Annotated in this window: 110 protein-coding genes, 4 tRNA genes and 1 riboswitch (2 of these 115 running past the window's edge); of the genes, 55 read left to right on the top strand and 59 right to left on the bottom strand. The window is 63.4% G+C overall.

Annotation, left to right across the window (positions count from 1 at the left end; all coding sequences use genetic code 11):
- The 7 genes from RM463_RS01980 to RM463_RS01950 all read left to right on the top strand — a co-directional run.
- Positions 1–943, top strand: the 3' end of a protein-coding gene (locus tag RM463_RS01980; protein ID WP_311428767.1) for an efflux RND transporter permease subunit. It extends 2111 nt beyond the left edge of the window; 943 of the gene's 3054 nt are visible here — the last part of the coding sequence; the start codon falls outside the window, past its left edge; the stop codon is at positions 941–943.
- A 1-nt stretch (position 944) separates the two neighbouring features.
- A complete protein-coding gene (locus tag RM463_RS01975) occupies positions 945–1208 on the top strand; it encodes a hypothetical protein (protein WP_311428766.1) in 264 nt (87 codons plus the stop codon).
- Positions 1209–1286: 78 nt separating this feature from the next.
- Positions 1287–1652 (top strand): MliC family protein, encoded by a 366-nt coding sequence (locus RM463_RS01970; RefSeq protein WP_311428765.1) that lies wholly within the window; start codon positions 1287–1289, stop codon positions 1650–1652.
- Positions 1653–1874: 222 nt separating this feature from the next.
- A complete protein-coding gene (locus RM463_RS01965) occupies positions 1875–3752 on the top strand; it encodes an ABC transporter ATP-binding protein (RefSeq protein WP_311428764.1) in 1878 nt (625 codons plus the stop codon).
- 10 nt (positions 3753–3762) lie between these two features.
- Positions 3763–4071, top strand: coding sequence for a DNA-3-methyladenine glycosylase I (locus RM463_RS01960; protein WP_311428763.1), 309 nt, complete (start codon positions 3763–3765; stop codon positions 4069–4071).
- Between the two features lie 198 nt (positions 4072–4269).
- The gene (locus RM463_RS01955) at positions 4270–4446 is read left to right on the top strand and encodes a hypothetical protein (protein ID WP_311428762.1); all 177 of its coding nucleotides are present in this window, start codon (positions 4270–4272) and stop codon (positions 4444–4446) included.
- Between the two features lie 204 nt (positions 4447–4650).
- Complete coding sequence (locus RM463_RS01950; protein ID WP_311428761.1) at positions 4651–5376, top strand: aspartate/glutamate racemase family protein; 726 nt, start codon at positions 4651–4653, stop codon at positions 5374–5376.
- A gap of 130 nt (positions 5377–5506) precedes the next feature.
- Here the strand turns inward: RM463_RS01950 and RM463_RS01945 are convergent, their stop codons facing one another.
- Complete coding sequence (locus tag RM463_RS01945; RefSeq protein ID WP_311428760.1) at positions 5507–6472, bottom strand: integron integrase; 966 nt, start codon at positions 6470–6472, stop codon at positions 5507–5509.
- A 246-nt stretch (positions 6473–6718) separates the two neighbouring features.
- Between RM463_RS01945 and RM463_RS01940 the strand changes: the two genes are divergently transcribed.
- The 10 genes from RM463_RS01940 (at position 6719) to RM463_RS01895 (ending at position 13953) form a co-directional block, all read left to right on the top strand.
- Positions 6719–7300 carry a ComF family protein gene (locus RM463_RS01940; RefSeq protein WP_311428759.1) on the top strand — a complete coding sequence of 194 codons (582 nt, stop codon included), beginning with the start codon at positions 6719–6721 and terminating at the stop codon, positions 7298–7300.
- Positions 7300–7854 (top strand): hypothetical protein, encoded by a 555-nt coding sequence (locus RM463_RS01935; protein WP_311428758.1) that lies wholly within the window; start codon positions 7300–7302, stop codon positions 7852–7854. Before RM463_RS01940 ends, RM463_RS01935 begins: the two co-directional genes overlap by 1 nt.
- Positions 7855–7936: 82 nt before the next feature.
- Positions 7937–8776: a hypothetical protein gene (locus RM463_RS01930; protein WP_311428757.1), complete on the top strand. Its 840-nt coding sequence runs from the start codon at positions 7937–7939 to the stop codon at positions 8774–8776.
- A 103-nt stretch (positions 8777–8879) separates the two neighbouring features.
- A complete protein-coding gene (locus RM463_RS01925) occupies positions 8880–9257 on the top strand; it encodes a hypothetical protein (RefSeq protein WP_311428756.1) in 378 nt (125 codons plus the stop codon).
- A gap of 78 nt (positions 9258–9335) precedes the next feature.
- A complete protein-coding gene (locus RM463_RS01920) occupies positions 9336–10454 on the top strand; it encodes a PIN domain-containing protein (RefSeq protein WP_311428755.1) in 1119 nt (372 codons plus the stop codon).
- 76 nt (positions 10455–10530) lie between these two features.
- The gene (locus tag RM463_RS01915; protein WP_311428754.1) at positions 10531–10962 is read left to right on the top strand and encodes a hypothetical protein; all 432 of its coding nucleotides are present in this window, start codon (positions 10531–10533) and stop codon (positions 10960–10962) included.
- A gap of 113 nt (positions 10963–11075) precedes the next feature.
- Positions 11076–11777, top strand: a complete 702-nt coding sequence (locus RM463_RS01910; protein WP_311428753.1) for a restriction endonuclease — start codon at positions 11076–11078, stop codon at positions 11775–11777.
- A gap of 78 nt (positions 11778–11855) precedes the next feature.
- Positions 11856–12344, top strand: coding sequence for an N-acetyltransferase (locus RM463_RS01905; protein ID WP_311428752.1), 489 nt, complete (start codon positions 11856–11858; stop codon positions 12342–12344).
- Between the two features lie 105 nt (positions 12345–12449).
- Complete coding sequence (locus tag RM463_RS01900; RefSeq protein WP_311428751.1) at positions 12450–12956, top strand: GNAT family N-acetyltransferase; 507 nt, start codon at positions 12450–12452, stop codon at positions 12954–12956.
- A gap of 88 nt (positions 12957–13044) precedes the next feature.
- Entirely contained in the window at positions 13045–13953 is a 909-nt protein-coding gene (locus RM463_RS01895) for a bestrophin family ion channel (RefSeq protein WP_311428750.1), read from the top strand.
- Between the two features lie 211 nt (positions 13954–14164).
- Here RM463_RS01895 and RM463_RS01890 read toward each other — a convergent pair whose 3' ends face one another.
- The 5 genes from RM463_RS01890 to RM463_RS01870 all read right to left on the bottom strand — a co-directional run bounded on the left by RM463_RS01890 (position 14165) and on the right by RM463_RS01870 (position 21183).
- Positions 14165–15064 carry a hydroxymethylglutaryl-CoA lyase gene (locus RM463_RS01890; RefSeq protein ID WP_311428749.1) on the bottom strand — a complete coding sequence of 300 codons (900 nt, stop codon included), beginning with the start codon at positions 15062–15064 and terminating at the stop codon, positions 14165–14167.
- Positions 15065–15237: 173 nt separating this feature from the next.
- Positions 15238–17289 (bottom strand): acetyl/propionyl/methylcrotonyl-CoA carboxylase subunit alpha, encoded by a 2052-nt coding sequence (locus tag RM463_RS01885; protein WP_311428748.1) that lies wholly within the window; start codon positions 17287–17289, stop codon positions 15238–15240.
- On the bottom strand, positions 17286–18152 hold the full coding sequence (locus RM463_RS01880) for an enoyl-CoA hydratase/isomerase family protein (RefSeq protein WP_311428747.1): 867 nt from the start codon (positions 18150–18152) through the stop codon (positions 17286–17288). The genes RM463_RS01885 and RM463_RS01880 overlap by 4 nt, the downstream gene beginning before the upstream one ends.
- A gap of 134 nt (positions 18153–18286) precedes the next feature.
- Positions 18287–19894 (bottom strand): carboxyl transferase domain-containing protein, encoded by a 1608-nt coding sequence (locus tag RM463_RS01875; protein ID WP_311428746.1) that lies wholly within the window; start codon positions 19892–19894, stop codon positions 18287–18289.
- 119 nt (positions 19895–20013) lie between these two features.
- Positions 20014–21183 (bottom strand): isovaleryl-CoA dehydrogenase, encoded by a 1170-nt coding sequence (locus RM463_RS01870; protein WP_195688157.1) that lies wholly within the window; start codon positions 21181–21183, stop codon positions 20014–20016.
- Positions 21184–21651: 468 nt separating this feature from the next.
- Between RM463_RS01870 and RM463_RS01865 the strand changes: the two genes are divergently transcribed.
- The 4 genes from RM463_RS01865 to RM463_RS01850 all read left to right on the top strand — a co-directional run bounded on the left by RM463_RS01865 (position 21652) and on the right by RM463_RS01850 (position 24682).
- Positions 21652–21966 (top strand): tripartite tricarboxylate transporter substrate-binding protein, encoded by a 315-nt coding sequence (locus RM463_RS01865; RefSeq protein ID WP_311428745.1) that lies wholly within the window; start codon positions 21652–21654, stop codon positions 21964–21966.
- A 125-nt stretch (positions 21967–22091) separates the two neighbouring features.
- Positions 22092–22649 (top strand): hypothetical protein, encoded by a 558-nt coding sequence (locus tag RM463_RS01860; protein WP_311428744.1) that lies wholly within the window; start codon positions 22092–22094, stop codon positions 22647–22649.
- A 56-nt stretch (positions 22650–22705) separates the two neighbouring features.
- The gene (locus RM463_RS01855) at positions 22706–23161 is read left to right on the top strand and encodes a tripartite tricarboxylate transporter TctB family protein (RefSeq protein WP_311428743.1); all 456 of its coding nucleotides are present in this window, start codon (positions 22706–22708) and stop codon (positions 23159–23161) included.
- Between the two features lie 12 nt (positions 23162–23173).
- The gene (locus RM463_RS01850) at positions 23174–24682 is read left to right on the top strand and encodes a tripartite tricarboxylate transporter permease (RefSeq protein WP_311428742.1); all 1509 of its coding nucleotides are present in this window, start codon (positions 23174–23176) and stop codon (positions 24680–24682) included.
- A gap of 40 nt (positions 24683–24722) precedes the next feature.
- Here RM463_RS01850 and RM463_RS01845 read toward each other — a convergent pair whose 3' ends face one another.
- The 5 genes from RM463_RS01845 to RM463_RS01825 form a co-directional block, all read right to left on the bottom strand.
- Positions 24723–26126, bottom strand: coding sequence for a sensor histidine kinase (locus RM463_RS01845; RefSeq protein WP_311428741.1), 1404 nt, complete (start codon positions 26124–26126; stop codon positions 24723–24725).
- The gene (locus tag RM463_RS01840) at positions 26123–26797 is read right to left on the bottom strand and encodes a response regulator transcription factor (RefSeq protein ID WP_311428740.1); all 675 of its coding nucleotides are present in this window, start codon (positions 26795–26797) and stop codon (positions 26123–26125) included. Before RM463_RS01840 ends, RM463_RS01845 begins: the two co-directional genes overlap by 4 nt.
- Before the next feature lie 135 nt (positions 26798–26932).
- Complete coding sequence (locus tag RM463_RS01835) at positions 26933–27706, bottom strand: substrate-binding domain-containing protein (protein WP_311429113.1); 774 nt, start codon at positions 27704–27706, stop codon at positions 26933–26935.
- A 147-nt stretch (positions 27707–27853) separates the two neighbouring features.
- The gene (locus RM463_RS01830) at positions 27854–28579 is read right to left on the bottom strand and encodes an ATP-binding cassette domain-containing protein (protein WP_311428739.1); all 726 of its coding nucleotides are present in this window, start codon (positions 28577–28579) and stop codon (positions 27854–27856) included.
- On the bottom strand, positions 28576–29280 hold the full coding sequence (locus tag RM463_RS01825) for an ABC transporter permease (protein WP_311428738.1): 705 nt from the start codon (positions 29278–29280) through the stop codon (positions 28576–28578). Before RM463_RS01825 ends, RM463_RS01830 begins: the two co-directional genes overlap by 4 nt.
- Before the next feature lie 112 nt (positions 29281–29392).
- Between RM463_RS01825 and RM463_RS01820 the strand changes: the two genes are divergently transcribed.
- Positions 29393–30271, top strand: a complete 879-nt coding sequence (locus RM463_RS01820; RefSeq protein ID WP_311428737.1) for a helix-turn-helix transcriptional regulator — start codon at positions 29393–29395, stop codon at positions 30269–30271.
- Positions 30272–31147: 876 nt separating this feature from the next.
- On the opposite strand, the gene RM463_RS01815 is transcribed toward RM463_RS01820, so the two are convergent.
- The 10 genes from RM463_RS01815 to RM463_RS01770 all read right to left on the bottom strand — a co-directional run bounded on the left by RM463_RS01815 (position 31148) and on the right by RM463_RS01770 (position 40897).
- Positions 31148–32311 carry an alpha/beta hydrolase gene (locus RM463_RS01815; protein ID WP_311428736.1) on the bottom strand — a complete coding sequence of 388 codons (1164 nt, stop codon included), beginning with the start codon at positions 32309–32311 and terminating at the stop codon, positions 31148–31150.
- A gap of 63 nt (positions 32312–32374) precedes the next feature.
- The gene (locus tag RM463_RS01810; RefSeq protein ID WP_311428735.1) at positions 32375–32500 is read right to left on the bottom strand and encodes a hypothetical protein; all 126 of its coding nucleotides are present in this window, start codon (positions 32498–32500) and stop codon (positions 32375–32377) included.
- On the bottom strand, positions 32497–33705 hold the full coding sequence (locus RM463_RS01805) for an MFS transporter (protein WP_311428734.1): 1209 nt from the start codon (positions 33703–33705) through the stop codon (positions 32497–32499). Before RM463_RS01805 ends, RM463_RS01810 begins: the two co-directional genes overlap by 4 nt.
- Positions 33706–33775: 70 nt before the next feature.
- A complete protein-coding gene (locus tag RM463_RS01800; RefSeq protein ID WP_311428733.1) occupies positions 33776–34879 on the bottom strand; it encodes an aminotransferase class I/II-fold pyridoxal phosphate-dependent enzyme in 1104 nt (367 codons plus the stop codon).
- Positions 34880–35133: 254 nt separating this feature from the next.
- A complete protein-coding gene (locus RM463_RS01795) occupies positions 35134–35478 on the bottom strand; it encodes a Na+/H+ antiporter subunit G (RefSeq protein ID WP_229332981.1) in 345 nt (114 codons plus the stop codon).
- Positions 35475–35744 (bottom strand): K+/H+ antiporter subunit F, encoded by a 270-nt coding sequence (locus RM463_RS01790; protein WP_311428732.1) that lies wholly within the window; start codon positions 35742–35744, stop codon positions 35475–35477. The genes RM463_RS01795 and RM463_RS01790 overlap by 4 nt, the downstream gene beginning before the upstream one ends.
- Positions 35741–36166, bottom strand: coding sequence for a Na+/H+ antiporter subunit E (locus tag RM463_RS01785; RefSeq protein ID WP_311428731.1), 426 nt, complete (start codon positions 36164–36166; stop codon positions 35741–35743). Before RM463_RS01785 ends, RM463_RS01790 begins: the two co-directional genes overlap by 4 nt.
- A 77-nt stretch (positions 36167–36243) precedes the next feature.
- Entirely contained in the window at positions 36244–37767 is a 1524-nt protein-coding gene (locus tag RM463_RS01780) for a monovalent cation/H+ antiporter subunit D (protein ID WP_311428730.1), read from the bottom strand.
- Entirely contained in the window at positions 37764–38102 is a 339-nt protein-coding gene (locus tag RM463_RS01775; RefSeq protein ID WP_132041237.1) for a Na+/H+ antiporter subunit C, read from the bottom strand. Before RM463_RS01775 ends, RM463_RS01780 begins: the two co-directional genes overlap by 4 nt.
- Positions 38102–40897 carry a monovalent cation/H+ antiporter subunit A gene (locus tag RM463_RS01770; protein ID WP_311428729.1) on the bottom strand — a complete coding sequence of 932 codons (2796 nt, stop codon included), beginning with the start codon at positions 40895–40897 and terminating at the stop codon, positions 38102–38104. The genes RM463_RS01775 and RM463_RS01770 overlap by 1 nt, the downstream gene beginning before the upstream one ends.
- Before the next feature lie 245 nt (positions 40898–41142).
- On the opposite strand from RM463_RS01770, the gene dctP reads away from it, so the two are divergent.
- The 7 genes from dctP (at position 41143) to RM463_RS01735 (ending at position 49098) form a co-directional block, all read left to right on the top strand.
- A complete protein-coding gene (gene dctP / locus RM463_RS01765; protein ID WP_311428728.1) occupies positions 41143–42210 on the top strand; it encodes a TRAP transporter substrate-binding protein DctP in 1068 nt (355 codons plus the stop codon).
- 169 nt (positions 42211–42379) lie between these two features.
- The gene (locus RM463_RS01760) at positions 42380–42925 is read left to right on the top strand and encodes a TRAP transporter small permease (RefSeq protein ID WP_311428727.1); all 546 of its coding nucleotides are present in this window, start codon (positions 42380–42382) and stop codon (positions 42923–42925) included.
- Complete coding sequence (locus RM463_RS01755) at positions 42922–44199, top strand: TRAP transporter large permease (protein WP_311428726.1); 1278 nt, start codon at positions 42922–42924, stop codon at positions 44197–44199. Before RM463_RS01760 ends, RM463_RS01755 begins: the two co-directional genes overlap by 4 nt.
- A 42-nt stretch (positions 44200–44241) precedes the next feature.
- Entirely contained in the window at positions 44242–45366 is a 1125-nt protein-coding gene (locus RM463_RS01750; protein WP_311428725.1) for a class II histone deacetylase, read from the top strand.
- Between the two features lie 27 nt (positions 45367–45393).
- Positions 45394–46362 (top strand): branched-chain amino acid transaminase, encoded by a 969-nt coding sequence (locus tag RM463_RS01745; protein ID WP_311429112.1) that lies wholly within the window; start codon positions 45394–45396, stop codon positions 46360–46362.
- A gap of 250 nt (positions 46363–46612) precedes the next feature.
- Positions 46613–47647 (top strand): DUF4105 domain-containing protein, encoded by a 1035-nt coding sequence (locus RM463_RS01740; RefSeq protein WP_311428724.1) that lies wholly within the window; start codon positions 46613–46615, stop codon positions 47645–47647.
- A gap of 98 nt (positions 47648–47745) precedes the next feature.
- Positions 47746–49098 (top strand): Na+/H+ antiporter family protein, encoded by a 1353-nt coding sequence (locus RM463_RS01735; protein WP_311428723.1) that lies wholly within the window; start codon positions 47746–47748, stop codon positions 49096–49098.
- A gap of 79 nt (positions 49099–49177) precedes the next feature.
- Here the strand turns inward: RM463_RS01735 and RM463_RS01730 are convergent, their stop codons facing one another.
- The 5 genes from RM463_RS01730 to RM463_RS01710 all read right to left on the bottom strand — a co-directional run bounded on the left by RM463_RS01730 (position 49178) and on the right by RM463_RS01710 (position 53454).
- A complete protein-coding gene (locus tag RM463_RS01730; RefSeq protein WP_311428722.1) occupies positions 49178–49912 on the bottom strand; it encodes an RNA methyltransferase in 735 nt (244 codons plus the stop codon).
- Positions 49913–50138: 226 nt separating this feature from the next.
- Positions 50139–51782, bottom strand: a complete 1644-nt coding sequence (groL, locus tag RM463_RS01725; protein ID WP_311428721.1) for a chaperonin GroEL — start codon at positions 51780–51782, stop codon at positions 50139–50141.
- A gap of 63 nt (positions 51783–51845) precedes the next feature.
- Positions 51846–52139, bottom strand: coding sequence for a co-chaperone GroES (locus RM463_RS01720; protein ID WP_132041225.1), 294 nt, complete (start codon positions 52137–52139; stop codon positions 51846–51848).
- Positions 52140–52345: 206 nt separating this feature from the next.
- Positions 52346–52894 (bottom strand): FxsA family protein, encoded by a 549-nt coding sequence (locus RM463_RS01715; protein ID WP_311428720.1) that lies wholly within the window; start codon positions 52892–52894, stop codon positions 52346–52348.
- Positions 52895–53172: 278 nt separating this feature from the next.
- Complete coding sequence (locus RM463_RS01710) at positions 53173–53454, bottom strand: ComEA family DNA-binding protein (RefSeq protein ID WP_311428719.1); 282 nt, start codon at positions 53452–53454, stop codon at positions 53173–53175.
- A 243-nt stretch (positions 53455–53697) separates the two neighbouring features.
- Here RM463_RS01710 and pyrF point away from each other — a divergent pair, with 243 nt between their 5' ends.
- Positions 53698–54393: an orotidine-5'-phosphate decarboxylase gene (pyrF, locus tag RM463_RS01705; protein WP_311428718.1), complete on the top strand. Its 696-nt coding sequence runs from the start codon at positions 53698–53700 to the stop codon at positions 54391–54393.
- A gap of 9 nt (positions 54394–54402) precedes the next feature.
- Here the strand turns inward: pyrF and lapB are convergent, their stop codons facing one another.
- Genes lapB through RM463_RS01690 form a run of 3 tightly spaced genes read right to left on the bottom strand, consistent with a single transcriptional unit; the run spans position 54403 to position 56263 of the window.
- Entirely contained in the window at positions 54403–55584 is a 1182-nt protein-coding gene (gene lapB, locus RM463_RS01700; RefSeq protein WP_311428717.1) for a lipopolysaccharide assembly protein LapB, read from the bottom strand.
- Between the two features lies 1 nt (position 55585).
- On the bottom strand, positions 55586–55909 hold the full coding sequence (locus RM463_RS01695) for a LapA family protein (protein WP_195687246.1): 324 nt from the start codon (positions 55907–55909) through the stop codon (positions 55586–55588).
- 57 nt (positions 55910–55966) lie between these two features.
- A complete protein-coding gene (locus RM463_RS01690; protein ID WP_195687245.1) occupies positions 55967–56263 on the bottom strand; it encodes an integration host factor subunit beta in 297 nt (98 codons plus the stop codon).
- A gap of 180 nt (positions 56264–56443) precedes the next feature.
- Between RM463_RS01690 and RM463_RS01685 the strand changes: the two genes are divergently transcribed.
- Together RM463_RS01685 and RM463_RS01680 are read left to right on the top strand one after the other, a co-directional pair.
- Positions 56444–56737: a succinate dehydrogenase assembly factor 2 gene (locus RM463_RS01685; protein WP_311428716.1), complete on the top strand. Its 294-nt coding sequence runs from the start codon at positions 56444–56446 to the stop codon at positions 56735–56737.
- Positions 56697–57092, top strand: a complete 396-nt coding sequence (locus RM463_RS01680) for a protein YgfX (RefSeq protein WP_311428715.1) — start codon at positions 56697–56699, stop codon at positions 57090–57092. Before RM463_RS01685 ends, RM463_RS01680 begins: the two co-directional genes overlap by 41 nt.
- A gap of 104 nt (positions 57093–57196) precedes the next feature.
- Here RM463_RS01680 and nadB read toward each other — a convergent pair whose 3' ends face one another.
- The 8 genes from nadB to RM463_RS01640 form a co-directional block, all read right to left on the bottom strand.
- Entirely contained in the window at positions 57197–58774 is a 1578-nt protein-coding gene (gene nadB, locus RM463_RS01675) for an L-aspartate oxidase (RefSeq protein ID WP_311428714.1), read from the bottom strand.
- On the bottom strand, positions 58755–59900 hold the full coding sequence (locus RM463_RS01670) for an FUSC family protein (RefSeq protein WP_311428713.1): 1146 nt from the start codon (positions 59898–59900) through the stop codon (positions 58755–58757). Before RM463_RS01670 ends, nadB begins: the two co-directional genes overlap by 20 nt.
- Before the next feature lie 46 nt (positions 59901–59946).
- Positions 59947–60033, bottom strand: a tRNA-Leu gene (locus RM463_RS01665).
- A gap of 36 nt (positions 60034–60069) precedes the next feature.
- Positions 60070–60143 (bottom strand) — tRNA-Cys (locus tag RM463_RS01660).
- Between the two features lie 25 nt (positions 60144–60168).
- A tRNA-Gly gene (locus RM463_RS01655) sits at positions 60169–60243 on the bottom strand.
- 93 nt (positions 60244–60336) lie between these two features.
- Positions 60337–60885, bottom strand: coding sequence for a CDP-diacylglycerol--glycerol-3-phosphate 3-phosphatidyltransferase (pgsA, locus tag RM463_RS01650; RefSeq protein ID WP_195687241.1), 549 nt, complete (start codon positions 60883–60885; stop codon positions 60337–60339).
- 69 nt (positions 60886–60954) lie between these two features.
- The gene (gene uvrC, locus RM463_RS01645) at positions 60955–62769 is read right to left on the bottom strand and encodes an excinuclease ABC subunit UvrC (RefSeq protein WP_311428712.1); all 1815 of its coding nucleotides are present in this window, start codon (positions 62767–62769) and stop codon (positions 60955–60957) included.
- A gap of 9 nt (positions 62770–62778) precedes the next feature.
- Positions 62779–63426 (bottom strand): response regulator, encoded by a 648-nt coding sequence (locus RM463_RS01640; RefSeq protein ID WP_195687239.1) that lies wholly within the window; start codon positions 63424–63426, stop codon positions 62779–62781.
- A gap of 212 nt (positions 63427–63638) precedes the next feature.
- Between RM463_RS01640 and RM463_RS01635 the strand changes: the two genes are divergently transcribed.
- Positions 63639–63714: transfer RNA gene (locus tag RM463_RS01635), tRNA-Ala, on the top strand.
- Between the two features lie 156 nt (positions 63715–63870).
- Here RM463_RS01635 and ggt read toward each other — a convergent pair.
- From ggt to argF, 6 genes are all read right to left on the bottom strand, one after another.
- Entirely contained in the window at positions 63871–65610 is a 1740-nt protein-coding gene (gene ggt, locus RM463_RS01630; protein ID WP_311428711.1) for a gamma-glutamyltransferase, read from the bottom strand.
- 194 nt (positions 65611–65804) lie between these two features.
- Positions 65805–66623, bottom strand: a complete 819-nt coding sequence (locus RM463_RS01625) for a thiazole synthase (RefSeq protein ID WP_311428710.1) — start codon at positions 66621–66623, stop codon at positions 65805–65807.
- Entirely contained in the window at positions 66623–66850 is a 228-nt protein-coding gene (gene thiS / locus RM463_RS01620; RefSeq protein WP_311428709.1) for a sulfur carrier protein ThiS, read from the bottom strand. The genes RM463_RS01625 and thiS overlap by 1 nt, the downstream gene beginning before the upstream one ends.
- Complete coding sequence (gene thiO / locus RM463_RS01615; RefSeq protein WP_311428708.1) at positions 66847–67944, bottom strand: glycine oxidase ThiO; 1098 nt, start codon at positions 67942–67944, stop codon at positions 66847–66849. The genes thiS and thiO overlap by 4 nt, the downstream gene beginning before the upstream one ends.
- Positions 67945–68002: 58 nt before the next feature.
- Positions 68003–68123, bottom strand: a riboswitch (TPP riboswitch).
- Between the two features lie 139 nt (positions 68124–68262).
- A complete protein-coding gene (locus RM463_RS01610; RefSeq protein WP_195687235.1) occupies positions 68263–68568 on the bottom strand; it encodes a hypothetical protein in 306 nt (101 codons plus the stop codon).
- 80 nt (positions 68569–68648) lie between these two features.
- Entirely contained in the window at positions 68649–69575 is a 927-nt protein-coding gene (argF, locus tag RM463_RS01605; RefSeq protein WP_311428707.1) for an ornithine carbamoyltransferase, read from the bottom strand.
- Between the two features lie 164 nt (positions 69576–69739).
- On the opposite strand from argF, the gene RM463_RS01600 reads away from it, so the two are divergent.
- Positions 69740–70084 carry a Grx4 family monothiol glutaredoxin gene (locus RM463_RS01600; RefSeq protein WP_195687233.1) on the top strand — a complete coding sequence of 115 codons (345 nt, stop codon included), beginning with the start codon at positions 69740–69742 and terminating at the stop codon, positions 70082–70084.
- An 89-nt stretch (positions 70085–70173) separates the two neighbouring features.
- Here RM463_RS01600 and rnt read toward each other — a convergent pair whose 3' ends face one another.
- On the bottom strand, positions 70174–70842 hold the full coding sequence (rnt, locus tag RM463_RS01595; RefSeq protein WP_195687192.1) for a ribonuclease T: 669 nt from the start codon (positions 70840–70842) through the stop codon (positions 70174–70176).
- Positions 70843–71018: 176 nt separating this feature from the next.
- On the opposite strand from rnt, the gene RM463_RS01590 reads away from it, so the two are divergent.
- The 3 genes from RM463_RS01590 to RM463_RS01580 all read left to right on the top strand — a co-directional run bounded on the left by RM463_RS01590 (position 71019) and on the right by RM463_RS01580 (position 73794).
- Complete coding sequence (locus RM463_RS01590) at positions 71019–72239, top strand: argininosuccinate synthase (RefSeq protein ID WP_195687191.1); 1221 nt, start codon at positions 71019–71021, stop codon at positions 72237–72239.
- Positions 72240–72329: 90 nt separating this feature from the next.
- On the top strand, positions 72330–72650 hold the full coding sequence (locus RM463_RS01585) for an HlyU family transcriptional regulator (protein ID WP_195687190.1): 321 nt from the start codon (positions 72330–72332) through the stop codon (positions 72648–72650).
- A 16-nt stretch (positions 72651–72666) separates the two neighbouring features.
- Entirely contained in the window at positions 72667–73794 is a 1128-nt protein-coding gene (locus tag RM463_RS01580) for a DUF294 nucleotidyltransferase-like domain-containing protein (protein WP_311428706.1), read from the top strand.
- A gap of 198 nt (positions 73795–73992) precedes the next feature.
- Here RM463_RS01580 and RM463_RS01575 read toward each other — a convergent pair whose 3' ends face one another.
- Genes RM463_RS01575 through RM463_RS01560 form a run of 4 tightly spaced genes read right to left on the bottom strand, consistent with a single transcriptional unit; the run spans position 73993 to position 79413 of the window.
- Positions 73993–76740, bottom strand: coding sequence for a sensor histidine kinase (locus RM463_RS01575; protein WP_311428705.1), 2748 nt, complete (start codon positions 76738–76740; stop codon positions 73993–73995).
- Positions 76741–76743: 3 nt separating this feature from the next.
- Positions 76744–76953: a hypothetical protein gene (locus RM463_RS01570; RefSeq protein ID WP_195687187.1), complete on the bottom strand. Its 210-nt coding sequence runs from the start codon at positions 76951–76953 to the stop codon at positions 76744–76746.
- Between the two features lie 28 nt (positions 76954–76981).
- Entirely contained in the window at positions 76982–79042 is a 2061-nt protein-coding gene (locus tag RM463_RS01565) for an exonuclease domain-containing protein (RefSeq protein WP_311428704.1), read from the bottom strand.
- Positions 79042–79413 carry a response regulator gene (locus tag RM463_RS01560; RefSeq protein WP_311428703.1) on the bottom strand — a complete coding sequence of 124 codons (372 nt, stop codon included), beginning with the start codon at positions 79411–79413 and terminating at the stop codon, positions 79042–79044. The genes RM463_RS01565 and RM463_RS01560 overlap by 1 nt, the downstream gene beginning before the upstream one ends.
- A gap of 325 nt (positions 79414–79738) precedes the next feature.
- Here RM463_RS01560 and RM463_RS01555 point away from each other — a divergent pair, with 325 nt between their 5' ends.
- The 4 genes from RM463_RS01555 (at position 79739) to RM463_RS01540 (ending at position 83603) form a co-directional block, all read left to right on the top strand.
- Complete coding sequence (locus RM463_RS01555; protein ID WP_311428702.1) at positions 79739–80419, top strand: glutathione S-transferase; 681 nt, start codon at positions 79739–79741, stop codon at positions 80417–80419.
- Between the two features lie 160 nt (positions 80420–80579).
- Entirely contained in the window at positions 80580–82256 is a 1677-nt protein-coding gene (locus RM463_RS01550) for a carbon starvation protein A (protein WP_311428701.1), read from the top strand.
- A gap of 26 nt (positions 82257–82282) precedes the next feature.
- Entirely contained in the window at positions 82283–82588 is a 306-nt protein-coding gene (locus RM463_RS01545) for a cory-CC-star protein (RefSeq protein ID WP_311428700.1), read from the top strand.
- Between the two features lie 7 nt (positions 82589–82595).
- On the top strand, positions 82596–83603 hold the full coding sequence (locus RM463_RS01540) for an ArsA family ATPase (RefSeq protein ID WP_311428699.1): 1008 nt from the start codon (positions 82596–82598) through the stop codon (positions 83601–83603).
- A 38-nt stretch (positions 83604–83641) separates the two neighbouring features.
- On the opposite strand, the gene nth is transcribed toward RM463_RS01540, so the two are convergent.
- The 3 genes from nth to metG all read right to left on the bottom strand — a co-directional run bounded on the left by nth (position 83642) and on the right by metG (position 87275).
- Positions 83642–84277, bottom strand: a complete 636-nt coding sequence (gene nth, locus RM463_RS01535; protein WP_311428698.1) for an endonuclease III — start codon at positions 84275–84277, stop codon at positions 83642–83644.
- A 160-nt stretch (positions 84278–84437) separates the two neighbouring features.
- Positions 84438–85232 carry an RnfABCDGE type electron transport complex subunit B gene (locus RM463_RS01530; RefSeq protein WP_311428697.1) on the bottom strand — a complete coding sequence of 265 codons (795 nt, stop codon included), beginning with the start codon at positions 85230–85232 and terminating at the stop codon, positions 84438–84440.
- A 6-nt stretch (positions 85233–85238) separates the two neighbouring features.
- Entirely contained in the window at positions 85239–87275 is a 2037-nt protein-coding gene (gene metG / locus RM463_RS01525) for a methionine--tRNA ligase (RefSeq protein ID WP_311428696.1), read from the bottom strand.
- A 359-nt stretch (positions 87276–87634) separates the two neighbouring features.
- Between metG and RM463_RS01520 the strand changes: the two genes are divergently transcribed.
- A complete protein-coding gene (locus tag RM463_RS01520) occupies positions 87635–87904 on the top strand; it encodes a hypothetical protein (RefSeq protein WP_195687177.1) in 270 nt (89 codons plus the stop codon).
- An 87-nt stretch (positions 87905–87991) separates the two neighbouring features.
- Here RM463_RS01520 and RM463_RS01515 read toward each other — a convergent pair whose 3' ends face one another.
- The 3 genes from RM463_RS01515 to RM463_RS01505 all read right to left on the bottom strand — a co-directional run bounded on the left by RM463_RS01515 (position 87992) and on the right by RM463_RS01505 (position 90257).
- Positions 87992–88195, bottom strand: coding sequence for a hypothetical protein (locus RM463_RS01515; protein ID WP_195687176.1), 204 nt, complete (start codon positions 88193–88195; stop codon positions 87992–87994).
- 165 nt (positions 88196–88360) lie between these two features.
- A complete protein-coding gene (gene thiI, locus RM463_RS01510; protein ID WP_195687175.1) occupies positions 88361–89842 on the bottom strand; it encodes a tRNA uracil 4-sulfurtransferase ThiI in 1482 nt (493 codons plus the stop codon).
- 133 nt (positions 89843–89975) lie between these two features.
- Positions 89976–90257 (bottom strand): hypothetical protein, encoded by a 282-nt coding sequence (locus tag RM463_RS01505; protein ID WP_195687174.1) that lies wholly within the window; start codon positions 90255–90257, stop codon positions 89976–89978.
- A gap of 438 nt (positions 90258–90695) precedes the next feature.
- Here RM463_RS01505 and RM463_RS01500 point away from each other — a divergent pair, with 438 nt between their 5' ends.
- From RM463_RS01500 to RM463_RS01485, 4 genes are all read left to right on the top strand, one after another.
- The gene (locus RM463_RS01500) at positions 90696–92141 is read left to right on the top strand and encodes a TolC family outer membrane protein (RefSeq protein ID WP_311428695.1); all 1446 of its coding nucleotides are present in this window, start codon (positions 90696–90698) and stop codon (positions 92139–92141) included.
- 357 nt (positions 92142–92498) lie between these two features.
- Positions 92499–94619, top strand: coding sequence for a type I secretion system permease/ATPase (locus RM463_RS01495; RefSeq protein ID WP_311429111.1), 2121 nt, complete (start codon positions 92499–92501; stop codon positions 94617–94619).
- Positions 94619–96049, top strand: a complete 1431-nt coding sequence (locus RM463_RS01490) for an HlyD family type I secretion periplasmic adaptor subunit (protein ID WP_311428694.1) — start codon at positions 94619–94621, stop codon at positions 96047–96049. The genes RM463_RS01495 and RM463_RS01490 overlap by 1 nt, the downstream gene beginning before the upstream one ends.
- A gap of 211 nt (positions 96050–96260) precedes the next feature.
- Positions 96261–96437 carry a hypothetical protein gene (locus RM463_RS01485; protein ID WP_311428693.1) on the top strand — a complete coding sequence of 59 codons (177 nt, stop codon included), beginning with the start codon at positions 96261–96263 and terminating at the stop codon, positions 96435–96437.
- Between the two features lie 175 nt (positions 96438–96612).
- On the opposite strand, the gene RM463_RS01480 is transcribed toward RM463_RS01485, so the two are convergent.
- The 3 genes from RM463_RS01480 to RM463_RS01470 form a co-directional block, all read right to left on the bottom strand.
- Positions 96613–98550: an EAL domain-containing protein gene (locus RM463_RS01480; RefSeq protein ID WP_311428692.1), complete on the bottom strand. Its 1938-nt coding sequence runs from the start codon at positions 98548–98550 to the stop codon at positions 96613–96615.
- Between the two features lie 342 nt (positions 98551–98892).
- The gene (locus RM463_RS01475; RefSeq protein ID WP_195687172.1) at positions 98893–100107 is read right to left on the bottom strand and encodes a 1-acyl-sn-glycerol-3-phosphate acyltransferase; all 1215 of its coding nucleotides are present in this window, start codon (positions 100105–100107) and stop codon (positions 98893–98895) included.
- Complete coding sequence (locus RM463_RS01470) at positions 100104–101036, bottom strand: recombination-associated protein RdgC (protein ID WP_311428691.1); 933 nt, start codon at positions 101034–101036, stop codon at positions 100104–100106. The genes RM463_RS01475 and RM463_RS01470 overlap by 4 nt, the downstream gene beginning before the upstream one ends.
- A 153-nt stretch (positions 101037–101189) precedes the next feature.
- On the opposite strand from RM463_RS01470, the gene RM463_RS01465 reads away from it, so the two are divergent.
- The 9 genes from RM463_RS01465 (at position 101190) to RM463_RS01425 (ending at position 112874) form a co-directional block, all read left to right on the top strand.
- Positions 101190–101609: a thioesterase family protein gene (locus RM463_RS01465; RefSeq protein WP_311428690.1), complete on the top strand. Its 420-nt coding sequence runs from the start codon at positions 101190–101192 to the stop codon at positions 101607–101609.
- A gap of 136 nt (positions 101610–101745) precedes the next feature.
- Positions 101746–104481 carry a DNA gyrase subunit A gene (gene gyrA, locus RM463_RS01460; RefSeq protein ID WP_311428689.1) on the top strand — a complete coding sequence of 912 codons (2736 nt, stop codon included), beginning with the start codon at positions 101746–101748 and terminating at the stop codon, positions 104479–104481.
- Between the two features lie 31 nt (positions 104482–104512).
- On the top strand, positions 104513–105616 hold the full coding sequence (gene serC, locus RM463_RS01455) for a 3-phosphoserine/phosphohydroxythreonine transaminase (protein ID WP_311428688.1): 1104 nt from the start codon (positions 104513–104515) through the stop codon (positions 105614–105616).
- Between the two features lie 5 nt (positions 105617–105621).
- On the top strand, positions 105622–106713 hold the full coding sequence (gene pheA / locus RM463_RS01450; RefSeq protein ID WP_311428687.1) for a prephenate dehydratase: 1092 nt from the start codon (positions 105622–105624) through the stop codon (positions 106711–106713).
- A gap of 12 nt (positions 106714–106725) precedes the next feature.
- Positions 106726–109035: a bifunctional prephenate dehydrogenase/3-phosphoshikimate 1-carboxyvinyltransferase gene (locus RM463_RS01445; protein ID WP_311428686.1), complete on the top strand. Its 2310-nt coding sequence runs from the start codon at positions 106726–106728 to the stop codon at positions 109033–109035.
- Positions 109032–109736 (top strand): (d)CMP kinase, encoded by a 705-nt coding sequence (gene cmk / locus RM463_RS01440; protein WP_311428685.1) that lies wholly within the window; start codon positions 109032–109034, stop codon positions 109734–109736. The genes RM463_RS01445 and cmk overlap by 4 nt, the downstream gene beginning before the upstream one ends.
- Positions 109737–109916: 180 nt before the next feature.
- On the top strand, positions 109917–111593 hold the full coding sequence (gene rpsA / locus RM463_RS01435) for a 30S ribosomal protein S1 (RefSeq protein ID WP_195687165.1): 1677 nt from the start codon (positions 109917–109919) through the stop codon (positions 111591–111593).
- Positions 111594–111942: 349 nt separating this feature from the next.
- Positions 111943–112323 (top strand): histone-like nucleoid-structuring protein, MvaT/MvaU family, encoded by a 381-nt coding sequence (locus tag RM463_RS01430; RefSeq protein WP_195687164.1) that lies wholly within the window; start codon positions 111943–111945, stop codon positions 112321–112323.
- A gap of 257 nt (positions 112324–112580) precedes the next feature.
- A complete protein-coding gene (locus RM463_RS01425; protein WP_311428684.1) occupies positions 112581–112874 on the top strand; it encodes a hypothetical protein in 294 nt (97 codons plus the stop codon).
- A 5-nt stretch (positions 112875–112879) separates the two neighbouring features.
- Here the strand turns inward: RM463_RS01425 and RM463_RS01420 are convergent, their stop codons facing one another.
- Entirely contained in the window at positions 112880–113158 is a 279-nt protein-coding gene (locus RM463_RS01420) for a YkgJ family cysteine cluster protein (RefSeq protein ID WP_311428683.1), read from the bottom strand.
- 32 nt (positions 113159–113190) lie between these two features.
- Positions 113191–113524: the final stretch of a 6-carboxytetrahydropterin synthase gene (locus RM463_RS01415; RefSeq protein ID WP_311428682.1), read on the bottom strand. It continues 512 nt past the right edge of the window; the window shows 334 of its 846 coding nt (coding positions 513–846); the start codon falls outside the window, past its right edge — the gene reads right to left on this strand; its stop codon occupies positions 113191–113193.

Below are 113524 nucleotides of genomic sequence, written 5' to 3'. Positions count from 1 at the left end.
CGAGCGGGTCCCGCGGCTGCACCTGGCGATCGATCATCACCGGCTGCAGCTGGTCGGCCTGACCCCGGACGAGGTGGCGCGTCAGCTGCAGTTCCAGCTGGATGGCATGACCATCACCGAGCTGCGCGACGGTATTCGCCTGGTGCCCGCCGTGGGACGTGGGGCGCAGACCGACACCGTCGATCTGCAGAGCCTGGAGATCCTCAACCGCGAGGGGCGGCGCATACCGCTGGCCCAGCTGGGCGAGCTGGAGACCGTCTTCGAGGAGCCGGTGATCCGGCGCATCGACCGCCAGCCGTTCCTTGCCGTCAACGCCGAGATCGAGGGCGCCCAGCCCAACGATGTGACCCAGGAGGTCTGGCAGGCGCTCGGCGATCTGCGTGAACGCCTGCCCACCGGCTATCAGCTGCAGATTGGCGGCTCGGTGGAGCAGTCGACCAAGGCGGAGGCCTCGATCCAGGCCCTGCAGCCGCTGATGGTGGTGTTGATGCTGATCTTCATCATGCTGCAGATGCGCTCCTTCGCCGGTACCTTTATCGTGATAGCGACGGCCCCGCTGGGGCTGATCGGAGCGGTGGCCGCACTGCTGCTGTTCAACCAGCCGTTCGGCTTCGTGGCCACCCTGGGGCTGATCGGGCTGGCGGGGATCCTGATGCGCAACACCCTGATTCTGACCCAGCAGGTGGCGGATAACGTCAGATCCGAGATGACGATGCGCGACGCCGTGGTGGAAGCCGCCGTGCAGCGGGCCCGCCCGGTGGTGTTGACTGCGCTGGCGGCGATATTCGCCTTTATCCCGCTGACCCTGGATAGCTTCTGGGGGCCGCTGGCCTATGTGCTGATCGGTGGCGTGGCCGTCGGCACCCTGATCACCCTGTTCTTCGTGCCGGCGCTCTATGCTCTGGGCTATCGCATTGCGCCGCACACCGACAAGGCGAGGTAAGATGAATCAACGAACAGCCATTGGATTGCTGACCGCCGTTACCGGCGTCGCGCTGCTTGTCGTCGTTTTGAACCACGGCACGCACTTCCCCGCTTACCGCTGGCCCTGGGAGGCGTTTCAGGGGCTGGTCTTCTCCTTCGCCTGGGGGCTTGGTGTGTCCCCGGTGCTTGCCTATCTGCTGGCTGCTCTGACGTTTGCTACCGTGTTTATCATCTGCTTTATCCCCGGCTACCAGGTGGCGCGCTGTTTCGAAAGGCGGAGCTAGTCGGTAACCTCGCCAAGGCGCCACCGCGCGGGAGAGTATCTCCATGCCATCACTACATCATCGAGGTCCAAGGCTGTTATGAAGAAGCTTACGCTCTTATCGATCGCTTCCCTTCTGCTTGTTGCTGGCTGTGCCTCCTCTCCGGAGGAGAGCGTGGACTCACGGGAGCAGCGGGCAGCCGCAGCGTCTTCCATGCATCACTATCGGTGCGAGAGCGGCACAGCAATCGCCGCCGCTTATCCCGATAGCGACAGCGCGACGGTTCAGTACCAAGACGAGCGTTACCCAATGCGAATTGCGGTTTCCGCCAGCGGCGCACGCTATGTGGGCGGCGGGTTGGAGTGGTGGACCAAGGGCTCCGGGGCCGGTGCGGAGGGAATGCTGGTACGCCACCAGGAAGATGGCACCTCGGGGGAAATTCTCGAGCGCTGCACGGCGCGCTGACCACGGCCTCGGCTAGCCCGAGGCTGTAAAGACCAAGACCAGAAAGCCTCCGAGCCAATCACCTGGTTCGGGGGCTATTTCGTTCGACGAACCTGTCGATATCGGTCTCATCACGCGTATCGCGGCGGCGTTGAGCGTTGTGTCCTGCAGTCGGTGAGCGTACCGTCCGATGGGTCTCGAACACGTCGAGGCTGAGTCATCCTATGCAACCGGATTGCCGCCATGTTTCGCGCCCTCTTGCGCTATTTCGAAACCCGGGTGAACCCCTACCCCGAGGATCATCAGAGCACACCCCCCAGGGGGTTGTTCGCCTTTATCCTGCACTTCTCGCGGCCGGTGTTGCCGCTGCTGGTCGTGATGTCGCTGCTGACGGCGCTGGTCTCGGCGGCGGAGGTGTTCTTCTTCCACACCATGGGCGAACTGGTGGACTGGCTCTCCGGCGCCGAGCGTGCGGGCTTCTTCGCCGAGCATGGCTGGCGCCTGGCCGGGATGGCGGTGTTGGTGGTGATTGGCCTGCCGCTGTTGACCCTGCTGCAGTCGCTGGTGACCCAGCAGGGCATCTTCGGCAACTATCCGATGATCGGCCGCTGGCTGGCGCACCGCCATATGCTTGGCCAGAGCCTGGCCTTCTATCAGGACGAGTTCGCCGGCCGCGTCTCCCAGAAGGTGATGCAGACGGCGCTGGCGATCCGCGAGACGGTGATGAAGCTGATGGACCTGATGGTCTATGTGCTCGTCTACTTCAGCGGGGCGATGCTGCTGATGGGCAGCGCCGAGCCCTGGCTGATGTTGCCGTTGGTGGTGTGGCTGGCTGGCTATATCGCCATTATGTGGATCTTCGTACCGCGCCTGCGGGCGGTCTCCATGGCGCAGGCGGATGCCCGGGCGGTGATGACCGGGCGCATCGTCGACAGCTACAGCAATATTCAGACCATCAAGCTGTTCGCCGATACCCGTCGCGAGGAAGCGTACGCCCGGGATGCCATGGAGGGTTTCATGGGCACCGTGTATCGGCAGATGCGCCTGGCCACCGGCCTGACCGTCAGCCTGACGGTGCTCAACTCACTGCTGTTGGCCGGGGTGGCGGCCATGGCCATCGGTGCCTGGTACCTGGAGGCGGTATCGCTGGGTGTCATCGCCGTGGCGATCGCCCTGGTGATGCGCATTCGCTTCATGTCCGACTGGATTCTCTGGGAGGTGGCCGGGCTGTTCGAGAATATCGGCACCGTGCAGGATGGCCTGAATACCATCGCCCAGGAGCCGACGGTCCGGGATGCGCCCGATGCCGGGATGCTGACGGTGCCGCGTGGCGAGATACGCTTCGAGGCCCTGCACTTCGGCTATGCGCGCCCGGATGGAGAAGACCAGCGAGTCTTCGATGGCCTCGACCTGACCATCGCCCCCGGCGAGAAGGTGGGGTTGATCGGTCGCTCCGGGGCCGGCAAGTCGACCCTGGCCAATCTTCTGCTGCGCTTCTTTGATCTGGAGGGCGGGCGCATCCTCATCGATGGCCAACAGATCACCGATGTAACCCAGGAGTCGCTGCGCCGGCAGATCGGTATGGTGACCCAGGACACCTCGCTGCTGCACCGTTCGGTGCGCGACAACATTCGCTACGGCAGCCCCCAGGCTAGCGAGGAGCAGGTTCAGGAGGCGGTGCGTCGCGCCCATGCCGACACCTTCATCGATGAGCTGGTGGACCTTGAGGGGCGCCGCGGCCTGGATGCCCATGTGGGGGAGCGCGGGGTCAAGCTCTCCGGTGGCCAGCGTCAGCGTATCGCCATCGCCCGGGTGCTGCTCAAGAATGCCCCCATCCTGGTGCTCGACGAGGCCACCTCGGCGCTGGATTCCGAGGTGGAGGCGGCGATCCAGGATCAGCTCTATACACTGATGGAGGGCAAGACGGTGATCGCTATCGCCCACCGGCTTTCGACCATCGCCATGCTCGACCGCTTGGTGGTGATCGACGAGGGTGAGATCGTCGAGAGCGGCAGTCACACGGAGCTGCTGGCCAAGGGCGGCCTCTATGCCGCCCTCTGGCGGCGGCAGTCCGGTGGTTTCATCGGGGTAGACGTGGAGAACGGCGATGGCACGGCCTGAGCGAGGTAGCATGACACTGGATTATCGATGGCTCCACGACATGGTTCGCAACCGCTTCGACTCTGACGAGGCCATGGAGGCCTTTCTTCCCAGGCCGCTGACGCCCGACGAGCTGAAACAGCTGGGGGATGACCGTTACCTTTCCGCCATGAGCCTGCGGGTGTTTCGGGCCGGCATGAAACACTCGGTGGTCGATGCCAAGTGGCCCGCCTTCGAGGACGCCTTCTGGGGGTTCGACCCCGAGAAGATGGTGCTGCTCACCCCGGAGCAGGTCGATGGCTACATGAACAACGAGCGCATCATCCGCCACCGGACCTAGCTGCAGACCATCCCCAGGAATGCGCAATTTATTCTGGATATTCGCCAGGAGCTGGGCACAAGCTTCGCCGAGTTCATCGCCGACTGGCCGAGTGCCGACATCATCGGGCTTTGGCGGCTACTGGCCACGCGTGGCGCCCGCCTGGGGGGACGCTCGGCCGCCGGCTTTCTGCGCCTGATCGGCAAGGATACCTTCCTGTTGACCGGCGATGTGGTGGCGCGCCTGGTCGCCGCCAATATCATTGACCAGCCGCCGACGAGTCAGCGCGACCTGCAGCGGGTCCAGGAGGCCTTCAATGAGCTGCAGCAGGCTTCCGGAAGGCCGCTGTGCCAGCTCTCGGCCATGCTCTCGTTGACGATCAATCCCCGGTTTTAATTCAGTTGGGAGCCTGATCACTAAGGCTAACGATGTGGGCGTGATGCACAATGGTTGCTACCTTGCTGGCGCGATTACGCCTGCTACGCCTATCTCAGTTGAGGCGGGCAAGTCACTCAAGCACGGCAGGGGCATGTGCAGCCGGGTTGATCTACCGGCGTGCCGTTCCGCCTGCTGCGTTTCTAGCGCATGGGAGGGGTGAAGATGAGAACGATCGGGCTGATCGGCGGCATGAGCTGGGAATCGACCCAGACCTACTACCGGCTGATCAATCAGGGCGTGAAGGCGCAGCTGGGTGGGCTGCACTCCGCCCAGCTGGTGCTCTACAGCGTGGACTTCGCCGAGATCGAAGCGCTACAGCGCCGCGGTGACTGGGCGGCCACGGCGCAGATTCTCGGAGCGGCGGCTCGCTCTCTGGAAGCGGCCGGTGCCGACTTCCTGGTGCTCTGCACCAACACCATGCATATCGTCGCCTCCCAGATCGAACAGGCCGTGACGATTCCCCTGCTGCATATCGCCGATGCCACCGCTAAAGAACTGCACCGGCAGGGCGTGAGCCGGGTGGGGCTGCTGGGCACCCGCTTCACCATGGAACAGGCCTTCTACCGGGAGCGCCTGGAAGCGCAGGGCATTCAGGTGCTGCTTCCCGATGCCACCCAGCGTGAGATGGTCCACTCCGTTATCTATGAGGAACTCTGCCAGGGCCAGATTGGGGCGGACTCGAAAGCCGCCTACCTGGAGGTCGTGGCCTCGCTGGGCGAGCAGGACGCCCAGGGCGTGATCCTCGGCTGCACGGAGATCGGGCTGTTGATTCAGGGCGACGATACCGAGGTTCCTCTCTTCGATACCACCGAGATACACGCCGAACAGACGGTGGTGGCGGCGCTTGCGACCAACCTCTACTTTGCAACCCCGCAACGGCTCACATAGGCTCCTCTTATGAATCCCCGGCAGGGAGCCAGGAAGGCATATCGCAGCACGCAAGGACTACCGCATGGATGGCTGCAAGTCGTCAGCATGCCCAGGTAGGGGCGGTAGCGTGCCTGGCGCCTTCGGTGCTTCAACCAAGTGGGCTGCGTACTCCAGCGAAGTCCTTGCCGAGTACATGGGTATAGATCTGCGTGGTTTCCACGCTCTTGTGGCCGAGTAACGCCTGCACCGTGCGGATATCGGTACCCTGAGTCAGCAACTGGGTGGCGAAGCTGTGTCGCAGGGTATGGCAAGAGCCCGGACGAGCTATTAAGGCGGCTCGCATGGCATGCTTTACCGCTCTCTGTACTGCCGATGGATGGATATGGTGCAACACCACCTTGCCTGCATCATCGAAGCACGGGCGGCTGGCGGGGAAGAGCCATTGCCAGGCTAGGGATACTCCTGCATTGGGGTACTTGCGATCGAGCGCGTGGGGCAGCGTCACCGGCACGCTTCCATGCTGCAGACGCTCCTCGAGCTGATGTTTGGCCACGGTGATGCTCTGCTGTAAGGCGGGAATACTGATCCCCGGGAGGAGTGTGGTTCTATCCTTCTCGCCCTTGCCAGCTCTCACCGTAATAATCTGCCGCTCGAAGTCAATATCTCGAACTCGTAGCCGGCATGTCTCTATGAGCCGTAGCCCTGAGCCATACATCAGGGTGGCCATCAGGTGCATGGGGCCAGCCAGGTGGCTCAGGACTCGCATGACATCTTCATGGGAAAGCACCACCGGAAGCCGGCGAGGGCGCTTGGCACGCGAGAACTCTCCGATATCTCCCAAGGGTTGATCGAGGACGTGACGATAGAGGAATACGAGAGCATTCAGCGCTTGGTTCTGTGTGGCCGTCGCCACTCGGCGCTCCACCGCCAAATGCTCGAGAAAGGTGCGTACTTCTGCGCCACCCATGCCGGCAGGATGACGTACCCCATGGAAGCGAATGAAGAAGCGTATCCAGTAGCAATAGGTTTTCTCGGTGCGCGGGCTGTAGCGTTTCACCCGCATGGTAGTCCTGACCCGGTCCATCAGCTTCGGTGGCCTGCATTGCGTATCCATAAAAACTTCCTCTCGGGATATGGATATTCATACAGTATTATGGATACTTGCAAATCGCGCAAGCACGCGAATTCTGCATAGGTAGCCAAATTATGCTTCAGACTCAGAAAATCAATGACTTACCGATATGAAATCATGCTTGATAAGATTGTTGAACGCGCATGCTCGTTCAAGTCAATAAACGAGCGCGCTGTCTAATACCTGTTAGGCGAATTCGCCAATCTCAACTTCGAACAAGGAGATAATATGGAAGTTAACGTTCAAAGAATAAATGGCAATTGGGATTTGGGCTATTCACTTGATAAGCATGTTTTATCAAGTACTTATATTGGGGATAATCAGTGGGGCCACCCTGAGTTTGACACAACAAGATCAGAAGTTGGTGAGGCGCTCTATCAATTAAAGTACCGTTCGAATTTTAACCAAGTAGCTAGCATTGCAAGCCAACTAAGTACTTCACTTTCGCAGTATTTTTCTAGCGCTTGTTTAGTCATCCCTATGCCTCCTTCTAAGCAGCGCGCAAGACAACCTGTAGTCGAAATCGCTCGAGCGTTAGCGAGAAACATGGGAATTCCATGTTATGAAAATTTGTTACTAAAAAATCAAGATACACCTCAAATGAAGGATATTGAAAATCGAGAGGAGAAGGTGGAAACGTTTGTTCAAGCCTTTGCTATTAACGACTCGCTGGGTGAAGGGCAATATGACGTCTTAATCGTCGATGACCTTTATGATTCTGGATCTTCTTTAGAGGCGGCAACTCGTGTTCTTAGAGAGTATGGAAAGATTAGAAATGTTTATGTTGCAACCGCAACTAGGAAACATTAATGCATAAAGTTTTTATTTCAGGCTCGATGAGAATTAAAAATATCAATCATGATGTATTGCGTCGTATCGACAATATTATTGACTCGGAATTTCAAGTATTGGTTGGAGATGCGGACGGCGTAGATGCATCCATTCAAAGTTACTTGGTCACTAAGGGGGCCAAATCTGTTCTAGTTTACTGCACTGGCTCCCAGCCAAGAAATAATGTTGGAGGTTGGGATACTAATAATGTTCAAACAAACCACTCCCCTGGAACTAGAGCATATTTCACAGCGAAAGATTTAGTGATGGCAGACGACTGTGATTATGGCTTGATGATATGGGATGCCAAAAGTACAGGAACTTTAAGTAATGCAATTGAGCTGCTTAAAAGAAAGAAGAGTTCGCTTGTCTTTGTTAACAAAGAAAAACTATTTATTAAAGTGAAAACAGTAATCGATCTGGAATCCTTGGTCTCTTACATGAGTGAAAGTGCACTATCTAAAGCCGATAAAAAAATTGGACTGCATTTATCTATTGAGAAATTTAAGAATGAACAAAGTAGCTTGTTCTAGGCGCCTAACAAGTCAAAGCACTCGGACGCAGCAAAGCTGCGCCGGTGTTTGAAGCGTTCGGCGTAATTAAAACTGTGAAAATATGAAGTACATATATCTTGATAATAACATTGTTATTGATTTGAAAAACAAAAGGCATCAAGGTGTTATTGATGTGGTGGATAGACTAAAAAATGGTGGGCATAGAATCGTTTTTAGCCCGGCTCATTTAGAAGAGATTGCTAATACAGTGAAACATCATGGGCAAAGTGAAGAAAGAGCTGATGAAAAGGTGCTGTTTTTAAAAGAATTAACGGATTCTTATTGCTTTCTGCCTTACCCAAGAAGGAATTTAGTTTCGGTTCGTAACAATGGAATAAATACATACAAGGAAGATCCTTTGGATACTTATGAAAGGGTGCTCTCTATGTATGATAGAAATATAATTCCAGAGCAACACCAAAAAGACAAGCTCCTGAATGGCGAAAAAATAGAAGAATCTGGAATAATCAATAAGTTAGAAGCTAATAATTCAGATATTCAAGTGGCTCTAGAAGAGTACCGAAAAGATCTTAAAAAAGTAGTTCGTAGCCATCATGTAAGAATGAAACGGCACCCTGATCTTGGCAAGTTTGTACCGGGGCAACACATAACTGCTTCGATGCTCCGTTTTGGTTTTATTCGCTCATATTTCCCCATATTTGAGATGGTTGTCGAAAAGCTAATGGAGCATCTGGAAAGTCAGAGGTACTTTCCAGATAAATCAGAGAAATATGACGCAAGTTTACATGACACTAGCCATGCGATTTATGCGGCTTATAGCGATGTATTTGTAACTAACGATGCTAACTTTGCTCGCAAGGTTAAAGCTGTATATCAATGGCTGGGAGTTGAAACTAAAGTGATGAGTCGGCAAGAGTTCTTAGAGTACACAGTCGCCTAACAAATGCAGGCACGGCGACGCCTACTACATTGCGCCTTCGGCTCCATTTCGTAGGCGCGCATGCTGCAAGCGTTATACGCAATCAAAAGCCGAGGTGAACTAGATGAAAAGTGAAGATTTTGATAAGTGTCGCCAATTTCTTGAGAAGGCGATCGAGAATTCCCCAGATAATGGCGAGCTTCTTAAAGTGTACTTACGGCTCATTGAGCTGAAAAGTGAGTATGACAAAGAAACGGACAAGGCGCGGATTGAGAAGGAGATTCGGGAGGCCGAGATCAATACCCAGTATCAAACTGCAGTACATACAAATAACACCGACCTGGATAAGGCATATCACACGAACAACACCAACTACGGGATGGCGGTTAGCCAGCAGCAGGGGGAGAATTATCGACATTACCAAACACAAGTTCATGGAACCGCCCAGAGCGCAATGCAGCACGGCGTTTGGCCTCCGCAAGTCGGTCATGGCGGCGTATAACACATCGCTCCAGCCGACGTCAGCCCGCTACGCGGCCTTCCTCGGCTGAGCTTCGCGTTATACGTCAAGGAGAGATGGGTGATTGACGAAAGCAAAAAATACGAAGCCATTCTCGTAGATACATCAATATTTGACGGGAATGGTTTGCGTTTAGAAAAAGGGCTTCTGGGTAAACTAAAGCAGTTTAAGCGAAGCCCAATTGAGTATTTATTCCCTGACGTAATCAACAATGAAGTAAAAAACCATTTAGATGAAAAGATCAAAAAGTCTAGATACTCGTTAGAAAAAGCACTGAATGACGCTGAAGATCATCTATTCTTCGAGGGGAGTGAGTTAAACGAATCTAGACAGAAGCTAATCGAAGGCCAAGAAATAGAGGGTCTATCTGACAGCAGGATTGCGCAATTCATCGAAGTTTCCGGGGCTTTGGTCTTAGAAACCGGGAATTTTTTATCTGTCGATAAGCTACTTAATCAGTATTTTTCAAAAGAGCCGCCTTTTGCGGAGTCAGGAAAAAAGAAGAGCGAGTTTCCAGACGCAATAGTACTTTTAGCCGTCGAGGCTTGGGCTGAAGCAAAAGATGTCAACGTTTTAGCTGTCGCCAAAGATGGGGATTGGGAAAAGTTCTGCGCAGAATCATCCCGAATAGATTATGAAGAGGATTTCTCTGTATCGCTTGACTACTTCAATAAGGAAAATGCTCCATATGCGTTAGTCGAAGCTATTGAAAATGCTCTGAAACAGGGTGACGCAAAAAACTTTCGCAATGGTGTTAATGCTTGTCTTACCTCCTATTTCGACGGATTTACGCCCGACCAAGACGCTGAATCCCAGTTTTACTGGGAGGCCGAAGGGAGCCACGGTTGGTTCAATAGTTTTGATTTTTTGGACGATGAATTTAGAGTTGTAGATAAAGATCATGACTCTGTGGTTCTTGAAGCTTATGTGTCAATTACGGTAGGGGCCGAGGGCGAATTTTCTTTGTCAATTTATGACTCCATCGATAAGGATCACAGCTACATAGGAAGTATTGACGTAGAAGCGGACGAGGAGTTTGAAACTGAAATTTTGATTACTCTGGTTGGCGATTTAAGTGGACCTATTGATCAATTGGAGGTCGATGAGGTTGAAGTTGTGGACCCAATAAAAACTGTGAACTTCGGAACATTAGAGCCAGCGCCGAGTTTTTATTACTAGACAAGCTAACCAAGTTGTCTTAAATCACTTTACCATTGAAACTCTGAGCGGCCCTATATTCAAAAAATGAAGAATTATGAGTATTGAAACAAGTGCATTAGTCGGATTGGTGGGAGTACTACTCGCGTTTCTTGAAATTTGGAAGCCGGGTGTAGCTTTAGCAATCGAGCAGGGAATTGACAGAGTAATCATGTATACGACGGAATACCGGTCTGCAACGATTGCAATTTTGCAAAGGGTCGTCAGCAATACAAAGCCTATATTGAAAGATATTGAAAAAGGTCCTCAGCCGACAACTTCCGACCAGTTTATGGCTAATCAAGTTGCTGCATCTGAGCGTTGGAAAGATATAGGTATTGGGTATCTAGCGGTAGGATCATATTTAATTCTATTAAAGCCTGCCAAACTGCTGATGTCTTTTTTGAACTGGCTGGGTAAAGGTAAGGCGGTTGGTGGTATTGGCTTAGTACTGAGTCTCGTAGGACTGATACTTCCGTCTTGTGTATAACAAGGCCAGGCACGGCGACGCCTACTGCATTGCGGCTTCGCCTCCATTCCGCAGCCGCGCATGCTGGCTGGCGTTAGGCCTGCATCGTTAATCCCATATTTTAGGTGACTTCATTGGATTGGAGAGATTATCAAGAAGAAGCTGCTGAATTTTTCCGTTCTCTGGGTTTGGAAGCCGAGACTGACGTTACGATTCAGGGTGCAAGAACAAAACATGATATCGATGTATTGGTGAAATCACATCATGCGGGATTTGACATAACTTGGCTTATTGAGTGCAAGCATTGGAAGTCCAAAGTTTCTAAACTTCATGTCCTTGGTCTTAGGGAGATTGTTAATGATACAGGGGCTGATCGAGGAATTCTTCTGGCAGAGAATGGATTTCAAAGTGGTGCAATAGAGGCGGCGGCACTGACAAATGTCCATGTAACTTCGCTAGCTGAAGCTGCGAATACGGCTAGCCACGAAATCCACTCAATGAGGTTAAGAGAACTCTACGACAGATTGCTGTGGTGCAAGGATAAATATTGGGAAATCCCTAAGGCCAAGAGAATTGAGGGTGGCTTGCGTCCAGGTGTTCCTGATATTGGTTATTCAGGAGACTGGGCTATAAAAGCAGGCGAGGATTTGATCACGAAAGGTCTGCGCGGCAATTATCCAATCAATACAGATGAGGTTCACCTTTTAATGGCCCCATCACTAATTGAGCAAAAATTGCCAAGTAAAATTGAAAGCATACAGGAGTTATTGGGCTCAGTAGAACCGTTAGTAAAAAACTTAGAGAATAAAATAAGTGCATGCAAATCAGAAGCCTAACAAGTTGCTGCACGCGGAAAAATTACTCGCTGCGCTCCTAAATTTGCGGTGAGCAAGGCGTTAAGGTGAGAAAGAGTAATGAATATTAGAGAGGCAACAAAAGAAGACTGGGATTCAATATGGCCAATATTCCATGAAATAGTTTTGGCCGGTGAGACGTATGCATACGAAATAAATACAACCAAAGAGCAGGCTGAGAAAATTTGGTTAGATGCTCCGCGCAAGACCTATGTATTTGAAGAAAATAACAATATATTAGGTACGTATTATTTGAAAACTAATCAAGCCGGCCCTGGTGATCATGTTTGTAACTGTGGCTATATGGTTTCTTCGCGGGCAAGAGGCAAAGGGCTAGCGACATCTATGTGTGAGCACTCTCAAAAAATAGCACTAGAGCTGGGTTACAAAGCGATGCAGTTTAATTTTGTAGCATCAAGCAATGAAGGTGCTGTTCATCTATGGGGAAAGTTAGGCTTCGAAATAGTTGGTCGTTTACCAAAAGCATTTAATCATCCAGCACAAGGCTACGTTGATGCATTGGTAATGTATAAATGGTTGCAAGCATAACGAGGGCAGTCAACAGGACACGCAAAACGTGCCTCTGCTGGCGGCGTTAAATGCCAGTGATAGCCAGATCCAGTGCCCCATCAAGCCTTCAACCCAGGGGTTGGCATGCCGACAGTATCCGATACTGAGCGACTGACTCTTCGGCATTTCGCGCACGTGGATGCCGACTTTATTGTGCGGCTGCTGAATGAGCCTTCGTTCATTCGCCATATCGCCGACACGCAGGTTCGCACCCGGGAGGAGGCCGTTCGCTACCTCGATCGCGGTCCGATGGCGAGCTACCGCACCCATGGCTTCGGTCTAAACCTGGTGCAGCTGAAAGGCGAGGGCACGCCGATCGGCATGTGTGGCCTGGTGAAACGGGACGAAGTGGAGAGGCCCGATCTCGGCTATGCGTTCCTGCCCGAGTTCTGCGGTCAGGGCTACGCCTTCGAGGCCGCGACCGCTGTGCTCGAGCAGGGCATGATAGCGCACGCGCTTGAGTCGGTGCTTGCGGTGACGCTGCCGGACAACGCTCGCTCCAACCGCCTGTTGCGCGCACTGGGCTTTCGTGCCCGGGGAAGCGTGTGGCTCTACGGGGCACGGAACAACCTCTACGAGTATCGTCGCTAGCCGCGGCGTGGCCCTGACGGGTGGGCGCTTTCCTCTCTCGAGGGGCTGTGACACCATCGCTGCTTTCGTCGTTCGGAGTCAATGTGTCGTGATCGTTCGTGATCGCCCCGGAGCGTTCAGGCTGATGCTGGCCTGGAAGGGCTCGGTGGTGCCCCATATCCTGCCGCATATCCTGCTGGCCGGTCTCTTCGCCGCCGCCATCACCTGGGTCGCTCGCCATCACTATCTTGAAGGCATCGTTCAGCACACGCTGCTGCCGTTTACCTTGATGGGCATCGTGCTGTCGATCCTTCTGAGCGTGCGCAACACGGCGACCTACAACCGCTGGTGGGAGGCGCGCCAGCAGTGGGGGCACATGGTCGTCGAGATGCGCAGCCTGGTCCGGGTCGGCGGTATCTATCTGAGCCCGGAGCGGCGCCGGGAGATAATGATGCGCGCGCTGGCCCATGCTCACCTGCTGCGCGGGCAGTTGCGCGAGGAGGAGGTGCGCGCAGACCTGCCGGCCTCGCTCTCCGCTGACCTTGTCGACCGGGCGCTGAGCCTGCGCAATCCCGCGGCCTTCATGCTGCAGCGGGCCGGCGACGTGGTGGCCGAGGCGCGACGAGCAGGAGAGGTCGACTCGGTGGCCGCGGCCGCGCTCGATGATCACCTGCACGGCATGGCCGAAATCCAGGCCGCCTCGGAGCGTATCGCTCAGACACCGCTACCGTTTGCCTATACGCTGCTCGCGCACCGTACCGCTTACGTATACTGCTACCTGCTGCCGTTCGGACTGGTGTCGGGCGTCGGCTGGTTCACCCCGGTGTTCACCGCCATCGTCGCCTACACTTTCTTCGGGCTCGACCGCCTCTCGGAGCAGATGGAGTTTCCTTTCGGCCGCGAGGCCAATGACCTGCCGCTGGACGCCATCTGCCGAGTGCACGAGATCAGTGTGGCCGAGGCGCTGGGCGATCCGGCACCCGAGCCGCTGCAGCCGGTGGCGTTCGAGCTGCAGTAGGTCGCGCGGGGCCTAGCCGCTAGACAGTTATCGGCTCAGGTGCCGAAGTAGAGAAATTAATCTGATAAAACATATGAAAAAGCGGTGTTGTCGTCTTTGGCTGGGACAGCCTGCTGCGTAGTCCGCGTCCAACCTTGGCGCAACCCACCCAAAACCGAAGCCCCCGAGCTAAATCACTGGCTCGGGGGCTTTTTTCGTTCTGTTGTGTCAGTTACCTGGCGGCGAGCGCTACACCCACCTTGGAGCGGTTGGGGCGACCGATGGTCTGGGTGATCCAGGTGCCGGTGTCGGCCAGGGCGTCAAGGTCGATGCCGCTCTCGATGCCGAGGCCATTGAGCAGGTAGACCACGTCCTCGCTTGCCACGTTGCCGGAGGCACCCTTGGCGTAGGGGCAACCGCCGAGGCCGGCCACGGAGCTGTCGATGACGGCGATGCCTTCCTCGAGCACGGCGTAGAGATTGGCAATCGCCTGACCATAGGTGTCGTGGAAGTGGGCGGCGAGCTTCTCCATGGGCACCTCGCGGCTGACCGCCTCGAGCATGCGCTTGGCGGTGAGCGGGGTGCCGGTGCCGATGGTGTCGCCGAGCGAGACCTCGTAGCAGCCCATGTCATACAGTGCCTTGCTTACTTCGGCCACCTTGGCGGGGGCGATCTCGCCCTCGTAGGGGCAGCCCAGCACACAGGAGACGTAGCCGCGGACCCGCACTCCGGCTTCTCGTGTGCGTTCGAGCACCGGCTCGAATCGGGCCAGAGACTCGGCCACCGAGCAGTTGATGTTCTTCTGGGAGAAGGCCTCGGAGGCGGCGCCGAATACGGCAACCTCCTCGACGCCACACTCGAGTGCCGCTTCCAGCCCCTTGAGGTTGGGGGCGAGTGCCGCGTAGGTGACGCCATCGCGGCGCTTTAGGTCGGCCATTACCTCGCGATGGTCGGCCATCTGTGGCACCCACTTGGGGGAGACGAAGCTGGCCGCCTCGATATAGCGGATGCCGGCCGCGCCCAGGCGGTCGATCAGTTCGAGCTTGGTGTCGGTCGCGATCGGCGTCGACTCGTTTTGCAGTCCATCGCGGGGGCCGACCTCGACCAGGCGTACCTGCTTGGGGAATGTCATGAATTCTCTCCTGTCTTGCCGACGTGCCGATAAGGTGCCTATGGGTCGCGGCTTGCCCGGCGACAGGTCTACGAGGGGGCGCTGTGAACCCTTCCCTGGGCGCTACCGATGCCATCCATGGCATAGGACCCCCTCTGCGACCTGTCCCCGGCGCCGCTCAGCCTGGCGGGCTGTCACTCTTCGGGTGCGAACTCGAGCAGCACGTCGCCCTGGCCGACGGTGTCGCCGGCGGCGAAGTGGAAGCTCTCCACGTGGCCGTCGGCGGGGGCGGCCATGGTGTGCTCCATCTTCATGGCTTCCATCACCATCAGCGGCATGCCTTTCTCGACCCTCTGGCCCGGCTCAACCAGCAGCGCCACCACCGTGCCGTGCATCGGAGCGGTGAGAGTGGACTCCGTCTCGTGCTGGCCGTGGTCGATGGCATCGATGCGCCGCCAGAACAGGCGGGTCTCGCCGCTGCTGTCGGCCATTACCACCACGCCGTTGTCGGCCAGGCGGGCCTGCAGACGACGACGGTGCCCATCCAGAGTGACCGCCACGGCGTCGCCTTCCAGGTGCTGGATGCGTGCGGTCAGCGTGCGTTCGCCGATCACCAGCTGCCAGGGGCCGGAGGCGGCCTCGCGACGGCCCTCGACCACCACTACCTCCTCGGCATCCGGTGCCTGGGCGCGGCTGAGGTCGTGGCCGGTGGCGCACAGGGCGATGCGGATGGTGTTGGGTGCGTTCAGGCGGAAGCCGTCATGACGATCCCAAGGGGAGTCGCTCTCGCACTCCCGGGAGAGCTGCTTGAGGCCAATCAGGGCCGCCGAGGCGTAGGCTTCGGTGGTGATCTCGCGTGGCGCGAACAGGCTCTCCTCGTGCTTCTCGATAAAGCGTGTATCGAGATCGCAGCCCTTGAAGGCCGGGTGGGTGGCCAGGCGCTGCAGGAAGGCGCGGTTGGTCACCACCCCTTGCACGTCCAGTGCGGCCAGCGCGCGGTTGAGGGTGGCGAGTGCCTGGTCGCGGTCGCCGCCGTGCACGATCAGCTTGGCGAGCATGGGGTCGTAGTGCATGGAGACGGCATCGCCGCTCTCCACGCCGCTGTCCAGGCGCACCTTGTCGGCATCCAGCCCCGCGCCCTCGAGGTCCAGGGCGAAGCGGGTCAGGGTGCCGGTGGCGGGCAGGAAGTCCTGCTCCGGGTCCTCGGCGTAGAGGCGTGCCTCGAAGCTATGGCCGCTGATCGTCAGCTCGTCCTGGGCCAGCGGCAGCGTCTCGCCCATGGCCACGCGCAGCTGCCACTCGACCAGGTCCTGGCCGGTGATCATCTCGGTAACCGGGTGCTCCACCTGCAGGCGGGTGTTCATCTCCATGAAATAGAACGAGCCATCGGCATCCAGGAGAAACTCCACCGTACCGGCGCCCACATAGCCGATCTCCTTGGCGGCGCGCACGGCGGCTTCGCCCATCTCGCGGCGGAGCTCGGCGCTCATGCCCGGCGCGGGCGCCTCCTCGAGTACCTTCTGGTGGCGGCGCTGCACGGAGCAGTCGCGCTCGAACAGATAGACACCGTTGCCGTGGCTGTCGCAGAAGACCTGCACCTCGACGTGGCGTGGCTGGGTCAGGTATTTCTCGATCAGCATGCGCTGGTCGCCGAAGGCGGCCTGGGATTCACGGCGGCAGCCATCCAGGGCGGCCTGGAAGCCGTCGCTGGACTCGACCACTCGCATGCCCTTGCCACCACCGCCGGCGCTGGCCTTGAGCAGCACCGGATAGCCGATCTTGTCGGCCTCGGCCTTGAGCAGGGCGTCGTCCTGGTCGTCGCCGTGGTAGCCCGGCACCAGCGGTACGCCGGCGTCATGCATGCGCGCCTTGGCGGCGGACTTGTCGCCCATGGCGGCGATGGCGGAGGCGGGCGGGCCGACGAAGGTGATGCCGGCCTGGTCGAGGGCCTCCACGAAGGGGCCATTCTCGGAGAGGAAGCCGTAGCCGGGGTGGATGGCGCCGGCGCCGGTGCGCTTGGCCGCCTCGATCACCGCCTCCACCTTGAGGTAGCTGTCGCGAGCGGCGGCCGGACCCAGGCGCACGGCCTCGTCGGCCTCACGCACATGGCGGGCATTGGCATCGGCATCGGAGTAGACGGCGACGGTGCGCAGCCCCATGGTGCGCGCGGTGCGCATCACCCGGCAGGCGATCTCGCCGCGGTTGGCGATCAGTACCGTATCGAATTTCTTCATTTCAGTGGTCATGAGCGGGGCTCCGCGGCACGGGGGTTCTGTTCTTTGGAAACAGGTTCTTCGGAGGCAGAGGGTTGCGTCCAGGCGGGGCGACGCTTCTCGAAGAAGCTGGCAAGGCCCTCCTGTCCCTCTTCGCTGACGCGCAGCTCGCTGATCACCCGGCAGGTATGCTCCCGGGTGGCGTCGCTGTCGGGCTCGCGTGCGACATCGGTGAGCAGCGCCTTGGTGGCGCGCTGGGCCTGGGGCGAGCCGGCCAGCAGGATCTCGAGCATTGCCTCCACGGCCTCGTCGAGTTCGTCATGTGGGACGACGCGATGGGCCAGGCCGAGTGCCAGGGCGGTGGGGACATCGATGACCTCGGCGGTCAGCGCATAGCGGCGCATCTGGCGAGGGCCGATGGCGCGCTGCACATAGGGGCTGATCACCGCCGGTGACAGGCCGATCTTGACCTCGGAGAGGCAGAACTTGGCCTTCTCTGAGGCGACGACCAGGTCACAGCAGGCGGCCAGGCCCACGGCGCCACCGAAGGCGGCTCCCTGCATGCGGCAGAGGGTGGGGCAGGGCAGGGTATCGAGGCCGTGCATCAACGCCGAGAGCTTGCGAGAGTCGGCGAGGTTGCCCTCGACGTCGTACTCGACCATGCGCTTCATCCAGCCCAGGTCGGCGCCGGCGGAGAAGCTCTTGCCCTCGGAGCCCAGCACCACCACGCGCACCTCACCCTTGCTGGCGGCCTCGTGGAGACGCTCCAGGTGGGCGTTGAGCTCGGCGATCAGGTTGTCGTCGAAGGCGTTGTGGATCTCGGGGCGTTCCAGCGTCAGCCAGGCGACACCGCGCTGATCGACGTCCAGTCTTGAGTAGGAGGGGGTAGCTGACATAGCAATCGTCTCTGCGTTGGGGGTAGGAGCTCGACTTGTCGGGCGAGTGGCGCGAAGGCGTCCAGGTTGGCCGCAGAGCGGCGGTTCGCGCGATACATCGCGCTCCTACCACCTCCCTTGCGTGGCAAGGGAGATCACATCCGGAACACGCCGAACTTGGTCTCTTCGACCTCGGCATTCATGGCGGCGGCGAGCGACAGGCCGAGCACATCGCGGGTCTGGGCCGGGTCGATGACGCCGTCGTCCCACAGCCGTGCGCTGGCGTAGTAGGGGTGGCCCTGGTGCTCGTACTGCTCGCGGGTGGGCTGCTTGAACGCCTCTTCCTCTTCCGGGGACCACTGCTTGCCTTCGCGTTCGATCTGCTCGCGCTTGACCTGGGCCAGCACGCCGGCGGCCTGCTCGCCGCCCATCACGGAAATTCGCGCGTTCGGCCACATGAACAGCAGGTTGGGATCATAGGCGCGGCCGCACATGCCGTAGTTGCCGGCGCCGAAGCTGCCGCCGATCAGCACGGTGAACTTGGGGACCTTGGCGCAGGCCACCGCGGTGACCAGCTTGGCGCCGTGCTTGGCGATACCCTCATGCTCGTACTTCGAGCCGACCATGAAGCCGGTGATGTTCTGCAGGAAGATCAGCGGAATCTTGCGCTGGGCACACAGCTCGATGAAGTGGGCGCCCTTGACCGCGGACTCCGAGAAGAGCACGCCGTTGTTGGCGACGATGCCCACCGGGTGGCCGTGAATATGCGCGAAGCCGGTGACCAGGGTGTCGCCGTAGTAGCGCTTGAACTCGTCGAAGTCGGAGTCGTCGACGATGCGTGCGATCACCTCACGCACGTCATAGGGCTTCTTGAGATCGGTACCGACGATGCCGTAGAGCTCGCTGGGGTCGAGGCGCGGGGCCCTGGGCTCCTGCATCTTCAGCTGGCCGCGCTTCTGCCAGTTGAGGCGTGACACGCTGGCTCGGGCCAGCTGCAGGGCGTGAGCGTCGTTCTCGGCGTAGTGGTCGGCCACGCCGCTCTTCTTGGCGTGCACATCGGCGCCGCCCAGGTCCTCGGCGCTGATGCTCTCGCCGGTCGCGGCCTTCACCAGCGGCGGACCGCCGAGAAAGATGGTGCCCTGTTCGCGCACGATGATCGACTCATCGGCCATGGCCGGTACATAGGCGCCGCCGGCGGTGCACGAGCCCATCACCACGGCGATCTGCGGGATGCCCTCGGCGGAGAGAGTCGCCTGGTTGTAGAAGATGCGGCCGAAGTGGTCGCGATCCGGGAAGACCTCGTCCTGGCGGGGCAGGAAGGCGCCGCCGGAGTCGACCAGGTAGATGCACGGCAGACGATGCTTGCGGGCGATCTCCTGGGCGCGCAGATGCTTCTTCACGGTGAGGGGGAAGTAGGTGCCGCCCTTGACGGTGGCGTCGTTGGCGACGATCACGCACTCCACGCCGGAGACGCGGCCGATGCCGGTGACCACTCCGGCGGCGGGCACCGCGGAGTCGTAGACCTCATGGGCGGCCAGCGCCGAGAACTCGAGGAAGGGCGAGCCCTCGTCGACCAGGTGGTCGATACGGTCGCGCACGAACAGCTTGCCGCGGCTCTCGTGACGGGCGCGAGCCTTCTCGCCGCCGCCCTGGGCGATGGCGGCGGTGAGCTCACGCAGCTTCATCACCTCATCACGCATCGCCGTCTCGTTGGCCTGGAAGCCTTCGCTGCGCGGATTGATCTGGGTTTGCAGGATGCTCATAGCGAATCCTTGAAGACGTTTACCAAGGGAGGTAGGAGCGGGATTTATCCCGCGATGTTGAGCATCGCTCGATGAACCATCGCCCGATAAATCGGGCTCCTACACGGAGTCGGCGGTGGTTAGGCAGATTCGTTGAACAGCTCGCGGCCGATCAGCATGCGGCGGATCTCGCTGGTGCCGGCGCCGATCTCGTAGAGCTTGGCGTCGCGCAGCAGGCGGCCGGTGGGGTATTCGTTGATGTAGCCGTTGCCGCCGAGCAGCTGGATGGCATCCAGTGCCACCTGGGTGGCCTTCTCGGCGCAGTAGAGGATGACGCCGGCGGCGTCCTTGCGGGAGGTCTGGCCACGGTCGCAGCCAGCCGCCACGGCGTAGAGATAGGCACGGCAGGCGTTGAGGGTGGTGTACATGTCCGCCACCTTGCCCTGCACCAGCTGGAATTCGCCGATGGACTGGCCGAACTGCTTACGCTCATGGATATAGGGCACCACGATATCCATGGCGGCTTGCATGATGCCGATGGGGCCGGCGGCGAGCACGGTGCGCTCGTAGTCCAGGCCGCTCATCAGCACGCGCACGCCCTTGCCGACTTCGCCGAGCACGTTCTCTGCCGGCACCTCGCAGTCCTGGAACACCAGTTCGCAGGTGTTGGAGCCGCGCATGCCGAGCTTGTCGAGCTTCTGGGCGGTGGAGAAGCCGGGCATGTCCTTCTCGATGATAAAGGCGGTGATGCCCTTGGAGCCGGCATCCGGGTCGGTCTTGGCATACACCACCAGAACGTCGGCATCGGGGCCGTTGGTGATCCACATCTTGTTGCCGTTGAGGATGTACTTGTCGCCATCCTGGCGGGCACGCAGCTTCATGGAGACCACGTCGGAACCGGCGCCCGGCTCGGACATGGCCAGCGCGCCGATATGCTCACCGCTCATCAGCTTGGGCAGGTACTTGGCCTTCTGCTCCGCATTGGCATTGATCTTGAGCTGGTTGACGCAGAGGTTGGAGTGGGCGCCGTAGGAGAGGCCAACCGATGCACTGGCCCGGGAGATCTCCTCCATGGCGATGCAGTGGGCCAGGTAGCCCATGCCGGTGCCGCCATCCTCGTCCGAGACGGTGATGCCGAGCAGGCCCATGTCGCCGAACTTCTGCCAGAGATCGTTGGGGAATTCATTCTTCTCGTCGATCTCGGCGGCACGCGGGGCGATCTCGTCGCGCGCGAAGGCGTTGACCTGTTCGCGCAGCATGTTGAGTTCTTCGTCGAGGCCGAAGTCGAGGGGCTTGAAGGGCGTGTGCATGGGGGGACTCCCGTTCTTGTCTGAGTTGTGGCGTCTGGCGCTGGGGTAGGGGGACGCGCACAACGGGCCATATCGGGTGATAACACCGTATATGGTCCAAGACTAGGGCAGGTTTACGTTAACGTAAAGTGCGCCTTGTGGCTTGTACGACGAATGTCCAATCCAGCTTACGCGGCGCTGGGGAAGAACAGCTGCTGGCCGCAGGCGTCGAAGTCGCCGATGGCGTTATGACCCTCCCCAGAGAGTAGCTACTCATGCCACTGTCCGGCCAGGTCGTGCCTGGAGTGGGGGTGTTGGAAGGGGTAAAGGGAGCGGCCCAAATGACATAGACCTTAGTCTAAGGTTGGTGCCATGCAAGCTTGGTGACAGCTTGGCCCTCTAGAGTCACGTTGCCGGGCGATGCCCGAGCTGAATCTAACCGGTTTTCATCTAACTGATTTTTATCTAACAACGTAGGGTACACACGCCATGTTCGATCGCTTCCTTCCCAAGCCCCTGATGGCCGGCGCCGCGGCAGCCATGCTGGCCTCTCTGGCGATGACCACTCCGGTGGCCGCCGATGATTACCCGGACCGTCCTGTCGACCTGGTGGTGGGCTTCGGTACCGGGGGCAGTGCCGATCGCATGACCCGGGCCGTCTCCACCTATCTGGCCGAGGAGCTCGGTGTGCCGGTAAAGGTCACCAACCGCCCCGGCGCTGGCACCCAGGTATCGGCGAACTATATTCTGTCGCGCCCGGACGACGGCTATACCGTCTACGCCTCCACTTTTGCCCCTACCTGACCAACACCATTCTTACCGGAGGGGCCCAGTACGGCATCGAGGACTTCTCCTTCATCAACTTCCAGTGGTTCGACCTGGACCTGATCGCTGCCAACAAGGACAGCGGTTTCGAGGACCTGCCGTCGTTGCTGGAGGCGATCCGCGATAACCCCGGCGAGATTCGGGCCTCGGTGGTACAGGGCTCCGCCGGCCATCTGATGGTGCGCCTGCTGCTGGATGAGGCGGGCATTCCCCAGGAGAACCTCAACCTGGTGACCTACAACAGCGGTGGCGAGGCTCGTTCCGCGGTGGCCGGCGGCCAGGTCCACTTCACCTCCATCAGTGCGCAGGGCAGCGAAGGGATCCGTGAGTTCCTGACCCCGCTGGCCATCGTCAACGATGAGCGCATCGAGCAGTGGGACGCACCGACCATCAACGAGGCGCTAGACCCCATGGATATCGAGGTGCCGGTGTTGCAGGGCTCCATGCGCGGCTTCGCGGTGACCGCCGAGACCGAGCGTCAATACCCGGAGCGCTACGCGATCCTCTCCGAGGCGATCCAGAACACCCTGGCTCGCAAGGAGGTTCAGGAGCAGCTTGAAGCTGGCGATATTGGTGGCGTCTGGGTGGGGCCCGAGCGTTCCAATGAGCTGATGCGTACCAACTTCGAGGTCTTCGAGGCCTACGCCGACCTGCTCAACTGATCCTTCCCGCATGATGCACCCCCGGCGATTCCGCCGGGGGTGCCTGGAGTTTTCTCATGTCCACCAACAAACGCGACTATGGGGACCTGCTCGTCCTCATGGCCCTGGCCGCTTTTACCCTTTGGTATCTGCTGGATGCCATCCGGGTCTCCTCGGCCATCCAGAACCTGTTGCTGATCCTGCCTCTCTCCCTGGTGGTGCTGGCCATCGTGGCCCTGGAGGTAGGAGTGCGCCTGAAGAAGGGTACCCTGCTGATCCGCGAGGAGAGCGAGGGTGAGCCGCTGCACCATACCCTGCCGGTGGTGGGGCTGTTCGCCGTCTATGTGCTGTCGCTGCAGAGCCTGGGGTTCGATGTGGCCACGGTGCTGTTTATCGCGGCCTTCCTGGTCCTCAAGGGCGAACGTAACTGGCCACTGCTGGGCGGCTATAGCCTGGCCTTCGGCTTCGGCGTGGCACTCTTCTTCTCGCAGATGCTGCCCTATCCCATGCATATGCTGATCCTTCCGGGCTAAGGGAGTCACACCATGATCGATTTTGTCGCCGTCGAGCAGGGACTGGCCCTGCTCTTCTCGAGCTTTTCCCCCTGGATGGTGGTGCTGCCCGGTATCGTTATCGGGCTGATCTTCGGCGCCACCCCGGGGCTGCAGATCTCCATGGCCATGGCGATCTTCCTTCCCATGACCCTGTACATGGATTTCGTCCAGGCGATGCTGTTCCTGACCGCCATCTTTACTGGGGGCTCATTCGGTAGTGGCATCCCGGCGATCCTGATGAATATTCCCGGCACCTCCTCGGCTATCGCCACCGCCTTCGACGGCTACCCCATGGCGCGCCAGGGCAAGCACAACCAGGCACTTGGGATTGCCCTGGTGTCGTCCGTGCTCGGTACGCTGATGGGCTATCTGATTCTCTTCGTGATGATCCAGCCGCTGTCCCTGATGGTGCTCAAGCTGGGGCCTGCGGAGATGTTCGCGGTGATCCTGTGGGGCATGACGCTGATCGCCAGCCTGAAGGGCGAGCAGGTGCTCAAGGGGTTGATGGCCGGCTTCGTGGGCCTGCTGATCGGTACGATCGGCTTCAACGAGCTGGGTATGGCGCGGGGCACCATGGGGCAGACCTACCTGCTCGACGGGGTGCCGGTGATTCCGGCCATGATGGGCATGTTCGCCGCCTCCGAGCTGTTCAAGCTGGCCAACAAGGACTTTATCGTCGAATCCAAGGCTTCCCGCAAGGTCAAGGTCTCGGAAATCTTCGAGGGCTTCAAGATGGCCGTTCGCTACCCCTGGGTGATGATCCGCGGCGGCCTGATCGGGGTCTTCGTGGGGGCGGTGCCCGGGGTCGGTTCCTCTGTCTCCAACCTGCTCTCCTACGTGGAGACCCAGCGCCGCGACGAGGACCCGGACTCCTTCGGCAAGGGCAACCCCAAGGGCGTGGTGGCCTCGGAGTCGGCCAACAGCACCTCGGAGGCGGGCTCCATGGCCACCCTGCTGGCCCTGGGCATTCCCGGTGGCGGTGCCACGGCGGTGATGCTGGCGGCCTTCGCCATGCATAACATCACCGGCGGTCCGCAGTTTATCCGCCAGCAGACCGATGTGGTCTATGCCATCATCTTCGCCAACTTCGCCCAGGTGTTCCTGCTGCTGGTCATCGGGCTGCTGTTCATTCCGCTGCTGGCCAATATCATCAAGGTGCCGATGCGCTACCTGATCCCCTCGGTGCTGGTGCTGGCGGTGATGGGCTCCTTCGGGCTCACCGGCAACATGACCGGGCCGGTAACGGTGCTGGTGTTCGCGGTGGTCGGCTGGATCTTCCGCCACTACGGCTATTCGGTGCCGGCGGCGGTGATCGGCATGCTGCTGGGGGCCATGGCGGAGAAGTCCCTGCTGCACTCCTATCAGATCAGCGGTGGCGACCTGAGTTATGTGCTGGAGCGCCCGGTGACCCTGTTGATCCTGGCGCTGCTGCTGGTGTCGTTGTTCGGCAAGCGCCTGCTGGGCCTGCTCAAGGGAGGCAAGAAGGCCGCGAGCGCCTGAGCCGTGCTCGAACGTACCCTGGTGACGCTATTGATCCTGCTTACCCCGCCGCCGATGGCGCTGGCACATCGGCGTCGAGCCGCGGTGCAAAGACGACGCTGACGGTTAGTCCCTGGCCCGGCGGAGTGGAGAATTCGAGGTGGGCGCCGTGGGCGCGGGCTACCTCGTCGACGATGGCCAGGCCCAGGCCACTGCCCGGGGTCGTGGGGCTGGCCCGATAGAAGCGTAGGACAAGCCGGGTCAGGTGCTCAGCCGCCACTCCGACTCCGTCATCGGCAACGCTGAGCGCCGGTGCCCCGTCACGCTGGAAGGTACTTACCCGGATGGTGCCCCGGTAGGGGGCCTCGCCACCGGCATGCTGACTCGCATTCTCGATCAGGTTCTGCACCAGCCAGCGCAGACGCACCGGGTCACCGATCACCTCATCGGTCTGCTGTTCGATAAGCTCCAGCTCCTGCCCCCGCTGATAGATTCGCGCGGCAGCTTCCGCGCAGGCCTCTCGGCACACCTCACCGAGGTGTAGCGGTGTAAGAGCCTGGGTGTCCACCAGCTCGTGGCGGGTCTTGGCCAGGACCAGTAGCTGCTGCACCGTGTGGCCGGCCTGCTCGGCAATGCGCTCGATCTCTTTCAGGGGGTAACGCAGTGAGGGGGCCTCGCAACCCTGGGCGGTGACCTCCGCCAAGGCGCGGATCTCCGAGACCGGAGTACGCAACTGATGCGAGACGTCGGCATTGAACTGCTGGGTATTGAGGATGCTCTGGCGCATCCGTGCCATCAGGCCATTGATGCTGGCCACCAGGGTGGTGACCTCACGAGGCACTTGGGTCTCGATGGGATCCAGGTCATTGGGGGAGCGCTGGCGCAGGCTACGGCTGATGGCGTGTAGGGGCGCCAACCCCCGATGGATTGCCAGCAGGGCAATGCTCACGGCGAGCAGGCCCCCGAGTGCGGTCAGCCCCGATAGGGTCAGCAGGAATTCGTTGATCAGGGTGTCGCGGGCCTCGGTCGATTCGGCCACGATCACCTCGATACGTCTGTTCTGGGTGCCGCGTACTACCGGGAAGCTGGTCGCCACGGCACGCAGTTCGTTTCCGGCGTAGCGGGTATCGTAAAAGGTCGGCGTGGTGGTGTCCGAAGCGGGAGCCTCCAGTCCCTCGAAGCCAGCCAGCATATTGCCGGCATCGTCGCGGATGCGATAAAAGATCTTGCCATCGCCGCGGCTGCCCAGAGTGCTGATGCTGAAGTAGTGCATATTGATGCGAAGCACGCCCTCCACCGTGTGGATGCGCCGCTCCACCCGCTCGGCGGCATTGAGCAGCATCGCATCGAAGGTCTCGTTGATCTGACGAGAGAGCACTACCTGACTGGCAATCAGGGTGAGGATGCCGACCAGGCTGAAGGGCAGGCCGATCCAGAGCAGCAGGCGGGAGCGAATCGAGTTCACGAGCGTGGCTCGCCCGCATCGAGGAGGTAGCCGAGTCCGCGCACGGTGCGGAGCTGGGCGGCGTGACCGATCTTCTTGCGCAGGCGGGAAATATAGGTCTCCACGGCACTGTGAGTGATCGCATCGTCCAGGTCAGAGAGGCGGTCGATGATCTGACCCTTGCTGACCAGGCGCCCCTGATTGATCAGCAGATACTCGAGGACCTCTCGCTCGCGCCGGTGCAGCGCCACCGCCTCGCCGTTAACCATCACGTAGGGGCTGTCCGTGGGCAACTCCAGGCCGCCGCACTGCAGGCTGCTCTCGCCGAACTGCTTGGCACGGCGCACCAGGGCCTTGGCCCGGGCCACCACCTCGACCAGGGAGAAGGGCTTGCCCAGGTAGTCATCGGCGCCCTCTTCCAGGCCCAGAACTCGCTGATCCAGGTCGTCCCGTGCCGAGATAATCAGTACCGGTGTCTTGTCCTGGCGGGCGCGAAGTCGGCGCAGCACATGGATGCCATCCAGGTTGGGCAGGCCCAGGTCGAGCAGGATCAGGTCGAATGAGAAGTGGCGCAGCCACTGCTCGGCGGCCTGGCCATCGTCGCAGGTCTCCACCTGGAAGCCTGCCTCACCAAGAAACGTGGCGATGGAGTTGGACAGGTTGGGATTGTCTTCGACTACCAGCGCTTTCACGTGCCGTCCCGTATCATGAACTGTCTAAGTGGACAGTATATCGCGATAGGGCGGCCCGGGTCCTGCGTCGTTATCGATAGGCAGTATGCGGCGCCCGGGAGGGCGCCGCCGTCGGAGTGCTATTCGGCAGGAGGGCTAGTCGGCGTTGGGGAAGAACAGCTGCTGACCATTGACGTCGAAATCGCCGATCGCGCTCTGCCCCTCCTCGGAGAGTAGCCATCCATGCCACTGCTCGGCGAGGTCGTGCTTGAGGTGGGGGTGTCGCTCCTTTGAAATCAGGATGCTGCCGTACTGGTTGAAGAGCGCTTCATCACCCGCAAACAGCAGTTCGAGGTTCTGGGGGTTTTCGAAGGCGACCCAGGTGGCGCGGTCGCTCATCACATAGGCATCCATGCCGGCGGCGGTATTGAGGGTCGGGCCCATGCCGCTGCCCAGTTCACGATACCAGTCACCACCCGGCTCGACCCCGGCGGCGTCCCACAGACGAAGCTCGGCGCGGTTGGTGCCGCTGTCGTCGCCGCGGGAGGCGAAGGGCGCCTCGGCCTCGGCGATCAGCCGCATCGCCTCGGCCACGGTCTCGGCATCGGCGATACCGGCCGGGTCGCCTTCGGGGCCGATCAGCACGAAGTCGTTGTACATCACGTCGGCGCGCTCGGTGCCGTGGCCCTCTTCGACAAACTGCTTCTCGCCGGCGGTGTCGTGCACCAGCAGGCTGTCGGCGTCACCGCGCCGCGCGATCTCGAAGGCCTGGCCGGTGCCCACGGCGACCACGCGCACGTCGATGCCGGTCTTCTCGGTGAACTGGGGGATGATGGCGTCGAAAAGCCCCGAGTTCTCCGTCGAGGTGGTGGAGGCCAGGGTGATGTACTTCTCTCCGTCCTGGGCCTGGGCGGCCAGCGAGAGGCCCATCAGGCCGATGGCGGTCAGAGCAATGCGTGCCTTGTGTTGCATGGTCGCTTCCTTGTGTTGCTGATGAGTTTCGTTGCTGAGAGTCGTTGTTGTGTCTTGTTGACGACGGTTGGCGATGGCGGTTGCCGGTTGGTGCGGAGAGGCCGGCTAGAGCACCAGCTCTCCGCGGATAAAGGCCCTCGCCTCGTCCGAGGCGGGAGCCGTGAAGAAGGTGGCGGCATCGGTGTGTTCGACCAGACGCCCCGCGTTGAGAAACAGCACCTCATCGGCCAGGCGACGAGCCTGGTGGAGGTCATGGCTGCTCATCAGGATGCGGATACCCCGGGCGTGGAACTCCTGCACCGCGCTCTCCACTGCCAGGATGGCGGCGGGATCCAGGGCCGAGGTGGGTTCGTCGAGAAACAGCACCTCGGGGTCGAGCAGCCAGGCACGGGCCAGGGCCAGGCGCTGCTGCTCGCCGCCGGAGAGCACGCGGGCCGGCCGCCGTTCCAGGTGGCTCAGGCCGAAGCGTTCCAGTGCCTCGCGGGCACGTGACTTGCGTCGCTGACGCGGGGTGCCGTTGACCGCCAGGGCATAGACCAGATTGGCCAGTGCCGAACGCTTCAGGAGCACCGGGCGCTGGAAGACCATGGCCTGGCGCGGGGTGCGCCCCTCCCAGCGCAGCTGACCCTGGGTGGCGGGCAACAGGCCGTGGGCCAATCGCATCATCAGGCTCTTGCCGGCCCCGTTGGGACCCATCACCAGGGTGCGCTTGCACCCCGTCAGGCGAAGGTCCACGGGGCCGAGCAGGCGCTGGCCGCGATGAGTGAAGCTCACGCCTTTCAGGCTCTGGGCCGGCGGCTCGGTCACGAAGCGTGCCGTCAGATCGTTCATCCCAGTCGCCTCCTGGCCGTTTCTCCGACCATATAGGCGCCGGCATTGACCAGCGCCACCAGCCCCAGCAGCACGATGCCCAGGCCCAGTGCCAGTGCCAGGTTGCCCTTGCTGGTCTCAAGCACGATGGCGGTGGTCATCACCCGGGTCACGCCATCGATATTGCCCCCCACGATCATCACCGCGCCCACTTCGGCACTGGCGCGGCCGAAGCCGGCCAGGATCACCGTGACCAGGCCCAGGCGGGCATCCCACAGCAGGGTAGGGATCATGCGTAGCCGCGACAGCCCCAGGGAGGTGAGCTGCTCGTGATACTCCTGGTGCAACTCCTCCACCTGCTGGCGGGCCAGGGCGGCGATGATCGGCAATACCAGAATGACCTGGGCCACCACCATGGCGCCTGGCGTGAACAGCAGTCCCAACTCTCCGAGGGGCCCGGCACGGGAGAGCAGCAGGTAGACGCAGAGACCCGCCACGACCGGCGGTAGCCCCATCAGGGCGTTCAATGCCACCACCAGGGCGCCACGACCGGGGAAGCGCCATAGCGCCAGGGCCGCGCCGAGCGGCAGCCCGATCACGGCGGCCAGCAGGACGGCAACCAGCGATACCCTCAATGACAGGGCCACGATCTCCATCAGCGTGGGATCGAAGCCGAGGATCAGGCTGAGAGCGGTGGTCAGGGCACTGGTATCGCTGGGCATGCAGGTCTCCGTTGGTTGACTGGCATCTTGTGCGTTCAGGTTTCAAGATGCATGCAGTAGTGTAAATAAAACATTCTTAAACAGTAATGTGCAGTCGAAGCGGAGAAATGGTATGCAGACCTACCTGACCACTGCCGAGGTGGCGGACTACCTGCGCCTCAAGGAGCGCAAGGTCTATGACCTGGTACGCCAACAGGCCATTCCCTGTGTGCGAGTGACGGGCAAGTTGCTGTTTCCTCGCCACAGCATCGACCTTTGGCTGATGAACCATCTGGAGGGAGATCAATCCACGGCGCGGCCGGTGCCCGTGGTGCTGGCCGGTAGCCAGGACCCGCTGCTGGAGTGGGCGGTGCGGGAGAGTGGCTCCCAGCTGGCGCTACTGTGTCAGGGCAGCGGGGATGGGGTCCGGCGCCTGATGGAGGGGCGGGTGATGCTTGCCGGGCTGCATCTGCTGGATGCGACGAGTGGGGAGTACAACCGTCCCGAGGCCCTCGGGATGGGGGGCATGCGCGATCTGGTGATGGTGCGCTGGGCGAGCCGGCGTCAGGGGTTGTTGCTGGCGCCGGGCAATCCGCTGGGCATTCGTCGTCTGACCGACCTGGCGCGGCCCGAGGTGCGGGTCGCCCACCGCCAGCCAGATGCCGGGGCGGGGCGGCTGCTGACCTGGCTACTGGTCCGGGCGGGCGTGGAGGCCTCGCGACTACGGTTCTCAGAACACCCTTCGCTCTCGGAGGATGATCTCGCCCTGGCGATACGCCAGGGTGAGGCGGATGCGGGGCTCGGGGTGGAGGCGGCGGCGAGGCGCCAGGGGCTGACCTTTCTGCCGCTGCACCGGGAGCACTTCGACCTGGCGATGCGCCGGCGCAGCTACTTCGAACCGCCGATTCAGCGGTTACTGTCGTTCGCGCAGGAGCCGCGCTTCGTCGAGCGTGCCGAGGCGCTGGGCGGCTACGACATCGGCGAGTTGGGCAGGGTGGTCTACAACGCTTGATCGCTCCCGATATGGCGCTGCGACGGTTCGATCTCTTGTCTATTTACGCGCCGGTAGAGAGCGTGTCGGTTGCCGAGAGGCTGTGGGTTCCTCTCGGGAAACAGGAAGCCGCCACGGCTCGATGGCGAGCCGTGGCGGTGAGAGACACGCGGGTTGTCCACCGTGGTCCTTACCCGGGTCGCGCTTGATATCCGGTACCTGGTGTCAGTGCCACCAGGGCTCGGGGGACGCGACTGTCGCCGCCGGTACCGCTCTCGCTCCCGTTGTGCGAACTCCCGCCTTTTGTTGCATCGTTGTCGGTGCCGCTCTCGCTCCCATTGTGCGAGGTCCCGCCTTTCGTTGCATCGTTGTCGGCACCACGGTGGATGTCGTCGCCTTGTCGTGAAGGCGTTTGGTGCGCTCTTCCAGGTACACCGAGTCTGCCGCTACAACGGGAGAGAGAGACAGCAGTGCGATGAACAGGGCCGAGCTGCATGCCATGAGTTTCATGGTCATTGCCTCGTTGGGGTATCGAGGCAGTTTCGGTGCTCGGTAGCCGATCCTGGGTGCCGAGCGACGCCCCGATACCGGGGTGGATACCACGGCGCCATGCCACGCCGGCATGCACCGTGCCGTCGGCCTGGTGGATCTCGAGGGGGCAAGGAATGCGTCGCTGCAGGACACGCGGGTTCACTAGTAACACGCCCTCATGGCCTGTATGCAGGGCTTGTGATTGCCGACTGGGAGGTCTGGCTTGGGCTGTTTAATTATAGATCACGGTGCGTATGTCGAATCGTTTCGATTTGAGATTTTTTCACTTTCTCGCTCAAGGAGGAGATCCTGCACCTGTAGCCTGAGTCGCTTCGGCCGTCGGTGCCATGCGGCACCGGGCTACGGTCAGCGGTGCTCGCTCTCCGTCTCACTCAGCTCGAGCACATGATGGATCGCCCGCCATAGCGACCAGGCGTCGCGCCAGTGGGACGAGACCTCCACGTGCCCGAGTCCCTCGGCTTCGAAGAGTCGAGCCTGGCCGGCGGGGAGGGCATCCCGTAGCCGTCGCGAGTGGCTGATCGGGATCACCCGGTCGTCCGGGCCGTGGATCAGTACCAGCCTCGCCTCCAGCGCGGCGAGATCCCGAGACGCCAGATCCAGCGCCGTGAACTGGACGAGCAGCCGCGGTGGTAGCGCCTCGAGCAGCGACGTGACGCGCGCCGGGTCGCGGTTGGTCACCAGCTCGTACAGCGCCATTGCCTGGGGGCTCAGCTCGCTCGCGTCGGGTTCCGGTACCTCCTCGCCCGCCAGTTGACGCCGGGCGATGGCTGCCAGCCGCTCCCGGTCCTGTGCATCCTCCAGGGCGTGGAGTTGGCTGCGCAGCACGGCCCAGCGCACATCACGCTGGGGCGGAGGCGGCCGTCGGCCGGTGCTACCCCGATCCTCTCCGGTGGTGGCGTAGCGCAGCAGGTCAGTCAGGTCGTAATAGCCGCCAACAGCGATCACGAAACGTACCCGGTGGGTGGTGTCCGGCTGCATGGCGGCAAGTAGCGCTGGCCCCGTGGCGAAGCTGATGGCGGCCAGTGCCGGACCTTCGACGCTCATGGCAAGTGCGTCGGCGGCGTAGCGGATGGCATCGGCGATGCGCTGCACCTCGCGAGTGCCGACCGAGAAGTCACGCAGGCCGTCCAGCTCCGGCACCAGCACCGTGAAACCGGACCGCGCCAGGGTGCGAGCCAAGGCCATTAGACGGGGATCGCGCCGGCCTGCCTCGGTGAGGCCATGAACCAGAATCAGGGTCCCCCGAGGTGATATTGCCGGATGGTAGAGGTCCGCCACATAGTCGCGTCCCTCCACGGCGTAGGCGAGTCGCTTACGTTTGGGAGGAGGTGTGCGCTGCTTCAGCCGGCTCGGTGTCTCGCCGGCAGCCAGGTCGCCGAGTACCAGCAGGGCCTCGTGGTGGCGCTCCAGGGTACTGCAGCCCGACAGCAGCATGCCGAGAAGCAGACCCGGAAGCAGTCGAAGGAGGCTGTGCCGGCGGCGTTGCTCCTCGGCTTCTGGCAAATGCATCCTCCTCTCCGGGGCCGTCCCATCGCGCGGGCACCGCTTTTAATACACTCGCTCTGATTGGCCTCAGCATAGCCGACTGCCGAGCAGCAGCAGGGAGCCGTCCAGCTGATGCCAGCCCCGCCATACCAGGGCCAGTGTAGTAGCCGTGATGATGGCAGCTACGATTCGCAGGGTCAGGCGACGACTCATGCTTCTACCTGCGGGTGTCGGGTGCGTTGCACCGGTGTCTCGTTGATCCACCAGTGCAGCGCGGCGGCGGCGACCCCCAGCAGGATGGCCAGCTTCCAGACCACGTCGTAGTCACCCTGCAGGTCGTAGAGAAGGCCCCCCAGCCAGACGCCCATGAAGGAGCCGAGCTGATGGAAGAGAAAGACGATCCCGCCGAGCATCGAGAGGTGCTGGACGCCGAACACCGAGGCGACGATGCCGTTGGTCAAGGGCACCGTGGAGAGCCACAGCAGCCCCATGGCGATGCCGAAGGCGTAGGCACTGGCCGGGCTCAGCGGCGCCATCAGGAAGAGAGTGATGACCCCGGCACGGCACAGGTAGAGCCAGCTGAGCAGGTGCGGCTTGGAGAACCGTCCGCCCAGCCAGCCGGTGACATAGGTACCGAAGATATTGAACAGGCCGATCAGCGCCAGCACGGTGCTGCCCACCTGAACGGCGATGCCATTGTCGTAGAGATAGCCGGGCAGATGCACGCCTATAAAAACTACCTGAAAGCCGCAGACGAAGAAGCCCAGGCAGAGCAGCCAGAAGCCACGATGACCGACGGCTTCGTCGAGGGCCGCGCGCAGCGGCAGATCGCCTGCCGCGGCAGGTGAGGGGCGGTCACGCAGCAGGGCGCCCAACGGCAGCAGCAGGGCACCGATGGCGGCCATGGCCAGCAGTGCCACGGACCAGCCGAGCCACTCCAGCAGCCCGAGGGTACCCGGCAGCATGGCAAACTGACCGAAGGAGCCCGCGGCGCTGACGATGCCCATGGCCATGCTGCGCTTCTCCGGCGCCACGGCGCGCCCCACCGCGCCCAGCACCACCGAGAAGGTGGTGCCGGAGAGCCCCAGTCCGATCAGCACCCCGGCCGAGAGCGTCATGCCCAGCGCCGTTTCGGAGAGCCCCATGAACAGTAATCCCAGCGCGTAGAGCGCGCCGCCGACCACCACCACCCGGGCGGCGCCGTAGCGATCCGCCACGGCACCGGCGAAGGGCTGGGCGAGGCCCCAAAGGAGGTTCTGGATGGCCAGGGCGAAGGCGAAGACGCCGCGTCCCCAGCCCAGTTCCGCGCTCATCGGTTCGAGGAATAGGCCGAAGCCGTGGCGAAGACCCATGGCCAGGGTGACCACCAGGCTGCCGAGCACGAGGATCATCAGGGAGTGGCGGCGTAGAGCGTCCATCGGCGGGTCCATTGAGTGGGCTGGTTTGCAGGCTAAAGGACTCTACTATGTCGCCTGTAGCCGGTTTTGGCTAGCGTTGCAGAGCGCGCTCCAGCGTCGCCAGCCGGCCGGGTGACAGGGCATCCTCCACGGCGGTGATGCGCAGCACATGGCCCAGGGCCGGGTCGGCGGGGCGGGCGATCAGCTTCCCCTCGTCGAGCAGCGTCTTGTGTACCTCGGCGGCGAGCTCGGCACTTGGCAGTCGCACCCCGACGAAGTTGGTGGCGCTGGGCAGCACGTCGGCGCCCAGTTCGCGCAGGTGGGCGGCCAGGCGCTCGCGGCGCTCCCTCACCGCGGCCACGTGGGCGGCGACCTCGTCAGGGGCGTCCAGCACCGTTTCGGCGGCGGCCTGGCTGAGTGTCGACACCGCATAGTGGATGCGGACCTTCATCATCATCGCCAGGGTCTCCGGCTCGGCGATGGCGTAGCCGACACGTAGCCCGGCGAGGCCATGGGCCTTGGAGAGGGTGCGCAGGCGCACCACGCCAGGGAGCACCCGACGGCCGAACTCGCCGTCGGCGTCCCCGCGGAAGTCGTGATAGGCCTCGTCGAGCAGCAGCCAACAGTCGTCGGGCAGGGAGTGGCGCAGGGCCAGTACATCCTCGTCGCCGTGAAGATGGCCGCCGGGGTTGTCCGGGTTGGCCAGATAGACCAGCCGGGCGCGGGTCTCTCTGGCCGTGTGCGCCAGGGCGTCGAGGTCGGGGGCGAGTCGTCCCGGCGCCTCGTCGTAGGCGACTTCCTCCACGCGGCAGCCGTGGCCCCGGGCGAAGTAGGCGAAGGTGGGGTAGGTGCCCCGGGTGGCGACGACCGTCTCGCCGGGAGAGGTGACGGCGCGCAGCGTCAGGGCGAGCAAGCTGTCGGCCCCGGCGTCCACCAGCATCGCCTCCAGCGGGATTCCCTTCTGCTCGGCCAGGCGTCGACGGATGCCCAGCGCCTCGGCATCGCCGTAGCTGTAGACGTGCTCCGCCAGGGCATCGCCGAAGCGCTCGCGCAGGGCGCGGTGGGGCATATCGAGCCCTTCGTTGGAGCCCAGCTGGTGGGGGATCTCGCGCCCCAGGCGGCGCTCCAGCACGCGCACGCCGGGAAAGGGGTTGTGGGGGCCGTCGCCGGTCAGATGGTCGGGGAAGCGGGACATATCGGTCTCCAGTCGCTGATGCCAGTCACCGTTCACCCTAGCAGGGTTTGACGCCGAGTTGGCCCGCTGGGGGCTACTCCCAGAATTATCGCAGATGGCTCGGGGCTGATCTGGCGATAAGCCCCGGAGCGCCGGACCGACGAGGAGGCGCTGTAAACCCCTCCCTGGGCGCTACCGACGCCATCCATGGCGTAGGACCTCCTCGTCGGCTTTTCCCCAGCGCCCCTTGGTACAGTAACTGCAATAGCTTTGGGCTACTCCTTGGGCATATTGCGGGTGCCTGCCACGCCCCGCAGGCGCCGACGCAGCGCCGCCTTGCCCATCATATGGGCGCTGACCGGCGCGGTGGCGAACAGGAAGATGGTCACCAGGGCCTCCTGTACCGAGACGCCATCCTGCTGGTGGCTGAAGAAGAGCAGCGAGCCGATCAGCGTGCAGCCGACGCCCAGGGTGCTGGCCTTGGTGGGCCCATGCAGGCGGGTGTAGAAGTCGGGGAGCTTGGCCAGCCCCCAGGAGCCGATCAGCGCCACCACCGCACCCACCAGCAGGAAGAGGGCGATGACCAGCTGCATGATCCAGGACATGTCGAGGCCGTTCATTCGATGACGTCCCCCCGCAGCAGGTACTTGCTCATGGCCACGGTGCCGACGAAGCCCATCAGCGCGATCAGCAGGGCCAGCTCGAACAACACGCCGAGCCCCATCTGGATATCGGCCAGCACGATCAAGGCGATGCTGTTGATCATCAGGGTGTCCAGCGCCAGGATGCGGTCGACGATATCCGGGCCTGCGGCCAGGCGGTAGAGATTGAGCAGCGCGGCGACGGCGAACAGTGTCATCGCGATGGGAGTCACCAGGGCAATCATCGGAAGATCTCCTGCAGCGGGCGCTCGTAGCGGCGGTGTATCTCCTCGATGGTCTCGGCCTCGTTCTCCAGATGCAGGGCGTGCACCAGCAGGGTGTTGGCCTCGGCGTCATGGTGGAGCGTGACGGTACCGGGAGTCAGCGAGATGGTGCTGGCCAGGATGGTGATGGCGAAGTCATCGTCCAGGGCCAGCGGGTAGATGAAGAAGCCCGGCTTGAGATGCCGGGCGGGGCGCAGGATGCGCAGCGCCACCACCAGGTTGGAGCGCAGGATATCCAGCAGCAGCACCAGCAGGTAGCGCAGCAGCGGCAGTGGCCGCCGGATCCTCGCCTCCTCGGCCCAGAAACCATGTGTCACCATCGGGATGGCCACCCCCAGGACCAGTCCCAGCAGTGCGTGGGTCACGCTGACGTCATTGACCATCAGCAGTCAGAGCAGTGCCAGGAACAGCGAGAACAGCGGGTGCGGCAGCCAGAATCGCCACGCGCGGATCGAGGGCATCATGGGGCGACCTCCCAGGTTGACGCGGTGGCCTCGGGCAGCACCGCGCTGATATAGCCCTGTGGGGCGAGCAGCTGTTCGGCGGTGAGCGCAAGGTAGGCCATCACCGGGTCACCGAAGGCCGCCAGCAAGGCGTTGAGGCCGACCATGCTGTAGACCAGGGTCAGCAGGCCGCGCCTGAGTGGGTAGGGGCTTGCCATCTCGCCTGGTCGCCAGAACCAGCTGCTGCCGGTGCGGCTGATGGCGATGATCACCAAGAGAGCCGACGCCAGCAGCACCCCCCACAGCCATAGCCCGCCGGGTTCGGCGCCGCTGGCCTGCAGAATCCATACCTTGCTGACGAACCCCGAAAACGGCGGCAATCCCGCCATGGCGATGCCGGCGATAAAGAACAGGCTGCCCAGCACCCAGCGGTGTCCGATGGGGCCCACCGCGGAGAAGCGGTCATAGCCCTCCTTGCGTTGCTGACCCAGCAGGTCGGCGAGCAGGAAGAAGACGGCGGCCATCAGCGTGCTGTGCACCAGGTAGAAGAGGGCAGCGCCCAGGGCGGCGGGGGTGGCCAGGCTGATGGTCGCGAGCAGGGTGCCCACCGAGAGGATCACCAGATAGGCGGTCAGGGTGCGCAGGCTCTCGGAGCCCAGCACACCGATGCCGCCGAGTGCCAGGGTCAGCAGGGCCAGGGGCCACAGCCATTCCCAGGCGGTCTCGTTGACCGGAGCCTCACCCAGCGCGAAGACCAGCAGGAAGACCCGCAGGATCGCGTAGACACCCACCTTGGTCATGATGGCGAAGAGGGCCGCCACCGGTGCGCTGGCCGCCGAGTAGGCGCGGGGCAACCAGAACAGCAGCGGCAGGATCGCCGCCTTGATGCCGAACACCACCAGCAGAATCAGGCTGGCCGCCGCCAGCAGCGGCGCATCCTCGGCCGGGGCCGCGGCGATTCGCTGTGCCAGGTCGGCCATGTTGAGGGTGCCGACCAGGCCGTAGAGGGTGCCCAGGGCGATCAGAAACAGCGCCGACCCCGCGAGGTTGATGATCACATAGTGCAGGCCCGCGCGGCTGCGGGCGCGGCCGCCGCCATGCAGCAGCAGGGCGTAGGAGGCGATGAGCAGGATCTCGAAGAACACGAAGAGGTTGAACAGGTCGCCGGTCAGGAAGGCGCCGTTGAGGCCCGCCAGCTGGAACTGGAAGAGGGCATGGAAGTGGGCGCCGCGCCGGTCGGTGCCACCGCTGGCGTAGAGCAGGCAGCAGAGTCCGAGCACGGCGGTGAGGGCCAGCATGATGGCGGCGAGGCGGTCGAGGACCAGAACGATGCCGAAGGGGGCCGGCCAGTTGCCGGCCTGGTAGATCAGGTAGTCGCCGGCACCGGCCGTGGCGATCGCCCAGAGACCCAGCAGTACCAGCCAGCCGGTGCTGGCAAACCCGAGCAGGCGCTGCACGGCGAAGGAGGCCCGGTAGAACAGCAGCTGGCCCGCGCCGGTCAGCAGCGGCAGCAGGATGGGCAGGATCAGAACGTGGTTCATGTCCGGTCCTCGTCGGGATTCTCACCGTCGACATGGTCGTTGCGCAGCTCCACCGCGGCCTTGAGCGCCAGCACCACCACGAAGGCGGTCATGGCGAAGCCGATGACGATGGCGGTCAATACCAGTGCCTGGGGCAATGGGTCCGCCATGGTGTCCGCGATGCCGATGATGGCCGGTGCCCCGGCCACCAATCGACCCGAGGCGAACAGGTAGAGATTGACGGCGTGGGAGAGCAGGGTCAGCCCCAGAATGACGGTAAAGGTGCGCGCCCGCAGCAGCAGATAGGTGCCGCAGCTGGTCAGCACGCCAAGGGTGATGGCATAGAGAAGCTCCATCAGCCGATCTCCTCGCCGGGGCCGGCCACCGTCATCAGCTTGCCGAGGTTGGCCAGAATCAGCAGCGTGGCCCCGACCACGGTGGCGTAGACACCGAGATCGAAGAGCATGGCGGTGGCCAGCTCGAACTCGCCGATCAGCGGCAGGTGCAGGTGACCGTGGGCCGAGGTGAGGAAGGGGAAGCCGAACAGCCAGCTGCCCAGGCCCGTGAAGGAGGCGATCAGCACCCCGGCACCGATCATCGGCCGAAAGGCGGTCGGCATGCGTGCCTGGGCCCAGATCAGCCCGCCGGCCATGTACTGCAGGGTCAGCGCCACCGCGGTGATCAGCCCCGCGATAAAGCCGCCGCCGGGCTGATTGTGGCCACGCAGGAAGATATGGGCCGAGACCAGCAGGGCAACGGGCAGCACCAGGCGGGCCACGGCGCCGAGCATGATCGGATAGGGCTCGGCCACCCAGTGGGCGGGGTTGGTGTCGACCACACGCTCCTTGAGATGCAGGTCGCGGGTGAAGGCGAAGACCGCCACGGCGGCGATGCCCAGTACGGTGATCTCGCCCAGGGTATCGAAGCCGCGGAAGTCCACCAGGATGACATTGACCACGTTGCTGCCGCCGCCGCCCGGCACGCTGTTGGCCATGAAGAAGTCGGAGATCGTCTGCTGGGGGCGGGTCAGGATGGCGAAGCTGAAGGCGGCCACGCCCAGGCCCATCAATCCGGCGATGGCCAGATCGCGGCCCATGCGCAGTCGGGTCGAGCCGCGTGGGGAGGTCTGGGGCAGGAAGGAGAGTGCCAGCATCATGATCACCACCGCCATCACCTCCACCATCAGCTGGGTCAGGGCGAGGTCCGGTGCCGAGAAGCGGGCGAAGGTCACGGTGACGAACAGTCCGGTGACGCCGAGCAGCAGCAGGGCCGGGAGCCGGTGATGGTGATAGACCACCACCCCCAGCGATGTCAGGCAGAGCAGGGTCGCGGCCAGCAGGGTGAGCGGGTCGAGGGGGGCAAGCGCCACGCCGCCGTCCCAGCGGGGAACATCGTGCAGCTGCAGGCCGACCAGCACCACGAGGGTAGCCATGATAAAGGTCAGATAACGCTGCAGGGAGCCATTCTCCAGCTGGAACACACGCTGCTGGGCCAGAGCCGTGGCGCGACGCATGAACCAGTCGAAGATCTCCTTGGCATCCACCATCGGCAGGCGGGCATGCAGACGGAAAAGCGGCGTACGCCAGTGGTAGAAGAGTGCACCGCCGGCCAGGGCGAAGAGGCTCATGAGCATGGGCAGACGGCCACCCAGGGCCGTGAAGTCATAGGGGGCAACGGCTACTTGCTGGGTGGCGGCGAAGGCGGGGTGGACCAGTGCCATATAGATCGGCTCGGGGGCCAATCCCACCAGCAGGGTGGCCAGGACCGGCAGCATGATGGGCGAGAGGGCCGCCAGCCGGGGTGGGGCGGGTGGCCAGATCGGCAGGTCGATCGGCCGACCATTGAAGAAGACGTTATGGAAGATCCGGATCGAGTAGGCCACCGAGAAGAGTCCGGCCAGGGCCACCCAGGCGGGAATCACTACCGCCGCCCACTCCGGAGTGACGACCAGCAGGCTTTCGTTGAACAGCATCTTCTTGCTCAGATAGCCGCTCATCAGGGGCAGGCCGGCCATGGCGGCGGAGGCGACGCCCGACAGCACCATCAGCGCCGGCATGAAACGCCACATGCCGTTGATATGGCGCATGTCGCGGGAGCCGGTGGCGTGGTCCACGTAGCCCGCCATCATGAACAGCGGGGCCTTGAACAGCGCATGACACACCAGGTGGAAGAGGGCCGCCGCCAGTGCCATGGGCGTTCCCAGCCCCAGCAACAACATGATCAACCCCAGGTGGGAGACCGTGGAGTAGGCCAGCAGTCCCTTCATGTCGTGCATGAACATGGCCACGAAGGCACCCACCATCAGCGTCAGCATGCCGGTCAGGGTCACCAGGTAGAACCATAGCGTGGTATCGGCCAGTGCCGGGTGCAGTCGCGCGAGCAGGAACAGCCCCGCCTTGACCATGGTGGCGCTGTGCAGATAGGCGGAGACCGGGGTGGGCGCCGTCATGGCATGGGGCAGCCAGAGGTGAAAGGGGAACTGGGCCGACTTGGTGAAGGCGCCCAGCAGGATCAGATTAAGCAACAGCCAGTAGTGCTCGCTTGCGCGAATTCGGCTGCCGGCCTCGAGGATGACGGAGAGTTCATGGCTGCCGGCGGCCTGGCCCAGCAGCATGATGCCGGCGAGCAGAGCCAGGCCGCCGCCGCCGGTGATCACCAGCGACATGCGAGCACCCAGGCGAGCCGCATGATCGTCGGTGTGGTAGCCGATCAGCAGAAAGGAGGTCAGGCTGGTCAGCTCCCAGAACACCAGCATAAAGAGCAGGTTCTCGCTAAGCACGATGCCCAGCATGGCCGCCATGAACAGCAGGGTCAGGGTAAAGAAGCGTGCCGTGGTCTTGCTGCCTTCGAAATAGTAGCGGGCATAGAGCAGGATCAGGCAGCCGACGCCGGTGATCAGCAGGGCAAACAGCAGCCCCAGGCCGTCGAGTCGAAAGCTTGCGTCGAGACCCAGGGAGGGCAGCCAGGAGAGCCGCTGGACCACGGCCTCACCGCCCTGCATCACATGGGGGAGCCAGCTGAGCAGCAGCAGCAGGCAGAAGAGGGCGGGGAGGGCGGAGACCGAGGCCAGCAGGCGTGATGATCGTCCCTGCAGCAGGGCGGGCAGGCAAGCGCCCGTCAGTGGCAGCAGGATGATCAGCACAAGCGGCATAAGGCACGACTCCCTGTCCGGCAGTGGTTCCTTTACACACTATAAGAGGGCACCGGGGCTTGGTCAGACGCCGGCTTCAACGCTGGATGGGGGTTCCGGGGAGGTTACGAACGGCATCGGCGTTGAAAGGGACCGACGGCGCGCGCAAGCAGTATCGAGATTGGCATTCTAGGATAATGAGCAGGCAAGCGTTTCAGGCGCTGCCTTTGCCGCATCCGATAACGACAATACCGAGAGGCAAGCCCATGCATAGCAAGAAGTTTCCGCGTCTGGCCGCCCTGGCGGCGCTGCCCCTGGCCATGGCGGCCGTCCAGGCCCAGGCCGAGGAGATGGCCATCGCCACCATCCTTCCCGAGAACATGAGCAACAACGAGGTCTACCCGGCGCTGATCCAGTTCAAGAACCTGGTGGAGACGCGTACCGACGGGGAGATCACGGTATCGATCTTCGGCAACAGCCAACTGGGCTCCGAGGTGGAGACGGCTTCCGAGGTGCAGGGTGGACGCACCCTGCAGTCCACCATCATCACCACCGGTGCCATGTCATCCTTCTATGATGACTACCAGCTGATGACCGCGCCCTTCATCTTCGACAACTGGCGTCAGGCCTGGGCCTTCTTCGATGGCGACTGGTTCGCCGACTTCATGTCCGGCACCATCGAAGAGACCAATATGCGCTATCTGGGCACCTTCGATGACGGCGGCGGCTTCGTTGCCTTCACCAACAACGAGCGTCTGATCAAGACCGTGGAGGATCTCGAGGGGCTCAATATCCGCACCGAGGAGAACCCCGGACACGTGGCCATCATGAAGTCGCTGGGCGCCTCGGCCACGCCGCTGCCCTGGGGCGAGGTAGTCACCGCCCTGGAGACCGGCCTGGCCGACGGTCAGTTCAACGCCCCGGTGCTCAATACCACCTTCAACTTCAATGAAGTGACGGACTACACCACGCTCACCGGGCACGTCTATAACAGTGCCGCCTGGCTGGTCAGCGAGGAGTGGTTCCAGAGCCTGACCGAGGAGCAGCAGCAGGCCATCGTCACCTCCGCCCGCGAGGCGATCGCCATCGGCCACGGCATGTCCGGTGCCCTGGCCACGGCCAGCTGGGTGGAGTCCTGCGAGCGCTTCGAGGAGTGCTACATCATGCCTCCCGAGGAGCGGGCCCGCATGGCGGAGATCGCCACGCCGGCCTGGAAGGAGTGGATCGTCAACGACTTCGGTATCGAGGAGGAGAAGGTCGATGCCTTCCTTGCCGAGGTCAAGCGGGTCGGCGAGGAGGTCGTCGAGAGCGATATGGCCAATTATGGTCAATAATGTAATCAATAACGTAATCAATAACATGGCCAGTAACATGGTCAGTTACCATCGCGATTGAGAGAACGGCCCCGGCGATCCCGGGGCCAGTGAATCGACAGGCGACTGGTGCCTGTGTCGTGGGACGGCCGGCCCGCGGGCTGGCCGTCGATCACCTCGAGGTATGCTGATGACCCTCCTTCAGCCTTTGCGCCGGATCAGTGATGCGGTGAATCAGGCAGCGATCGTGGCCTGTGTGGCCTGCGTGCTCATCATGCTGGGCATCTCGTTCACGGCCTTTCTCTACAAGCTGGCCACCGGCAGCACGCTGAGCTGGACCTACTCCCTGGCCAGGCTCTTCCTGCCCTGGATCGGTTTCCTCTCCATGACCATCTCGTTGCGCTATGGCGAGCATGTGGCGATGACGCTACTGGTGCGCAGCCTGCCGCGACTGCTGCTGAAGGTGGCGGCAGGCCTGTGCCTGGGTGTCATCGCGCTGTTTGGCCTGATGCTGGTCTGGTATGGCTGGGGGTTCTTCCAGGGGGCCTCCCAGGTCTACATGGTCTCCGACCAGATCCAGATATCGGCCAAGTTCACCACCATCGTGATTCCGATCAGCGGGGTCATCGTCCTGCTGCACCTGGTGCAGGGCTTCGACCTGCTGGAACACTTCATCGATGACGACAGTGTGATCGATGGGCTTATCGACACCGCCGATGGGGAGAAGCGCTCATGATGCCCGCGATCATCGCTTTCGTTGTGCTATTGCTGATCGGCGCGCCGGTCGCCGTGGTGATGGCCATGTCGGGGCTGGCCGGCGGCTTTGCCATGGGCGACGAGCGCATGCTCGGCATCATCGCCGACCGCATGTTTGCCGGGGTGTCCGGCTTCCTGCTGATCGCCGTGCCCTATTTCATCTTCACCGCCGAACTGATGAACCAGGGAGGGCTGACCCAGAAGCTGATCGCCTTCAACAATGCCCTGTTCGGTCAGGTCCGCGGGGCCCTGTCACACGTCAATGTGTCGGTATCGGTGTTCTTTGCCGGCCTCACCGGGGCGGCGATCACCGATACCGTGGCGATTGGCAAGATCATGATCCCGGAGATGAAGGCGCAGGGCTATGACGCCGAGTATGCGGCCGCGGTCACGGCCTGCTCGTCGATCATCGGGCCGATCATCCCGCCCAGCGTGGTGATGGTGGTCTATGCCACCCTGCTGCGCGATATTTCGGTCATCGACCTGTTCGCGGGAGGCATTATCCCCGGCCTGCTGATGGCCCTTGCCCTGCTTGCCGTCAGCTTCTTTCTGGCCTGGAAGCGGGGCTATCCCAAGCAGGCGCCGACGCCACTCAAGGTAGCCGGGATGGCCTTTCTGGTCGCGCTGCCAGCGATGATCGTGCCATTGATCATCCTTGGCGGCATTCTCTCGGGGCTGACTACCATTACCGAGGCCTCGGGCTTCGCCGCGGTCTATGCCATTGCCATCGGCGTGGTCTTCTACCGTAGCCTGACCTGGCAGAAGATCTGGTATGCGCTGCTGGTGACGGTGCGCTTCTCGGGCGTGGTGTTCTTTCTGCTGGCCACCTCGGCGGTACTCGGCTGGTTCGTTACCCGCTCCGGTATCGCCAGGGACGCGGCAGGCCTGATCACCACCTTCAGCGACTCGACCTTTCTGCAGCTGCTGCTGGTGTGTGCCCTGCTTATCTTGATCGGCACCGTCATGGATGTGCTGCCGGCGCTGGTGGTGGTGGCCCCGGTGCTGGTGCCGGCGATGGTTCAGCTCGGTGTGGACCCGCTGCACTTCGCGATCCTGATGATCGTGGTGCTCAATATCTCCAACGTCACCCCGCCGGTGGGCATGACATTGATGACGGCGGCACGTATCGCCAATGTGCCCTTCGAGCGGGCGATCATCGCCTCGTTGCCATTCTATGTGGCCTTTATCGCGGTGATCCTGCTGCTGGTCAGCTTTCCTTCACTCTCAACCTGGATACCGTCGCTGCTGGGCTAGACGCCGGCCATCGCAATGTTTGCATAAAAAGGGAGCCTGATAATGGCGCAGGATAGAACTCCGACCACCGGCTTCTTCTGGCACGAGCGCTGCTTCTGGCACGATCCGGGGGCCATCGGGGTGTTCTCGGCCCCCGGCGAGTTCCTTCAGCCGCAGCCGGCCTCGGAGAGCCCGGAGAGCAAGCGGCGCCTCAAGAATCTGCTCGAGGTCTCGGGGCTGATCGACGAACTGGCGGTGCGCAAGCCGGCGCCGGCGACCCGGGGGGACCTGGGGTACTTCCACACCGAACGCTACCTGGATGCCCTGGAGGCCGGCGATGCCGAGCGTGGCGGCGAGGCGGGGGATTGTGCTCCCTATACGCCGGGTAGCCTGGCCGCCGCGCGGCAGTCGGCGGGACTGGCCATCGCGGCGGTCGAGGCCGTCGCCACCGGTGAGCTCGACCAGGCCTATGCCCTGTGTCGCCCCCCCGGGCATCACGCCGAGGCCGACCGTGGGCGGGGCTTCTGTCTGCTGGGCAATATCCCGGTGGCGGTGATGCGCGCGCGAGCCCTGGGCCAGGTGGGGCGCGTGGCGATCCTCGACTGGGACGTGCACCATGGCAATGGCCAGCAGGCGGCGTTCTACGCCGACCCCGAGGTGCTGACGGTCTCCCTTCACCAGGCGGGCAACTACCCGTTGAATACCGGCCGCTTCGAGGAGCAGGGGGAGGGGGCCGGCCTGGGGACCTGCCTCAATCTGCCGATGCCCCCAGGCTCGGGTTTAGGTGCCTATGACTATGCCATGGCGTCGCTGGTGCTGCCGGCCATCGAGGCCTTCGCGCCGGAACTGATCGTGGTGGCCTGTGGCTATGACGCCTGCGCCAAGGACCCCCTCGGCAAGATGCTGCTCAACGGCACCGCCTTTGCCCGGATGACGACCTCACTCAGGCGACTGGCCGAGCGCCTCGGCCATGGACGACTGGTGATGGTCCATGAAGGAGGCTACTCCGAGGGTTATGTGCCGCTATGCGGTCATGCGGCCATCCAGGCCCTGGCCGGCAGCCACATCTCGGTACCTGACCCCCAGGCCGAGGAGATCGCGGCCTGGGCCTATCAGGACCTTCAGCCCCATCAGCGTGAGCTGATCGACGGCTGGCGCTCCGCCTGGACAGCAGAGGGCCGACCTTGACCGCTACCGACAAGGAATGGCATGACAATGACACCGCTCTACGATCGTGATGGCTGGCTCTGGCATGACGCTGAATGGCTGGCCTGGCGTGACGCCCGCACCCATCTGCTGACCCATAGCCTGCACTACGGCATGGGGTGCTTCGAGGGGGTGCGCGCGTATGCAGGTCCCAGGGGGACCCATCTGTTCCGTGTGGTGGAGCATACTCGCCGGCTGCTGGATAGTGCCCATGCCCTGGATATACCGTTATCTTATGATGCCGATACCCTGATCCAGGCCCAGCGGCAGTGCCTGGAGCGTAATGACCTGGCCAATGCCTATCTCAAGCCAACGGTCTACCTCGGGGCCGAGGGGCTGGGGCTGCGGGCCCAGGGGCTCACTACCCATGTGATGATTCCCGCCTGGGACCTGGGGGACTATATCTCGCCTCAGGCGGCCTCAATCGGGCTGCGCGCATTGACCTCCTCCTGGGCGCGCCACCACGTCAATATCAGCCTGTGCCGGGCCAAGACCAATGGCCACTACGTCAACTCGATGCTGGCACTCAACACCGCCGTGAGGGCCGGCTTCGACGAGACGATCATGCTCGACCCCGAGGGCTATGTCGCCGAGGCCTCGGCGGCCAACGTCTTCCTTTTGCGCGATGGCGTGCTGCATACCCCTGAGGTGACCTCCTGTCTGCAGGGCATCACCCGGGATAGCGTGATTCGCCTGGCCCGAGAGGTGCTGGGCATCGAGGTTCAGGAGCGGCGTATCACCCGCGACGAGCTGTATATCGCCGATGAAGCCTTCGTGACCGGTACCGCGGCGGAGATCCTGCCGCTGCGCGAACTGGATGGTCGCCATATCGGTGCGCGGGCCGGGGCGCCGGCCGTCGATAGGCCAATTCCGCGGGAGTCGTTGACCGCACGCCTCCAGCGCCTCTACCGCGATGTGACCCGGGGAGAGCCGGGGCCCGCCACGGAGGCCTTTGGCGAGTGGCTGGCGCCTGTTTAATGTAGGCATACAGGGCTATTTCAGATAGCAGTACTGTTCAAGGCTGTTCCGGCGACAGGCCCCGGAGCGCCGGACCGTGGAGGGGGCACTATGAGTACTTCCCTGTAGGCTATCTCGGCCATCCCTGGTCCTCGGACCCCCTCTCCGACCTGTCCCCGGCGCCTTTGACTGGTGCTCTGTGCAGGTATTGAGCGTTGAGCTTGGTGGAGATGGGGCGTGGTAGCCTGGCGGCGGGTCGAAGGGAGCTCGCATGTCGCTGTTGAACAATCTCGCGCTGAGTCCGGCGCTGCTGGTGTTGTCTTTATGGGGCAGCCTGGCGCTGCTGCACCGCTTTCCGGCAGGCGCACGCTGGCGACGGACTGCCGCCTTGGCCTGGCTAGTGCTGGGTGTATTGTGGCTGGGTTGGCTATGGCAGGGGAGCCGCCTCGGGGCAGTGCTGGGCATGGGGGTCAGCATGCTCGCCCTGCTGTGCTGGTGGTGGCGTCTGGTGCCGGAGAGCGATCTGGACTGGGCGGAGGACGTGCGTTACCTGGCCACGGGCCGCCAGCACGGCCAACGGCTGGTGCTCGATCATGTGCGCTGCTTCGATTGGTACCGCCACGACGCGGCCTCGGTGGCCTGGCAGCAGCGGGAGTATGACCTTCGGCGCCTGGCGACCCTGGACCTGTTCGTCTCCAGCTGGGGGCGGCCGGGCATCGCCCATGTGCTGCTCTCCTTCGGCTTCGATAATGGCCGGGGCATGGTCGACGATTTCGTGACCTTCTCGGTCGAGGTGCGTCGCGAGCGCCATGAGGCCTTCTCGGAGGTCGGTGGCTTCTTCAAGCAGTACGAGCTGGCGATCATCGCCGCCGATGAGCGTGATGCGATTCGCCTGCGCAGCAATGTGCGGGGGGAGACGGTGACCCTCTATCGGGTGCTGCTCGGGCGACGCGAGCGCCGCGAGCTGCTGATGGCACTGGTGGAGCAGGCCAACCAGCTGGCGCGCGAGCCGCGCTTCTATCACACCGTTACCGCCAACTGCAGCACCCTGGTGTATGCCTTGATACGCCGTATCGTCGAGGAGTTGCCGCTGGATCATCGGCTGCTGCTGACTGGTCGATTGCCCGGCTATGTCCACGATCATGGTGGCCTGTTGCCTGGCCACTCCTTGAGCGAGCTCGGGCGTCGCGGTGATATCACCCAGCGGGCCCTGGCGGCCCATGATGATCATGACTTCTCTCGACGGATCCGCGTCGGCGTGCCGGGGTGGTCGCCGAGTGGTCACAGGCCGATGTTCAAAAATTGAGGGGGAGATCGGATCGAGTAACGGCAGTGCCTACCGGCTTCTGATAAAATCCTGCGCCGTTTCGTCTCAACCCAACTCCTTCTTCGGGAAACTCAGCCATGAATGCGGTAATCATTGCGGTGCTGGTGATGGTCGGACTATCACTGGCACGCGTCTCGGTCGTCTTTGCGCTGGTGGTCGGGGCGCTGGTGGGCGGCCTGATCGGGGGGCTCTCCGTCGAGGAGACCCTGGGCGCCTTCAACGACGGTGTAGGGGGAGGCGCCAAGGTGGCCCTGGCCTACGCCACCCTGGGTGCCTTCGCCGTCGCGATCTCACGCTCGGGCCTGCCCGACCTGCTGGCCAGGCGGCTTATCTCCCTGCTCGGTCAGGAGGCCACGGCAAACCGTCAGGCGGTGGTCAAGTACCTGCTGCTCGGGTCGGTATTGCTGGTGGCCATCTCCTCCCAGAACCTGATTCCGGTGCATATCGCCTTTATTCCGATCCTGATTCCGCCGCTGCTCAAGGTGATGAACCAGCTGCGTCTTGATCGCCGTGCGGTGGCCTGTGCGCTGACCTTCGGTCTCACGGCGCCCTATATGCTGCTGCCGGTGGGCTTCGGGGCGATCTTCCTCAACGATATCCTGTTGGCCAACATCAACCAGGCCGGTGAGGCGTTGGGACTCGAGATAAGTCGCGGCATGGTGCCCCTGGCCATGGGCGTGCCGGTGGGGGGCATGGCCCTGGGCCTGCTGGTTGCGGTATTTCTCAGCTATCGCCGTCCGCGTGACTATGCCGATGCGGACGTGGCGACCACCAATGTGCCGCATCATCATCCCGAGACTCATCATGAGCCGCATGCCATGGGGCTGGTGATGTCGGTGGTGGCCATCGTGGCGGCCCTGGGCATCCAGCTCTGGACCGGTTCCATGATCCTCGGCGGGCTGGTGGGTTTCGCGCTGCTCTCGGTGGGCGGGATCTTCAAGTGGCGTGAGGCCGATGACCTCTTTACCAGCGGCATGCGCATGATGGCGCTGATCGGCTTTATCATGATTTCGGCATCGGGATTTGCCTCGGTCATGACCGCTACCGGGCATATCGAGACCCTGGTGCACTCCAGCGTCGAGGTGATCGGTGACAATCGCGGCCTGGCCGCGCTGCTGATGCTGCTGGTGGGGCTGTTTATCACCCTGGGGATCGGCTCGTCGTTCTCCACGATCCCGATCATCGCCGCCATCTTCGTGCCGCTGGCGGTTCAGTTCGGCTTCTCGCCCCTGGCCACCGTGGCGCTGGTGGGGACGGCGGCGGCGCTGGGCGATGCCGGCTCACCGGCCTCCGACTCCACGCTGGGGCCGACCTCGGGTCTGAATGTGGACCGCCAGCATGACCATATCTGGGATAGCGTGGTGCCGACCTTCGTCCACTACAATATCCCGCTGATCGGCTTCGGCTGGCTGGCTGCCATTACACTCTAGGCATCTGCCTGCTAGCGAGTGCTTTTCGACGGCGACCTTCGGGTCGCCGTTGTGCTTGTGCGCCAGTGCTTCATGGTGATTAGTTCTGGGGCAGGTGGCGCTCGAACGACGCCAGCAGGCCACGCAGCAGTGAGAGTTCGCGTCGCGAGGGCTGGGCGCGGGCGAACAGCGTATGCAGGTGAGCCTCGGTATGGGCATGGGGCTGGGTGATGAACCCGCTGCGGTGCATCACCTGGCTCAGGTGTTCATGGAAATACGCGAGCTGTTCGCGACTCGGCTGGCGCTCTTCGGCGGGCAGGGTCGGACGGTAGCCGCTATCGGGGCGCCTTCGCCAGGCCGTAAATGCCTCATAGGCGAGCACCTGCACTGCCTGGGAGAGGTTGAGAATGCCATAGTCGGGATTGGCGGGGATGCTGACCTGGTGGCTGCACAGGGCGATCTCGTCGTTGGTGAGGCCGAAGCGCTCGCGGCCAAACACCAGCGCCACCGGGTCATGAACGGCATGCTCCACCAGCTCGCGGGCCATGGCGTCGGGTTCGTCGAAGTGGGGCAGCGGCAGGCTGCGGAGTCGCGCACTCGCTCCCACCACCTGTACGCAGTCGCTGACGGCCTCCGCCAGTGAATCGACGACCCTGGCATCCTCCACCAGGTCCTCGGCCCCGGCGGCGAGCCGGGTAGCCTCGGGGTCGGGAAACCGGCGCGGATTGACCAGCACAAGCTCACTCAGCCCCATGGTCTTCATGGCTCGCGCGGCGGCGCCGATATTGCCGGGATGAAAGGTCTGGACAAGGATAATTCGGATATTCGATAGCATGGGGCTCGACAAGGCCTGGTGGTGATATGGGACAGGGCGCGTATCTTACCGTGCCAAGCTGCCAAGCTGCCAAGCCGCCAAGCCGCCAAGCCGCCAGTTTCAGGTTGCCAGGCGCTTGTGGCTCAATACTTGGCGCTGGCAAGAAAAGACCCCGCCGGCTTTCACCGGCGGGGTCCGTCTCAGGGCTTGCCTGGAAGGGCAGTGCCTGGGGTAGGGTAGGCCTAGCTTACATCATGCCGCCCATGCCACCCATGCCGCCCATGCCACCCATGTCCGGAGCAGCGTCCTTCTCGTCCGGATCGTCGGCGATCATGCACTCGGTGGTGATCATCAGACCGGCCACGGAGCCAGCGGACTGCAGGGCAGAGCGGGTGACCTTGGCCGGGTCCAGCACGCCCATTTCGAACAGGTCGCCGAACTCGCCGGTCTGGGCGTTGTAGCCGAAGTTGCCTTCGCCGTCCTTGACGCGGTTCAGGATGACGGAAGCCTCCTGGCCGGCGTTGGTGACGATCTGGCGCAGCGGGGCCTCCATGGCGCGCACGGCAATGGCGATACCGTGGGTCTGGTCCTCGTTGTCACCCTTGAGGCCGGCCACCTTGGTCAGCACGCGCACCAGGGCGATACCGCCCCCCGGTACCACGCCTTCCTCGACGGCGGCGCGGGTGGAGTGCAGGGCGTCTTCGACGCGCGCCTTCTTCTCCTTCATCTCCACTTCGGTGGCGGCACCGACGCGGATGACGGCAACACCGCCGGCCAGCTTGGCGACGCGCTCCTGGAGCTTCTCACGATCGTAGTCGGAGGAGGTCTCCTCGATCTGGGCGCGGATCTGGCTGACGCGAGCCTCGATGTCACCATCCTGGCCGGCGCCATCGATGATGGTGGTGTTCTCCTTGGACATGGTCACGCGCTTGGCGGTGCCCAGGTGGTCCAGGGTAGCCTGCTCGAGGTCCAGACCCACTTCCTCGGAGATCACGGTGCCACCGGTGAGGATGGCGATGTCCTGCAGCATGGCCTTGCGACGGTCACCGAAGCCCGGGGCCTTGGCGGCCGCGACCTTGACGATGCCACGCATGGTGTTGACCACCAGGGTAGCCAGCGCTTCGCCTTCGATGTCCTCGGCGATGATCACCAGCGGCTTGCCGGCCTTGGCCACGGACTCGAGAGTCGGCAGCAGCTCGCGGATGTTGGAGATCTTCTTGTCCACCAGCAGGATGAATGGATCTTCCAGCTCGACTGCCATGGTGTCCTGGTTGGTCACGAAGTAGGGCGACAGGTAGCCGCGGTCGAACTGCATGCCTTCCACGACATCCAGCTCGTCCTCGAAGCCACGGCCTTCGTCGACGGTGATGACGCCTTCCTTGCCGACCTTCTCCATCGCCTCGGCGATGATCTCGCCGATGCGCTTGTCGCCGTTGGCGGAGATGGTGCCAACCTGGGCGATGGCGTTGGTGTCGGTGCAGGGCACGGCCAGCTCACCGATCTCCTTGACGGCGGCGGCAACGGCCTGGTCGATGCCGCGCTTGAGATCCATCGGGTTCATGCCGGCGATCACGCCCTTCAGACCCTCGGTCACGATGGACTGGGCCAGAACGGTGGCGGTGGTGGTGCCGTCACCGGCGACATCGGAGGTCTTGGAAGCGACTTCCTTGACCATCTGAGCGCCCATGTTCTCGAACTTGTCCTTGAGCTCGATCTCCTTGGCCACGGAGACGCCGTCCTTGGTGACGGTCGGCGCGCCGAAGGACTTCTCGAGGACCACGTTGCGGCCCTTCGGGCCCAGGGTGGCCTTGACGGCGTTGGCCAGGGTGTCGACACCCTTGGCCATGCGGGTGCGGGCATCGCTGGAGAACTTGACTTGTTTCGCTGCCATTTTCGTATGCTTCCTGTGAGTTCGTGAACGTCAGTCAGTATCGAGTGTTGTGGCGGCCGAGACTCAGCCTTCGACCACGGCCAGGATGTCGGACTCGCTCATGATCAGGACCTCCTCGCCGTCGACCTTCTGCTTCTCGACGCCGAAGCCATCCTTGAAGATCACGGTGTCGCCAACCTTGACGTCGAGTGCGCGGACGTCACCGTTGTCGAGGATCCGGCCATTACCGACGGCGAGTACCTCGCCACGAGTCGGCTTTTCCTGGGCGCTGCCCGGGAGCACGATGCCGCCAGCAGTTTTCTGTTCTTCCTCAACGCGACGAATGATGACGCGATCGTGCAAGGGACGGATGTTCATTGCTCACGTTCTCCTGATGGTTTGTATGCCGGTAACCCGGCGGTTTGCATCGTGACCTCGCCACCTGGGCAGCGAGGGGAGGCGTCGGGCGCCTTCCGTGTAAATGGCGCGGATACCGCGCCGAAACCTGTTGCTGTCGAGTAAGTGGGGCCCGACCCTGGGCTTTCAAGGCCCGTCGATAAATTTTTTTTGCCGCACCCGCCCGATCAGCGGCGGCGCTCATCACGAGAGATGAATTCACCCTCGATGGCACCGTCGTCGTCCTGTGATGACGAGGCCTGGCCACCGCGCCGGTGGCGGCCCTCGTCGGCCTGGGACCAGTCATCTCGAGGGCCACCAGCATGACCGGCCGAGGCGTGGCTGCTCGAGGAGGAAAAATTCCCGCCGTGCATATGAAATCCCTGGGTGCGGATACCCAGCCACGCCAGCAGCTTGCCCATCAGTCGGCGGGCATCGGGGATCAGGCACATGAAGCCCAGGGCGTCGGAGATGAAGCCCGGCGCCATCAGCAGGGCGCCGCCGAAGATCAGGGCGGCCCCCGTCAGCAGTTCGCCAGAGGGGACCTCGCCGCGCTCGAGGCGTTCCCGAGCCCGGGCAAAGGTGGCGGCGCCTTCGCGGCGGATGAGATGCAGGCCGATGAAGCCGGTCGCCAGGACCAGCAGCACCGTGGCGAGCAGCCCGATCTGGCCGCCTACCGAAAACAGGACCACGAAGTCGAGCAGGGCAAATAGCGTGAAGATCAGGAGAAAAGGCATGTCGCCTCCCGTGGTGGAGATGAAGCAGACATGGGGGCGCAAACCTGGAAATCAAGCGTTGAACGCCGGCGCTGGCGATCGACCGCTCGAGACGAGAGCCTGGGCAGGTGAAATGGATAGGTGAAATGGACAGGTGAAATAAGCTGGGATGCACTGCACACCGATTTGGTACAGTGATCTTCGATCAACTACCTAAAAAGAGGCGGCAAGGAAGGCGATGGTCGGCCTTCCGTTGGCCGACCATCGTTCCCTGAAGTCATGGGGCTTGGGTTGCGGGGTCAGAGGGTTACCTGGTCCTCCAGGTTGGCTACGGTGCCATCACCGATGCCGCTGACTCGTGTCAGGTCCTGGGCGCTCTCGTAGGGTCCGTTGGATTCGCGGTCCTCGACGATGGCGGCGGCCTTGCTGGGTCCGATGCCCGGTAGCTCGGTCAACAGCTCGGCGCTGGCCGTGTTGATATTGATCGGCTCTACCTCCTGGGCCACGGCGCCAAGCGACGCGAGACCCAGCAGGAGGGCGATGAGACAGGCCCCGAACAGGGCGTGAAACCTGAATTGCATGGCAGTTCTCCCTTGTTGGCATCGCAACCTCCGACGATGCCTGTTTAAGGCTAGCCGCGGTGGTAAGAGATTCCCTGGGGCCTTTTGCTCAGTTGCACGTAGTACAGAGCGCCATTGAATCTGACGTGTTGTCCTGCATTGCCGAAGAATATCGTCGGATACTCGTCAGTGAACTCGCACGGTTCATGTTCGATATGGCTGGTATACTCTGCCGTCGATTTCCTCTTGTCAGGAGCCTGTTTCGTGTCTACCGACTCCCCTCTGATCATCGCCCTCGATTATCCCTCACTGGATGCTGCCCTCTGTATGGCGGACCGCCTCGATCCGGCGCGCTGTCGTCTCAAGGTTGGCAAGGAGCTGTTTACGCGCAGTGGTCCCGACGTGCTTGAGGCCCTGCATGGCCGTGGTTTCGAGGTGTTTCTTGACCTCAAGTTTCACGATATTCCCAACACCGTGGCCGGTGCCGTCGAGGCGGCGGCGGAGCAGGGGGTGTGGATGGTCAACGTGCATGCCGCAGGCGGGCGCCGCATGATGGAGGCGGCTCGGGAGCGGCTGGAGCGCCAGGCCTTGAACACACGGCTGATCGCGGTGACCGTGCTGACCAGCATGATGGCCGAGGATCTGGCCGAGGTGGGGGTGTCGGTGCCCCCCGCCGATCAGGTCGAGCGTCTGGCGCTGCTGGCCCAGGAGAGCGGAATGCACGGCGTGGTCTGTTCGGCCCAGGAGTCGGCCCGTCTAAACGCGCTGTGCGGCGGCGACTTCCTCAAGGTGACGCCGGGGATTCGACCAAGCTTCGCTCAGGTCGGCGACCAGAAGCGGGTGATGACGCCGCGTGATGCCATGGCCGCGGGTAGCACTCACCTGGTGGTGGGGCGTCCGGTCACCCAGGCGGTGGAGCCGATGGAGGCGCTCGCCGCCATCGAGGCCGAGCTCGCCTGAGGCGAGCTCCTACTCCCCTTCGATTCCGGTGATCGGCCGGATCGTCCCCCAGTGGCGGCAGCGGGGGCACTGCCAGTGCAGCTGGTCGCCGCTGAAGCCGCAGCGTCGACAGCGATGGCGGGGCAGCTTCGCGAGCAGGGTCGTGGTGTGCTGTTGCAGCAGTGCCAGCTGTTCCAGTGCCGTGCCACGGCCGTGCTGGCGATAGAGGTCGATCAGGTAATCGAGGGCACCCAGACTCGTTTCGCGATTGAGCTGCAAGCTGACAAGGTCGATGGCAGCTTCGATACCCCGTCGATGGCGAACGGTCTCGGCCAGCAGGATGATCACGCTGGTATAGGGGGTCTTCTCGAGCAACCGTTGAAGATGTTCGATCAGTCCATCCTCGTCATCGAGCAGGCGGTAGGCGTTGGCCAGGGGCGTCAGCAGGGACGGAGTAAAGGCGGGGTCCTGTTCGGGAATCCGTGACAGCAGGGTGATTTCCTGGTGGTAGTGCCCGGTATCGTGCTCCAGGGCGGCCAGCTGCAGGTTGGCGCGGACGCACTGCGGGTCGATGCTCAGGGCCTGCTTGAGATGGCGGCGCGCCAGCACCGGGCTGGCATTGCCGCGCTCCTCCTCGGCCTGCTGGCAGAGCCAGTGGGCCGCGGCGCGGCGTAGCTCCTGGTCCTCACGGAGCAGCGGTGGAGTCACGACCGCGAAGGCCTCCGACCACTCGCCCTGGCGCTCGAAGAGGTCGGCCAACAGCCGGCGTGCCGAGCGTGTCAGTTCGGCGTTCTGAGAGTCGCGCAGCAGTCCCTTGAGGAGGCGCTCGGCGCGATCCAGCAGGCCCAGGGAGAGGAAGTCACGGGCCAGCTCCAGCTGCACACGCTCACTCTGGGCGCCCGTCAGGCTGGGGCGGGCGAGCAGATTCTGGTGAATCTTCATCGCCCGGTCGGCTTCACCTCGGCTACGAAAGAGGTTGCCGAGGGTGATATGGGTATCGATGGTCTCGCTGTTGACCTCCAGCGCCCCCACGAAGGTTTCGATGGCGCGGTCCTGCTGGTCGTTGAGCAGGTAGTTGAGGCCGACGAAATAATCCCGTGCCAGCCCTTGCGGAGGCGCGGGATCGATGGGCTTGCGGCGTTCGCGGCGTCCCAGCCACCAGCCGATGGCGATGGCTGCCAACAGGGTGGTCAGCAGCAGAACATCGGGCATCTCAGGCGATTTCCTTCAGCTCCCGATTCCCCTTCAGCTCCTGGACGCGTAGCTTGTCGAGTTCCTTGCGCTGCTGCTGATTATGGCGCTGGGCGCGAGTCAGCAGGGCCCGCAGGCGCAGGTAGACGCCGCTCATGGCCAGCATGCCGAGCAGCACGCCCACCGCCAGCGAAGCCAGCAGCCATACCGACAGCGAGGCGGGAGGCAGCTCGAACCAGATCAGGTTGAGGGGCAGGGCTTCACGGTTGTTGACCGCGAACAGGATGCCGACCAGTAGAACCGCCAGCAGGATGATGGCCAGGATCAGGCCTTTGAGCCAACGCATGCGTAGTGTCCCCATGTGGATGTAGGAATGTTGGGCCGGGTGAGCGAAATGCCGGGTTCAGTAGCCCAGCTCGCGGCTGGCATCCACCTGCTCGCGCAGCTCCTTGCCGGGTTTGAAGTGTGGCACGAACTTGCCGTCCAGCGCGACCGGCTCACCGGTCTTGGGATTGCGCCCGACCCGGGGTTCGCGGTAGTGCAGCGAGAAGCTGCCGAAGCCGCGTATCTCGACGCGGCCCCCGGATGCCAGCGTCTCGGTGATGTCGTCGAGAATCAGCCGAACCGCCGATTCCACTTCCTTGAGCGACAGCTCGGGCTGACGCATGGCGATCTGTTCGATCAGCTCGGACTTGGTCATCTTGGATCTCCATTAGCGGCGCGGCTGTTATTTTCTTTCAAGCATACTCGGCAAAGCGAGACAAAACAACGCACTACGACCATGGGTAGAGACCGGGATCCATGACCGGCGTCAGCTGTGTCGAGGCATCGCCTCGGGTATACTGTCAGGACATCCCCCAAGGCAAAGTCGAGGTCGACCTTGAACGAACCATCAAGCCCCGAGGCGGCACAGCGCAAGCGACTCTATTGGCACTCGCGTCGCGGCATGTGGGAGCTGAATCTGCTGCTGGTACCCTTCCTGGAGCAGCGCTATGACGCCCTCGATCCCGCCGATCAGGCGGCATTTCGCGACCTGATCGACGAGGAGGATCAGGATCTGTTCCTGTGGTTGATGCGTCGCGAGCTGCCCGAGGAGCCGGTGCGTCGTCGCATTGTCCAGATGATCATCGAGCATGCCGAGAGCGCCGACAGCGTGTCGCATCGGCCGGTCTAGGCTGGCGCTTCTCGCGCATCTTGTGCCGACCGCCGGGGTGGTCGGCCTCCTCGTCAGCGTGCTGCCTTCGTGGCTGTGGTTGCCGGTTGCCCTCTGTCTGATCGTCATCGCGGTAGGGTGCGTGCTTCACCAGCCCCGGGGTGAGTTGAGTGCACAGGCGCTGCCCGGCGGGGAGCTGCAGTGGCAATGGCAGGAAGCCGGGGCGTCCGCCCCGCAGCCGGTCAGGCTGCATTGCGACTATCTGGGTCCCTGGCTGATCGGGCTTAGACTGAATGGCCGTCGGCTGTGGCTTTGGCCAGATAGCTGCTCGTCGTTTGATCACCGAGAGTTGCGTCGCTACCTGATACGTCACTAGGCCACTCCAGGCCGGATGCATGAGATGGGTGAGGCGACTCCCGGAGAAATGTGCGGGCCACTATATACACGCGCCCCACGGCCCTCATGCCTCTACCGGCTTGCTCAGCCGAGTTCGGCCAGCCGTACCCGTGAGGGGCGGGAGTGGCGGTCGGCGTGATGCGGGCAGTCCGGGTTGTAATGCAGGCCGCGGGACTCGCGCCGTCCCTGGGCGCTGGCCACGGTCAGGCGTGCCAGGCGTAGCGCGTGCCACAGGCTCGTGAGCTCGATACCCGGCTGGCCCTGCCGGACGATCGGTGAGATCTCCTGCTGTAGCTCGGCCAGCGCTTCGGCGGCCTTGAGCAGCTCGGCGTCGCGGCGCACGATGGCCACCCGGGCACTCATCTGGAGGCGCACCCTTTCGCGCCATTCGTCGAGCCGTGCCGGTGGTGGCGCGGCCTCGATGATGGCCGAGCTGCAGGTGGCGCGAGAGAGTGGCGCGCGCGGCGCATCACGCAGGGCGGCGGCGCAGCTGCGTGCAAAGACCAGGCACTCCAGCAGTGAGTTGCTGGCCATGCGGTTGGCACCGTGCAGGCCTGTGCAGGCGACCTCGCCTACCGCGTGGAGGTGCTCGACATCACTGGCACCATGCCGGTCGGTTGCCACACCGCCACAGCTGTAGTGGGCCGCCGGAACCACCGGGATCGGAGCGTTCACGATATCGAGGCCGCGCTCGGCGCAGTGGCGGTGGATGGTGGGGAAGTGCTCGCGGATCGCCGCTTCACCCAGGTGACGGACATCCAGGAAGACATGGTCGCTGGCGGTGCGCTGCATTTCGCTGTCGATGGCTCGGGCCACAACATCTCTCGGAGCCAGCTCGGCGCGCGGGTCGATCGCCGGCATGAAGCGCTCCCCGCGAATATTGAGCAGCTTCCCGCCCTCGCCGCGTACCGCCTCGCTGATCAGGAAGGGCGCCCCCTTCGGGTCATGCAGACAGGTAGGGTGGAATTGCTGGAACTCCAGGTTCATCAGCGTGGCACCGAGCTCGGCGGCCATCAGCATGCCCTCGCCGCTGGCGGGCTTGGGGCTGGTGGTGTATCGATAGAGGCCGCTGGCGCCACCGGTGGCCAGCACGGTGTCGTGGGCCGGCAGGTCGGTTCGCCGGCCGACGCTGCTCAGGCAGCGTGCGCCACGGCACCGGCCGGCATCATCCTGGAGCAGGCCGATGGCGGTGAGATCATCGCGAACCCGGATCCGGGGATGTGCCACGACATGAGCCTTGAGAGTGTCCATCACCGCTCGTCCGGTGGCGTCTGCCGCATGGATGATGCGTCGCGCGCCGTGTCCGCCCTCGCGGGTGAGGTGGTAGGGGTAGTCGGCCCCAGGGCTGGCGTCGCGCGTAAAGGGCACGCCGAGGTTGAGCAGCCACTCGATGGCCTCCGGTCCCTGCTCCACCGTGAAGCGCACTGCGCTCTCATCACACAGGCCATCCCCCGCTACCAGGGTGTCCTGAACATGGGCCTCGATATCATCGCTGGGGGAGAGTACGGCGGCGATACCGCCCTGGGCCCAGCGACTGGCACCCGGGTCGTCGCTGGCCGGGCGCAGCAGTGTGACGGCGCGTCGGTCGGCCACCTCGAGGGCGAGTACCAGGCCGGCGACACCGCCGCCGATGATCAGCACATCATGGTTGCCGTGGGGCATCTTGCGCTCCTCTGTCGGACGTAGCGGTATGGCGGCGTGCCCACTTGCGACCCGAGGCGCGGCGCAGGCGCCGGCTGGGCAGCCGGGTCAGGCCGCCCAGGCGCGTGACCAGGGCCTCGGTCAGCCGGGCCAGCTCGCGATTCAACCAAAGGTAGCCACTGGGACTGAACAGGGCGCGTCCCTCCGGGCTGACCGCGGTGGTGGCCAGCGGGGCGTGACGCTGGAGGTCGAACTGGCTGATCTCGACGTCGATGGCCTGACCGGTACGCACCTGGTAGGCCAGGGTACCGAGCTCCCTGGAGAGGCGGTGCTGTTCGTCGCGTAACCCCTCCATCGCCTCGATGCGGTCGTGGCCGGCACGCGTATTCCAGTGGGTCTCGAGCAGCAACTCGATGGTCGAGAGCATGCGCCGCTGCAGGGAGATGACGTCATCCAGCTCGTTTCGACTCAGTCGATGTTCACGGTGGATGGCATCGACCAGGCCGCGCTGCTTGACCAGTGCCGAACTGGTCGCCTTGAGCAGGGCATGGGTGTCGATATCCAGGGCGGCCGTGGCGGTGGTGTGGGCATGAAACAGGCGCGCCAGCCGGTCGAGGTTCTCCGCCAGCATGAAACGCAACATGTCGGTGGCCTTCTGAGGCAGGACCAGCATGGTGGTGGTAATGCCGATCAGGGTGCCAAGCAGTACATTGAAGGCCCGCCACAGACCCACATCCAGGGCATGGTTGCCGTCGCCAGCCACCAGCAGCAGGCTGATGGCGAACATCAGGCCGCTGTAGCCGTGGCGGTTGCCGAAGGTGAGCCAGGTGGCGACACCGATGGCGATCACGCTGCCGGCAGGGATCAGCGGCGCCAGGTCGCCGGGGAGCAGAATCAACAGCAGTCCGCTGGCCGCGCCGAGAAGAGTGCCGAGCAGCCGTTGGCGGCCCTTGTCGAGTACGCCACCGATATGCGGCAGGTTGCCCATTACCATGACGGTGCTCACCAGCGCCCATCCGGAGTGAGGGATCGCCAGAAAATGGGTGAGCAAGAAGGAGGCTGTCAGCGCCAGCACGACACGCAGCACATGCAGTCGGCGACGATAGCGATAGGTGAAGAAGGGGTCGCGCAGGGGCGGCAGGTTCATCGAAGATTGCCCCGCAGGGTATCTGTCTAGCCCATCGGCGATTGCCTGGTGCCCGGAGCCGGGATCGAACCGGCACGGTGTCGCCACCGAGGGATTTTAAGTCCCTTGCGTCTACCAATTTCGCCATCCGGGCGGCACGGTGTCGGGCAGTACAGAAGAAATAGGGGAGTGGAGGCTGGAGTCGGAATCGAACCGGCGTACACGGAGTTGCAGTCCGCTGCATGACCACTCTGCCATCCAGCCTCATGAGTCGGGCCATTCCGAAGAATGGAGCGGGAAAGGAGATTCGAACTCCCGACCCTCGCCTTGGCAAGGCGATGCTCTACCACTGAGCTATTCCCGCCTGACTCGAGAACGTATTATACGGATAAGCCGGTGACAGTCAAGCCTTTTCCTCTCTTCTCTACTCTTCCCCTCTTTTCTCCTCTTTCCTCTTTTACATGGAACGCCTGAGATGGGGCCAGGCCGCGCGCAGGTAGAGGACCATCGACCAGAGTGTCAGCACGGCCGCCGCATAGAGAGTCACCACGGCGAGGATGGCAACAGGCGTGCCGGGGGCGAAGGCCAGCAGCAGGAAGATGGCGACCATCTGCAGGGTGGTCTTCAGCTTGCCGACCCACGACACCGCCACGCTGCCCCGCTTGCCCATCTCGGCCATCCACTCGCGCAGCGCGGAGATCACGATTTCGCGCCCGATGATTACCAGCGCAGGGAGGGTCAGCCAGACCGCGTCATAGCGCTCGATCATCAGCGCCAGTGCCACCGCCACCATCAGCTTGTCGGCTACCGGGTCGAGGAAGGCGCCGAACGGTGTGGCCTGGTTCCAGCGCCTGGCCAGATAGCCGTCCAGCCAGTCGGTCACCGAGGCCAGGGCGAAGAGGGCGGCCGCCAGGGGCATGCTCCAGGAGAGTGGCAGATAGAACAGCACTACCAGCAGCGGGATGAAAGCGATACGGGCCAGGGTAAGGATATTCGGAATGTTCATCGCGCGAAGCTGTCCTTGCCGGTGAGAGGGGCGTTGAGCGTTGGCGTATTCTATCCCCCTTGGCGAGCATCATCCATGCAGAGCTTGATGGATCGTCTCGGCCAGGGTGGCGCTGATGCCCGGCACACGGGCCAGCTCGTCACGCGTCGCCTGCTTGACCCCCTGCAGTCCGCCGAAGAAGCGCAGCAGCTCGCGTCGGCGCTTGGGGCCCACGCCCGGGATGCCTTCGAGGGTCGAGGTGCGCCGCTGCTTGTCTCGTCGTGTGCGGTGACCGGTGATGGCGAACCGGTGCGATTCATCGCGGATATGCTGAATCAGGTGCAGGGCAGGGGAGGAGGGCTCCAGGTTCAGCGTCCTGTCCACGGTCTCCAGAAATAACGTTTCCAGGCCCGCCTTGCGGGTGGTGCCCTTGGCCACGCCGAGAAGCGCCACGCCGGTGACTCCCAGCGACGCCAGTACCTCGCGGGCCATGTTGAGCTGCCCCTTGCCGCCATCCACGACGAGCACGTCCGGCGTCTGCCCTTCGCCCTCCTTCAGGCGACGAAAGCGGCGGGTGAGCGCCTGCTGCATGGCCGCGTAGTCATCGCCCGCCGCCACCCCTTCGATATTGAAGCGACGATAGTCCGACTTGCGGGGACCGTTCTCGTCGAACACCACGCAGGAGGCGACCGTGGCCTCGCCATGGCTGTGACTGATGTCGAAGCACTCGAGCCGCGCCGGCGCGGTTGCCATGCCCAGGGCGTCGCGCAGTGCATCGAAACGTTGCGCAAGCTGGTTGTGATTGGCCAGCTGGGCGGCCAGCTGCTGTTCGGCGTTGGTGAGGGCCAGCTCCTTCCACTGGGCGCGATGCCCGCGCACCTGATCGGTTAGCCGCACTCGGCGGCCGGCCTTTTCGGCCAGCGCCTGGGCGATCAGTTCGGCATCCGGGACGGCGTGACTGGTGATCACCTCTCGAGGAATCTCCCGGGCCTGGCCCAGATAGTACTGGCTGATGAAGTCGCCCAGCAGCGCCTCTTCCGGCAGGTCGAGGCCATTGGCGGGAGCATGATGGCGCGCGCCCAGCAGCCTCCCCTGGCGGATGGCCAGTACCGAGATGCATAGTGCTCCGGGGCGGCTGGCCAGCGCGAAGGCGTCGGCATCGCCATCGCCGGTATCCACAAACTGGCGCTGCTGCAGTTGCCGCAGCTGCTGGATCTGGTCGCGCAGGCGGGCCGCCTCCTCGAAGGCCAGTTCACGGCTGGCGGCTTCCATCGCGGCGGTGAGCTCTCGGGTGACCTGTTCGCTCTTGCCTTCCAGGCACTGCACGGCGTGCTCCAGATCGCGGCGATAGTCGGCCTCGGAGATGTATCCCACGCATGGAGCGCTGCAGCGATCGATCTGGTACTGCAGGCAGGGTCGCGAGCGGTGGGCGAAGACGCTGTCCTCGCAGTTGCGAATGCGGAATATCTTCTGCATCAGCGAGAGACTGTCGCGCACCGCGTGGCTGCTGGGGTAGGGGCCGAGATAGCGCCCGTCATCTCGGCGCTGGCGAACCCGCTTGTACTCCAGCGCCGGAAAGGGGTGGCGGTCGGTGACAAAGACGAAGGGGTAGGACTTGTCGTCGCGCAGCAGGATGTTGTAGGGCGGCCGCAGCTCCTTGATCAGGGTCTGCTCGAGCAGCAGGGCCTCGGTCTCGCTGTTGGTCACCGTGACCTGGATATCGGCGATACGCGCTACCAGTGCCTGGGTCTTGGCGTTCAGTGCACCACGAAAATAGCTGGCGAGCCGCGCCTTGAGGCGGCGCGCCTTGCCAATATAGAGCGTCTCCCCGCCCTGGTCGAACATGCGATAGACGCCGGGGGCCTCGCTGACGCTGGCCAGGAAGCGGCGATGGTCAAAGGTCATCTGGCGAGGTTACTGCATGGTGGAGAAGCCTTCCACCAATCCATGGCGCAGGCCCAGGTGGGTAAGCTCGACGTCCGACTTGACGCCCAGCTTCTCGAAGATGCGGTAGCGGTAGGTGTTTACCGTCTTGGTGCTGAGAAAGAGTCGGTCCGAGATGTCGGCGACCTTCTGGCAGTTGATGATCATCATCGCCACCTGCATCTCTCGGGAGGAGAGCTCATCGAAGGGGTTCTCGGGTGAGTCGATCCGCGACAGCACCAGGCGCTGGGCCACGTCGGGGCTGACATAACGGTGGCCCTGGAAGACCTCGCGGATGGCACCGACCATCTCCTCGTGCTGGGAACCCTTGCTGACAAGGCCTCGAGCCCCTGCGTCCAGCAGCCGCTGGGCGAAGCTGTCCTCCAGCCAGGCGGTGAGCACCAGGACGCGGGTATCCGGGAGGGCGCGGGTGATCTTGCGCGTGGCCTCGAGACCGCCGATACCTGGCATGCGAATATCCATCAGCACCACATCGGGCTTGAGGCGCCGGGCCTGGGCGATGGCTTCTTCGCCGCTGGCCGCCTCGCCGGTGACCCGCAGATCCTTTTCGGCATTCAGCAGATGGGCAAGGCTGGTTCTTATCAAGTGGTGGTCATCGGCAATGAGTACCTTGATCAATTTGATTCGCTCCTGAACGACTCGACGGCAGCAAACTGGCTCATCGCATGATGTAGGGGTAACCGTTGGTGACAAGCCTGCCACACAGGGTGGCGGCGAGAAAAGACTACTTAGGTTGCTATACAAAATGGTGGGCAAACAGAAAAAAGAGTTGACGATGGCCTCATGTCACCGTATTATCTGCCCCGTTCTCGCAACGGCGAGATCGGTGTGGGGCCTTAGCTCAGCTGGGAGAGCGCAACACTGGCAGTGTTGAGGTCAGCGGTTCGATCCCGCTAGGCTCCACCAACAAGATTCAATGAATCAGCCGCCTGGCGCACTGCGTCAGGCGGCTTTTTCGTGGTCGATCGTGTGTGGTCGATCGAGGGTGCAACATGGCCCCTGGCATGGGGATACGCCGACAGAGGCTGTTGCCCCCGGCACGACGGCCGGGGGTGGCGTGGCTTATAGTCCGATGGCGGAAGAGGTGGAGCGGCGAGGGTCGGCCCCACCGTAATACATCCCGTCCTCGATCAGGATCGACTGGGCGGCACCCATGGCCGATTGCTGGCTGATGGTGTGACCGCGCTCCCTGAGCAGTTCCAGCGTATCGGGGCTGAAGCCGGCCTCGGTGCGGATTTCGTCGGGCAGCCACTGGTGGTGCATGCGCGGGGCGCTGACCGCCGACTGGATGTTCATGTCGTGGTCGATCACGTTCATCAGCACCTGCAGGGTGGTGGTGATGATCCGCGAGCCCCCGGGGCTGCCGGTGATCAGGTAGTTCTTGCCGTCGCGCTTGACGATGGTCGGGGTCATCGAGGAGAGCATGCGCTTGCCGGGCTCCACCTTGTTGGCCTCACCACCGATCAGACCGTAGGCATTGGGGACGCCGGGCTTGGCCGAGAAGTCATCCATCTCGTTATTGAGCAGAAAGCCGGCACCGTCGACCACGATGCCCGAGCCATAGCTGAAGTTGATGGTATAGGTGTTGGAAACGGCCAGGCCATTGTCATCCACGATGGAGAAGTGGGTGGTCTCGTTGGATTCGTAGTCGACCGGGTTGCCGGGGGCAATCTCGGCGCTGGGGGTGGCCTGTTCACCGATCTGGGCGCGCAGCTCGGCGGCGTACTCCTTGGAGGTGAGCCCGGCCAGCGGCACATCCACGAAGTCGGTATCACCGAGGAACTCGGAGCGATCGGCATAGGCGCGTTTCATGGCCTCGGCCATCAAGTGCATGCTCTCGGCCGAGCCGAAGCCCATTTCGCCGATGGGGTACTCCTCCAGGATGTTGAGCATCTGCACGATATGGGCGCCGCCGGAGGAGGGCGGGCTCATGGCGTAGATGTCGTGCCCCCGGTAGGTACCGTGGCTGGGTTCGCGAATCACCGGCTGGTAGCCGGCCAGATCCTCCTGGGTGATCAGGCCGCCGTGCCGCTCCATTTCGGCGACGATCAGGCGGGCGGTTTCGCCTTCATAGAACTCCCGGGCCCCCTCCTCGGCGATACGCTTGAGGGTGGCGGCGAGGTCGGGCTGCCGGAATAGCTCGCCGACCTGATAGCCGCTGCCGTCCTCCTTGAAGAACTTGGCCATGCTGGCATCCCAGGCCTCGAAGCGGCCGCGGGTATCCTGCAGTCCCTTGACGAAGCGCGGGGGGACGGCAAAGCCCTCCTCCGCCAGGCGTATGGCCGGTTCCAGCGCCTCGGCAAGGCTCAGGGTGCCATGCTTCTCTAGCGCCAGGGCCAGGCCGGCCACGGTGCCAGGCACCCCTGCTGCCAGGTGGGTGAAGCGTGAGCGTTCGGTGACCGCTTCGCCATCCTCGTCCTGGAACATGGTCTCGGAGGCTGCCGAAGGTGCGGTCTCGCGATAGTCGATGGCGATGACCTCGTCACTCTCCTCATCGGAGATCAGCATGAAACCGCCGCCCCCGATATTGCCGGAGCGCGGCTGGGTGACCGCCAGGGCAAAGCCGGCGACTACCGCTGCGTCCACGGCGTTGCCGCCATCCGCGAGCACATCCCGGGCTACCTCGGAGGCAAGAAAGTGACTGGTGGCCACCATGCCGTTGCGACTCTCCTGAGGATGGAAACGCTCACCCTCGAGAATGGCTTGTTGGGAGAAGGCGGCGGGAGAGGTCAGCAGGCTCGCCGAGAGGAGGGCGATGGTCAGGGCTCTGGGCGCAGGGGGCGTCAGAAAGCGAGTGCTCATTGTAGTGTTCCTTGTTTTGGTGAGCAGAGTGGCAGCCTCGTGTGTGGGGTACGCCGTTGGGTTCTGCCCTCATCGCCAGCCTGTGGCGATCGAAGGCAGGAACGATCGGCGGCCCCCGGGCCGCCCATTCAGTTAGGTTCGATAGTCTGCTGCTGTCAAACCGGCGAGCGTGATGACGCTCGCCGGTGGTCGTGTCAGGGGGTGGCGTGCCAGAAGGGCTGGCCCAGGGTCGGCGTGCTGGGGCTGGCGGTCTGGCGTCGCTCCATCAGGCCGGCGAGATAGGCCTCGCGACCCGCCTCGATGGCGCGGGCGAAGGCGGCCGACATCTGTGCCGGGCGACGAGCCTTGGCCACGGCGGTGTTGAGCAGCACGCCATCGAAGCCCATCTCCATGGCTTCCGCGGCCTGGGAAGGCGCCCCGAGGCCGGCGTCGATGATCATCGGCACGTCGATACGCTCGCGCAGGGTGCGCAGGGCGTAACGGTTCATCAGGCCGCGCCCGGTCCCGATCGGTGCCCCCCAGGGCATCAGCGCCTGGCAGCCCGCCTCCTGGAGACGCTGACAGAGCACCAGGTCGTCGGTGCAGTAGGGCAGCACCTTGAAGCCCTGCTCGATCAGTTCCCGAACGGCTTCCAGCAGGCCGAAGGGGTCGGGCTGAAGGTTGTAGTCGTCGCCGATGACCTCGACCTTGATCCAGGGTGTGTCGAAGAGTTCCCGGGACATCTCGGCGAGCGTGATGGCTTCCCGGGCAGAGCGACAGCCGGCGGTGTTGGGCAGCAGCTGGCAGCCGCTTTCTCGCAGGATCTGCCAGAAGGCATCGCCGTCGCCACCGGCGTCGCCGCCGCCGGGGTTCTGGCGACGCAGCCCCAGGGTCAGCATGGCGCAGTCGGCGGCCTCGATGGCCTCCTGCATCACCTGTGGCGACGGGTAGAGGGCCGTGCCAAGCAGGAAACGGCTGCTGAAGCACTCTTCATAGAGCACCAGCGCATCGTCATGGGTTGAGTGGGTGTGCATCAGCCGCCTCCTACCGGGGCCACGATATCGATACGATCATCCTCGCCGAGGGTGCGCTCGGACCAGGTGGAGCGCGGCGCGAAGGCATCGTTGATGGCCACGGCAACGCGACGCTCGCCATAGCCCCACGCCTCCAGGGCCTGCGCCAGGGGGGTGCCTTCGGGGAGCCGAGCGGGCTCGCCGTTGAGGCTCAGGGTGATCTCATGCATGGGGTCACTCGCTTTCACGATAGGGTCTCCTGTGGGACGGGGCCGTCCAGTAGGTCGGCGAAGGGCTTGTCACCTTGGCCCCGGATCTCGCTCAGCAGATGCTCCACCACTGCCGGGGCAAGCAGATAACCGTGGCGAAACAGTCCATTGGCGCTGATCAGCCCATCACTTAGGGTAACCCGGGGCAGGTTGTTGCGGAAGGCGGGGCGCAGGTTGACGCCCTGTTCGAGGATGCGCGCCTCGGCGAAGGCCGGTGACAGGGTATAGAGGGCGCTGGAGAGCTCCAGCGAAGACTGCAGCGATATCGGTGAGCGATCCTCGCTTTCGATGGAGGTGGCGCCGATCACGAAGCGCCCATTGGGCTTGGGGACCACATAGAGCTGGTAGCGCGGGTGCATCAGGCGCACCGGCCGCGTCAGCGTGATCTCGCTGGTCGTCACATGCAGTGTTTCGCCGCGCACGCCGCGCAGGGTGGGGTGGTTGGGCTTGGCGCCATGGCCACGGCAGTCGATCACCAGGTCGAAGCGGTGTCTTCCCGCCGGGGTGGCCACTTCGCCGGGATGCACTTCCACCGGCGTATGGGCATGGCACTCGCCGCCCAGCTCACGAATCGCCCCCAGCAACCCTGTCAGCAGCTCGCGGTTATCCAGGTGTGCTTCATCGGCAAGAAACAGACCGTGGCGAAAGCGGGTCAGATCGGGCTCCAGATGATGGATGGCGCTGCCATCCAGTTCCTGATAGAGGGCGCCTTCCCCCAAGGTATCGGCAAGGTCGCGGCGGAACTGGATCAGCTCGTTGCCATCCTGGGGATGGGCAACCACCAGGCTGCCGTGTTGATGCCATAGCCCGGGCGCCTGCAGCTCCTCTAACCAGGTGGGCCAGCGATCGAGAGCCATCTGCCCCATCTCATAGACACTGTGCTCGCTGACAACCGTTTCGGCCAGGGGAGCGACCATGCCGGCGGCGGTCCAGGCAGCGGCGGGCGGCGTATCCAGGTCGCCTGCATCGTAGAGGCTGACGGCATGGCCGTCGCACAGCAGGCGCCAGGCTGTCAGCCGGCCGAGCAGGCCGGCGCCGGCGATGGCGATGCGGCGTTGTGGGGTGGCGTTCATGAGGTGCATCCGGCGGTTGGCGGTGTGGAGATCAGACTGGATGCAGGGTAGGGGCGGGCTGGGGCACGAGCTTGTTCCCTCCGCAGGCATCAACCTGATCAGGTTCAACGGGTTCGGCCGTACCGATCTCAGCCCCTTGATACCGCATGACGGTGAGAGGGGCGCCCCGACAAGAGCTGCCAACATAACCAAGAAGGCCCGCCGACGCAATCGAGCGTCGGCGGGCCTTGGTCATTGATGTTCATCGCGCCTCTCCGGGGCATGGCCCTGGCGGCGACTGTGCTCCGCCGAGGAGAGGTGTTGCGGGTCAGGCTGGGTTCAGGCGCAGTCGGCGGCGCCCTCTCCGAACATGTCGAAGAGCAGTTCGCGCCCCATGCCGGTCAGCACGAAGCGGCGCTGGTCGTTCCAGGTAGCGGCCTCGCTGGACTCGAGTATGCGCTGACAGACCGACCATTCGTGGCTGTCGCTCTCCAGCGTTTCCAGCGCAGTGGGGTCGAGGCCACGATGGGGGACGGTGACGGTTTCGAGCACGTGGCCCTGGCGATAGAGCAGGGCGGCCATGTTGGCGAGGCATTGGCGCAGGCTGCGCTGCATCCCGAAGGTGTCGATCGAAGAGGTAGTCATGCGCCGCGTCTTCCTTGGTGGAAAGTGCTGCGGCGCAGTATACAACCTTGGTCGAATAAGACCAAGGTCTAGTAGTGGGGTTACGGCGCGTCGTGGACCTCGCCGAGGAGCAGGAACTCGATCAGTGCCTTCTGGGCATGCAGACGATTGCCTGCCTCCTGCCAGACCACGGCCCTCGGGTCGTCGAGCAGGGTCTCGCTGATCTCCTCGCCGCGATGAGCCGGCAGGCAGTGCAGGAACAGCACGTCCTGGTGAGCGCGATCGAGCAGTGATTCGGTGACCTGCAGACCGGCGAAGGCCGCCTCACGCTTGGCCTGCTCCTCCTCCTGTCCCATGGAGGCCCAGACATCGGTCGTTACCAGATCGGCGCCGGTCACGGCCTCGGCGGGGTCGCGCAGCAGGGTGACGCGATCGCCGGCGGCCTCGAGGATATCCTGGCGCGGCTCATAGCCTTCTGGGCAGCAGATGCGCAGCTGGAAGTCGAACTGGCGGGCCGCATTGATCCAGGAGTGGCACATGTTGTTGCCGTCGCCGATCCATACCGCGGTCTTGCCCTTTACGCTGCCGCGTAGCTCGGTCCAGGTCATCACATCGGCGAGCAGCTGACACGGATGGTAGTCGTCGGTCAGCGCGTTGATCACCGGCACGCTGCTGGCCTCGGCGAACGCCTCGAGTCCGGCGTGGGAGAAGGTGCGGATCATCACGATATCGACCATCTCGGAGAGCACGCGGGCGGTGTCGCCGATGGGCTCGCCCCGGCCGAGCTGGGTGTCGCGGGGAGAGAGGAACAGCGCATGGCCGCCGAAGTGTGCCATGGCGGTCTCGAAGGAGACCCGGGTGCGGGTCGAGGACTTCTCGAAGATCATCGCCATGGTGTGATTCGGGAAGGGAGTGTAGTTGGGCCCCTCCGCCTTGAGCGCGTTCTTTATGGTGATGGCGCGCTGAATCATGTTGCTCAGCTCTTCGGGGCTGGCATCCATCAGGGTCAGGAAGTGCCGAGTGGCCATGCGGTGCTCCTCGCAAAAGCGCTCATCCTAGCCAGCCGCCGGGGGATGCGCAACGCGTTGTGGATCAGTAGAATGGCTGTCACCAAGACCTACCGCCGGGATCAGGTATTGATCGTACCGGCATTCGCGACCTCTGTTGTCCGCTACACCCATAGGGAGACGCCATGAGCACCACCCTCGAGAACATCCAGCGCCAGATCGGCGAAAACCCGATCCTGATCTACATGAAGGGCACCCCGCAGCTGCCCCAGTGCGGCTTCTCCGCCCAGACGGTGCAGGCGCTGATGGCCTGTGGCGAGCGCTTTGCCTTCGTCAATATTCTGGATAACCCGGATATTCGGACCGAGCTGCCCAAGTACGCCAACTGGCCCACCTTCCCGCAGCTGTGGGTCGAGGGCGAACTGGTCGGCGGCTGCGACATCGTGATGGAGATGCACCAGAACGGTGAGCTCGAAACGCTGATCAAGGAAACGGCCGCCAAGCACAAGGACGACCAGCCGGAAGCCTGAAGCGATAAGCTAGAAGCCTGAAGAAAAACACCCCTGCAGCATGGCTGCGGGGGTGTTTGCTATGGGGCGGGCTTATGCTGCTTTCCAGCCTATGGCGCCTCTTCCATTCCCTGTTCGCGCTGGGTCTGGGCCCAGCCGCCGATCTCCTTGTAGCGATTGACCATGGCGCAGAACAACTCGGCGGTGCGCTCGGTATCATAACGAGCCGAGTGTGCCTCGCTGTTGTTGAATTCGATGCCGGCGGCTCGGCAGGCCCGGGCCAGTACCGTCTGGCCGTACATCAGGCCGGCCAGGGAGGCGGTATCGAAACTGGAGAAGGGGTGGAAGGGGTTGCGCTTGATGCCGGAACGGTTCACCGCGGCGTTGAGGAAGCCGTGATCGAACGCCGAGTTGTGGCCGACCAGGATGGCGCGGGTGCAGCCATGGGCCTTGATCGACTTGCGTATGGGACGAAAGATCTCGTTGAGCGCCTCGGTCTCGTTGACCGCCACCTGGCGACGCAGGGGGTCGTCGAGCCGGATGCCGGTGAAGTCCAGTGCCGATTGCTCGATGCTGGCACCCGCAAAGGGCTCCACGTGGAAGGCATAGGTCGACTCGGGGAGCAGGTAACCCTCGGCGTTCATGGTCAGGGTGACCGCGGCGATCTCGAGGATCGCATTGCGCTCGGAATCGAAGCCGCCGGTTTCCATGTCGACCACCACCGGCAGGTAGCTGCGGAATCGCTGTGCCATCAGGTCGCGGGCGATCGCCTCGCTCATGCACCTCTCCTTCGTGTTTGGCATTGATGTCACGGGCAGGCTGGCCGCGGCCCGGCTCGAGTCCGCGCAGTCTAGCAGCTCGCTCCCGTGAGGTCCCGTGGATGGGCGGTATTCGAGGCCATGCTGGCGCGCTATACTGGCAGGTCTCTCGTATTCATCAGAAAGGAGCTCCTCGAATGTCCGATGTCAAGAAGGTGGTGCTGGCCTACTCCGGCGGCCTGGACACCTCCGTAATCGTCAAGTGGTTGCAGGAAACCTACAACTGCGAGGTGGTGACCTTCACCGCTGACATCGGTCAGGGCGAGGAGGTGGAGCCGGCGCGTGCCAAGGCGCAGGCACTGGGCGTCAAGGAGATCTACATCGAGGATCTTCGCGAGGAGTTCGTGCGCGACTACGTCTATCCGATGTTCCGTGCCAATACGATCTACGAGGGCGAGTACCTGCTCGGCACCTCCATTGCGCGCCCGCTGATCGCTCGCCGCCTGATCGAGATCGCCAACCAGACCGGCGCCGACGCCATCTCCCACGGCGCCACCGGCAAGGGCAATGACCAGGTGCGCTTCGAGCTCGGCGCCTATGCGCTGAAGCCGGGCGTCAAGGTGATTGCGCCCTGGCGTGAGTGGGACCTGAACTCCCGCGAGAAGCTGATGGCCTACTGCCAGCAGCACGACATCCCGGTGGACTTCGCCGGCCAGAAGAAGAAGTCGCCCTACTCCATGGACGCCAACCTGCTGCATATCTCCTACGAGGGGGGCATCCTCGAGGATCCCTGGGCCGAGGCCGAGGAGGACATGTGGCGCTGGAGCGTCTCGCCGGAGGCCGCCCCGGACGAGCCCACCTACGTCGAGCTTACCTATGACAAGGGCGATATCGTGGCCATCGATGGGGTGCCGATGAAGCCCCATGAGGTGCTCGAGAAGCTCAACAAGATGGGCGGTGACAACGGCATCGGCCGTCTCGATATCGTCGAGAACCGCTATGTCGGCATGAAGTCTCGTGGCTGCTACGAGACGCCCGGGGGCACCATCATGCTCAAGGCGCACCGCGCCATCGAGTCGCTGACGCTCGATCGTGAGGAGGCTCACCTCAAGGATGAGCTGATGCCCAAGTATGCCGAGGTCATCTATAACGGCTACTGGTGGAGCCCGGAGCGTCGCATGTTGCAGGCCGCCATCGACGAGACCCAGCGCAATGTCTCGGGTGTGGTTCGCCTCAAGCTCTACAAGGGCAACGTCATCGTCGCCGGTCGCCAGTCCGATCAGTCGCTGTTCGACGAGTCCATCGCGACCTTCGAGGATGATGCCGGCGCCTACGACCAGAAGGATGCCGAAGGCTTTATCAAGCTCAATGCCCTGCGCCTGCGTATTGCCGCCGGCAAGGGACGCAAGCAGGACTGATGCCGCCGTGGGGCGCCTGCGGGCGCTCCACCGGCATGCATTCCGCAAGGATCGTGGGTGCTAGGTCTAGGTACTAGTAGGAGGCTTGTCATGTTCAAGAAGCTTCTCTCGGGACTGTTCGGTGCCGGCGATGACGATGGCTCCCCTGGCCATGCTCCGGCCGCCGAGCCGGTGGAGCATAACGGCTATCTGATTGTCTCCGAGCCGGCCCAGGAGGGTGGCCAATACCGCGTCAGCGGCTGGATCCGTCGGCCGCTGAGCGGGGATGGCGAAGAGGACGAGGATGAGGTGCTCGAGCACCGCTTCGAACGCTCTGATATGGTGCCCGGCCGCGAGGCCTGCGACGAGCTGATGGTCAGCAAGGCGCAGCGCTTCATCGACGAGATGGGCGACGACATGTTCGCTCGCTAGTCCTGGCGAGAGAGTCGTGCGCCTTCTGCATCGTGCCTCACCATGGCGGGATCTGTTTGCCGGGGCGACCCTGCCGGATCCCGCCAGCCTGCCCGATCTTCTCGCGCCCCTGCGCGATGCCCTGGTCGACCTGGGGCCCCATCCCGACCTGGCCGACGCCCACGCCTGGCAGCCCACCCTCGTGGAGGCCCTGTGGCGTCTCGATCTGCCTGCCTGGCGGATCGCCCAACTGATCAGCGACCATAACGCCTGGCTCTACCGTCGTGCCATCCGTCTCGCCGAGATCGAGATGAAGGGACAGGGGTGGGGCGCGCCGCCGGTGGCATACTGTGTCGTGGTGCTGGGCTCCGGGGGGCGCCACGAGAGCCTGCTGGCCCCGGATCAGGACAATGCCATGATCATCGACGAGTATCCGGATGCCCGGCATGTCGAGATCGACGGTTATTTCCAGTCGCTGGGCGAGCGCTTCAGCGAGCGGCTCGATCGCGCGGGGATTCCGCTGTGCAGTGGTCATGTCATGGCGCGCTGGCCGATGTGGCGCAAGCGCCTCTCGGAGTGGCAGCGCCAGCTCGAGATATGGAGCGCCGACCGGCGCGTCAAGCGCGTCCAGCAGGCCAATATCCTGCTCGATTTCACCCCGGTCTTCGGTGACGAGCCCCTCGCCGAGGCGCTGAGCGACTGGGTGGCGGCGCGCCTTCCCGCGGCGGGGCTCTTCCTCGACGAGATGGGGGCGCTGTTCGATGAGCAGCCGGTGGCGCTGGATCGCCTCGGCCGGTTGGCCGGGTCACTGGAAGGGGCACCCCACGAGCGGGCCATCAATCTCAAGCATCAGGCCATCCTGCCACTGGTTGCCGCGGCAAGACTCATGTCGCTGCGGCACGGTGTGCGCGAAACCGATACCCGGCGGCGGCTCGCTGCGCTGGTCGCCAGGGGCAAGCTGGGGGCCGACAACTGCCGTGAACTCACCGCTGCCCATGGGCGCTTGCAGGCACTGCTGCTCCATGAGCAGTGCCACAACCTCAGCGCCGGCCGTGCTGCCGACGGCTGGGTGGATATGGCACGCCTCGGCAGGGACCAGCGGTTGCTGCTGCGACACGACCTGCAGCAGATACGGGCGCTGCAGCGCCGCGCGCGCCGGGGCTAGCCGGGCTTCGCCCGGAGCTGGAAGAGCGCCTGCTCCGCAGGCTTAAGCTTGAAGCTGGAAGAAAAACCTTGGCATCAAGAGTTAGCAGGGGAAAGCTGCCTTGCAGCTTGCAGCTTGCAGCTTGCAGCTTGCAGCTTGCAGCTTGCAGCTTGCAGCTTGCAGCTTGCAGCTTGCAGCTTGCAGCTTGCAGCTTGCAGCTTACGCTTCCGACGAAGCCGACGGCGCTTCGGGTAGCTCCATGATCAGGCAGGCCCCTCCGAGATGGGGGGCCTGCTCCACCCATAGACGGCCGCCCAGATGGGCCACGATCCCGCGGCTGATGGGCAGGCCCAGACCGCTGCCTCGGGGGCGGCCATGACGCCTGTCGGGCGCTGCATCGACGCGCTGGATCTGGTGGAACTTCTCGAACACCCGCTCGCGCTCCTCCTCGCCGATCCCGGGGCCATTGTCCTCCACCATCAGGCGGTAGTGGCGCTTGTGTGTCAGCAGGCTGAGTCGTACTCGTGCATCATCCTCGTCGGCAAACTTCCCGGCGTTGTCGAGCAGGTTGATGATCACCTGCTCCAGGCGATCCGGGTCGCCGATGACCGGGGCCTGCTCCGGCTCGATCACCACCTCCAGCGCCACTCCCCGGTCCGCCTGCATATGATGCACCGCATCCACGCTGTGACGCACCAGCGCCACCAGGTCGAGGGGTTGAGGGTTGAGCGTCAGGCGCCCGCTCTCCAGGCGTGCCAGGTCGAGGATCTCCTCGATCAGCCGTGAGAGTCGCTGGCTCTCCTTGACCACCACATCGAGGAAGTGCAACCGCTTCTCTTCAGGCAGGTTGTCGCTGTCGCGCAGGATCTCGGCGAAGGCGCGGATCGAGGTAAGCGGAGTGCGCAACTCGTGGCTGACCATGGCGACGAACTCGTCCTTCAGGCGGTCGAGCTCGCGCAGACGCTCGTTGGCGGCCCGCAGCTCCTCGCTGGCCTGGGCCAGCTCGCTGGACTTCTGCTCCAGGCGTCGGTTGATCTCCAGGGTCTCGGAGGTGGTATCGAGGATGCTGAGGATCGACTCCAGGTCGAGTGCTTCACCGCGTACCACCGAGTTGATCAGCACCCGTGCCGAGGCATTCCCCAGCGCCCCGGAGAGCGCCTGTTCGGCGCGTGCGATCTGGGCCGGGGTGGCCGGCTGTTCGGCATCACTCGTGTGGGGTTCGGTATCGGCGAAGACTCGGGCGGTCGTCCCCGTGCCCAGGTAGCGGTCGAGCAGGGTGCGCAGCTCGCCGCGGGTGGTCTGGCCGTGCCATAGGGAGGTCTCCAGCAGATTCGGGTGCATGGCCTCGGCAAACAGCGCCGCCTGAGTCTGCTCCAGCGGCGATTGACGACTGAACAGCGAGACCCCGACCAGCAGGCCGAGATTGGCGGAGAGGCTCCACAGCAACGAGTGGGTATAGATGTCCCAGCCCTCCAGGCCGAAGAGTGCATAGGGTCGCAGCCAGCTGATGCCGAAGGGCCCCCGCTCGAGGAAGGTGGCGTCGAGCCAGCCAGACTGGGCGAAGCCCGGGATCAGCAGGGTCCAGGCCCAGACCAGGGTGCCGGCGATCAGCCCAAGGGCGGCGCCACGGTGATGCGCGCCGCGCCAGTACATGCCAATCAGCATGGCGGGGGCGAACTGGCAGGCCGCGGCGAAGGAGACCAGGCCGATGGTCACCAGGCTGTAGGCGTCGCCGACCAGCGCATGATAGAGGTAGCCGAGCAGCAGTATCAGCACGATTGCCACCCGACGGATGCCCAGCAGCCAGCCGGCCAGCTCGCCGCTGGCACTGCGATGCAGGTGGCGGGTGCGCAGCAGCAGCGGCATGACCAGCTGGTTGCTGACCATGGTGGAGAGCGCGATGGTTTCGACGATGACCATGCTGGTCGCCGCCGATAGGCCACCGATAAAGACCAGCAGCGGCAGCCCCTCCAGGTCGGCAGAGAGCGGCAGGGTGAGCACGAAGCGGTCGGGGTCGGCATCCCCCATCAGCAACAGGCCCGCCATGGCGATGGGGATCACGAACAGGTTGATGGCCAGCAGATAGAGCGGGAAGAGCCAGCTGGCGCGGGCCAGGTGGCGCTCGTCGACGTTCTCCACCACCAGCACCTGGAACTGGCGGGGCAGCGTGAGAAATGCCAGGAAGGCCAGCACCAGCATGCCGAACCAGGCCGTACTCGTGCCCGGGACGGCATCCAGCCCGAGCCGGTTGGCGAGGTCGGGCGTGGCGGCGACCCGGGCGAAGAGGTCGCCGGGGCCCTGGAAGAGCACGAAGACCGTGAAGATACCCACGGAGAGGAAGGCCACCAGCTTGACCAGGGACTCGAAGGCGATGGCGGCCACCATGCCCTCGTGGCGCTCGCTGGCATCCAGGTGGCGGGTGCCGAAGAGGATGATGAAGACGGCCAGCACCAGCGCTACCCAGAACGACTTGTCCAGCCAGAAGGGCTCGTCGGCCAGGCGCAGGTCGCCGGCATCGGGGTAGTTCACCAGCACCGCGTGGGTGACGGTGATCGCCTTGAGCTGCAGGGCGATATAGGGCGTGATGCCGATCAGGGCGATCAGTGCCACCAGGGCCCCGAGGCCCGAGCTCTTGCCGTAGCGGGCACTGATGAAGTCGGCAATCGAGGTGATGCGTTGAGCGCTGGCGATACGCACCATCTTGCGAATCAGGAAGGGGGCCATCAGCATCGCCAGGGTCGGCCCAAGGTAGATCAGCAGGAAGCTAGGGCCGAACTGGGCGGCGCGGCCCACGCTGCCGTAGAAGGTCCAGGCGGTACAGTAGACGGCGATGGAGAGCGCATAGACGTTGGGCGAGCCGATTATCGAGCGGCCCTGCTCGGCGCGTCGATCGCCCCAGGCGGCGATCAGGAACAGCAGTGCCAGGTAGCCGAAGGCGACACTGAGCACCACGATGTCGCTGCGCATGATCTACTCCCCAGGTGGCTTGCGAGGACTCGGGCTCTCCATCAGCCAGGCCGTCAGCGCGATGATGAGCCCCCAGGCGATGAACAGATAGAGCGGCAGCCAGGAGATCGCCATGGCCCGGTCCGCCACCAGTACCAGAGGCGGGGTGAACAGCAGTGCGGCCAGGATGATCAATGCCAGCAGACGCTCGCGGCGCCGCGGTACGCTCAGCATGGCAAGACGCTCCGATCGGGGGTGGTCGTCATGAGGCGCAGGCGTCCTCCTTGCTCAATGCACTGTTCTGCAGGGCCAGGGCCTTCTCGAGGGTGTCGATGCCGCGGGCCTCCAGACGGGGCAGCAGCGACAGCCATAGCTCGGCGGTGACACGGGCATCGCCCAGGGCGGTGTGGCGAGTGCCCGGGGGGAAGGAGAGGTCATAGCGTTCGGCCAGGCTGTCGAGGTCATGGCCATCGAGGCTGGCATCCAGCGCCCGGGAGATCAGCAGGGTGTCGAGTACCGGCATGTCCAGCGCGATGCCGGCCCCGGGTGGTTGCAGAGCCAGTAGATCGAAGGCGGCATTATGGGCCAGCAGCACGGCGTCTCCCACATAGTCGCGGAAGCGAGGCAGTGCCACCGAGAGTGGTGGGGCGCCGGTGACGGCGTCATCGGTGATGCCGTGAATGGCGGTGCTGGCCGGGGGGATCGGTTTTCCTGGGTCGACGTAGAGGTCGAAGGTTTCACTGGCCAGCAGTCGTGCGTTGACGACCCGGCAGGCGCCGATGCTGATCACGGTGTCGCCGCGGCGCAGCTCCAGGCCGGTGGTCTCGGTATCGAAGGCCACCACCTCCAGGGCGCGGAGTGGTCGGGCGGCCAGCTCCGCATCGGGCGCCGGCAGATCGGCGATGCCGAAGTCGTGGAACTCGGGGCGTGGCGGAAGCGTCTGGCGCGGTGCCCCGACCCGCCCCGCGGCGTGAAAGGGCAGGCGCAGCCGAGCATGCCACCCATCGTCATCGGCCAGGCTCCAGACGTCGCTATCGTGCTGATGCAGCACATCGGCCACCCGAGGATTGAAGGGAAGTGCCTCCAGGTGTTGCTGTTGCCACTCGCCCAGCCGTGATTCGGCAAGCGGCTTTCCCTCCCAGATCAGGTCGAGGTAGGTCCGCTTGTTGCCCAGGCATACCTCGCCCTCCAGGGGGACATCGCCCAGCGTTGCCTCCAGGGTGTCGAGCAGCGAGCCCAGCAGCACCAGCAGGGCACTGGCATCGCCCTTCAGCCAGGCCGGCATGCCGACCGCGGTGAGCTGGCGTGTCGCCGGTAGCCGTTCGTTGAGGCTGGCCCAGAGGTCATTTGACCACAGGGGGACCAGTCGCTCGCCCTCCTGCTGCATGCGCTCGATCAGGGTCGAGAGGCCATCGATATCCTCCCCCAGGGCCTGGCTCTCCTCCGCGATCACTCGCTCAAGCCGGCGGCGCATCTCGCCGGCGCCTTCGGGCAGGGCAGAGAGGGCGTCGGCGGCACTGGTCAGGCTGGCGCCATGGCGACGTAGCCGCGGCAGACCATCGAGCAGCTCGGCACGGGCACCCATCTCGCTGGTCCAGGCGGCGGTGGTGTCGATAAGAGTCAGCATGGTCTCGCCATGGCTGCCGGGTACCCGACGCAAGGTGGCACGCAGCCAACGCTCGCCACTGGGCACCAGCACCTCGCGAGGGGCACCATTGGCCGGCAGCTGGCTCAGGGCATCCTGCAGACTCACGGCGGGCAACAGGGCCTCGAGACGCTTGCCCAGGCCAAGGCTTGCGTGATCCTCGAACAGCGTCTCGGCAGCCTGGTTGAACAGCAGAATGCGACGGTGGTGGTCGCATAGCAGCAGCGGCGTATCGAGCACCTGCAGCAGGGTCTCGAGCTCCTGGCGTATCCGTGCCGCGCTTCGTGCGCCTTCGGCGTGGGCGGTGGCCAGCCGGGAGCGGTCGCTGCGCCACGCCTCCCGAACCCGCACCAGATCGGGGCCAAGAGCGCGTAGCCAGCCCTCCGGGGGATAGTCGTCCCGGGCGTCCGGGTTGGCCACCAGGCGTGCCAGCTGCACCTGCAGGTGGCGAAGCGGCGTGAACAGCTGGCGTTCGAGCAGCAGGCCGACCAGGAAGATGGTGCCGCCACCCGAGAGGCAGCCCGCCCACAGGACCAGGCGGGCGATCCCCCGGGGCTGGAAGAGGGTGTCGAGCCATAGGGCGAAGACGGCACCACCGAAGATGCTGATGCCGCTGAGCAGCAGCCACAGGCCGATCAGTCGCTGGCGGCGAGGCAGACCGGATAGCCGACGTCTCATCAGGACACCTCGGCGAGCAGGGTCTTGACCTTCTCCACCAGTGCCTGGGTCGAGAAGGGCTTGGTGACGTAGTCATCGGCGCCCAGCGCCAGCCCCTTCTCGCGTTCGACCTCGCGCCCGTGGGCGGTGAGCATGATGATGGGCAGGCGGCGATGGGCCGGATCGCCACGCAGGCGCTCGAGAACATCGAAGCCGCTGATGCCGGGCAGGCTGATATCCAGCAATACCAGGTCCGGCGCCCCCTCCGCGACCCGCGCCAGGGCGTTTTCGCCACTCTCCGCGGTGACCACCTCGAAGCCGGCCTGCTGCATCAGAAACTCCAGTGAAAGGACGATATTCGGCTCATCGTCTACCACCAACACCTTGGCCATGACGCACTCCAGGTCATTATGATCATTGTTGCCATCAGTCTATGTGGCTGTTGATGGCCGGGCAAAGACGACCTTGGCACAAGGCGGCGATGGCGGGGCGTGCTACGGTGGGGCTCAGGCTCTGTCCGAAAACTGGCTGCGCTCGGCTATACGGCGTTAAAAATCGACTCAAAGGACTCATTTACACTCCGTAAGCTCGTGCGCGAGCCCGGCCGTCTTTTCGCCGATTTTTGCCTTGTCTAACTTTCCCTCGCCGACTTTTCAGGCAAAACCTACTGTCTTTTTCTCTTCCTGTTTTCCTTCCTTTCCATTCGGAGATATGCGCATGATCGAGCTGCACCATCTGGAGAACTCTCGCTCGCAACGGGTCCTGTGGCTGCTCGAGGAGCTGGGTATCGACTTCGAGGTCGTCCGCTATTCGCGGGACCCCGAGACTCAACTGGCGCCGGCGTCGCTGCGTCAGCTTCACCCGCTGGGCAAGGCGCCACTGATTCGTGATCTGGGCCGCGACGAACGGGTGCTGGCCGAGTCCGGTGCGATAATCGACTACCTGGTCGAGCATCATGATCCACAGGCCCGGCTGGCCCCGTTGCCCGGCAGCGAGGCCCATGAGCGCTACCGATTCTGGCTGCACCATGCCGAAGGCTCGGCCATGCCGCCGCTTGTCATGCGGCTGGTGTTTTCGCGGCTCGGGCAGCCGCCGGTGCCGACCCTGGCACGCCCGCTGGGCCGGCTCTTTGCCCGCGGTGTGGAGCAGCAGTATCTGCGGCCGGAGATCCGGCGCCTTGCAGAGTTCTGGACGGAGGAGCTGGTGACGCGAGGGCCATGGTTCGCGGGCGAGTCCTTCAGTGCCGCCGATATTCAGATGAGCTTTCCCCTGCTGGCGCTGGAAAGTCGTGGCGGGCTGGTCGAGTTCCCCCGGCTGGTCGACTTTCTCGATGCCTGTCGCGAACGCGACGCCTATCGGCGCACCGTGGATCGTATCGGCGAGTTCGGCCTGGGATAGGGCCGACAGGGGCCGGGAAGTGTCGATGGTGGGTACCACTTTCGTCGCACCTGAGTGGCTTCGATGGCTCGTGATATGGACGTCGCGCACATAAGAGACGAAGATCATCCCGTAACCAAAGCTTGTAACTGCCTGTCACGTCCACTGCTAGGAGAGTGCCATGAGTGCCATTCTCGTCATGGTCCTGGGTCTTGCCGCGATGGCGGCCGGGTACTTCGTGTACTCGAAGTTCATCGCCGAGAAGATCTATCGACTCGACCCCGACTTCAAGACGCCGGCCCACGAATACGAGGACGGCATCGACTTCGTGCCCACCAACCGCTATGTGCTGTGGGGCCACCACTTCACCTCCGTGGCCGGCGCGGCGCCCATCGTGGGTCCCGCCATCGCGGTGATCTGGGGCTGGCTCCCGGCCTTCCTGTGGGTCGTGCTGGGGACCATCTTCTTCGCCGGCGTTCACGACTCGGGAGCGATCTGGGCCAGCGTGCGCAACCGGGCCAAGTCGGTCGGTGCCCTGACCGGTGATGTGGTGGGCAAGCGTGCCCGCAGCATCTTCATGATCGTCATCTTCCTGGTGCTGCTGATGGTCAATGCGGTATTCGCCGTGGTGATTGCCGGCCTGATGATGAACTTCTCCAGTGCCGTGGTACCGGTGTGGGGCGCCATTCTGGTGGCGCTGGTGATCGGTCAGATGATCTATCGCCGCAAGATGAGCCTGCCGATGGTCTCCATCGTCGGCGTGGTGGCGCTCTATGCGCTGATCGGCATCGGGCCCTCGGTGCCCCTGCAGATGCCGGCGGAAGTGGCGGGTGTCTCCGGCAACGCCATCTGGATCCTGCTGCTCTTCGGCTATGCCGCGATTGCCTCGCTGCTGCCGGTCTGGGTGCTGCTGCAGCCGCGGGACTATATCAATGGCCTGCAGCTGTTCGTGGGTCTGATCGTGCTGTATGGCGCCATTCTGCTGCTTAACCCGAGCATGGTGGCGCCGGCGTTCAACGACAATGTGCCGGCCGGTACGCCCTCGCTGATTCCGCTGCTGTTCGTGACCATCGCCTGTGGTGCCATCTCCGGCTTCCATGGCCTGGTGTCGTCCGGTACCACCTCAAAGCAGCTCAACAAGGAAACCGACGCACGCTTCGTCGGCTACTTCGGGGCCGTGGGTGAAGGCATGCTGGCGCTGGCCGCCATCCTCGCGGCGACCGCCGGCTTTGCGACCTTTGCCGACTGGGAGGCGATGTACACCGCCTTCGGTCAGGGGGGCGTCAACGCCTTCGTCGAGGGGGGAGCCTTTATCATCTCCAATGGCGTGGGCCTGCCCGAAGCCACCGCGGCGACCCTGCTGACCGTCATGGCGGCACTGTTCGCCGGCACCACCATGGATACCGGCCTGCGCCTGCAGCGCTATATCTTCCAGGAGTGGGGCGAGATCTATCAGCAGCGCTGGATGCAGAAGCCGGCGATCGCCACCCTGCTGGCGGTGGGCAGCTGCCTGCTGCTGGCCTTCGGCGCGGGCGGAGCGGATGGCTCCGGCGGGCTGATCATCTGGCCGCTGTTCGGCACCACCAACCAGCTGCTGGCCGGTCTGTCGCTGCTGGTGGTCACCGTGATGCTGGTACGCCTGGGTCGCCCCATGTGGTTTACCCTGGCACCGCTGGTCTTTCTTCTGGTGGTCACCATCATCGCGCTGTTGCTGCAGCTGCGCAGCTTCTTCGAGCAGGGCAACTACTTCCTGCTGGTGCTGGATATCGTGGTGCTGGTCGCGGCCATTCTGGTTTCGCTCGAGTGCGTGTCGGCTCTCAAGCGGATCAAGAGCGAGGCCCCTGCCCAGCAAGAATAAATGGTGAACCTTTTAGGAGTCACAGGATGAGCGACGACCATGAGGAGGAGGGTCGTGCGGCTCGTCTCGAACGGATTCGGGCCTGGCTTAGCCAGGCCCGCTTCTTCGCGGAGGAGGTCTACTCCTCCCGCTACCGGGGCGCGATTGCCCGCGCCCGCCGAGACGAGGACGACCTGTTCATGCTGCTGGTGTTCTCCGAGATGATGGGAGTTCCCAATCCGGCGGCCTACTACACCCTGGAGCTGCAGCCCCTGTTGCTGGAGCGCTTCCACGAATGGCACCAACGCATGGGAATGGAGCGCTCGCCACTCGACCACTTCAAATGTTGTTGAGGGTTCAATGAAAGAACTTCTGGAAAAACGTCTGCTCTGGGTGGGTGGCAAGGGTGGGGTCGGCAAGACGACCGTCGCCGCGGCCCTGGCGGTGCTCGCGGCCCGCCGTGGGCGGCGGGTGCTGGTTGTCTCCACCGATCCGGCGCATAGCCTGGGCGACGTTTTCGATCGCGAGCTGAGTGATGTGCCGCGGCGGCTGCTGCCCAATCTCGACGCCATGGAGATCGACCCGGATGCCGAGGTGGAGGCCCACCTGACCCGTGTCACCGCTCAGATGCGCCGTTATGCGGCACCGGAGATGATGGCCGAGCTCGAGCGTCAGATGCGCCTGACCCGGCAGTCACCGGGTACCCAGGAGGCGGCACTGCTGGAGCGGCTGTCGCGCCTGGTCACCGATGATTCGGGGGAGTGGGACCTGGTCATCTTCGATACGGCACCCACCGGCCATACCCTGCGCCTGTTGACGCTGCCCGAGGCGATGGCCGCCTGGACCGATGGACTGCTGGCCCATAATCGCAAGTCCGAGGAGCTGGGCAAGGTGTTGTCACATCTGGCGCCCAAGCGCGGCAAGGATGTTTCGACGCCGTTCGATGACCCCCACGAGGATGGGCTGGCGGACCTCGATGAGAAGACGCGCGATGTGGCCAGGACCTTGATGGAACGACGGCGGCTGTTTCATCAGGCACGACGACGCATCGAGAATCCGGACGAGACCGGTTTCCTCTTCGTGATGACCCCGGAGCGACTGCCGATCCTCGAGACGGCGCGCGCGGTGGCCACCCTGGAGGAGGCCCATGTGCCGGTGGCGGGCACGCTCGTCAATCGGGTGATTCCTCCGGAGGCCGACGGTGACTTCCTCAACGCACGCCGCGAGCAGGAGGCCACCTACCTGAGGCGCATCGACGAGCAGCTGGGGCATCTGCCGCGCCCGCGGCTGCCGTGGCTGCCAACCGACGTGCAGGGCATAGAGATTCTCGAGCAGCTGGCCGAGCGTCTCGAGGCGGAAGGCTTCTAGATGCCAGAGTGCCAGGAGGATAAAGCCGTGGAGTTTCGCTAGAGTTCGGTCTTCTCCTGGTACTCGCACAGATCCTCGATCACGCAGCTGCCGCAGCGCGGCTTGCGGGCGATGCAGGTATAGCGACCGTGCAGGATCAGCCAGTGGTGGGCATCCTGCCGGAACTCCCTGGGCACGTGGCGCAGCAGCTTCTTCTCCACCTCGACCACATCCTTGCCCTTGGCGATGCCGGTGCGATTGGAAACCCGGAAGATATGGGTGTCCACGGCGATGGTGGGCTGGCCGAAGGCGGTGTTGAGGATCACGTTGGCGGTCTTGCGCCCGACGCCGGGCAGCGCCTCGAGGGCGGCGCGCGTCCCGGGGACTTCGCCGCCGTGCTCCTCCACCAGCAGATGGCAGGTCTTCATCAGATTCACGGCCTTGGTGTTGTAGAGGCCGATGGTCTTGATGTGTTCCTTGAGTCCATCGAGGCCCAGCTCGATGATCGCCTGGGGGGTATTGGCTACCGGGAAGAGCCGCGCGGTGGCCTTGTTGACGCCCACATCGGTCGCCTGGGCGGAGAGCAGCACCGCGGCCAGCAGCTCGAAGGGGGTTTCCCAGCGGAGCTCGGTGGTGGGGTGGGGGTTGTGCTCGCGCAGCCGCGCGAAGATTTCGTAGCGTTTCTGGGCGTTCATGGCAGTCCCTGGCAGGAGCTCGGGGCGCCGGGGACAGGCCGAAGAGGAGGTCCTACGCCAGGGATGGCGTCGGTAGCGTACAGGGAAGTATTCACAGCGCCTCCTCGCAGGCCTGTCGCCGGATCAGCCCCGGGCAGTGAGTCGGGAAGGTGTCATCGGATCATTCGGTGGAGTCTACCTGCTCTAGCGCGCTTCTGGCCTCGGCAAGCAGCCGCTCGGCTTCGGGCAGCTGGGCCAGGGCAGTGGCCTCGGCCTTGTCGTCGCCGCGGCGGCGAGCGCTCTCCAGCTGCTGCTGCACTCGCTTCAGGGCCTGCTCGGCGGCCTTGACGGCCATCTGCCGCTGGCGCTGGATGACCGCGCCGCCGAGTGAGCCGCTAGTCTCCTTGCCGGCAGCGCCGCGCCGCTGTTGCATCAGCCGCCTCTGGCGCTCGAGTCGTTTGTCGCGGGCCTCCCGGGCCTGGCGCTGTTGTCTGGTGCGGTGGCGTCGGCGACCCAGCTCGGCGCGGCGCGCCAGGTAAGCGTCGCGCTCCGTATCGCTTTCGGCAGACGCCCAGGCGGGGTGAGGCACGAGGTCGATGCAGTCCACCGGGCAGGGCGCCACGCAAAGCTCGCAGCCGGTACACTCGTCGGTGATCACCGTGTGCATGCGCTTGGCCGCCCCGAGGATGGCATCCACCGGGCAGGCCTGAATGCACTTGGTGCAGCCGATGCACTCGGCCTCGCGAATCACCGCGGCCAGGGGCAGCTGGGCGGGTTCCGCCAGCGGCTGCTCGGGCTGGCCGGTCAGGGTGGCCAGCCGAGCGAGCGTCTGCTCGCCGCCCGGGGGGCAGCGATTGATCGGCTCGCCCTCGGCGATCGCCTCGGCATACGGCAGACAGCCATCGAAGCCACACTTGCCGCACTGGGTCTGGGGCAGCAGGGCATCGATGGCCTCGATCAGGTCATGGCGACTCACGGTGGTTCAGGTCACCCGTTGACCGGGCTCGGCGCCGGAGTCCGGTGAGAGCAGATAGATGCCCTCGTCGTTGGCCGAGGCCAGCACCATTCCCTCCGAGACGCCGAAGCGCATCTTGCGCGGCGCCAGGTTGGCGACCATCACCGTGAGACGACCCTCCAGTGCCTCGGGGGCATAGGCGGCACGGATGCCCGAGAAGACCGTACGGCTCTCGCCGCCCAGATCCAGGCTCAGCTTGAGCAGCTTGTCGGCGCCCTCGACATACTCCGCCTTGGCGATGCGTGCGATACGCAGGTCGACCTTGATGAAGTCGTCGAAGGAGATCTCCTCGGCGATCGGTTCCTCGGTCAGGGGCCCCCTGGGGGTCTTCTTGAGCTTCTGTTCTTCCACCAGATCCTCCTTGGATGCCTCGATCATGGCATCGACTCTGTCCTTCTCCACGCGGGTCATCAGCGGCTTGAACTTGGCAATCTCGTGGTCGAGCAACAGCTCGTGCCGGCTATGCCAGTCCAGCGACTCGAGCCTGAGGAAGCCACGGGCCTGCTCGGCCATGGCCGGGACTACCGGCGCCAGATAGATCATCAGCTGGCGGAACAGGTTGATACCGACCGAGCAGATATCCAGCACCTCCTGCTCGCGCCCCTCCTGCTTGGCCAGTACCCAGGGCTCCGCCTCGGCGATATAGGTGTTGGCCTCGTCGGCCAGCTCCATTACCAGGCGCATGGCGCGGCCGAATTCGCGGGTCTCGAACTGCTCGGCGATCTCGTCGCCGGCGCTGATGAAGCGGGCGACGCGCTCGGGCTCGGCGCAGTGGGCGGAGAGCTTGCCTCCACCCAGCTTCTTGACGAAGCCGGCGCAGCGGCTGGCGATATTGACGACCTTGCCTACCAGGTCGCTGTTGACCCGCGCGGTGAAGTCCTCAAGGTTGAGGTCGAGGTCGTCGACCCTCGAGGTGAGCTTGGCGGCGAAGTAGTAGCGCAGGTATTCCGGGTTGAGGTGGTCTGCATAGGTGGCGGCCTTGATAAAGGTGCCACGGGACTTGGACATCTTGGCGCCGTTGACGGTCACGAAGCCGTGGCAGTTTACCGCCGTCGGGGTGCGGAAGTCGGCACCATGCAGCATGGCGGGCCAGAAAAGGGCGTGGAAGTAGACGATATCCTTGCCGATGAAGTGGTAGACCTCGGCGTCGCTACCCCTCTTCCAGTAGCTGTCGAAGTCGATGCCCTCGCGGTCGCAGAGGTTCTTGAAGCTGGCCAGGTAGCCGATCGGGGCATCGAGCCAGACGTAGAAGTACTTGCCCGGGGCATCGGGAATCTCGAAGCCGAAGTAGGGGGCGTCACGCGAGATATCCCACTCGTTGAATCCGGCCTCGAACCACTCCATCAGCTTGTTGCGGATCTGGGGCTGGACATGGCCATCGTTGATCCAGCCATGCATGAAGTCGGCGAAGTCAGGCAGCTTGAAGAAGTAGTGGGTGGAGCTGCGCACCTCGGGCGTGGCACCGGAGATGGCCGACACCGGGTCGATCAGCTCCGCCGGGGTGTAGGTGGCCCCGCACGCCTCGCAGTTGTCACCGTACTGGTCGTCGGTCTTGCACGATGGGCAGGTGCCCTTGATGAAGCGGTCGGCCAGGAAGAGCCCCTTCACCGGGTCGTACATCTGTTCGATGTCGCGGGTCGCGATATGGCCCTTGTCGCGCAGGCGAGTGTAGATCAGCTCGCTGAAGTAGCGGTTCTCTTCCGAGTGGGTCGAGTGGTAGTTGTCGAAGGCGACGCCGAAGGTCGCGAAGTCCGCCTGGTGTTCCCGGCTGACGCGCTCGATCAACGCCTCGGGAGTGATGCCCTCCTGCTCGGCGCGCAGCATGATGGCGGTGCCGTGGGCGTCGTCGGCGCAGACGTAGTGGCACTCATGGCCGCGACTCTTCTGGAAGCGCACCCAGATGTCGGTCTGGATGTATTCCAGCAGATGGCCCAGGTGGATGGCGCCGTTGGCGTAGGGCAGGGCGCTGGTGGCCAGTATCTTGCGCGGGGCGGTATTCAACATGGTGGCTCAGAGGTTCCCGTAAGCGTGGTACATGGCGGCCGACTCGACGCCGGGGCGAAGTCGAGGCCGCCATGCGACCTATCCGTGAAATCAGGCCTCGATTGTAGCATCTTCGCCCCCGACTGCACCTGCCCGGTGGCCCGCCATCGAGGGCCACCGACGTGAGTCGCGTTATGTCCGGCGGCCGGGGGATCCCGACCCATCGTCGCCGACCGGCGACGCTTGGCGCGACCCGACGACTCGGGTAGAGTCTGCCCCTCTGCCGGTGGGGGCCCAGTGGATGGCGTGGCCTGCCGACGGACTCATCAGCCTAACGTCACCTTCGATGGACCCCAACGTTCTTCTCGGAGGTATTATCCATGGCATTTCGCCGTATCCTGCCCCTCATGGGCATCGTCGCACTGCTCGCCGGTTGCGCAGGAGGGGCCATCGCCCCGAACTACACTAGCGAGAATCCCGACATCATGCGCATCGGCAACGAGCGCCCCGCCGACCCCCAGGTGACCACCGAGAGTCTTGGCTCCTACTGCGTCAAGGTTACCGAAACCTGGAGCCAGGAAGGCGAGACGCCGGACGGCCAGAAGCTCTGGGCCCTGAACACCCAACGCAACGTGGTGCCCTGCAACTGAGGTTGGCACCCCGGTCGACCACGCCATACCCGGTGCAGTACACCGGGTATGGCGTTTCGGGGCCGTCGATTCGATGTCCAGCGCCGATTAGGGCGCACTCTCCTTCAAGCGATAGGGCAGGGAGAGATCGCCAGGGGCTACGTCGTACACTTCGTAGACGCCCAGCATCGGTCGGCCGTCGTCGGAAGTGTTGACCTCCAGGTAGGCAGTCACGGCATCGAAGGAGAAGTCGCGGACGTTCTGGATCCGCCAGGCGGGCACCAGGATGCGCAGCGTATTCTCCTGCAGCACGAACTGAGCCCCGGGGGGTCCAGGTAGAGCGGCATGTCGGGGTGGGTGGCGGGAAGTGTGGGGGCTCGCCATCGGTAATGACCGCTAGGCTGAGGTGCCCCCTCTGCAATGCCAGGTGGCCTTCCTGCTAGCGTAGACACTCACTCCCGGGAAGTCGGCGCAGGCTCAACGCCTGGCGGACACATGATAGACACCGAAGTGGGTGAGGCCTCGGTCATGGAGGTGTAGCGCCTGCATACGGCTCATCACGCCCTGTTCGCAGTACAGGAAATAGTGCCGGTCGTCGGGTAGCTCCGGGGCACGCTGCTGCAGCTCGTAGAAGGGGATCTCGAGGCGCTGGCCCGACTTCAGGGCGAGCGGGGCCACCTCGCGCTCTACCGGGGGGCGAATGTCGATAACGCTGACATCCTCGCCCGCGTGGGCTTCGGGGACCTCCCCGCCGGCCTTGTGGCCAGTTGAGTCGTGCTGGTTCTCGCCAAGACGGTCGATACGGGTGGTCTCGGTGGTCTCGATGACGGCGTCCAGTATGGCAAAGTCGAACTCGGCCTCGGCCTCGGTGATCTGGTCGCGACGGGCACGGGTGTTGGGGCGTCGCGAGATGACACCACAATACTCGGGCATCACCTCGGCGAAGCGGGCGGTATCGATCACTCGCGCCTGGTTGATGATGGTCTGCTTGTCATCGGTCAGCAGCGGGCGCAGTATCGGCAGATCGCTGGCATCATCGATCAGCGCCAGGTTGGTCAGGGTCTGGCTGGAGACCTGGGCGATGGCGTCGCCGGTGACCAGCGCCGGTATGCGGGCACGCTGGGCGATGCGTGAAGCGGCTCGTGCCATCATGCGCTTGAGCACCACACCCATCATGCCGTCCGGCACCTTGCGCAGGATCTCGCCGACCACCGGCTCGAAAGGAACCGAGATGAAGTTGACGCGATGCGACAGGCTGTAGCGCTGCCAGAGGTGGTGGGTGACCTCACGCACGCCCCGCTCATGCTCGGGGCCGCCCAGGTTGAAGAACAGAAAGTGGGTCTTGATGCCGCGGCGGATCATTCGCCAGGCGGCCACTGGTGAGTCATAACCGCCGGAGATCAGCGCCAGGGCCTGGCCCTGCAGGCCGAGTGGGTAGCCGCCCAGTCCCGGCAGGCGACGATCGATCAGGCGCAGTCGTTGCTCGATGACCTCTACCGTCACATTCACCTCGGGGTGCTTGAGGTCGACCCTGGCATCGGGCGCGGCGGCGAGCAGTGCCGCGCCGAGATGGCGTTCCAGATCGGAGGAGGTGAAGTCGTGCTGGCCGCGGCGTTTGGCCGAGACACGAAAGCGCCGGCCGGCGATGCGCGGCTGCCAGCATGGCACGACATGATTGGCGATATCATCGAGGTCATCGAAGTCGACCTCGCGAACCTCCTGAACCTCCTGGGCACCAGGGACCCGACAGAGACGCGCCTCGACCTCATCGATCAGCGGCGCGTCGGCGCTATCAGGCACCGACACCATCAACAGGTCCCATCCCGCGCGCACCCCGATACCGGGCTCCAGAGGCTTCAGAGTATTGCGCACATTGGCGGCGAGACAGCGGGTCATGTGCTGACGAACGGAGCGCGACTTGATGGTGATCTCGGGGCTTAGCTTGAGGAGGTAGTACATGATGGTGAGGGCTGTATAGCTCTAGTCAAATCAATGGGTTGTTATTCTAACAGAGTCGTGGGGCACGAACACGCAAACGCCCGGCAGGTGCCGGGCGTCGCGGGGTTCTTGTTTGAAGAGGGCAGGTCGTTACTCAGTAGAGTGCCTGTTCCTCGTTGACGACCTCACGCAGCAGCTCGAGGAAGAGCCTGTCGGCCTCGCTATGCTCCTCGGGATCCTCCGGAATATGAATGCTGGTGGTGTCCGAGATCTCGTTGGCGATGCGCGCCACGACCTCCTGAGAATTACCCTCCGGCACATGACGGCGGGCGATCTCCAGCGCCTGGTCGAGGATTCTGGGATCCTGCAGAAGCTTCCTTATGAAACCCTGCAGTTCGTTGATGACGCGCGTCTTCTGAATTTCCGATGAGGACATGGCGTGCTCCTTGTGATAACCGGCCGTGTCGATGCCATGACGATAGCACGTTTGCAGGGTGCTGATGAGGTTCCTTGTTGGGTCTTGTTCTTCATTAAAAAAAACGTAACCCTATGCTTAGGCAGTGGGGTCATAACAAGCCGGCAGCGTGTACGCGTTTAAGGCTCGGTCCATGAACCACGATGCACAGCAGTCCGAGAGCAAGATGGTGCAGCTGACCAGGATTGTGCTCTTGCAGTGTGCAGGAAAGCATCAGCTACGTAGTAAAAACAGCGCCACGCCTCGTAGCGAGCGATATCAACAACTTTGTAGACCGAGATTTCACAGTGAAATCTCTTCAGGCAACCATTACACAGGCAGCTCATGAAATTTACCCTCATCTCGTCAACCTCTCGCCGCGTCATCGGAGTTGCTACCCTGGGCGCTGCGTTGGCTCTTATGCCGATTAGCGCCGCGGTGGCTCGGGGTTTGCCGCCGGGCCTTGCTGCACCGGGATCAACCACCCTCGCCGATGCGGTACGGCAGGCACTCACTACCAACCCCGAGGTGCAGGCCGTTTGGAGCGAGCTGCGTGCTGCCGATGATGATGTGGATATTGCATTCGGGAGCTACCTGCCCACTGTTGATGTCAGCGCCGGAACTGGCCGTGAGTATCGGGAAGGTGAGCCTGGTCCAGGCTTCTCCAAAAGCGGAAGCTACGAGACCCGCTTTGCCGAGATCACCCTGACCCAAATGATATACGATGGATTTGCCACCGTCAGTGAGGTGGATAGCCTTAATCATGCCAAGCTGGTGCGCTATTATGAGCTGGTTGGAGCCAGCGAGAGTGTTGCGCTCGAGGCGACCCGTGCCTATCTGGATGTCAGCCGCTACCGCGAGCTGGTGAGCCTGGCCCGGGAAAACTATGAGGAACACCTACGAGTATTCAGGCAGATCGAGCAGCGCGTGCGTTCGGGTGCCGGCCGTGGGGTAGACCTCGAGCAGATCAGCGGACGCCTGGCATTGGCCGAGTCGAACCTGATGACGGAGGCCTCCAATCTGCATGACGTCACGGTGAGTTTTCAACGCATTGTCGGTGAGCTGCCTGCCGCTCGGCTGGCGCCGGCACCGAAGTTCGACGATCGCCTCCCGGCTAGTGTGGCCGAGGCGCTGGACATGGCCTTCCAGGGCAATCCGGAGTTCCATGCCGCTATTGAGAATATCGAAGCAGTCCGTGCCGAGCGCGAGGCCGTCAAGTCCGCCTTCCACCCCCGTCTCGACCTACGCGGGAGCGCAGGTACCTACCGCAACGACAGCGGTTACGATATCTACGATGACCGCCAACGCCAGAGCATCGAGCTGGTCGCGAGCGTGAACCTCTATCGTGGCGGCAGCGATCTGGCCTCGTTCCGCGCTGCCAGCCATCGTGTCGAGCAGGCGAGTGACCTGCGCGAGAAGGCCTGTATAGATGTTCGCCAGACCACCCAGATTGCTTACAGCGACACCCAACGGTTGCGTGAGCAGCTGACCTACCTCAATCAGCACCGTCTCTCCATCGATCGTGTGCGTGGTGCCTATCAGCAGCAGTTCGAGATCGGCCAGCGGACCCTGCTGGATGTGCTGGACAGCGAGAATGAATACTTCGAGGCCAGCCGTGCTTATGTCAATGCCCAGTATGATATAGCGATTGCCGATGCCCGGGTGCTGGCCTCCATGGGGCAGCTCATGAGAACCCTGGGAGTGGTCCACGACGAGATGCCGACTCTGGCCGAGATGGGAAGCGATGGTGTGACGCTGGATCCTGACACCATTTGTCCGGCAGAAGGTCCGAGGGGCTTTACATTGGCGGATTTTATCGGTGACACCGATTTTCCCGCCGAGGTATCAGGCCGCACTAGGAAGTGACCCCGTGTCGGCGAGAGTCTTGCATAACGGGACTCCATATGGCGGTCATCGAAGCACTGACTGCGTGCTGATTCGCCGAAGCATCCCGGGGCTTGCGAGCGGCGAGCACCACCGGCTTCGCGTCTGAAGCCGGTGCCCGATACGCCGGTATCGTGCCCTGGATGGCCACTGACGTGCATGTGGTGTGCGATGTCATGACGCGTAGCTGATGGTTGTGAGGACCCGCTGAGAGAGGTCACGCTGCCGGCATGTGCTCTGCCCTCATCGCGATGGTGATGTCAGGGATAATCGATAATCGAGGTGTGTGTGACGCAGAGAGAGCCGCTGGAGTCTTCCGAGTGTGTATCGCGCTCAACCATGCAGGATGAACTGCTCGAGTGCCTGCAAAGCGTGGCGATGTGCCATGACATAACAACCACCGCCGAAACCCTTACCGCTGGCCTGCCTCTGAAACAGGGGCGACTGACTCCCGGCGTCTTCTCTCGTGCCGCGAGCCGAGCGGGGCTCTCGGCGCGGCTGGTCAAGAGTCGCCTGGTGCAGCTCAACCCGGCCCTCTTTCCGGTGGTGCTGCTGCTTGAGCCGGGGCGCGCCTGTGTGCTGCTGGGACTGGATACCAAGGCGCGCAAGGCCCGGGTGATCTTTCCCGAGCTTGGCGATGCCGAAACCGAGGTTGAACTGGATGGGTTGCAGTCCAGTTACAGTGGCCAGGCAATCTATGTGCGCCCGCGCTTCCATTTCGATGAACGCGGTCCTGAAGTGACGCGCCAGCGCTCTCGTCACTGGTTCTGGGGCGTCATTCGCGAGAATCGCAAGCTTTACCGCGATGTCATCGCTGGCTCGGCAATGATCAACCTGTTCGCGGTGGCCATGCCGCTGTTCGTGCTCAATGTCTACGATCGGGTGGTTCCCAACCATGCGACGGAGACGTTATGGGTGATGGCGGCCGGAATCTTTGTGGTGCTGTGCTTCGATCTGGTGCTGCGACTGATGCGCAATGCCTTCGTCGATCTCGCGGCGAGTCGCGCCGATGTCAAGCTGTCATCCTCGATCATGGGGCGGGTCCTGGGAATGCGCATGGAGGCGAAACCCGCCTCCACGGGCTCTTTTGCCGCCACTCTGCAGTCTTTCGAGTCAGTGCGTGCGTTCATTGGCTCGGCAACGGTGGTATCGCTGGTCGATCTACCCTTCGTGCTGATGTTCGCCGGTATCATCGCCCTGATCAGTCCGCCGCTGGTGATACCGGTGCTGGCGGGTGTCACTCTCGTCCTCCTCTACGCCATGGCTGCCCAGGGAAAGCTCCATGAGCTCTCCGAGACCACCTGGCGGGCCAGCGCGCAGCGCAATGCCACCTTGGTGGAGTCGGTCTCGCAACTGGAGACCGTCAAGACACTGCGTGCCGAGAGCCGTATTCAGAGTACCTGGGAGAAGGCGACGGCCTACCTGTCCCGTACCGGCGCCCAGCTACGTCTGGTCAGCACTTCGGTCTCCAGTGTGGCGATGTGGACCCAGCACAGTGTGGCGGTGTGCGTCATTATTCTCGGTGTCTATCAGATCATCGAGGGGAATCTTACTCAGGGTGGGTTGATCGCCGCCTACATGCTCTCCTCCCGTGTCATGGCGCCGATCAGCCAGGCTGCCGCACTGCTGGCCCAGTATCATCAATCCTCGACCGCGCTGCAGTCACTCAACGAGGTAATGGCACGACCCGTGGAGCGCCCCGAAGGCAAGGCGTTTGTCAGTCGCCCGGTGATCCGCGGCGACATTCGCTTCGACAAGGTGTCGCTGCGCTACCCGGAGCAGGAAAACGAAGCGCTGCGCGACGTGTCATTGGCCATCCGGTCCGGCGAGAAGGTGGCTCTGCTGGGTCGCATCGGCTGTGGTAAGACCACCCTCAACAAGTTGATGCTGGGTCTCTATGAGCCGACCGCCGGAGCAGTGATGCTCGATGGTGTAGACCTACGCCAGTTCGATCCCATCCAGTTGCGTCGACAGATCGGTTATGTCTCCCAGGACATCAGTCTCTTCTACGGAACTCTGCGGGAAAACATCATCGCTGGCGGTGGTAGCGAGGGGGTAGATGACGAGGCACTGTTGCGTGCGATCAGGCTGAGCGGCCTGGAGGGGCTAGTCAATGCTCATCCCCAGGGGGTCGATCTCCCGGTGGGTGAGCGTGGGCAGGCGCTCTCAGGGGGGCAGCGCCAATCCGTTGCGGTGGCCCGGGCGCTGGTCAATGATCCCCAGATCCTGTTACTTGATGAGCCCACCAGCGCCATGGATCACACCAGCGAGGAGGCCCTCAAGGCTAATCTCAAGACGTTCGCGCAAGCCAAGACCATGATTCTGGCGACTCATCGCACCTCACTACTTTCGCTGGTCGATCGCATCATCGTGATCGATTCAGGCCGGGTGATGGCGGATGGCCCTCAGGACAAGGTGCTCGACGCGCTGCGTAAAGGGCAGATCGGGAGGGCAAGCTAATGGCCAAGAAGCAGGAGCGCATGGCCGAGCAGCGTGGCTTCGAAGCGATCGGCCGCTTCTCCGAGGCCGGCGGCAAGCCGTTTCGGCCCTTCATGGACCGACTCTTCGCCAAGCGGGTCACCGCTGCACATCTGAGTCGCGACTGGACCAGTGATGCCGACTGGGCTCGCCTGCAGCAGGATCCGGTTCGTGCCCGCTGGTTTCTCTATATGGTGTTGCTGGCCGTCGTCGCCCTACTGGTATGGGCCTGTTTTGCGCCTATTGATGAGATGACGCGTGGGGCAGGGCGGGTGATACCCTCCAGCCAGTTGCAGCGCGTGCAGACCTATGATGGCGGTGTAGTCCAGGAAATACTGGTGCGCGAGGGGGAGTCGGTGGAGCAGGGGCAGGTGTTGATGCGCATCGACCCTACTCGTTACCTCGCCAACTTTCGTGAAAATCGCTCTCAGGTGCTCTCATTACAGGCACGTGCCGAACGTCTGCGTGCGCTGGTAAGTGGTACGCCATTCTCGCCATCTGAAGTATTGCGCAAGCAGGCGCCGGATATCGTGGCCCAGGAGCGCGAGGCCTACGAGAGTGCTCGGGAAGAGTTGCGGGAGCAGGAGAACGTGCTGCGCGAGCGTACCCGTCAGCGTGAGGAAGAACTCCGGGAGGCGCGTGCGCGTCGCGATACGGCGCAGCGAAAGGCCAATATGGCGAGCCAGGAGCTTAATCTTACTCGTCCACTGCTGAGCTCTGGCGCGGTTTCCGAAGTGGAAGTCCTGCGACTCCGTCGTGAAGTGTCGCGGGCCACCGGCGAGCGTGACCAGGCGGCGGCTTCCGTAGCGCGGTTGCAGGCAGCGGTCGAGGAAGCAGAAACGCAGCTTCGCGAGCTGGGGGCCGAGCGGCGTAACGACTGGCGCATCGAGCTGGCTACAACCACCAGTGAGCTTAGTGCCCTGGAAGAGACCGGTACCGGGCTTGAGGATCGTGTGCGCCTGGCGGAGATACGCTCACCAGTCGAGGGCGTGGTACAGAGGCTCAATATCAACACCCTGGGGGGCGTCGCCCAGCCTGGGCAGGAAGTGGTCGAGATCGTTCCCAGTGATGACCAGCTGCTGGTAGAGGCGAAGATCGCCCCTCAAGACATCGCCTTTTTACGTCCCGGCCAACCGGCCACGATCAAGTTGACCGCTTATGATTTCACTATCTATGGCGGGCTAGAGGCGGAGCTCGAGCATATCAGTGCTGACACCATAACCGACGATAACGATAACACTTTCTATCTGGTGCGTGTTCGAGCGACGGAGAACCCCCAGGATCATCCGCAGATCGAGGTTATCCCGGGTATGACGGCCCAAGTAGACATCATGACGGGAAAGCGAACCGTCATGCAGTTTATGCTGAAACCCGTGCTTCGAGCGTGGAGCAACTCGATGGGTGAGCGATAAGGGTCGGCGTACTCTCGCCCGGAGTAGAAGTGACGGCACTGGCCAGTGATGATGCCGTGTAAATGAACTTTTAGTGAAGTTGATTTTCATCTCGGGCCATTCCGCTGGCTTCAGTAACCTCAGGAGACCAGCCATGTAGGAAAAGCGGGATGCCAGCGGTCGTATCGCACAGGTCAGCCGAGATAAAACATCGGAGTGTAACAAGTATGTGATGGCTTGGTCGCCTACACTGGTGGCGTTTCTTTACGAGGAGGGGGGGCTGGATGAGGTCTCCCTGCAGACGCCGGGCCTGGCCTTTGTGCGCGTGCTGGAGGATGTGATTGGGTTGTTGATGGATAAGGGGATGATAAAGTTCACCGAGTTACCGGAAGTGGCCCAGGGAAGATGATGGCACGGCAGTCGCTGCGGCGATGGCTGAAGGGACTTGGCCTGGCGGGGGGCGATGATGAAGAGGGTGAGGTGATCTGAGTGGATTGAGGTGACTCCTGCCGAGAGGCCCAGAGTTGAGCCGAGGGCGGAGTCTATACTCGTATCACCGCCCGGTGGGTTGTTGGTTCCTCGCTTCAGTCAACAAGTCTCGCCTGGCTGCCGGGCCGGCCCAGCTGGCGGATACCCGGGCCAGTGACGCCGTTGATGCCGAGCTTGAAGATCACCTCGGCCTCTTTCAGGCTGGCGACACCCTCGGCAATGGCTATGATGCCAATTGACTGGCAGAGGGTGGCTATACCCCGCAGGAGTGTCTGTTGATCCAGGCTCTCATGCTGACCCTCGACCAGGGTGGCGTCGATCTTGATGTAGCTCAGACCCAAGCCCTCGAGATCAGTGATGCGGCGGAACTCGCGACCCACATGTTCCACCCCCAGTCGGCAGCCGAAGAGCTGAAGCTCGCGACCCAGACTACGCAATGTCTCCAGATCGTGGGACAGCATGACTTCCGGCACCTCGATCCAAAGCTGGCGTGCGGCTTCCCGATTGCCCTGGAGCAGATTGTGGAAATCCAGCATGAAACGCCCGTCGCGCAGCGAGGCCGGGGAGAGGTTGATGCCCAGAGGCATGCCGTGGCGATTGAGCTCGCGCAGCGTCTCTCGGGCCACCGTCAGGTCCAGCAGGGGTTCGAATCCAAGGCGAGAGATCCAGGGCATGAAGATATCGGCCGGGCGCCATTTGCCCTTCAGGCGCAGACGCGCCGGGCATTCGAGGTGCAACAGCTGGCCTTGAGCATCGAGCACCGGGTAGCGGCCTAGATAGACGCCGTCCTCGAGTGCCTGAGACAAGGCCTGGCGCCATTCGGCGTGACTGTTGAAAAGCGTCAGGCGCCGAGCCCCCTTGGCCACCAGCTGGACAAGATGGCCGCTGTTCTCGGCGTTGGCGAGTGCTCCGTCGAGGCTTGCCAGAAGGGTGCTCGGTTGGTCGCCCTGGGCGTAGGTGATCAACGCCGAAGGAAGCGTGAGGGTAGTCTCCTGCTGTGCCTGCTCGAGGGTGGTCAGCCGCTGGATGATCTCTTCGCCGACCAGCGCAGTATCACTGGAGGAGGGGATCAACAGGGCGAAATCACTGCCGTTCAGACGGCCGGCAACCCCTTCGCCCACCAGCCTGCCAACCTGGGCGAGGCTCTGCCCCAGTTCGTGCAGCAGCATATCGGTGTCGGCCTGGCCCAGGCTTTCGTTGACTTTCCCCAGTCGTGACAACCGGACCATGGCGAGTGTGCCTGTGGCTTGGCGGTCGCTACACTTGAGCTTGTTGTGCAACTGTTTCATGAAGGCCTCTCGATTGAGTACGCCCGAGACCGGGTCGTGCTGCAATCGCTTGCGAAGCAGGTCGAGGCGTTCGCTCTCACGGCCAAGTATCTCGGCCAGGGATTCGGAAAGGCGGTTCATGGCTTTGACCACCTTCCGCACCTCGCGCAGGCGAGGTTCGGGAGTGGTGATAAACTGGCGGTTACCAATATCGTGGGCTTGCTTCACCAGGCGTCGCAGCGGTCGGCGAATGCTACGTGCGACCCATGCAGCGAGTAATAGGCCGACTAGGCAGAGCATTCCGAACCAGCCGGCAAGCTTTAGAGTCGCGAGCCACAGCGGTCGATAGGCGATGTCGGGCTGGCTCTCGAAGGTCAGAGTGCTGTAACGGTTCAAGGGGTCATGAACGGTCGCATGGCCGGCCGGTGCTTCGATGTTGGCCAGGTTGACGAACCAGCTCGGAACCTCGATAGGCGGCTTGCTGCCTTCATGCAGGGCCACGACATTGCCTTGTGTGTCACGCAGTTCGATTCGGCGGTAGTGGCCGGAGTCAAACTGGGTGGCAAGCAGTTGTCCAATGCTATCCGGGGTCATGCTCACCTGGCTGATGATTAGTGCTAAAGCCTCGGCATTCAGACGGTTGCGTATCTCGGCCTCTTGCTCTATCTGGTGTCGGAAGCTTGACAAGCCGATATACAGGCTACCGCTAAAGGCCAGTAAGAGTGCCAGGGCAATAGTCAGCCAGAGCTGCTTGGTAAGCGACACGTCGATGTACTCCCCATGGGCTTGGCGGCCGACAGTCTAGCTTCAGATCAGATACTCAGGCGTAAAGGTTGCATCAGCGCTTGGGCGCGAGCCGCTGCCAGCTGGACAGCTCGCGACGAGTCATGGGTATCAGCTTACATCAACTAACGTCAGTTTACATCAGTTTACAGAATTGCCGGCTAAGGCCGAGGCTCGGGGTCGGAAGGCTTGGCTACTCTGGCCATGCCGTATCCGCACACCCATGCCCAGCCGCACGTTAGAGTGTCGGCCGGCATGGAGATTAATGGGTCGTCGGGGGGGAGGGTTCCGGTCCAGCTGACCAGGCGTGCCGTCGGCCTGAACTCAGCGTGCCTCGCTCCTGGGTTCGTTCTGGGCCGCGACTGGCGTGAAGGGGGCGCGCCCCGCCTTGTTGAGAACCGGGTTGGCGTACTGGGCCAGCCACCACTCCCGAAGCTCGGCAGGCACCTGAGCAAGCCGTGTCTGGAAGCGCTCGCGGTCGGCCTCGGTGACCTCACCGAGGTCGACAAGCTCCGCTGCGTGCCCCAGGGTCTCCAGTGCCAGATAGTGGCTGGGGAAGAGCTGGTAGCCTTCCAGTACCTGTCGGTCGATCTCGGCGGCGACCTCATCAGGCGCCGTGAAGTCGGCGCTGAGCGGCGTGCCGAAGGTGAGCTTGACGCGCCCCTTGTGGCCGGTGATGCCGGCAACAATGGAGCTGATGTCCTCGTACTGACCCTTTTCGTATTTACCGAGTGTATGCATCGCATGCAGTTCGCGGGCCTTCTGTACGTCGCACGGGTCATACTCGTAGCTGATCGCGACCGGTACCAGGCGAAGTTCGCGAATCGCCTCGCCGAGGCTTGCCTGGCGATCCTCGGCCCGCCGCGACATCGTCATCATCTTGATGATCGCCGGGTCGGTGCCATCGATGCCGTCCTTGGCGCGCCCCTCACGCTGGGCCATCCAGATGGAGTGATTGTCGCCGGTAATGGAGTGACGCATATAGCCGGAAAGCTTCTGGTAGGCGGCCAGCATGGCGCGCTTGCCACGCGCGCTGCGCGGCACGATAAAGCTCTTGTTGAGGCGCATCAGGTCGGTGACATAGGGCTTCTTGAGCAGGTTGTCGCCGATGGCGATGCGCACCGTGTTACGACCCGCCAGGTAGAGGGCGTAGTTGACGAAGGCGGGGTCCAGGGAGATGTCGCGATGGTTGCCGATAAACAGATACGCCGTCGCCGGGTCGAGCCTGTCGAGACCGGCGGTGCTGAACTCATCGGTCGTGGTGCGAATCATCCGCTCCATGTAGCCGGCGATACGCTGCTGGAACTGCTTGATGCTTTGAACGCCACGCACCTGCCGGCGCAGCGCCAGGCTTGCCAGTCGGCGCGAGAGGCCAGGCATCAGGCGCGAGAGTCGCGGCAGGCGATAGCGGGTCAGGGCGTCGAGCAACTCGGGCTCCTGGGTGAGATTCGCTAGCACCCCCGCGACTTCCTCGTCGTTGAAGGGGCGGATGTCGGCCCAGGGGTCCTGGGCGCTGCTGTCGGGTCGGTTCTCGGTCATGATGCTTGGATGTCGCTTGCGGTGCCGGCCTCGCCGCCCAGCCAGGCAATGAGGCGTTCGGTGTTGTCGCCCAAAGCCTGGGCCATCAGTACGAAATCGGTATCCAGGCGCAGCAGGGCGTCATCGCCATCATCGCTGGCGTTGGCCTCGTCGATCAGTGCGTCGCCGAAGCGCAGCGACTTCAGCGCCAGGTCGTCATGCAGGACGAAGCTTAGCCGGCCCTCGATCTCCACGGCCAGCTTGCTGGCCTGCCGGCCGCTCTCCAGCAGCTGCTGGATCTCGTCGCTGTCGAGGTCGACCTGGCGGGCACGCAGCACGCCGTCATCGCCCTTGGCCTTGAGCTCCACCTGGTCACCCATCACCAGGTCGGCGGGGCGTGAGGCGGGGTCGGTGAGCCACTGGGTCATGGCGCGCATGGGCATTACCTGAGTTGCCAGTGGCGTGACCTTCAGACTGCCCAGGGTTTCCCGCAGCAGGTCGAGTAGCTCCTCGGCTCGTGTTCGCGAACTTGCGTTGACCCCGATCAGCCGACGCCGGGTGTCCCACCAGAGGTCGATCTTCTGGCTGCGCACGAAGGCGCGGGGCAGCAGCTCCTCGACTACCTGCTCCTTGAGGGTGATCTTCTCCTGGCGGCGCAGCTTGCGCCCCTCGCGAGCCTCTACCTCGGCGGCGCGCTCGTCGACCTCCTCCTTGACGACGCTGGCGGGCAGCAGCCGTTCCTGACGCAGGGCGCAGAGCAGGCGTTGCCCCTGCAGCTCGTGGAGGCGGCTGGTGTCGGCACGACCGCCCGGGAAGGTCCAGCCCAGGCGGCGGGGATCCTGTCCGCCCAGCGGTCGCGCCGCCTGTTCGGCCAGGGCTTCTTCCAGCGTGGCGGCATCCAGTTCAGGTGCGTCGTGTAGCCGATAAAGGTGTAAGTGCTTGAACCACATGCAGCATTTTTCCCGGAGAAAAGGGTCGCCATTATCACCGAAGGGGCGCGAGGGTGCCAGCATCGATCATGAGACAGATATAAAACGGATGTTTGAATTCGGGCGGTGTGGATGCCTAGAATCGAGTCTTTTCAGGCCAAGGAGTGATGACCCGTGGATAGTCGAATTTCCTCTGTTTCACTGCGCGTGCGTGGTTACCATCTCGATGGTTATGGTCACGTCAACAATGCCCGCTATCTGGAGTTCCTGGAAGAGGGGCGCTGGGCCTATTTCGATGACCGACCCGAGCTGTTTCATCGTCTACAGCGCGGTGATGTGGCCTTCGTGGCGGTAAATGTCAATATCGACTACTGCGCGGCGGCCGTGGCCGGCGACGATCTCAAGGTCAGCAGCAGGGTCTGCGAGCTCGGCGCGCGTAGCGCGCGCATGGCCCAGGAGATTCATCGATGTGGCGATGATGCACTGGTCAGTCGTGCCACCATTACCTTCGTGTTGCTCGACGTGGCCGCCAACCGTGCCATTCCCATCGAGGGGGAGCTATATGAGCTGTTGGCTCCCCTCGTGCTGGAGTAGCGATGGCGGGGCGGAACTCGAATAGTCAGCTCCCTTTGCCCGCGCCGGAGTGATATGATGTGCGGCTGTAAATGGCGCCCCGGGCAACGCCACGGCGGGCGGCCAACCTCCTGCAGTGCAAAGGATTCGACGACCCATGGGTGAGCTCGCCAGAGAGATTCTGCCAGTCAACATCGAGGACGAACTCAAGCAGTCGTACCTCGATTACGCGATGAGCGTGATCATCGGCCGGGCGCTGCCGGATGTGCGCGACGGCCTCAAGCCCGTGCATCGGCGCGTGCTGTTTGCCATGCACGAGCTCGGCAATGACTGGAACAAACCCTACAAGAAGTCCGCTCGTGTGGTGGGCGACGTCATCGGTAAGTATCACCCTCACGGTGATAGTGCCGTCTACGACACCATCGTGCGCATGGCTCAGGACTTCTCCATGCGCCATGTGCTGGTCGACGGCCAGGGTAACTTCGGCTCCATTGACGGCGACAGTGCCGCCGCCATGCGTTACACCGAGGTTCGCATGGCGCGGCTCTCTCACGAGTTGCTGGCCGATCTGGAGAAGGAGACCGTCGACTGGGTCGACAACTACGACGGCACCGAGCGTATCCCCGAGGTGCTGCCCACCAAGGTGCCCAACCTGCTGGTCAACGGCTCGTCGGGTATCGCCGTGGGCATGGCCACCAATATCCCGCCGCACAACATGGGGGAGATCATCAACGCCTGCCTGGCGTTGATCGATGACTACACTCTCACCGTCGACGATCTGATGGAGCATATCCCCGGCCCTGACTTCCCCACGGGCGGCATCATCAACGGCCGTGCCGGGATCCTCGAGGCCTATCGCACCGGCCGGGGGCGCATCTACGTGCGCGCCTGCCACACCATCGAGCATGACGAGAAGAGTGGCCGGGATCACATCATCATCGATGAGCTTCCCTATCAGGTGAACAAGGCGCGTCTGATCGAGAAGATCGCCGAGCTGGTCAAGGAGAAGCGCATCGAGGGGATCGCCGAGCTGCGCGACGAGTCCGACAAGGACGGTCTGCGGGTGGTGGTCGAGGTCAAGCGTGGCGAGTCCGGGGAGGTGGTGGTCAACAACCTGTTCGCCCAGACCCAGCTGCAGACCGTTTTCGGCATCAATATGGTGGCGATCGAAAACGGTCAGCCGAAGATCCTCAATCTCAAGGAGATTCTCGAGGCATTCATTCGTCATCGTCGCGAGGTGGTGACACGGCGCACCCTGTACGAGCTTCGCAAGGCTCGCGAACGTGGCCATATTCTCGAGGGCCTCACCGTTGCCATCTCGAACATCGACGAGGTCATCGAGCTGATCAAGGCCTCGCCCAATGCGGCCGAGGCCAAGGAGAAGCTGCTTGCACGAGACTGGTCGCCCGGGCAGGTCACCGGCATGCTCGAGCGGGCCGGCGCCACCTCCTGCAAGCCCGAGGATCTCGAGGAGGGCTTCGGGCTCAATACGGCGGGCAGCGAGTATCGCCTGTCGCCGGCCCAGGCCCAGGCTATCCTCGAGCTGCGTCTGCACCGCCTGACGGGGCTCGAAACCGAGAAGCTGCTCGACGAATATTTCGGCATCCTCGAGAAGATCGCCGAGTTGATGGCCATCCTGGCGTCCGCCGAGCGCCTGCTCGAGGTGATCCGCGAGGAGCTGGTCGCGGTACGTGACCAGTTCGGCAATCCGCGCAAGACCGAGATTCAGGCAAGCCACCTCGACCTCTCCATGGAGGACCTGATCGCCGAGGAGGACATGGTGGTCACCGTGTCCCGCTCCGGCTATGCCAAGACCCAGCCGCTCTCGGACTACCAGGCCCAGCGGCGCGGTGGACGCGGCAAGTCCGCCACCGCCATGAAGGACGAGGATGTCATCGAGCATCTGCTGGTGGCCTCGACCCATGACACCGTGCTGCTGTTCTCCAATCGCGGCAAGGTCTACTGGCTCAAGGTCTACGAGATGCCGGCGGCCAGCCGCGGGTCACGCGGCAAGCCGCTGGTCAACATGCTGCCGCTGGATGAGGGCGAGTCGATCAATGCCATCCTGCCGGTGCGCGACTATGACCCCGAAAGCTATATCTTCTTCGCCACCGCCAAGGGCACGGTGAAGCGTACCAGCCTCGAGCAGTTCTCGCGGCCGCGCAGCGTCGGCCTGATCGCCATCGATCTCGAGGAGGGCGACCGCCTGGTCGGTGCGGCCATCACCTCGGGTTCCGATCATGTCATGCTGCTCTCCTCCAATGGCAAGGCGATCCGTTTCGAGGAGGGGAATGTACGGGCCATGGGGCGTACTGCGCGCGGCGTGCGTGGCATGCGCCTCCTCGATGGTGCCGAAGTGATCAGCCTGATCATCCCCCAGAGCCAGCTGATCGATGCCGAGGCCGGCTTTGATAGAAGGGCGGAGAGTGACGCCGAGATCGAGGGCGAGGAGGGGGCGTCCGTGGAGGCCGCTAATGGCGGCCAGATCTATATCCTGACCGCCTCCGAGAACGGCTACGGCAAGCGCAGTCGCCTCGAGGAGTTCCCGCTGCGCGGTCGTGGCGGTCAGGGTGTCATCGCCATGCAGACCAGCGAGCGCAATGGCTCGCTGGTGGCGGCCATGCAGGTCTACTCCTCCGATGAGATGATGCTGATCACCGATCGCGGCACCCTGGTGCGCACCCGCGTCGATGAGGTCTCGATCACCTCGCGCAATACTCAGGGCGTGATGCTGATTCGACTGGGTAACGAGGAGAAGCTGGTCAAGACGGTGCGCGTCGATGAGCCCGAGGAGTCGGAAGAGCCCGAGGGCGCTGGAGAGGCTGAAGGCGCAGGCGACGACTCCGCCGAGGCAGGCAACGAGGGTGCGGGATCAGGCGCCGAAGAGGATTGAAGGGGCTGACCCCAATGGAGAACCAGGACGCATGACACGTCATTTCAACTTCTGCGCCGGTCCGGCGGCGCTGTCTACCGCGGTGCTCGAGCGGGCCCGCGACGAGATGCTCGACTACCGTGGTCACGGCCTGTCGGTGATGGAGATGAGCCACCGCTCGGCGGAGTATGTTGCCATCGCTGAGAAGGCCGAGGCCGATCTGCGCGAGCTTCTGGCGATCCCCGCCAACTATCGGGTGCTCTTCACCCAGGGCGGGGCGACCCAGCAGTTTGCCGCGGTGCCCTACAACCTGCTGGGAAACGGCGGCACCGCCAACTTCGTGGATACCGGCATCTGGAGTCGCAAGGCCATCGCCGAGTCGCGCCACCTGTTCGGTGACGCCCGGGTGGCGGCCTCGAGTGAGGCCAGTGGCAATACCCGGGTGCCGCAGCAGGGAGAGATCGAGCTCTCCCATGATGCGGCCTACCTGCATGTCACCGCCAACGAGACCATCGGCGGACTCGCCTTCGACTATACCCCGCGGGCGGTGCGTCCGGACGGGGGCGAGGTGCCGCTGGTCTGCGACATGTCCTCGTCGATCCTCTCCGGCCCGCTGGATGTCTCTCGATACGGCGTTATCTACGCCGGAGCGCAGAAGAACATCGGTCCCGCCGGGCTGGTCGTGGTGATCGTGCGTGACGACCTGCTCGAGCGCGCACGCCCCGGCATGCCCATGCTGTTTGGCTACAAGACCCTCGCCGAGGGCGGCTCGATGGTCAATACGCCGGCGACCTACAGCTGGTATCTGGCGGGGCTGGTGTTCGAGTGGCTCAGACACGATATCGGTGGCTTGCCGGCCATGGAGGCCATCAATGCGCGCAAGGCCGCCAAGCTGTATGCCGCCATCGATGGCAGCGAGCTCTACTCCAATCCCATCGCGCCGGCGAACCGTTCCCGCATGAACGTCCCCTTCGTGCTTGCCGATGAGCGTCTGGACAAGCCGTTCCTCGCCGAGGCCGAGCAGGCGGGGCTTCTCAACCTCAAAGGCCACCGCAGCGTGGGCGGCATGCGGGCCAGCCTTTACAACGCCGTTCCCGAAGCTGCCGTGGATGCACTGATCGATTTCATGGCCGACTTCGAAAATAGAAAGGGCTGAATATCATGAGCGACTCCCCCATCGATCTCGATGCGCTGCGCAGCCGCATCGATGATCTGGACAGCCAGCTGCTGACGCTGATGAACGAGCGCGCCCAGTGCGCCCAGCAGGTGGCCCAGGTCAAGACCGCCGAGGATGCCGGGGCGGTGTTCTATCGCCCCGAGCGCGAGGCCCAGGTGCTGCGTCGTATCATGGCGCTCAACAAGGGGCCGCTGGATAGCGAGGAGGTGGCCCGGCTGTTCCGCGAGATCATGTCGGCCTGTCTGGCGCTGGAGCAGCCCATCAAGGTCGCCTATCTCGGTCCCGAGGGTACCTTTACCCAGCAGGCGACCCTCAAGCACTTCGGCGAGAGTGCCATCAGCCTGCCGATGGCCGCCATCGACGAAGTGTTTCGTGAGGTGGAGGCCGGGGCGGTCAACTACGGGGTGGTGCCGGTGGAGAACTCCACCGAGGGCGTGATCAACCACACCCTGGACTCCTTCATCGATTCCGGCCTGCGTATCTGCGGCGAGGTGGTGCTGCGAATCCACCATCACCTGCTGGTGGGCGAGACCACCCGGCGTGACAAGGTGTCGCGGATCTACTCGCATCCGCAGTCCTTCGCCCAGTGCCGCAAGTGGCTGGATGCCCACTATCCCCAGGCCGAGCGGGTGCCGGTCTCCTCCAATGCCGAGGCGGCACGCTTGGTCAAGACCGGGTGGCACAGCGCGGCGATCGCCGGCGACATGTCGGCCAAGCTCTACGGCCTGACCCGCCTGGCCGAGAAGATCGAGGACCGTCCGGACAACTCCACGCGCTTCCTGATTATCGGCAATCAGGATGTGCCCATGTCCGGCGACGACAAGACCTCGATCGTGGTGGCCATGCGCAACCAGCCCGGGGCGTTGCATGATCTGCTCGAGCCCTTCCATCGCCATCAGATCGACATGACGCGCCTGGAGACCCGTCCCTCGCGCAGCGGCGTGTGGAACTATGTCTTCTTTATCGACTTCAAGGGGCATCACGAGGAGCCCCGGGTGGCCGCGGTGCTGGAGGAGGTGCGCCTGCGCGCCGCCGAGGTCAAGGTGCTGGGGTCCTACCCCGTCGGCGTGCTCTAGGGCATGGCATCGATGGTGACGCGCAAGCACGAGGAGTCTCGCATCCTGATCGTCGGGCTCGGCCTGATCGGTGGCTCGCTGGCCGCCGCCCTGAGAGCCAGTGGCTACGGCCGTCGCGACAGCGACGGTGCCGGCGGCTTCGGGCCGGCTGAGCAGATCGTCGCCTGTGATCCGGATCCGGACGAGATTCGGCGCGGCCTCGAGATGGGGCTGATCGATCGCGGTGATACTCGCCTCGAAAGGGTGGTCGACGGTGCTTCGCTGATCGTGCTGGCCGTGCCGGTGCTGGCCATGCGCAGCGTGATGGTTGAGCTGGCCCGCTATCTGGGTGACGCCGCCGGCGACGTGGTGATCACCGATGTGGGCAGTACCAAGGCGGCCATCCGCGACTGTGCGCTGGAGGTCTTCGGTCGGATGCCGGCCAACCTGGTGCTCGGCCACCCCATCGCCGGCTCCGAAAAGAGCGGCGTGGCCGCGGCCGACCCCGAGCTCTATATCGGCCACAAGGTGATCCTCACGCCCGAACCGAATACCGACCCCGAGGCGCTGGCCCGCGTACAGGCGCTGTGGGGCGCCTGTGGTGCCGACGTGCTGGAGATGGAGGTGGAGCGCCACGATCAGGTGCTGGCTCGCACCAGCCACCTGCCACATCTGCTGGCCTTCTCGCTGGTGGACACGCTGGCGCGCCAGGATGAGCGCCTGGAGATCTTTCGCTATGCCGCCGGTGGCTTTCGTGACTTCACGCGTATCGCCGGCAGCGACCCCGTCATGTGGCGTGACATCTTCACCGCCAATCGTGATGCCGTGCTCGCCTCCCTCGATGACTTCGAGGCCGGCGTGGCACGCCTGCGTGATGCCGTGGAGCGTGGTGATGGTGACGCCATGTTGGCGATCTTCGATCGCGCCAGCCATGCTCGGCACTACTTCGAATCCCTGCTCAACAAGACCAGCTATCAGGCGGAATATCAGATGCAACAGCAAGGTAATCTGCGCTACCGGATGAGCCCCGGTGGTGCCGTGGTCGGGCGCATTCGTGTTCCCGGCGACAAGTCGATCTCCCATCGCTCCATCATGCTCGGCGCCCTGGCCGAGGGGATCACCGAGATCAAGGGGTTTCTGGAGGGAGAGGACAGTCTGGCGACCCTTCAGGCATTCCGCGAGATGGGGGTGGCCATCGAGGGGCCAAACCAGGGACGAGTCACCGTCCATGGGGTCGGCCTGCACGGCCTCAAGAAGCCCTCTGGCCCCCTGTATGTCGGCAATGCCGGTACCGCCATGCGCCTGTTCGCCGGGCTTCTGGCCGGACAGGCCTTCGATACCGTGCTCACCGGCGATACCTCCCTGACCAAGCGTCCCATGAACCGGGTGGCCGACCCGCTGCGCCTGATGGGGGCCGAGATCGACACCGCCGAGGGGGGGCGACCGCCGCTGCGACTCCATGGTGGTCGTCCGCTCAAGGGCATCACCTACGACATGCCCATGGCCAGTGCCCAGGTGAAGTCCTGCCTGCTGCTCGCCGGCCTGTATGCGGAGGGGGAGACCCGGGTCAGCGAACCGGCCCCGACCCGTGATCACACCGAGCGCATGCTGGCCGGGTTCGGCTATACGGTGCACCGTGATGGGGATACCTGCTGGCTCTCCGGTGGTGGTCGTCTCACCGCGGCGCCCATCGATGTGCCCAGCGATATCTCCTCGGCGACCTTCTTCCTGGTGGCCGCGGCGATAACCCCGGGCTCGGATCTGGTGCTCGAGCATGTGGGCATCAACCCGACTCGTATCGGCGTGATCAATATCCTCAAGTTGATGGGAGCCGATCTGCGCCTGGAGAACGAGCGCGAGGTAGGGGGCGAACCGGTAGCCGATCTGCATATCCGTCATGCGCCGCTGCAGGGCATCGATATTCCGCTGGAGCAGGTGCCCCTGGCCATCGACGAGTTTCCGGCGCTGTTTATTGCCGCGGCCAATGCCCGGGGAACCACGCGTCTGCGCGGCGCGGAAGAGCTGCGTGTCAAGGAGTCCGACCGGTTGCAGGCGATGGCCGACGGGCTGGCCGCCATCGGCGTCGAGCACACCCTCTACCCCGATGGCATCGATATCGTTGGTGGAGGCAGTGCCGAGGGTCCCAACTATGGTGGCGGCCGTATCGACAGCCTCGAGGACCATCGCATCGCCATGTCGTTCGCCATCGCTGCGCTGCGGGCGAGCGAAGAGATCATCATCGATGACTGTGCCAACGTGGCTACCTCCTTCCCCGGGTTCGTCGACCTGGCGCGCAAGGTGGGGCTGACACTCACGGAAGAGAGCGGCGAGGAGGGGGCATGAGCGATTCCCAGACCAGCCCCCAGGCGCCGGTATTGACGATCGATGGCCCCGGTGGTGCCGGCAAGGGCACCATCAGCCGCCTGGTGGCTGAACGCCTGGGCTGGCACCTGCTCGACAGCGGCGCCCTCTATCGACTCACGGCACTGGCTGCCGGCAAGCATGACGTCTCCCTGGATGATGAGGCGAGTCTCGCCGAGGTGGCGCGCCATCTCGAGGTGGTGTTTGTCGCCGAAGGCGGCGCCACCCGGGTGATGCTCGAGGGCAGCGATGCCACCACTACCATCCGCACCGAGCAGGTGGGCGATGCAGCCTCCCGTGTGGCGGCGCTGCCGGCGGTCCGCGAGGCACTGCTGAGTCGCCAGCGTGACTTCCGCCAGTCCCCGGGGCTGGTGGCCGATGGCCGTGATATGGGCACCGTGGTCTTCACCGATGCACCTCTGAAGATATTTCTCACCGCGAGTGCCGAGGAGCGGGCCCATCGTCGCCAGGCCCAGTTGCGGGAGGCCGGTGTGGATGCTAGTCTATCGAGTCTTTTGAAGGAGATTCAGGCGCGCGACGCCCGCGACATGCAGCGCAGCGTGGCGCCACTCAAGCCGGCAGAAGATGCCATCACGCTTGATACCACGCGCCTGACGATACCGGAAGTGGTGGATCGGCTGACGGAGCTGCTGACCCAGCGTGGTCTGCTCCCCGACGCCTGAAACTCCCTTGCGGCGCCTCCGGCAGCATGTGATGACGTGGCTCGGCACCGTTTGCCGAGAGCCGAGCCAGGTCGAACCAGCGCCAACATCTCCGGGGGTTTGGTGAATAAGGCCCGCACTCGCTGGTGGTGCGGAGGAAGCGGCCCTGCCGCACTTTAACGTTGATCACGTAGGAACATCATGAGCGAAAGCTTTGCTGAACTTTTTGAACAGTCTCTCCAGGACATCAACATGGAGCCGGGCGCCATCGTCGTGGCTACCGTTGTCGACATCGAGGGTGACTGGGTTACCGTCAATGCCGGCCTGAAGTCCGAAGGTCAGATCCCCTCGGCCCAGTTCCGTGACGAGAACGGTGAGCTGGCCATCGCCGTCGGTGACGAAGTCCACGTCGCCCTGGAAGCCGTTGAAGACGGTTTCGGCGAGACTCGCCTGTCCCGCGAGAAGGCCAAGCGTGCCGAAGCGTGGAAGGTGCTGGAAGCTGCCTTCGAGAAGGACGAGATCGTCAAGGGCGTGATCAACGGTAAGGTCAAGGGTGGCTTCACCGTCGATGTCGACTCCATCCGTGCTTTCCTGCCGGGCTCCCTGGTCGACGTGCGTCCGGTGCGCGACACCACGCACCTCGAGAACAAGGAGCTCGACTTCAAGGTCATCAAGCTCGACCCGAAGCGCAACAACGTTGTCGTTTCCCGTCGTGCCGTCCTCGAGGCCGAGAACAGCGCCGAGCGTGAGGCCCTGCTTGCGACTCTGCAGGAAGGCCAGCAGATCCTGGGTATCGTCAAGAACCTCACCGATTACGGCGCCTTCGTCGATCTGGGTGGCGTCGACGGTCTGCTGCACATCACCGACATGGCCTGGAAGCGTATCAAGCATCCGAGCGAGATCGTGGCCGTGGGTGACGAGATCAGCGTCAAGGTCCTCAAGTTCGACCGCGAGCGCAACCGTGTGTCTCTGGGTCTGAAGCAGCTGGGCGAGGATCCGTGGGTCAACATCAAGGATCGTTACCCGGAAGGCACCAAGGTTCACGCCACCGTCACCAACCTCACCGACTACGGCTGCTTCGCCGAGCTGGAAGAGGGTGTCGAGGGTCTGGTTCACGTCTCCGAGATGGACTGGACCAACAAGAACATCCATCCGTCCAAGGTGGTGCAGGTCGGCGACGACGTGGACGTCATGGTGCTGGACATCGACGAGGAGCGTCGTCGTATCTCCCTGGGTATCAAGCAGTGCACCGCCAACCCGTGGGAGACCTTCAGCGCCACGTACAACAAGGGCGATCGCGTTGCCGGTACCATCAAGTCGATCACCGACTTCGGTATCTTCATCGGCTTGGAAGGCGGCATCGATGGCCTGGTGCACCTCTCCGACATCTCCTGGACCGATACCGGCGAAGAAGCGGTTCGCCAGTTCAAGAAGGGCGACGAGGCCGAGGCCGTGATCCTCTCCATCGATCCGGAGCGCGAGCGCATCTCCCTGGGCATCAAGCAACTGGACACCGATCCGGTCGCCGAGTTCCTGGCCGTGAACGACAAGGGCACTGTGGTGACCGGTCGTGTGATCGAGGTCGATGCCAAGGAAGCCCAAGTCGAGCTGGCGACCGATGTCATCGCCGTGCTCAAGGCCTCCGAGATCAGCGCCGACCGCGTCGAGGATGCTCGCAACGTCCTCAACGAGGGTGACAGCGTCGAGGCTCGCATCATCGGTGTGGATCGCAAGAACCGTCAGATCAACCTCTCCATCAAGGCCAAGGATCAGGACGACACTCGTCAGAACCTGAAGAAGCTGCGTGAAGAGGCTCCCGAGAGTGGTGGCCCGACCACCATCGGTGACCTGATCAAGCAGCAGATGGGTCAGGACTGATCGGATAACGCTTTCCGATCCGCCAAGACCGCCGCCCTACGGGGCGGCGGTTTTTTTATACGAGATATTTCCCCTCTCGATGATCGAGATGATGGGCGAGCTCCGGTCTCTCGGAGTCTCTGCTGAATAGTGGTGCCATGAACTCGTAAAGTTATTTGCCAAGGAGAGTTCATTATCCTGGGGATTTATTTGCTTGCCACTACTGTTGAGCTTGAGTGTCGGTGGAAGTATTTAATTGCGACGGCTTGTACTGGCTGATCAATTCAACCAGACTATTGCCAAGGATCGAGATTAACGCGCATAATATACACCCCTTGCATCCCGTCGTAATTTCCAAGGAAACATTCCCATGTCTCTTCTTAACGAATATATGCAGATGGAGCAGCAGTTGAAGGAGCTCCAGGCCAATCTTGATAAGCTGCAAAATGATAAGCGCCTACAGAGCGAGCTCGAGTTCAAGGAAAAGCTCGAGTCGCTGATGAAGGAGTATGGCAAGAGTGCAGCCGAGGTCATTGCACTGCTCGATCCCAAGCCGGCAACTTCCGGGACCAAGGCGGCGACAACCGCTTCCACCGGCACGCGTCGCAAGCGCAAGCTGAAGATCTACAAGAACCCCAATACCGGAGAAGTCGTCGAGACTCGCGGTGGTAACCAGAAGACTCTCAAGGCGTGGAAGGATGAGTTCGGTCCCGACACCGTCGAGTCCTGGCTGGTGCGTGTTGAAGACTAGGTTTCTGGCGTGAACGGCAGAGACCGGCTCTTGCGAACGGCGCCTGTGGGCGCCGTTCGTGTATCCCGCCATCAGGCCGCAGTCTGCTCTTGAACGGGAGGGCGAGCCGCTGGGCTGGAGTCATTCCCTGGGGCTGGCTCTGGCGTGTGGAGCATGATGGCTTTAGCGAGCGCGCTGAATGCGAGTATAATCGACGCTTCTCCAATCGGGCGATGTGCCATGCACGCCTCATTTCGCCCGCTTTAAGATGACCACCAATGAAACAACAGACACCACGCAAAGCCATGGGTGAGCGCGATAAACTGCGCCAGTTTCGGGAACTCGACGATGCCTTTGCCGAGGCTCTGCGCGCGCTGGACACCACGCCTGCAGCCGAGCCTGCTGCCGAACTGGCGCTCGAGTCTTCCGATGCAGAGGATATGGCTGGGACGACAACGGCCCCCGAAGGGTTTGAACAACGACTCGAGGCACTGATGGCGGAGTATGACTTCTCGTCACAACGTGTCAGGGAGTTGCTGGAAACCCTGCAGCACTTCGAGTCGAATGCCTGAGGGCGTCACGCCTCTCGGGTGGATAGCTCCAGTGCCGTGATACGCTCCAGCGCCTGGTGGCGATGATGGCCGCACAGTTCGGCGTCATAGTCGAATAGCCGGCAAACTGCCGGCCGAGAGGGATCACCGAACAGCCGACAAAGGTTATGCTCGTCCAGCTGTACGCAGCGTGTCCCGGCTGGCTTGCCCTCCGGCATGCCGGGTATGGGCGAGGTGATCGAGGGGGCGATACAGCATGCCCCGCAGCCGGGGCGACACCCCGGCGTCTCCTGTGCCTGTTGCATGATGCTCTCCTCGCGACTGTGGAGCGGCTCGCTTATGGCCGGGCCGTGGCAACGGCGCCCTTGTCGACACCCTCGAAGGCCTGCACTCGAGTCGCTCGACCGGTTTCCTGGCTGATCACGCCGGCGAGCCAGGCGGCGATATGCTCCACCGTGGTCGGGCTCGGCAACACCGCGCAGCGCTCCCGAGGCAGGGTCAGCATGAAGTGCCCCTGTTCGGCGGTGTAACGGCTGGTCAGCCGGCCGAGAGAGGAGGCGCCCAGGCCCTCGGTCACGTCGGCCGCGTCCACCAGGTAGCGATCCGACAGGCGCGAGGCCCAGTCGGCTTCGAGCGCCGGTTGGCGCCGGCCATCCTGCCAAATATGGAGT

The sequence above is a fragment of the Halomonas sp. LES1 genome (genome assembly GCF_031846005.1).
Taxonomy (GTDB): Bacteria; Pseudomonadota; Gammaproteobacteria; order Pseudomonadales; family Halomonadaceae; genus Halomonas.
Note: the sequence above shows the minus strand (reverse complement) of the source record. Positions and strands in the feature narration are given on the sequence as shown.

Bases quoted from the DNA above. Each gene is read 5' to 3' on its own strand.
- RM463_RS01545 (WP_311428700.1), top strand. From the start codon at position 82,283: ATGAGCGACGACCATGAGGAGGAGGGTCGTGCGGCTCGTCTCGAACGG.
- RM463_RS01730 (WP_311428722.1), bottom strand. From the start codon at position 49,912: ATGCTATCGAATATCCGAATTATCCTTGTCCAGACCTTTCATCCCGGC.
- RM463_RS01975 (WP_311428766.1), top strand. From the start codon at position 945: ATGAATCAACGAACAGCCATTGGATTGCTGACCGCCGTTACCGGCGTC.
- RM463_RS01495 (WP_311429111.1), top strand. From the start codon at position 92,499: ATGCAGGATGAACTGCTCGAGTGCCTGCAAAGCGTGGCGATGTGCCAT.
- RM463_RS01755 (WP_311428726.1), top strand. From the start codon at position 42,922: ATGATGCCCGCGATCATCGCTTTCGTTGTGCTATTGCTGATCGGCGCG.
- RM463_RS01600 (WP_195687233.1), top strand. From the start codon at position 69,740: ATGAGCACCACCCTCGAGAACATCCAGCGCCAGATCGGCGAAAACCCG.
- RM463_RS01935 (WP_311428758.1), top strand. From the start codon at position 7,300: ATGCATAAAGTTTTTATTTCAGGCTCGATGAGAATTAAAAATATCAAT.
- RM463_RS01950 (WP_311428761.1), top strand. From the start codon at position 4,651: ATGAGAACGATCGGGCTGATCGGCGGCATGAGCTGGGAATCGACCCAG.
- RM463_RS01575 (WP_311428705.1), bottom strand. From the start codon at position 76,740: ATGCGCAGCGACATCGTGGTGCTCAGTGTCGCCTTCGGCTACCTGGCA.
- RM463_RS01940 (WP_311428759.1), top strand. From the start codon at position 6,719: ATGGAAGTTAACGTTCAAAGAATAAATGGCAATTGGGATTTGGGCTAT.
- RM463_RS01825 (WP_311428738.1), bottom strand. From the start codon at position 29,280: ATGCCCAGCGATACCAGTGCCCTGACCACCGCTCTCAGCCTGATCCTC.
- RM463_RS01795 (WP_229332981.1), bottom strand. From the start codon at position 35,478: ATGAACGGCCTCGACATGTCCTGGATCATGCAGCTGGTCATCGCCCTC.
- RM463_RS01775 (WP_132041237.1), bottom strand. From the start codon at position 38,102: ATGGAGCTTCTCTATGCCATCACCCTTGGCGTGCTGACCAGCTGCGGC.
- RM463_RS01810 (WP_311428735.1), bottom strand. From the start codon at position 32,500: ATGAGTCGTCGCCTGACCCTGCGAATCGTAGCTGCCATCATCACGGCT.
- RM463_RS01590 (WP_195687191.1), top strand. From the start codon at position 71,019: ATGTCCGATGTCAAGAAGGTGGTGCTGGCCTACTCCGGCGGCCTGGAC.
- RM463_RS01830 (WP_311428739.1), bottom strand. From the start codon at position 28,579: ATGAACGATCTGACGGCACGCTTCGTGACCGAGCCGCCGGCCCAGAGC.
- RM463_RS01710 (WP_311428719.1), bottom strand. From the start codon at position 53,454: ATGCAATTCAGGTTTCACGCCCTGTTCGGGGCCTGTCTCATCGCCCTC.
- RM463_RS01475 (WP_195687172.1), bottom strand. From the start codon at position 100,107: ATGACCGAGAACCGACCCGACAGCAGCGCCCAGGACCCCTGGGCCGAC.
- RM463_RS01560 (WP_311428703.1), bottom strand. From the start codon at position 79,413: ATGGCCAAGGTGTTGGTGGTAGACGATGAGCCGAATATCGTCCTTTCA.
- RM463_RS01890 (WP_311428749.1), bottom strand. From the start codon at position 15,064: ATGACATTCCCCAAGCAGGTACGCCTGGTCGAGGTCGGCCCCCGCGAT.
- RM463_RS01970 (WP_311428765.1), top strand. From the start codon at position 1,287: ATGAAGAAGCTTACGCTCTTATCGATCGCTTCCCTTCTGCTTGTTGCT.
- RM463_RS01770 (WP_311428729.1), bottom strand. From the start codon at position 40,897: ATGCCGCTTGTGCTGATCATCCTGCTGCCACTGACGGGCGCTTGCCTG.
- ggt (WP_311428711.1), bottom strand. From the start codon at position 65,610: ATGAGCACTCGCTTTCTGACGCCCCCTGCGCCCAGAGCCCTGACCATC.
- RM463_RS01695 (WP_195687246.1), bottom strand. From the start codon at position 55,909: ATGCGTTGGCTCAAAGGCCTGATCCTGGCCATCATCCTGCTGGCGGTT.
- RM463_RS01930 (WP_311428757.1), top strand. From the start codon at position 7,937: ATGAAGTACATATATCTTGATAATAACATTGTTATTGATTTGAAAAAC.
- RM463_RS01540 (WP_311428699.1), top strand. From the start codon at position 82,596: ATGAAAGAACTTCTGGAAAAACGTCTGCTCTGGGTGGGTGGCAAGGGT.
- cmk (WP_311428685.1), top strand. From the start codon at position 109,032: ATGAGCGATTCCCAGACCAGCCCCCAGGCGCCGGTATTGACGATCGAT.
- RM463_RS01875 (WP_311428746.1), bottom strand. From the start codon at position 19,894: ATGAGCATCCTGCAAACCCAGATCAATCCGCGCAGCGAAGGCTTCCAG.
- RM463_RS01420 (WP_311428683.1), bottom strand. From the start codon at position 113,158: ATGCAACAGGCACAGGAGACGCCGGGGTGTCGCCCCGGCTGCGGGGCA.
- RM463_RS01555 (WP_311428702.1), top strand. From the start codon at position 79,739: ATGATCGAGCTGCACCATCTGGAGAACTCTCGCTCGCAACGGGTCCTG.
- RM463_RS01790 (WP_311428732.1), bottom strand. From the start codon at position 35,744: ATGATTGCCCTGGTGACTCCCATCGCGATGACACTGTTCGCCGTCGCC.
- RM463_RS01505 (WP_195687174.1), bottom strand. From the start codon at position 90,257: ATGTCCTCATCGGAAATTCAGAAGACGCGCGTCATCAACGAACTGCAG.
- thiI (WP_195687175.1), bottom strand. From the start codon at position 89,842: ATGTACTACCTCCTCAAGCTAAGCCCCGAGATCACCATCAAGTCGCGC.
- RM463_RS01570 (WP_195687187.1), bottom strand. From the start codon at position 76,953: ATGCTGAGCGTACCGCGGCGCCGCGAGCGTCTGCTGGCATTGATCATC.
- dctP (WP_311428728.1), top strand. From the start codon at position 41,143: ATGCATAGCAAGAAGTTTCCGCGTCTGGCCGCCCTGGCGGCGCTGCCC.
- nadB (WP_311428714.1), bottom strand. From the start codon at position 58,774: ATGCCCCACGGCAACCATGATGTGCTGATCATCGGCGGCGGTGTCGCC.
- RM463_RS01715 (WP_311428720.1), bottom strand. From the start codon at position 52,894: ATGCCTTTTCTCCTGATCTTCACGCTATTTGCCCTGCTCGACTTCGTG.
- RM463_RS01485 (WP_311428693.1), top strand. From the start codon at position 96,261: ATGGCTTGGTCGCCTACACTGGTGGCGTTTCTTTACGAGGAGGGGGGG.
- RM463_RS01800 (WP_311428733.1), bottom strand. From the start codon at position 34,879: ATGTCCCGCTTCCCCGACCATCTGACCGGCGACGGCCCCCACAACCCC.
- pheA (WP_311428687.1), top strand. From the start codon at position 105,622: ATGAGCGACTCCCCCATCGATCTCGATGCGCTGCGCAGCCGCATCGAT.
- RM463_RS01905 (WP_311428752.1), top strand. From the start codon at position 11,856: ATGAATATTAGAGAGGCAACAAAAGAAGACTGGGATTCAATATGGCCA.
- RM463_RS01870 (WP_195688157.1), bottom strand. From the start codon at position 21,183: ATGCACACGCCCTTCAAGCCCCTCGACTTCGGCCTCGACGAAGAACTC.
- RM463_RS01855 (WP_311428743.1), top strand. From the start codon at position 22,706: ATGTCCACCAACAAACGCGACTATGGGGACCTGCTCGTCCTCATGGCC.
- RM463_RS01945 (WP_311428760.1), bottom strand. From the start codon at position 6,472: ATGGATACGCAATGCAGGCCACCGAAGCTGATGGACCGGGTCAGGACT.
- RM463_RS01735 (WP_311428723.1), top strand. From the start codon at position 47,746: ATGAATGCGGTAATCATTGCGGTGCTGGTGATGGTCGGACTATCACTG.
- RM463_RS01805 (WP_311428734.1), bottom strand. From the start codon at position 33,705: ATGGACGCTCTACGCCGCCACTCCCTGATGATCCTCGTGCTCGGCAGC.
- RM463_RS01745 (WP_311429112.1), top strand. From the start codon at position 45,394: ATGACACCGCTCTACGATCGTGATGGCTGGCTCTGGCATGACGCTGAA.
- RM463_RS01960 (WP_311428763.1), top strand. From the start codon at position 3,763: ATGACACTGGATTATCGATGGCTCCACGACATGGTTCGCAACCGCTTC.
- RM463_RS01740 (WP_311428724.1), top strand. From the start codon at position 46,613: ATGTCGCTGTTGAACAATCTCGCGCTGAGTCCGGCGCTGCTGGTGTTG.
- RM463_RS01670 (WP_311428713.1), bottom strand. From the start codon at position 59,900: ATGAACCTGCCGCCCCTGCGCGACCCCTTCTTCACCTATCGCTATCGT.
- RM463_RS01835 (WP_311429113.1), bottom strand. From the start codon at position 27,706: ATGGGCCTCTCGCTGGCCGCCCAGGCCCAGGACGGAGAGAAGTACATC.
- rpsA (WP_195687165.1), top strand. From the start codon at position 109,917: ATGAGCGAAAGCTTTGCTGAACTTTTTGAACAGTCTCTCCAGGACATC.
- RM463_RS01815 (WP_311428736.1), bottom strand. From the start codon at position 32,311: ATGCATTTGCCAGAAGCCGAGGAGCAACGCCGCCGGCACAGCCTCCTT.
- serC (WP_311428688.1), top strand. From the start codon at position 104,513: ATGACACGTCATTTCAACTTCTGCGCCGGTCCGGCGGCGCTGTCTACC.
- RM463_RS01785 (WP_311428731.1), bottom strand. From the start codon at position 36,166: ATGGTCAATGACGTCAGCGTGACCCACGCACTGCTGGGACTGGTCCTG.
- groL (WP_311428721.1), bottom strand. From the start codon at position 51,782: ATGGCAGCGAAACAAGTCAAGTTCTCCAGCGATGCCCGCACCCGCATG.
- RM463_RS01550 (WP_311428701.1), top strand. From the start codon at position 80,580: ATGAGTGCCATTCTCGTCATGGTCCTGGGTCTTGCCGCGATGGCGGCC.
- RM463_RS01445 (WP_311428686.1), top strand. From the start codon at position 106,726: ATGGTGACGCGCAAGCACGAGGAGTCTCGCATCCTGATCGTCGGGCTC.
- metG (WP_311428696.1), bottom strand. From the start codon at position 87,275: ATGTTGAATACCGCCCCGCGCAAGATACTGGCCACCAGCGCCCTGCCC.
- RM463_RS01965 (WP_311428764.1), top strand. From the start codon at position 1,875: ATGTTTCGCGCCCTCTTGCGCTATTTCGAAACCCGGGTGAACCCCTAC.
- RM463_RS01750 (WP_311428725.1), top strand. From the start codon at position 44,242: ATGGCGCAGGATAGAACTCCGACCACCGGCTTCTTCTGGCACGAGCGC.
- RM463_RS01610 (WP_195687235.1), bottom strand. From the start codon at position 68,568: ATGACTACCTCTTCGATCGACACCTTCGGGATGCAGCGCAGCCTGCGC.
- RM463_RS01470 (WP_311428691.1), bottom strand. From the start codon at position 101,036: ATGTGGTTCAAGCACTTACACCTTTATCGGCTACACGACGCACCTGAA.
- RM463_RS01625 (WP_311428710.1), bottom strand. From the start codon at position 66,623: ATGCACACCCACTCAACCCATGACGATGCGCTGGTGCTCTATGAAGAG.
- nth (WP_311428698.1), bottom strand. From the start codon at position 84,277: ATGAACGCCCAGAAACGCTACGAAATCTTCGCGCGGCTGCGCGAGCAC.
- RM463_RS01865 (WP_311428745.1), top strand. From the start codon at position 21,652: ATGTTCGATCGCTTCCTTCCCAAGCCCCTGATGGCCGGCGCCGCGGCA.
- RM463_RS01520 (WP_195687177.1), top strand. From the start codon at position 87,635: ATGGCATTTCGCCGTATCCTGCCCCTCATGGGCATCGTCGCACTGCTC.
- thiO (WP_311428708.1), bottom strand. From the start codon at position 67,944: ATGAACGCCACCCCACAACGCCGCATCGCCATCGCCGGCGCCGGCCTG.
- RM463_RS01925 (WP_311428756.1), top strand. From the start codon at position 8,880: ATGAAAAGTGAAGATTTTGATAAGTGTCGCCAATTTCTTGAGAAGGCG.
- RM463_RS01850 (WP_311428742.1), top strand. From the start codon at position 23,174: ATGATCGATTTTGTCGCCGTCGAGCAGGGACTGGCCCTGCTCTTCTCG.
- lapB (WP_311428717.1), bottom strand. From the start codon at position 55,584: ATGCCCGATGTTCTGCTGCTGACCACCCTGTTGGCAGCCATCGCCATC.
- RM463_RS01425 (WP_311428684.1), top strand. From the start codon at position 112,581: ATGAAACAACAGACACCACGCAAAGCCATGGGTGAGCGCGATAAACTG.
- RM463_RS01885 (WP_311428748.1), bottom strand. From the start codon at position 17,289: ATGACCACTGAAATGAAGAAATTCGATACGGTACTGATCGCCAACCGC.
- gyrA (WP_311428689.1), top strand. From the start codon at position 101,746: ATGGGTGAGCTCGCCAGAGAGATTCTGCCAGTCAACATCGAGGACGAA.
- rnt (WP_195687192.1), bottom strand. From the start codon at position 70,842: ATGAGCGAGGCGATCGCCCGCGACCTGATGGCACAGCGATTCCGCAGC.
- RM463_RS01500 (WP_311428695.1), top strand. From the start codon at position 90,696: ATGCCGATTAGCGCCGCGGTGGCTCGGGGTTTGCCGCCGGGCCTTGCT.
- RM463_RS01490 (WP_311428694.1), top strand. From the start codon at position 94,619: ATGGCCAAGAAGCAGGAGCGCATGGCCGAGCAGCGTGGCTTCGAAGCG.
- pgsA (WP_195687241.1), bottom strand. From the start codon at position 60,885: ATGAACATTCCGAATATCCTTACCCTGGCCCGTATCGCTTTCATCCCG.
- RM463_RS01880 (WP_311428747.1), bottom strand. From the start codon at position 18,152: ATGTCAGCTACCCCCTCCTACTCAAGACTGGACGTCGATCAGCGCGGT.
- RM463_RS01915 (WP_311428754.1), top strand. From the start codon at position 10,531: ATGAGTATTGAAACAAGTGCATTAGTCGGATTGGTGGGAGTACTACTC.
- RM463_RS01690 (WP_195687245.1), bottom strand. From the start codon at position 56,263: ATGACCAAGTCCGAGCTGATCGAACAGATCGCCATGCGTCAGCCCGAG.
- RM463_RS01820 (WP_311428737.1), top strand. From the start codon at position 29,393: ATGCAGACCTACCTGACCACTGCCGAGGTGGCGGACTACCTGCGCCTC.
- RM463_RS01680 (WP_311428715.1), top strand. From the start codon at position 56,697: ATGCCGAGAGCGCCGACAGCGTGTCGCATCGGCCGGTCTAGGCTGGCG.
- RM463_RS01780 (WP_311428730.1), bottom strand. From the start codon at position 37,767: ATGAACCACGTTCTGATCCTGCCCATCCTGCTGCCGCTGCTGACCGGC.
- RM463_RS01430 (WP_195687164.1), top strand. From the start codon at position 111,943: ATGTCTCTTCTTAACGAATATATGCAGATGGAGCAGCAGTTGAAGGAG.
- RM463_RS01900 (WP_311428751.1), top strand. From the start codon at position 12,450: ATGCCGACAGTATCCGATACTGAGCGACTGACTCTTCGGCATTTCGCG.
- RM463_RS01760 (WP_311428727.1), top strand. From the start codon at position 42,380: ATGACCCTCCTTCAGCCTTTGCGCCGGATCAGTGATGCGGTGAATCAG.
- RM463_RS01565 (WP_311428704.1), bottom strand. From the start codon at position 79,042: ATGAGACGTCGGCTATCCGGTCTGCCTCGCCGCCAGCGACTGATCGGC.
- argF (WP_311428707.1), bottom strand. From the start codon at position 69,575: ATGGCCACTCGGCACTTCCTGACCCTGATGGATGCCAGCCCCGAAGAG.
- RM463_RS01585 (WP_195687190.1), top strand. From the start codon at position 72,330: ATGTTCAAGAAGCTTCTCTCGGGACTGTTCGGTGCCGGCGATGACGAT.
- uvrC (WP_311428712.1), bottom strand. From the start codon at position 62,769: ATGACCTTTGACCATCGCCGCTTCCTGGCCAGCGTCAGCGAGGCCCCC.
- RM463_RS01720 (WP_132041225.1), bottom strand. From the start codon at position 52,139: ATGAACATCCGTCCCTTGCACGATCGCGTCATCATTCGTCGCGTTGAG.